Genomic DNA, 111,326 nt, shown 5'->3' with positions numbered 1-111,326 from the left:
TGGCACGAAACCCACAGCGCCGACCAGGGTCGGCATCTACCAGCAACGGTTGCCGGCCAGCGGCCGGCACTACCCCTGCAGCAATCGCCGCTGCAATCGCTCCACCGCGCGCTGCAGCAACACCCGGTTGCGGGCCAGCTTCATCCACTGCGGCAGGCGCGAGAACATGGATCGGTGATGGCCGCGGCTTTCGCGCAATGTCGCGCTCGCGTACTCGTGCAATGCGTGCAGATGTTCAGCGTTATAGGCCCAGAGCAGGCCTGCGCGGGTCTGTTCGACCAGGCACAGCGGCAATCCGAAGTGCGGATCGGTAGGCTCGGCATCACGCAATGGACGCACCGAGACCGAAACATCGGTACTGCGATCACATTGCGCACATCGAGCAGCGAAGGACGCCGGTGCAGGAACGCCAGCGGGAACCCGACGACGCACGTGCAGCCACTGATGCCCACAGAATCCACAAGGTTGGCGGCCCAGCATGTAGACCGCACCGACCCAGTCACCACTGTCCAGTGCAGAACTGCAGCCGGTGCAGCGGAATCGCGCGGTCCACCGGTAAGGTTCCCAGCTGGCGACCACCCAGCCGGGGGTGTCGCAGCGATGGCAACGCACCGCGACACGGTCCGCGAAGGCCTGCAGGCTGCGCCCGTCATCGAAGTGCCGGCCAGGCACGGGCGAAGAACGCCCATGCCGGCCAGGCCAACGCCGCACCGCCATCAGACGTAGATCCGCGTCGGCGCCTCGTCAACGATCGCATGCGGCACGAAGCGCGCACTGTCACGGGTGATCGCGCTGTCGTCTTCGCGGATGCCGATGCCGCAGGCGTGGTCACCCACCACCCAGCTGCCGATCAGCGGATAGCCGCCTTCGAAGCGGGTGAGCGGATGGGCGCGCTGGATGATCGCCGGGCCATCGTAGGGACCGTCGCTGCGCTGGGTGCTGCCATCGGCCAGATGCATCTCGATGTTCGCGCCTTCGCGCGAGAACAGCGGCTTGCGCACCCAGCCCGACGCCAGCGTGCTGCCGTCATCGAAATGCGCTTCCAGCAGGTTCGGATGGCCCACGTTGCGCTGCCACAGCAGCGGCAGGATGCCCTTGTTGCTCAACACCGCCTTCCACGCCGGCTCCAGCAGCTGAACGCCCGAGCCGGGCAGCGCGCGGCCGAATTCCTCGGCCATCAGGTCTTCCAGCGGATACAGCTTGAACAGCGTGCCGATCACCGAATCGTCCAGCGCGGTGAAGCGGCCGTCCTCGGACAGGCCAATGTCCTCGATGGCGATGGCCTGGCCATGCAGGCCGGCCTGCGATGCACAGTCGCGCAGATAGTCGACGGTGCCGCGGTCTTCTTCGGAGCTGCCCACGGCACTGAAGTACAGCGGCGGCGGCAGCTGCGTGGCCAGTTCGCCGAAACGCTCGACCAGCGCTTCGTGAATCGCGTTGAACTGGTCGGCGTGCTGCGGCAGGCGACCGGCGTTGCGCTGGTCTTCCAGCCACTGCCATTGGAAGAAGCTGGCCTCGAACAGCGAGGTCGGCGTGTCGTAGTTCAGTTCGTACAGCTTGGCCGGGCCAGTACCGTCGTAGGCCAGGTCCAGGCGACCGTACAGATGCGGCTGGCGCTGGCGCCAGCTGTCGGCGATCCAGTCGCGGTAATGCGACGGAATCGCCAGCTGGTCCATCAAGCGTTCGCTGGCGATGACATCGCCGACCAGGTCCAGCGCCATCTGGTGCAGCTCGGCGCTGGGGTCTTCGATGTCCTGCTCGATCTGGCGCAGGGTGAACGCGTAGTACGCGCTTTCGTCCCAGTACGGCTGGCCGTCGATGGTGTGGAAGCGGAAACCTGCCTCTTCCGCGCGCGCCCGCCATTGGGCACGCTCGGCAATCCGGATGCGCTGCATGGGTCGATCAGCCGCCGTAGCTGCCGCTGCTGCTGCGACGCGCGCTGGTGTTGCCGAAGCCACCACGGCTGGCAGTGACCGCACGGTTCGGTTCGCTGGTGACCGGGGCCAGGCCGGCCTTGCCCGCGCCGATGCCGCTGGCGGTGTTCAGGCCACCAGTGCCACCCGGTGCCGGGCGCGCCCAACCCGCATTCTTGTCCTGGTAGGCCGGCGCCGATGCCGGTGCCTGCGGTGCCAGGCCTCCGCGGTTGCTCAGCATCTGCGACATGAAGAAGCCCATCATCATCGGGCCGATGAACGAGGTACCGGCCGAGGTGTGCTGCTGCACGCACTGCTCCGGCTTGTAATCCTTCTCGCAGGCTTCCCTGCTGGCGTACTTCGGCGCCGCATCGGCGGCCTGCTTCTGCGCTTCGGCGAAGGCATTGCGGCACGACGACGGATCGCCGGTGGCCTCGGTGCAGGCCTCGACCGACGTGTACAGGCCTTCCTGCACCTTCACCTCCGGCTCCTTCTGGCAGGCGGTGAACAGCAGCGGCGCGGCGCTCATCAGCAGCAGCGCGGTGGTGCGGGAACGTTTCATGGCCTCATGCCCTGTCGACGGATCAATGCCCCAATGATGCCAAATCCGGACCAGCAACCGGAATCGGCAAAGTCCGAAAGATGAACGGACTTTCATTTTCGTCGCTCCAATCAGGAATCGGGGGTCAGAGCCCGTCGCGCAGCAACGGGATCCGACCCCGTCAGATCGCAGGAAACTGTCGAAGGCGGGGTGGGTCCGGTTGCGGGGGCGTGAGCGCCATGGATGGCGCGACCGAGGCTACATGGACGTACTTGCGCCGTCCCCCGCAGCCGGACCCACCCCGCCATCCCACGGATAGCCCAGCTGTTGCTGTTGAGGTTGCCGGCCAGCGGCCGGCACTACCCCGGGTGCAGGGCGCAGCCCTGCCGCTCTCTCCCCGGTGGTTGCAGCAGCAACCGAAAAAATTGGCCATGATCGGCTGACCCCCACGTCGTACGGCCCGCCCGTTCCGCCAGCCATGCCCGAATACCGTTCCCGCACCTCCACCGCCGGCCGCAACATGGCCGGCGCCCGCGCCCTGTGGCGTGCCACCGGCATGAAGGATGGCGACTTCCACAAGCCGATCATCGCCATCGCCAACTCCTTCACCCAGTTCGTGCCCGGCCACGTGCACCTGAAGGACCTCGGCCAGCTGGTCGCGCGCGAGATCGAGCAGGTCGGCGGCGTCGCCAAGGAATTCAACACCATCGCCGTGGACGACGGCATCGCGATGGGCCACGACGGCATGCTGTATTCGCTGCCCAGCCGCGAGATCATCGCCGACGCCGTGGAGTACATGATCAACGCGCACTGCGCCGACGCGCTGGTGTGCATCAGCAACTGCGACAAGATCACCCCCGGCATGCTGATGGCAGCGCTGCGCCTCAACATCCCGGTGGTGTTCGTTTCCGGCGGACCGATGGAAGCGGGCAAGACCAAGCTGTCCGAGCACAAGCTGGACCTGGTCGATGCGATGGTGGTGGCTGCCGATGACAGCGCTTCCGACGAGAAGGTGGCAGCGTTCGAACGCAGTGCCTGCCCCACCTGCGGCTCCTGCTCGGGCATGTTCACCGCCAACTCGATGAACTGCCTGACCGAAGCGCTGGGCCTGTCACTGCCCGGCAACGGCACCACGCTGGCCACCCACGCCGACCGTGAGGCGCTGTTCCGCCGTGCCGGCCGCCTGATCGTCGAACTCTGCCATCGCTGGTATGGCGGCGAAGACCCGAGCGCGCTGCCGCGCGGCATCGCCACCCAGGCGGCATTTGCCAATGCGATGACCCTCGACATCGCCATGGGCGGCTCCACCAACACCATCCTGCACCTGCTGGCCGCCGCGCAGGAAGCGGAGGTCGACTTCGACCTGACCCACATCGACGCGCTGTCGCGTCGCGTGCCGCAGCTGTGCAAGGTGGCGCCGAACACGCCGAAGTACCACATCGAAGACGTGCACCGCGCCGGCGGCGTGTTCGGCATCCTGGGTGAACTGGACCGCGCCGGCCTGCTCGATACCACGGTGCCGACCGTGCACAGCGCCAGCCTGGCCGAGGCGCTGGAACGTTGGGACGTGGTGCGCAGTGACAACGACACCCTGCATACCTTCTTCAAGGCCGGTCCAGCCGGCATTCCCACCCAGGAGGCCTTCAGCCAGGCCACGCGCTGGCCGACGCTGGACGTGGACCGCGCCGAAGGCTGCATCCGCTCGCTGCAGCATGCGTATTCGCTGGAAGGCGGCCTCGCCGTGCTGCGCGGCAACCTGGCCGTGGATGGCTGCGTGGTGAAGACCGCCGGCGTGGACGAGTCGATCCACGTGTTCGAAGGCTCCGCGCGCGTCTACGAAAGCCAGGACGCCGCCGTCGCCGGCATCCTCGCCGACGAAGTGCAACCCGGCGAGGTGGTGGTGATCCGCTACGAAGGCCCGAAGGGCGGCCCCGGCATGCAGGAGATGCTGTACCCGACCAGCTACCTGAAATCGAAGGGGCTGGGCAAACAGTGCGCACTGCTCACCGATGGCCGCTTCTCCGGCGGCACCTCCGGCCTGTCGATCGGCCATGTCTCGCCGGAAGCCGCCAGCGGCGGTGTCATCGGCCTGGTGGAAGATGGCGACCGCATCCGCATCGACATTCCGGCCCGCCGCATCGACCTGCTGCTGGACGAGGCCGTGCTGGCCCAGCGCCGCAGCGACGCCGATGCGCGTGGTTGGAAGCCGCGCGCACCGCGCCCACGCAAGGTCACCAGCGCGCTGAAGGCCTACGCCCTGCTGGCCACCAGCGCCGACAAGGGTGCCGTACGCAACACCGCGCTTCTGGGCGATTGACCGCCATACGGTAATGCCGGCCGCTGGCCGGCATCTGGGAAAAGGGGACGGAGGGAATTAAGTCGTTTGTGCCTAAAACGACTTAATTCCCTCCGTCCCCTTTTTGCCGGCCAGCGGCCGGCACTACCGGTCAGCCGATCACACGCTTGAACGGCGGCAGCGCGTCGATGATGCGCTTGCCGTAGCGGCGGGTCAGCAGCCGCGAATCGAGGATGATCACGCGGCCGGTGTCGGTGGAAGTGCGGATCAGGCGGCCTGCGAACTGGGTCAGCGTGCGCAACGCATGCGGAATGGCGATCAGATTGAAGGCATTCAGCCCACGCCCCTCGAACCATTCGCTGAGGGTGGCGGTCTGCGGATCGGTCGGAACCGCGAATGGCACCTGGGTGATCACCACCGTGGTGCAGGCTTCACCGGGCAGGTCGAGGCCTTCGCCGAACGAGTTCAGTCCGAACAGCACCGAACCCTCGCCTGCGGCCACGCGGCGCAGGTGCTCGTCGATCAGCCGGGTCTTGGACATCTCGCCCTGCACCAGCACCTGCTTGCGGCGCGCGGCCGACATCAGCCCAGCCACCTTCTCCATCTTCCAGCGCGAGGTGAACAGCACCATCGAGCCTTTGGCCCAGTCCAGTTCGGTATCCAGGTAGCGCGCTACTTCGCGCGGGTGGCCTTCGCGGTCGTCCGGGGTGACCGGGAACTTCGGCACGATCAGCTCGGCCTGGTTGGGCAGGTCGAACGGCGAGGACAGCGAGACCATCTCGGCCTCTTCCGGAATGCCGTTGTCGATCGCCAGCGACTGGAAGTCGCCACCGCCGGTCAGCGTCGCCGAGGTCATCACCACCGAGTCCACTTCATCCCACAGCAGCTTGCGCAGCACGTGCGCGGCCGAAACCGGCGAGCCGTGCAGCACCAGGTCGCCGTCGCGGGTGGCGGTGACCCAGCGCGCCATCGGCGGCGCACCGTCCTTGTCTTCGCGACGCCAGGCCTGCCACAGGTTGTACTGCTGCTCGATCATTTCCAGCGCCATGCCCAGGTTGCGCTGCAGGCGCTCGCGCGCGGCATCGTCCGGCTTGCCCTTGGCCACCTGCGCGGTGGCGGCGTGCGCCCAGTTGTAGAGGCTGCGGGTATCGTCAGCCAACGCCTCGATCGGCTCGCGCCAGGCCTCGGGCAGTCGCCCATTGGCCGCGCGCCACATCGGCTCTTCGTCCGCCGGCGCCGGCATCCACACGCGCTCGATATGATCGCGGAACGCGCGCAGCTGCTTGGCCACGTTGCTGGCCACCTCGATCGCTTCGTTCGGCAGCAGGTTGCCAAGGCGATCCTTGTCCACCGCGCGGTAGGCGCCAGCGATCAGGATCTGCAGGCGGCCGGTACGCTTGGCCATCTCGTCCAGCGCCAGGCTGGCCGCGCCCTGGTCGATCGCCACGTTGCCGATGTGATGGCCTTCGTCCAGCACCAGCAGCATGTCCGAGGGCGGCGCGATCAACGGCTGGCCGTTGTCGCTGTCGCCGATCGACAGCGCCGACAGCAGCAGCGCGTGATTGGTGACCACGATCTGCGCGTCACGCACGGTGTTGCGCGAACGCAGCACCGCGCACTGTGCCGAGTACGCACAACGGCGCCCGGCGCAACCCGAAGCCGGCGTGGTGATGCGGCTGCGCAGGCCGGGGCTGATGGTCTCCGGTGCGTTGTCGATATCGCCATCCCAGCTGCCGCTGGTGAAGGCGTCGGTCAGGCGCTTGGCGATGTCCATTTCGATCGGCGCCAGCGGCCGGTCGAACAGCGGCGCGTCATCCTCGAACATGCCGCCCTGCGAGCCCTCGCCCTGCGCCTCGGCGGCATTGCGCGTGCACAGGTAGCGGGTACGGCCCTTGGCCAGCGCCACGGTCGCCTCCAGGCCGGTGGCTTTCAGGAAATTCGGGATATCGCGCTCGACCAGCTGCGACTGCAGCGCCACGGTGCCGGTGCTGATCACCAGCTTCTTCTTGCTGGCCAATGCGATCGGCACGCCTGCGGTGAGGTAGCCCAGGCTCTTGCCGACGCCGGTGGGCGCCTCGACCACGCCGACGCCACCGCTTTTCGACAGCGCACGCGACACCACGCCGATCATCTGGCTCTGCGAGCGACGGGTGGAAAAGCCGGGGGTATTGGCCTGCAGCGTCGTGTACGCCTTGCGGATCGCGTCCTTCAAGGTGTCATCGAGGGTGCGCGGAGCGGCGACGGTTTCGGTCACGCCGGGAATTACCGTAGCTGGATCAGGCCGGGCATTGTCGCATGGCCGGCCGCATTCACCGCCGCTGGGACCCTGAACGGGCCAGCGACGACGCCCGCTGGCGGTCCCGGTCCAATGACCGGACCATCCCAGGGGCAGATACGCCGGGCATGGCCCGGCGCGACCGGTCAGGCGGCCGGGAGCGTACGGGTACGCAGCAGGCGCACCAGCGCCCACACCACCAGCACCACACCGATGGCCTCGACCATCGCCAGCGCGAAATGCAGCACGCCGAGGATGGCACTCAAGCTCGACACGGCACTGAAATCACCGCTGCGGACCATCCACATCGGCAGGATGCCCGCCGCCATGCCGCCGAGGCTGGCCAGCAGCAACAGCAGCAGGCCGACCAGGGCACCGGTGCGGGTGGCATCGCGCGGTGCGCCGACCACCCAGACCAGGCCCACGCACAGCGCGATCAGCACCGGCAGGCGCACGCCCACCATGCTCAGCACCGTCACCAGCAGGGTTGTGCCGTCCATCGATCAGTCCTCGCCGGCCAACACCGCCGAGCCCTGTCGCAGCGACTGGTAGACTTCGTCGGTCTGCGGGCGCACACCGTGCCACTGCAGGAAGCTCTCGGCGGCTTGCTCGACCAGCATGCCCAGGCCATCCACGGTGTTGCGGCAGTTCGCCGCGCGTGCCCAGGCCAGGAAGGCAATCGCCGCCTCGCCGTAGTTCAGGTCGACGGCGGTGGTCATCGAGTTGACCAGCGACAGCGGCAGCTTGAACTCGACGTCACGGTCGCGGCCGGCCGAGGTGGCGTTGACGATCAGTTCGAAGTCACCCAGATCACGCAGGTCTTCCCAGTAGCGGCTGATCGCGCGACCCGGCTCACCCATCGCATCGATCAGTTCATCGGCGCGTTCCGGCGTGCGGTTGACCACCACCAGCTCGGTGATGCCGGCATCAAGCAGCGCCGGGGCGACGCTTCGCGCGGAGCCACCGGCACCGATCAGCAACATGCGGCGGCCACGCAGGTCCAGGCCATGGCGGTCGGTCAGGTCACGCACCAGGCCGATGCCGTCGGTGGTGTCGCCATGCCAGCGGTCGCCCTTGCGCAGCAGCGTGTTGACCGAACCGGCGCGGCGCGCGCGTGCGGTCAGGGTGGTGCACACCGAGAACGCGGCCTCCTTGTGCGGCGAGGTGACGTTGGCGCCGACACCGCCGTCGGCGGCGAAGGCCTCCAGGCCGGCCAGGAACGCCTCCGGGGCCAGGTCGATCGCGCGGTAATCCACCGCGATGCCTTCCTGGCGACCGAACGTCGCGTGGATCTGCGGCGACTTCGAGTGGGCAACGGGGTGTCCGAAGACGGCGTAACGGTCGGTCATGGAATCCTCAAGCTGGCTAGACTGATGCTCTTTCGTGCACGGACCCGGATGATGCGCATCACCCCGCCCCTGCTGGTGCTTGCCGCCAGTCTACTCTCTGCCCCCGTGGCGATGGCGTTGAACGAGTACGGCATCGAAGGCATGGGCGTGGTCTCGACCCGCGCCGACGAGGGCCGCGCCACGATCAGTGCCGATGGCCGGCGCATCGTCTTCGCCCGCCGCGGCGAAGCCGGCTGGGGCCTGTGGGAGGCGCGCGTGGTCGATGGCCGCTGGCAGCAGGCGCAGGCCCTGCCGGTAGGCGTGGCCGGCGAGGCCCGCGATCCGTACTTCAGCCGCGACGGCCGCTGGCTGTTGTTCGCCGCCGGCCGCGAAGGCGCGCTGGCGCTGTACCGGGCTGCGGTGGAAGCCGATGGCCGGCTGGGCAAGGCGCACCCCATGGCCGGCGACGGTGGACGCCACGAAGAGCGCGGGCCGGCCCTGAGCGCGGACGGCACGCGGCTGCTGTTTGCCCGCCAACAGGGCCGTGGCGCCGGCTGGAACCTGTTCGTGGCGACGCTGGATGTGCAGGGCATGCGCGGCCCGGCCACCGCATTGACAGCGTTGAACAGCGCCGATGACGAGACCGACGGCGACTGGCTGCGCAACGATGGCGCAGTGGTGTTCAGCCGCGGCAACGGCACGACCGCACAGGTGTGGAGCAGCGGCTGCGCGTGGAGTGGCGCGGCCCTGCAACCGTTGGGACTGTCGTTCAACCAGACCGGCGGCTGGACCGGCGCGCCGGTGATCGACAACGCCAAGCCAGGCGAAATGATGGTGGCCAGCAGCGCGGCCAGGGCACCGCGTGCCGGTGGCGTGGACGTGTACCGGTTGGCGGTGCCGAAGGTGGCGGCGGTGGCCGGGTGCGTGCGGTAGATCCACGCCGCGCGTGGATGGCGCCCGCGCAGGGGTCAGAGCCCTTTCCTGCGGAAAGGGATCCGACCCCGGGCATTGCCCGTCAGCGCGACAACACCTTGGCGCGCAACTGCTCGTACTCCATCTCGCTCAGCTGGCCATTGTCCTTGCGCTGGTTCAGCGCGGCCAGCTCGGCCTGCACGCTGTCCGGCAGGGCCTGCTCACGGGCCACGTGGCGGGCGGCGGAGAGCTGCTCCGGTGGACGCTTGCCCGCGCGCCAGGCGGCGATGAAGACACCGACGATGATGGTGCCGAACACCAGCGTGCCGGTGCCCCAGATCAGCCATTGCATCCATCCCAGTTCGGGTCCCATCGCGCAGTCCTCCGTCTATCGTGGCGCTATTGTCAGCGCTCGCGCAGCCATCGCGCCACCTGCGGCGCGAAATAGGTCAGCACGCCATCGGCACCGGCCCGCTTGAAGCCCAGCAGCGACTCCAGCACGCAGGCGCGCTCGTCCAGCCAGCCGTTGGCGAAGGCGGCCTTCATCATCGCGTACTCGCCACTCACCTGATAGGCGAAGGTCGGCACACCGAATTTCTCCTTCACCCGGCGCACCAGGTCCAGGTACGGCATGCCCGGCTTGACCATCACCATGTCGGCGCCTTCTTCCAGGTCCAACGCGATCTCGCGCAGGGCCTCGTCGCCGTTGGCCGGGTCCATCTGGTAGGTCTTCTTGTCGGCCTTGCCGAGGCTGGCCGCGCTGCCCACCGCATCACGGAACGGACCGTAGAACGCCGAGGCGTACTTGGCCGAGTAAGCCATGATGCGCACGTTGACGTGGTTGTCGGCATCCAGCGCACGGCGGATCGCGCCGATGCGGCCATCCATCATGTCCGACGGCGAAACGATGTCGACGCCGGCTTCGGCATGCGACACCGACTGCTTGACCAGCGCTTCGACAGTGATGTCGTTCAGTACATAGCCCTTGTCGTCGATGATGCCGTCCTGGCCGTGGGTGGTGTACGGGTCCAGCGCCACATCGGTCATCACCCCCAGTTCCGGGAAGCGCGACTTCAGCGCGCGGATCGCGCGTTGCGCCAGGCCGTCCTCGGCCCACGCCGCCGATGCATCCAGCGATTTCAGCGACGGGTCGATCACCGGGAACAGGTCGATCACCGGAATGCCCAGCTCCAGCGCCTCTTCGGCCACCTTCAGCAGTTCTTCGATCGACAACCGCTCCACGCCCGGCATCGACGGCACTGCGGTGCGGCCGGCCAGTTCGTGCACGAACACCGGGTAGATCAGGTCGTCGGTGGTCAGCGTGTTCTCGCGCATCAGGCGGCGCGAGAACTCGTCGTGGCGCATGCGGCGCGGGCGGTACAGCGGGTGGGACATGGCAGGCTCCGAGGAGTGGCTATTGCAACAGGTAGCCCTGCGGCAGCAGGGGTTCGGGCAACGGGCGTTCGCCGAGCGCATCGAGCTGGTCGATCTCGATCGTGCGCACCAGCGCGTCCAGCGGCAGATCGTTCGGCTCAAGGCCGAACGGGTCTTCCATTTCTTCGCCCAGCTGGTCCAGGCCGAAGAAGGCATAGGCCAGCACCGCCGACAGCACCGGCGTGCCCCAGCCCAGCGAACTGGCCAGGCCGAACGGCAGCAGCACGCAGAACATCCACGCGCAGCGGTGCAGCAGCAGGGTGTAGGCGAACGGCAGCGGCGTGGTGAGGATGCGCTCGCAGCCGGCCTGGATCGACGACATCGCGTGCAGGCGCTCTTCCAGCTGGGTGTAGAGGATGGGCTCGAGCTGGCCGGCGCGCAGCGCATGCGCCAGTTCGGCCGCGATCATCGCCAGCAGTGCATCGGGCACGTTCTCGCGCTGGCCCAGCTGTTCGCGCTGGCGCTTGTCCAGCCACGGCAGTGCTGCCAGGGCGACGATGCGACCACGCAGTCGCGCCGCCAGCGCATGGGCGAACGCGGTGGTGAGGTAGGCGACGCGACGACGACGGCCCGCGTCGTCGGCCAGCAGCAGGTTTACCTGGCGCGCCAGCGAACGCGATTCGTAGACCAGCTGGCCCCACAGCTTGCGTCCTTCCCACCAGCGGTCGTAGCAGGCGCTGTTGCGGAAGCTGAGGAAGATCGACAGCACCAGGCCAAGCAGGGTGAACGGGGTCACCGACACGCGTTCGATGCCGGTGGGGGGCGCCAGTTCGACCACCGCAGCCACGGCGATGGACAGGATCAGGATGGCCAGCACCTTCGGCGCGATCGCTTTGACGATCGAACCGCGCAGGATGTACAGAAGTTGCCAGCCGTGGGGACGGGGTCGGATGATCATGGGGCAGCCGCGCGGGGCGCGGATTCACAGGCACGCGGGGGGCTCGCGCAGCCATTCATTGTACGCCCCCGCCCGGCCATCGGCCGTGTGCCTGCGACGCCCTGTCGCACCCGGGACCGGGCTCAGACCACGCCGCCGCCCAGGCCAAGACGCAGGATGCCGACCACCACCACGATACCGTTCAGGACCAATCCGGCCCACGCCCGACCACGCTTGCTCGGGTGGGTGAACAGGATGCCCAGCGCGGCGATCACCGCACCGACCGCGGCGAACGGGATCAGGAACCAGTTGCCCCAGCCCAGCAGCGGAATCAACGCCAGGATCATCCACAACAGCGCCAATACGCCCCACAACAGACTGATCACACCCATGCCGCTCTCCCGCAGTTGGTTCCTGGCCCCACCATAATCGTTCCCGTTGCCGCCGCCTACTGCCATTGGCGGGGCTGTCACCCGGCCCGTGCTAGCGTGCTGTCGTGCGTGCCCCGGCCCGGGTGTTGGCGCCGATTCAGAGTGGCCCGCCGATCATCGCAACCAGTCCTGCAGGGGAAGTGCCATGAACATCCGTTGGGCCGCGTTGGCGGCCACGCTGCTGGTCGCCGCCGGCTGTGCCAGCACCTCCAAGGTGATGCTGGGCCGCGCGCGCGCACCGATCGATCCGGCGCTGGTGCAGATCTATTCGACGCCACCGGCCGGCTCCCAGGAAATCGCCCAGCTGGAATCGTCTTCCGCCGTCGGCTTCGGCACCCAGGGCCAGACCGACGCCGCCGTGGCCCGCCTGAAGCGTGAAGCCGCAGCGCTGGGCGCCAACGGCGTGGTGCTGATGGGCGTGGGCAGCAGCGGTTCGCCGGTAGGCATGTCGGTGGGCGCGGGCACGTTCGGCTCGCACGTCGGTGGTGGCGTCGGCATCGGGATTCCGACCACGCAGAAGCGCGCCGCGGGCGTCGCGATCTGGGTGCCGAATCCGGCACCGCCGGCGCGGTTGCCGACACAGGTGATTACCCCGCAGCGGTGACGCAGCAGCGTCACCGCAGGTAGTGCCGGCCGCTGGCCGGCACATCCCTGCAACAGCCAACACATCGCTCTGGTGGGTGCCAACCTTGGTTGGCACGAACCCACAGCGCCGACCAAGGTCGGCATCTACCAACACCGGTTGCCGGCCAGCGGCCGGCACTACCGGAGGGTGTTCAGCGCTTGTACTTCGGCACGAATACCTTGTTCACCGCGTCGGCCAGCTGGTCCGGCGGCAGCAGGCCCTGGTCGAGCAGGAAGTTGTTGAACGCCAGGCGGTCGAACTTCGCACCCAGCGCCAGTTCCGTCTGCATGCGCAGTTCCAGGATGCGGGTGTAGCCGTAGAAGTAGCTACCGGCCTGGCCCGGCATCCGCACCATGTAGCGGTCCAGTTCCTGGGTGGCCATCGCCTTGGACAGGCCGACCTGCTCCATCAGCACGCGCTCGCCGTTGGCACGGTCGGTCAGGCCGAGGTTGAGCATCGGGTCGAGCATCGCGCGCGCGGCGCGCAGCAGGCGGAACTGCAGGGCGATCATCTGCCCGTCCAACGGCTCGTACGGCACCATCTCGGCTTCGGCGTACAGCGCCCAGCCTTCCACGTTCACCGAATTGAACGCGAACATGGTGCGTGCCAGCGACACACCACGCTCGACCATCGCGGTGAACTGCAGCTCGTGGCCGGGGCGGCCTTCATGCGCGCTCAGCGTCCATGCTGCCGCACCGAAGTTGAAGTCGTCGTACTGCGCGCCCGGGCCCGCTGCCGGGTTGCCCAGCGGCAGCACGAAGGTGCCCTGCTGCCCGGTGTTGTTGACCAGCGGGGCCGGCAGGAAGTGCGGAGCCGGGCTGGCCGCACTCTCGGCGGCCGAGCCCAGGCGCATCTGCATGGCGCGCTTGGGCACGTCGACGATGGCGTGCTCGCGGATCAGCGGATCGATCGCATCGATCACCTTGCGATAGTGACCTTCCAGATGGTCGTCGGCGATCTTGTCGGCCTTCAGCGCGCGGATCACCGCCACCGGATCGCTCGGGTCGGCCACCTTCAGCCCCTTGTCCTTCACCACCAGCGGTGCCAGCTGCTGCATCGCCGAGCGGGTTTCCATGAACTCCAGCTGCGCGCGCTGCATCAGCAGCTTCGGGTCGATGTCGATGCCGACCTGCTTGAGCTGGTAGGCGTACAACGGCGCCGGCAGGCGTGCGTCGGCACGTGCCTTCGGCAGTACCTCCTTGCGGGTCCAGGCGGCGTAGTCCTTCATCTGCCCGGCCAGCGCCTTCATTGCTTCATCGGCGCCGGCAATCTGGTACTTCTTCAGCAGCGACTCGATACCGGTGATGTAGGTCTCGACGTTGTCCAGCGACTGCTGCACTTCAATCTTCGTCGGCTGCAACAGGCTGCTGTCCTCCAGCCGTTCCTCGTAGCGCTGGCGCGCCAGCGTGGTGAAGGCGGTGCCGCCCGGCTGCAGGCCGGCATAGGCCTTGAGGCGGTCGACCGCCTTGGCCCGGCGCTCGACCGGCACCTGGTCGGACAGCAGCAGGTTGAGGCCGCTGAACACGGTCTGCGGCGCATCGCTCCACGGCAGCAGGTACTTCTCGTTGAGCTCGCTGCCTTCGATGTTCTGGCTGGCGGCGTGGATCATGATTTCCAAGTCCTGGCGGACATTGGGATCCTTCTCGACGGCCAGCTTTGCCTTCAGTTCGTCACGTGCCTTGGCCATGGCAGCGCGGTAGCGCTTGCCGTTGTCCGGGCCGAGATCGGCCACCTTGTCGTCGTAGCCGGGCACGCCGAAGAAGCCGGTTTCCTCCGGCTGGAACGGGCCCTGGGCGTCCAGCAGAATCTGCGCCAGCGCATTGCTGCGGGCGACCCAGGCCGGGCTGGCCGGGGTGGTGGCCTTGGCGGAGGGTGCCGCCAGCGCCGGTGGTGCGGACAGCAGCGGTGCGGCAGTCAGGGCCAGGGCAACGGCGAGCGCAATCGGCTTCATGGGACACTCCAGCAAAGGGTTGCCCGCACCCTACGCGCTCACGGCGATGGCGACAATCGGCGGGAAGTCATGGCGGGCTGGTTGTGCAGCCGGGCTCCGCGGAAACCTGGCGGGGGTAGAGTCGACTGTCAGTCGACTATCGCGCGCAGCGCGGGGTTTTTCGCTGTCTGATCGAAGAGCAGTCGACTGACAGTCGACTCTACCCAGTCGACGTCCCGCAGTCGCTTGCCCCCGGAGATCACAGCGCGGCGGTCAGCGGGCATTCGCCGCGATCACGGCAGGCCTTCAGCTCGCACTCCTGCGCGGCCTCGTCGTCATCCAGCGCCGTCAGGTCGAAGGTCTGCTTGTCCTCGCCCAACACGTACATCACCGGGTAGTCCCACACGTCATCGCGACGGGTACCCTGCACGAACAACCGTCCGTGCGCATGCGGTCCTTCCAGGGCTACGGTCAGGCCGACATCACGCTGGCCGTTGATCGCAGTCTGCATGCTGCCCAGCGGCATCGACTCGATGTTCAACGGCTCACCGAACGCTTCCACCAGTTCAATACTGCAGCCCGCGCGCCGCAGCGCCTCGCGCATCGGCGGGCTCTCGCGTGCCGCCTCGCTCCAGCGCAGCACGCTCCAGGTCACCACACCCCCTGCACCACCCAGCACCAGCACCACCATCAACGGCATCGCCCAGCGCCAGTGGCGGCACCACCAACCGGCGGATGCCGGGTCATGGGCGGGAATCGGCGGTGGCAGGGTCATCGGCGGGCTCCTTCCCGTTGCTGGATCAGGGCTTGAGGCAACGTCCCAGGAAGGCTTCGGCCACGCGGTAGCGATGCAGGGCATCGGCGCCGGACAGGCCATGCTTGGCACCCGGGTAGGTCATCAGCTCGAACGGCTGTGCACGCTTCTGCAACGCGCTCATCAGGCTGGTCGAATTGGTGAACAGCACGTTGTCGTCGGCCATGCCGTGGATCAGCAGCAGCGGCGAGCGCAGGCCATCGATATGGGTCAGCACGCGCGCTTCGCGGTAACCCGCTTCATTGCGCGCCGGCAGGTCCATGTAGCGTTCGGTGTAATGGCTGTCGTACAGGCCCCAGTCGGTCACCGGCGCACCGGCCACGCCACAGGCGTACTGGTTCGAAGCCTTGGCCAGCAGCATCAGGGTCATGTAGCCGCCGTTGGACCAGCCCTGCACGCCGATGCGCGCCGGGTCCACCCATGGCTGCTGCTTCAGCCAGGCCACGCCGCGCAGCTGGTCGCTCACTTCCACCGTGCCCTGCTTGCCATACAGCGCACCACCGAAGTCGCGGCCACGGCGCGGGGTGCCACGGTTGTCCAGCGAGAACACCACGTAGCCCTGCTGGGCCAGGTACTGGTTGAACAGGTGGTCGCCACGGCCGGGCCAGCTGTCGGTGACGGTCTGGCTGGCCGGGCCACCATAGACGTACACGGCCACCGGGTAGCGCTTGGACGGATCGAAGCCGGCCGGCTTGATCAGGCTGTAGTTCAGCGGGGTCTTGCCGTCGGCAGCCATCAACGTGCCGAACTCCACCGGGCGCTGCGCATCGCGGTAGCGCGCATACGGATGCTTGGGATCGGCCAGGTCGTTCTCGAGCAGGGTGGCGATCTTCTCGCCATTGGCGCGGAACAGTTCGATCTGCGGCGGCGTGGTGCTGTTGGACCAGCTGTCCACGTAGACGCTGGCGTTGCGGGCGAAGCTGGCGCTGTGCATGCCCGGCGCCTTCGACAGGCGCTGCGGCTCACCGCCCTGCAGCGACACCGCGTAGATCTGGCTTTCGCGCGAGGTCTCGATGCCGGCGCGGAAGTAGGCCTTGCCAGCCTTTTCATCGACCGCCAGCAGCTCGTCCACTGGCCAGTTGCCGTGGGTCAGCGCGGTGGCCTTGCCCTTGCTGTCGATGCGGTACAGGTGCTGGAAGCCGGTGCGTTCGGACGACCACAGCACGCTGCCATCGTCGAGGAAACGCAGGCTGTTGTGCAGCGGCACCCAGGTCGGGCTGGTTTCGTGGGCGAGCACGCGCTGGCGGTTGGAGTCGAGTGCCACTTCCACCAGGTCCAGCTGCTTCTGGTCACGCGACTGGCGCTGGAAGCTCAAGTGCTGCGCATCGCGCCAGTCCACGCGGGCCAGGTAGATGTCCTGTTCCTTGCCGAGGTCGACCCAGCGCGGCTGCGCATCGGCGGCCGGTGCGATCACGCCCAGCTGCACGCGCACGTTGGCATCGCCGGCGGCGGGATAACGCTGCTCGATCACGTCGGTGCGGTCGGCATAGACCTCGTAGCGCTTCTGCACCGGTACCGGGGATTCGTCGATGCGGGCAAAGGCAATCGCCGAATCGTCCGGCGCCCACCAGTAACCGGTGTGGCGATCCATTTCCTCGTCGGCGACGAACTCGGCAACGCCGTTGCCGATGGTGGTGCTGCCGTCGCGGGTCAGCTGCAGCTGCCTGCCGCTGGCCAGGTCGATCACCCACAGGTTGCGGCCGCGGATGAAGCTGACGAAGCCGCCCTTGGGCGACAGCTTGGCGTCGGTGGCGAAGCCTTCACCATGGGTCAGCTGGCGCACCGCCGCCTGGCCCTGCTGCTTGAGGTCGTACAGGTACAGCTCGCCGCCCAGCGGGAACAGCAGGCGCTGCGCGTCCGGCGACCACTGGTAATCGACGATGCCGGTCATCGCGGCGATGCGCTGGCGCTCGCGGCGGGCCTTCTCCTCGTCGCTGAGGGTCTCGGTGCCGGGCAGCACCACCTTGGAATCAACCAGCAACCGGGTCTGGCCACTGTCGATGTCGTAGGTCCACAGGTCCAGCTGGTTGCGGTCGCTGTCCTTGCCGCGCAGGAAGCTGACCTGCGAACCGTCGGGCGCCACCTTCGGCTTCATCAGGGTTGGGCCGGACAACGGCAACGGGCCGGTGATGGCTTCCAGGGTCAGCTTTTCAGCGTGGGCGGCGGTACTGGTGGCGAGCATGAGGGCGAGCGAAGCGAACAGGTGGCGCATGGAGGATCCCGGCAAACGGCAGGTCCGCCCCCGCGATGGACGCGGAGCGGTCGTCCCCCATCCTAACCAAGCCTGTGCGGGAAGGCAGCATGACCTTCTGCCCATGGCCTGGTGCTGGGGTCAGAGCCCTTTGCGCTGCAAAGGGATCCGACCCCGAGGCGGTCAGCGCTGGCCGAACAGGTGCTTGCGCTCCTCGTCGCTGAGCGGCTTGCCGGCGTTGGGGTTCTCCTGCTGGCGCAGGGCATAGGCCCGCTGGGTGGCCGGGCGTGCGGCAATGGCTTCATGCCAGCGCTTGAGGTTCGGGAACGCGGTGAAATCCACCGGCAGCTTGTCGTAGGCGCCGATCCACGGGTAGCTGGCCATGTCGGCGATGGTGTACTCGTCGCCGGCCAGGAAGGCGTGCTGGGCCAGGCGCTTGTCCATCACCCCGTGCAGGCGGCGCACTTCGTTGTCGTAGCGCTCGATGGCATACGGGATCTTTTCAGGCGCGTATACGTTGAAGTGGCCCATCTGGCCGCTCATCGGGCCCAGGCCGGCCATCTGCCAGAACAGCCACTCCAGGGTGGTGACGCGGCCGCGGGGGTCGCTGGGCAGGAAGCGGCCGGTCTTCTCGGCCAGGTACAGCAGGATCGCGCCGGACTCGAACACGCTCTGGGGAGCACCGCCATCGGCCGGGGCCTGGTCGACGATGGCCGGCATCTTGTTGTTCGGCGAGATCGCCAGGAATTCCGGCTGGAACTGGTCGCCCGAGCCGATGTTGACCGGGTGGATGCGGTATTCCAGGCCGGTTTCTTCCAGCAGCAGGGTCACTTTGTGGCCGTTCGGGGTGGGCCAGTAATACAGGTCGATCATGGCGGCGGCTCGGGGTGCAGAAAGGAACCTGAAGTCTAGTGCGTGAGTTGGGTTGGCACCGTCATGGCGGGCCGGTAACCTCGCCTCTCCCCCGCAACGCAGCATCCCTCGCATGAGTGCAAACCGCCCGCCGCTCTCCCCCTTGTCCACGCTGATCTTCGCCTCACGCTGGCTGCAGCTGCCGCTGTACCTGGGCCTGATCGTGGCGCAGTGCGTCTACGTGTTCCTGTTCGGCAAGGAACTGTGGCACCTGATCTCGCACTCGGTGTCGATGGGCGAGCAGCAGATCATGCTGATCGTGCTGGGCCTGATCGACGTGGTGATGATCTCCAACCTGCTGGTGATGGTGATCGTCGGCGGCTACGAGACCTTCGTCTCGCGCCTGCGCCTGGAAGGCCACCCGGACCAGCCGGAATGGCTGAGCCACGTCAATGCCAGCGTGCTGAAGGTGAAGCTGGCGATGGCGATCATCGGCATCTCCTCGATCCACCTGCTGAAGACCTTCATCGCCAGCGGTGCGCTGGGCGGCATCCCGCTGTGCACGCCGGAGCAGATGAGCGTGGCCGCTGCCAACATCGGTGTCGCCCGCTGCTCGATGCTGACCCAGGATGGCGTGCTGTGGCAGACCATCATCCACTGCGTGTTCATCCTGTCGGCGATCGGCATCGCCTGGACCGACAAGCTGATGTCCAACAGCCACAGCAGGTCGCACGACAAGGCACACGACCACTGAGGTCGCCGCCGCCAGCGGCTTGACCGCCGCTGCCCCATTCCGGCCACCGTCCCTTGTGCGCGGCGGTGGCCGGGATGCTAGATTGCACCCTCGCCGTTGCCGGCGGTGGCGTCGGGAAACGTCACCCTGCTGCGCCCGGACCGCAGGTCCCGGCCATGCGTATCAATGATTTACGTCACGTCGTCTTCTAGAGGGGAGCAGGATGTCGCACGTCTCAACGATCACCGCCGCGCGCCGGTGGCTGCCGGTTGCCCTGGCACTGGCACTGGCCGCCTGCTCGGGCAAGGAAGAATCCGCAGCGCCTGCTGCCGCCACGGCGCCTGCCGCTGCCGCACCCGCCGCACCGGCGGTTGCTGCCAAGGTGCAGTCCATGGGCACCGAGCAGCTGCGCGAGTCGGCCAGCCAGGCGCTGCGCGAGAACCGCATGTATGCACCGGCCGGCGACAACGCCATCGAGTACTACCTCGCCCTGCGTGACAAGACGCCGGACGACGCCTCGGTGAAGAGCGCACTGACCGACCTGCTGCCGTACACCCTGATCGCCGCCGAGCAACACCTGGGCCGCGAGGACTACACCGAAGCGCAGCGCCTGGTGGCACTGATCGAGAAGGTGGATGCATCCGCGCCGGCCCTGCCGCGCCTGAAGGACGGCCTGGCCAAGGGCGTGCAGAACGCAGCCAAGCGCACCGAAGCGGAAGCCGAGAAGGCCAAGAAGGACGCCGAGGACCGCAGCAAGCAGCAGACCGAGCAGCAGCGCCTGAGCGAGCAGCGCGCCAAGGAAGCCGACGCCGCCAAGCAGATTGCCGCGCAGCAGGATGCCGCGCGCCGCGACAACGAGCGCCAGGAAGCCGAGCGCCAGGCCGCCGCCCGCCGCGAGGCCGAGCAGAAGCAGCAGCAGGCTGCCGCCCAGCAGGCCAGCGCCGCACGCCAGGCCGCCGCACCGGCAGCGCCCACCCTGCGCCCGGTCAGCACACCGGCGCCGCGCTATCCGGGCGAAGCGCTGCGTTCGGGAACCTCCGGCGAAGTGCTGGTGGAGATCACCGTCGGCACTGACGGCTCGGTGGTGAACGCTCGCGTGCTGCGTGCGACGCCGGGACGCGTGTTCGACCGTGAAGCCCTGAACGCGGTCAAGCGTTGGCGCTTCGAGCCGGTCAGCGCGCCGGTGACCACCCGCCGTACGCTGGTGTTCGCGCCGGGCAACAACTGAACGAAAAAGGGGACGGAGGGGATTAAGTCGTTTCTGCCCCTGCAATGACGCCAAGGCCCGGCATGTCCGGGCCTTGTCCGTTTCAGGCCGCTCCATCGATCAGGTGTTGCAGTGCCGGATCGCGCGCCGTCAGCACCTGGAACAGGCCCAACGCGTGCAGGCCCGGCAGCAGCGCACGCAGGTCGGCTTCGGCAGTGGAACGGGTGGCAACATCGCTGGCGGGATCCTGCCAGTCACGGACGCTGGCCAGGAAGGCGCCGACACTGCCCTTGCGCACGGTGAGGCCGTTCACCTGCACGTCGTTCTGATGGTCGGGGAGGATGTCGTGTGGCTGCATGGGGAAGCGCTCCGTTGAAGTGGGCCCCAGTGTCGGGGCCCGGAGGCGACGTTTCTGCCGTATAACTGCCAATCGATATGGCAGATCAGACAACCGCCGCATTGCTCGACCCCGCGCTGGCCGATGCCACCGATGGACCGGTGGTGCTGGCGGCCCGGCTGCACCAGCTCGGCAAGCGTCGCACGGCCCGCCACCGGCATGCGCGTGGGCAGCTGCTGGGTGCGCACCAGGGGCTGCTGCGGATCGCCGCCGACGACCTGCACTGGCTGCTGCCCGCAGGTCACGTCGCCTGGATACCGCCGTTGCTGCCCCACGCGCTGCTGGGCGCAGACGGGTTCAATGGCTGGAGCCTGTACTTCAACGCGGAGGCCTGCCTGGGTCTGCCCGCCACACCACGCATCTTCCAGCCCAATGCGCTGCTGCAGGCGGCGACAGCACGTGCGCTGCAATGGCCCCATGCGCCACTGGATGCTGCGCAGGCACGCCTGGCCGGCGTGATCGCCGATGAGATTGCCGCCAGCACGCCGCTGCCGCTGGCCCTGCCACAACCGCGTGACCGGCGCCTGGGCCGGATCGCCGCCGCGCTGGCTCGCGCGCCGCACGACAACCGCACCGTCGAGGACTGGGCCGTCAGCAGTGGCCTGTCCGGCCGCAGCCTGGCCCGCCACTGGCTGGCCGAGACCGGCATGACGCTGAGCCAGTGGCGGCAACGCCTGCGGGTGCTGCTGGCGCTGCCACGCCTGCTGTCCGGCGAGCCGGTGATCAGCGTCGCGCTGTCGATGGGGTACGACACGCCCAGCGCCTTCATCGCCGTGTTCAAGCGCGAGATGGGGGTGACGCCTGCGCGGTATGGAAAGGACTGACGCATTCGGCACTACCGCCGCCTTTCCGCACCTCCTAAGCTCGCTGTCGATCTCAAGGGAAGAACAGATGAAGTACGACGACGCCAGCTGGCATTCCGGCGGTGATTTCCCCACGGATCTTCCTGCAGAGGCTGGGGCTACTCACATTGGCATGTACCTGGCGTGGCTGCTGCTACAGGGAATGGCAAGCGCGGAACTCGCGGAAGACGCAGAAGAAGACCTGCAAGCGCTGCTGGAACGCAGAACGACGCCAGGCCTGTTCCTGCTGGAGTGCAGCGACGGCAAATTCGTCGACGATCTGATCAGTGATGAAGCCAACACGTTCACCGCTGCGTACTACGACCTCGAGAATGGCCAGTACCTGGACGACTATGAGGAACAGCTGGGCGCCAATGTCCCGGATCTGTACCACGTCGCCGATACCTGGGAGAACTTCGACCGCCTGGCGCCGGTGATTGCCCAGCGCTTCGCCACTTGGCAGGCAACCCAATCCTGAAAACAACGAGGCCCGGCATGACCGGGCCTCGTTTCATATCCGCCGGGCACAGCCCAGCGCTATCTCTGCGGTCAGCCGGAGATGGCCAGGCGCTCGTTGTGATAACGGCGCACGGCGGCGAACCACAGCACGGCGGCCAGGCCGAGGCTGGCGCCGAGGTAGATGGCCCAGACCGCGGGTGTGATGGTCTCGTGGCGGATCACCTTCAGCAGCATCTGGTTCTGCGACAGGAACGGCACGGCGTACTGCCACAGCTGGCTCTTCACCGGGTAGGCAATCAGCGCATAGCCCGGCAGCATCGGCAGAAGCATCAGCCAGGTCATGTGGCTCTGCGCTTCCTTCATGCTCTTGGCCGCTGCGGCCAGGAAGGTCAGCAGCGAGGTGCCGATCAGCAGCATCGGCAGCATCACCAGCAGCATCTGCACCATCGCCATGATGTTCATGTTGAGCTGGCGGCCGATGTTGCCGGGGGCGATCTGCGCGCTCACCTTGAACGCGGCCAGGGTCAACAGCAGCGAGGCAAAGCCGACCATGCAGGCGGCGGCGATCTTGCCGCTGACAATGGCACTGCGCGACCCCGGCGTGGCCAGCAGCGGCTCCAGCGACTGCCGCTCACGCTCGCCGGCGGTGGTGTCCATCACCAGGTAGGCACCACCGAGGAACGAGGTGAGAGTCAGCAGGATCGGCAACAACGCCGACAGCATCAGGCCACGCTTGGCTTCGGCACTGGCCATGTCCTGGCTGGCCACGTCCAGCGGCCGTGCGACCTGGGCGTCGATGCCCCGCGCCATCAGCCGCAGCGCCCCTACCTGGCCGTTGTACGTGGCCAACGCCGCCTGCAGGCGCGCAGTGGGCACCTCGGCGGCACGTCGTGTGCTGTCACTGATCACCTCCACCAGCGCCGGCTTGCCATCGGCCCAGTCCCTGCCGAAGTCCGGGCTGATGCGCAGCGCCACGTCGATGTCCTGCGAACGGATGGCCTCGGCCAGGTCCTTCGGCGCAGCAGCGGTATTCAGGCCCTGGGCAGCCAGGAAGCGCACCAGGTTCGGCGCATGTTCGGCGCCGATGGTGGGAATCTGCAGCGGCTGCTCGATCTGCGTGCGCACGCGGCTTTCGGACAGCTTGCCCATACCCAGGATCAGCAGCGGGTACAGCAGCGGCCCGAACAGCAGGGTCAGCGCCAGCGTACGCCGGTCGCGCGACAGGTCACGCAGCTCCTTGCGCATCACCGTCATCAGGGTCGACATCATGCTCATGCGTGCAGGCCCTCTTCGCTGCCGATCAGTTTCACGAACGCATCCTCCAGGTTGGATTCGCCGGACTGCCCGCGCAGTTCATCGGCGCTGCCGGCGGCCATCACCGTGCCCTTGGCGATGATCACGATGTGATCGCACAGCGCGGCCACCTCCTGCATGATGTGGCTGGACAGGATCACGCAGCGGCCTTCTTCGCGCAGGCCCAGCAGGAAGCGGCGCAGTGCGCGGGTGGTCATCACGTCCAGGCCGTTGGTCGGTTCATCGAGAATGACGTTGCGCGGGTCGTGCACCAGTGCGCGGGCGATCGCGGTCTTGGTGCGCTGGCCCTGCGAGAAGCCATCGGTCTGGCGGTCGAGGATGTCCCCCATGTCCAGCGCGTGCGACAGCACCTCGATGCGCTCGCGGATGCGCTCGGCCGACAGGCCATGCAGTTCGCCGAAGTAGGCGATGTTCTCACGCGCGGTCAGGCGCTTGTAGACGCCACGCGCGTCGGGCAGCACGCCGAGATGGCGACGCACTTCCACCGGATTGCGCGCAGCATCGACACCATCGACGCTGATGCTGCCCTGGTCGGGGGTCATCAGCGTGTACAGCATGCGCATGGTGGTGGTCTTGCCCGCACCATTGGGCCCCAGCAGGCCGGTGATGCGGCCATCCTCGGCGCGGAAGCCGACGTTGGACACTGCCTGGATACGGCCGGTGCGGGTGTCGAAGGCCTTGTGCAGGTTGTCGGCGACGATCATGGTTCCCATCCGTTGAACGAGGTGAACGCCGGCACGTAGCTCAGCGTGTCCAGGCAGCCGGCATCCAGCGCCTTGGCATCGGTCGTGTCGATGAACTGGCCGAGCAGGCGCGGCATGCAGCCGGCAGTCAGCGTGCCGTGGCCCTGGCCACGGGCGACCAGCGCGCGTCCATTGGGCAGGCCCTTGAGGACCTGCTCGGCATAGCGCGGCGGGGTCACCGGGTCCAGTTCACCAGACAACAGCAGCGCCGGTACGTCACTGCGCAGCGGCACGGCATTGGCTGCCGGTGCCGGCCGGTGCGGCCATGCCGGGCAGGCGGCAAAGAAGGAACTTGCCACGTCGTTGCCGAACAGGCGCCCGGGATCCTCGGCCGGCGCCTGGTAGCGCGGCGCGTCTTCGCTGCAGATCACCGACCAGTGCATGCCACGGTTGATCTGGAAATCCATGCTGCGGTTCGCACCGCGCGCCAGCGAGGCGAGCGGTGCGTAGCGGCCGTGCGCGGCTTCATCAAGAACCAGCGGCAGCAATGAGGCGTACTGGGGTACGTAGGAAAACGCAAAAGCCAGGCCCACCACGCTGTCCGGTGTCAGCACATCCTTGCGGGTGTCGTAGGTGCCAGGATCGCGATACTCGACCGGAACCGGTGCACGGCGCAGGGTCTCGACCACGCTGCGCAGCTGCGCACGGGTATCGGTCGGGAAGCGCCTGCTGCAGGCAGCGTCCTTGCGGCACTGCGCCGACTGCAGGGCGATCGCGTCTTCGAACGTCCTGGCGAAATCGCCGCCCACCACCAGCTCATTCGGCACCACGCCATCGATGACGATGCTGCGGGTGTGCTGTGGATAGGTACCCGCATAGCGCTGGGCCACGCGGGTGCCGTAGGACGCACCGATCAGATTGACCCGGTCCACGCCCAAGGCCTGGCGGACCGCGTCCAGGTCGGCAATGGCTTCGGTGGTGGTGTAGAAACGTGCGTCCGCACGTCCCTGCAGGGAAGCCGCGCATCGCTGGGCATAGTCGCGCAGCAAGGCCTCGGAGGGCGCCGCGTCCTCGTCCATCGGCAGTTCCTTTCCGTCCGCGCCGAGGCAGCTGAGCGGGTTGGAGCCGCCGGTGCCGCGCTGGTCGACCAGGAAGATGTCCCGCTGCTTGCGCACCTGGCGCAGCGCGGTATCGACGATGACGGCCACTTCGCTGGCGGCCTGGCCGGGGCCACCGGCCAGGAAGAACACCGGGTCGGGCTGGCTGGAGCCGCTGCTGCCCGATTCCAGCCAGGCGATGCGCAGGCCGATGCCCCGGCCAGCGGGCTGGGCCCGGTCCTCCGGCACCTGCAGGGTGGCGCACTGCGCTTCCACGTTGGCACTGGCACCTACCGTGGACAGCGTGCAGGGCTGGAAGTCGATCGTGCCGAAACGGCGGCTGGGTGCATCGCTGGCGCCTTCGGCGGCGGGTGACGGTGACTGGCTGCAACCGGCAAGCATCAGGCTGGCCAACACTGCGGCCAACGCGAGGTGGTGTCTTTGCATCGTGCTCGTTTCCCCTGGAGGACGTTCCTGGCAACCACGACGGGCTGCCGCGGAAGATGTGACTCAACTTACACGGGCACGGCGTCGTCGGCGATGGGCAGACGCGAAATCTCCGCCGGCGTGGCGCAGGCCAGGCGATCGCGGCCGGCGGCCTTGGCCCGGTACAGCGCCGCGTCTGCCGCTGCCAGCAGCGTGGACAGCTCGCCCTGGCCGTCGTCCATCGCCAGGCCGATGCTGGCAGTGAACGTCACCGGCCCGGTGGCCAGCCGCGCCGGCTTCTGCTGCAGAGCGGTACGGATCGCCGCAGCCCGCGCCATCGCTTCCGCCTGCGTGCTGCCGGCCAGCACCAGCACGAACTCCTCGCCACCGTAGCCGCCCAGCAGCGTGTGATGGCCCTGCAAACCGTGCTGCATCAACGCAGCGAAGTGGCGCAGTACCTCGTCTCCGGCCAGATGGCCCCAGCGATGCAGAGCAGGAAGCCAAGCACGGTGAGGGTGGGGAAATCCACGGACATGCGGCGCTCATCGGCCGGGGCGGCGCGCGCATCTTGGCGCCTTGTGCTGCGTTCCCCGTGGCGCTGCCTGGCCCGATGGAGATGCGGGGTCTGAAAACGGCGAGCACGGCGGCCGGTGCCTGCGCAGAATCCGTGGGAAACCAAGGAGACGCCCATGCATGCGTGGTACCTCGGTGGCATCGACCACCGCCCGTTCCTGCACCTGTTCGAAAAGAGCGACACCGCGCTGGCTGCGCTGGGCATCCGGCGTCGCTGGGCCGGCGAATCAGGAGGACACCCCTGCCGGATCAGCCTGAGCGATCCGCCCGGTGGCAGCGAGCTGCTGCTGTTGTCCCACGTGCACCTGCCCCTGCACTCGCCCTATCACGCCTCGGGCCCGATCTTCGTACAGCGTGGCGTGACCCGTTGCGTGCTGCCGCCAGGCGAGGTGCCCCCGTATGTGCAGCGCCGGATGATCTCGTTGCGCGCCTATGACCAGGCTGCATTGATGCTGGCCGCCGAGATCAGCGCAGGCACGGATGTCGGCGCTCGGCTGGACGCGCTGTTTGCCGACCCTGCCGTGGCCTTCGTGCAGCTGCACAACGCGGCCCACGGCTGCTTCTCGTGCCAGGCGGATCGCGTCGGCACGACGTCGACATGGCCGGATCTCCACGACGTGATCGTTGCCACGCCGAACACGTGATCGCCAGCGCATCCGTTCAGGCCCACGTGAAGCCCGCGGGAAGGGCTTCACACCCACAGTCACGGATCAGCATTTCCATGGTTCCGCACCCGGCACCGCAACTCGATACTCGCCATGGTGCCGCCGAAAGTCCGCCGCGCAGCGCAACTCTGCGGTCACCGCTCTCTTTCGACGACCACAAGGAAGCGCCATGTCATTCCAATCCACACCGCTGCTGCTGGCTACTTCATTGGCCGCCGCTGGCCTGTTGCTGGCCGGCGATGCTTTTGCCCACGGCACCATGACCACGCCGGTCAGCCGCGTCTATGCCTGTTTCCAGGGCAATCCGGAGAACCCGACCAACCCGGCCTGCGCCGCCGCGAAAGCGGTGGGCGGATCGCAGGCGTTCTACGACTGGAACGGCATCAACCAGGCCAACGCCAACGGCAACCATCAGGCGGTGGTGCCCGACGGCAAGCTGTGCAGCGGCAACAATGCCACCTTCCGCGGCCTGGACGTGAACCGCAGTGACTGGCAGACCACGCCGATCCACGCCGATGCCAATGGCAAGTTCACCTTCGTGTTCAAGGCGACGGCGCCGCACGCCACGCGCGACTGGCGCTTCTTCGTCACCCGCGACGGCTGGCAACCGGGCAGCCCGTTGCGTTGGGCCGACCTGCAGGAGTTCTGCACGCTGGGCAATACACCGCTCTCTGCCGATGGCACCTACAAGCTGCAGTGCACGCTGCCGCAGCGCACCGGCCAGCATGTGATCTACAACACGTGGCAGCGCTCGGATTCGACCGAAGCGTTCTACACCTGCATGGACGTACGCTTTGAAGGCGGCAGCGGTGGTACGACGCCGGCACCGCAATGGCAGGATGCCGGCCCGGTCACCGCCCGCGGTGAATTGCCGGTCGGTACGACGCTGGCACTGCGCGTGTTCAATGCCAGCGGCAACGATGTCGAACGTGTGGAAGCGACGCTGACCAGCGGCCAGACCTCGGCCGCGCAATGGCCCTTGGCGCTGGCCCGCAAGGTCAATGCCAGTGCCCGGCATGCGCGCGTGGGCGTGCTTGCCAATGGCGTGATCACGCCGTCGGCGTCGGCGTCGGCCACCGACAATCGCGTGTACCTGAAGGACGGCAACCGCTTCCAGCTCGATACCCAGGTGCCGGACCCGGGTACGCCATCGCCAGGTGGTGATTTCGACCACGTGTACCCGGCGGGCATCGGCAGCTACGTGCCGGGCCAGACCGTGGTGAAGAGCAGCGACGGCAAGCTGTATGCCTGCCGCCCGTTCCCGGAGGGTGCATGGTGCAACGTCAATGCCGAGGCCTACCGGCCGGGCGTGGGCGCGGCCTGGCGCGATGCGTGGATCGCGTACTGACGCAGTGATGTGGGAGGCGGTGCACATCACACCGCCTCCTGGCTCCCCTGTCGCGCAGTGGGGCGCGCGTTGCAGAAACAGAGGAACCCAGCAGCCTTTCAAACTTGTCTGATGGGCATATGGCGGCTACATGGGAAGACTCCGCGAGGTTTCCAACACTTCGCAAAGGAGTTCCTGCATGCACCTGTCCCATCGGGCCGTCCTCGCACTGTCCGCCGTTGTCGGCCTGGCACTGTCCGGCAACGCCTTCGCCCACGGCACCCTGTCCAAGCCGCTCAGCCGCGTGAAGCAGTGCCACGAGGGCAATCCGGAGAATCCGACCAACCCGGCCTGCGCCGCCGCCAAGGCCATCGGCGGCGCCCAGCCGTTCTACGACTGGGCCGGTGTCAACCAGGCCAACGCCAATGGCAACCATCAAGCGGTGGTTCCAGATGGCGAGTTGTGCAGCGGCGGCAACAGCAAGTACCGCGGCCTCGATCTGAACCGCAGTGACTGGCCGACCTCGCCGATCCGCGCCGATTCGCGCGGGCGCTACACTTTCGAGTTCAAGGCACCGGCCCCGCATGCTACCCGCGAGTGGAAGTTCTACGTCACCCGCGACGGCTGGCAGCCGGGCAGCCCGCTGCGCTGGGCCGACCTGCAGGAATTCTGCACGCTGGGCAACGTGCCGGTCTCCGGCGACGTCTACAAGCTGGATTGCCCGCTGCCCAAGCGCAGCGGCCAGCACATCATCTACAACACCTGGCAGCGCTCGGATTCCGGTGAAGCGTTCTATACCTGCGCGGACGTGCGCTTCGAAGGCGGTGGTGGCGTTGAACCGCCGCCGCAGTGGCAGGACGCCGGCCCGGTCACCGCCCGCGGTGCGTTGGAAGAAGGCACCACCCTGACGCTGCGCGTGTTCAACGCCCAGGGCAATGATCTGGAGCGTCCGGAGATCACCCTGGCCGCAGGTCAGACCGCTGCGAACCAGTGGCCGCTGGCGCTGGCCCGCAAGGTCAACGCCAGTGCACAGCAGGCGCGTGTGGGCGTGATGAGGAACGGCGTGATCACGCCGGTCGCCTCGGCCACCGAGAACCGCGTCTACCTGAAGCCGGGCAACCTGTTCCAGATCGATACCCGCCTGCCGGGCCCGGTCGATCCGGTCGATCCGCCGCCGGGTGACGACTACGACTTCGTGTATCCGGCCGGTATCGGCAGCTACACGCCGGGCGAAACCGTGGTCAAGGGCACCGACGGCAAGCTCTACGCCTGCCGGCCGTTCCCGGAGGGTGCGTGGTGCAACATCAACGCCGATGCCTATCGCCCGGGCACCGGTTTCGCCTGGCGCGATGCCTGGGTCGCGTACTGAGGCAGGCGACCGGGGGCGGCGTGGCGCCGCCTCCGGTTCTTGGAGTTGCCGGCCAGCGGCCGGCACTACCAGGGTTCGTGGGGCTGCCCGGCCAGCGACCGGCACTACCAGGGTTCGTGGGGCTGCCGGCCAGCGGCCGGCACTACCCTGACTTACTTGCTGCTGACGTACTTCTCGCGGCGGATCTGCGGGTTGCCCAGGCCGGCGGCCTTCAGCAGCTCGGCACAGGCATCGACCATGTCCGGGTTGCCGCACAGGTAGGCGATGTCGGTGGCCGGGTCCGGCGTTAAGCCGGCCAGCGCCTGCTGCACGTAGCCGTGCTGTACGTCCGGGTGCGGATCAGCCGGGAGTTCACGCGACAGGCACGGAACATAACGGAAGTTCGGGTGCTTTTCGGCGAAGCTGTAAAAATCTTCGCTGTACAGCAGCTCGCCCGGGCTGCGCGCGCCCTGCAACAGCACGATCTGCACACCGCGTTCGGCCATGGCCTTTTCCAGCAGCGGCAGCATCGAGCGGTACGGGGTAACGCCGGTACCGGTGGCGATCAGCAGGTAACGGGCGTTGTGGTCACCGGGATTCAGGCAGAACCGGCCATAGGGGCCGGACGCACTGATCTGGCCGCCCTGCTCCAGTGCCTCGAACAGGGCCGTGGCGGCGCCACCGGGCACGAAACTGACGGCGATATCCACCGCCTCGCCTGGGCCCAGCGCGTGGTCGTGGATGGTCGCCAGCGAGTAGCTGCGCTTGGTTTCGGTGCCGTCGGCGTAGCTGAAATGGACCTGGATGAACTGGCCGGGCTGGAAATCCAGCGGCTGCCCATCGTCACGCACGAACTGGTAGTGGCCGACGGTCGGGGCCAGCATGCGGCAGCCGACCAGCTTGAGGGGGAATTGAACAGGCACGACTTTTCGGGACAGTGTGTAGCCGGGGCAAGCCCTCGGGGTCTTCTATAATAGCCCCTCCCCGCCCCTCTCCAGCGCCAGCCCATGGGCGCGAAGGCTTCGAGCTTGGCATCCCAGAACGATACGGCGCCCGCCCTGCGCGTGCGCGACCTGCGCAAGACCTACGACAACGGCACCCAGGCCCTGAAGGGGGTTTCCCTGGAAGTGGCCCCGGGCGACTTCTTCGCCCTGCTCGGCCCCAATGGCGCCGGCAAGTCGACCCTGATCGGCATCATCAGCTCCCTGGTCAACCTCAGCGAGGGCCAGGTGGAAGTGTTCGGCAGCGACCTGGTGCGCAACCGCAGCGCCACCATGCGCCTGATCGGGCTGGTGCCTCAGGAAATCAACTTCAACCTGTTCGAGAAGCCCTTCGACATCCTGGTGAACTACGCCGGCTTCTATGGCGTACCGCGCGAGGAAGCCGAGCAGCGCGCCGAAGAGGAACTGAAGCGCGCGCACCTGTGGGAAAAGGCACAGGTGATGAGCCGCACGCTGTCCGGCGGCATGAAGCGCCGGCTGATGATCGCCCGCGCGATGATGACCCGCCCGCGCCTGCTGATCCTGGACGAGCCGACCGCCGGCGTGGACATCGAGATCCGCCGCGACATGTGGCGCGTGCTGAAGGAGATCAATGCCGCAGGCACCACGATCATCCTTACCACGCACTACCTGGAAGAAGCCGAGTACCTGTGCCGCCACCTGGCGATCATCAACCATGGCCAGATCGTCGAGCAGGGGCCGATGCGCACCCTGCTGGCCAAGCTGGACGTGGAGGGCTTCCTGCTGGACATCGACGGTGACCTGCCGGCACAGCTGCCGGTGATCGAAGGTGCGACGCTGACCGCGCCGGACCCGCACACGCTGGACATCGACATGCCGCGCGCAATGGACCTCAACCGCGTGTTCGCCACGCTCAACGAGGCCGGTATCCGCGTGCGTTCGATGCGTACCAAGAGCAACCGCCTGGAGGAGCTGTTCGTGCGCCTCACCGGCAATCTGGAGAAGCCTGCATGAGCACCACCGAGCTGACCGACGGCCAGCGCAACCGCATCGCGCTGATGACCATCGTGCGCCGCGAAGTCGCCCGCATCATGCGCATCTGGGGCCAGACCCTGGTGCCGCCGGCGATCACCATGACCCTGTACTTCCTGATCTTCGGCAACCTGATCGGATCGCGCGTGGGTGACATGGGGGGCTACACCTACATGCAGTTCATCGTGCCGGGCCTGGTGATGATGAGCGTGATCCAGAACAGCTACGGCAACATCAGTTCCTCGTTCTTTGGCGCCAAGTTCGGCCGTCACGTGGAAGAACTGCTGGTCAGCCCGATGCCGAACTGGGTGATCCTGTGGGGCTACGTGGCCGGCGCCGTGCTGCGCGGCCTGATGGTGGGCGTGATCGTGCTGATCATCGCGATGTTCTTCACCCCGGTGCGCATCCCGCACCCGCTGGTGATGCTGACCACGGTGATCCTGGGCGCGACGATCTTCTCGCTGGCCGGCTTCATCAACGCGGTGTATGCGAAGAAGTTCGATGACGTGGCGATCGTGCCGACCTTCATCCTGACCCCGCTGACCTACCTGGGTGGCGTGTTCTATTCGGTGAAGCTGCTGCCGGGCTGGGCCGAAGCGGCCACGCACGCCAACCCGATCTTCTACATGGTCAACGCGTTCCGCTATGGTCTGCTGGGCAGCAGCGATGTACCGCTGCCGGTGGCCTACGGCCTGATGATCGGTTTCGTGGTGGTGCTGACGGCGTTGGCGCTGTGGCTGCTGCGTCGCGGCGTGGGCATGCGCAGCTGAGTTTTGCCTGCAGGGCCTGCGGCCCTGCACCCGCTGAATCAACGTCAACGTCAACTTCAACGGCAAAAGCTGACTAGCCGGGGATGGCGGGGTGGGTCCGGTTGCGGGGGACGCCGTGAATCCGTCCATGGAGGCTTGGCCGCGGCATCCATGCCGCAGACACCCCCGCAACCGGACCCACCCCGCCTTCGACAGATTGCCGCTGCTGTTGGTGGGTGTCGACCTTGGTCGACACGATGGATCCACGCCATGCGTGGATGGAGCGTTCACGGTAAGGCCGACGCCCGGATCTTTTCGTTCGGAATTGCGGCTAGGCTGTGGCGATGAAGATCACTTCCATTCCATTGGACAAGGCCGTTGTGGACGGCCCCATCGATGCCTTCAGCCATGCGTTGCTGGGCGATTCACCCACGCTGGATGAGGTGCTGGAATACCTGGCCTCGCGGCACGCGGCTGATCCCCGGTATCGCTACCTGTGCACGCTCGATGATGTCGGCCAATGCCGCTACACCAGCATGCATGCGTCCGACGACGCGCGCATCGCGCTGTACGAGGACGAAGATCCGGAAACCCCCGAAGATGCATTGGCGGCACGCGAGCGGTTGCTGGCGCATGTGGTCGCGCAGCTCGAGCATTCCTCTCATCGGCTGGAATGGAGCGCGCTGGCGGGCACGCTGATGTGCAGCGACGAGGACATCGAGGCGCTGGTCGCTGCCAATGCAACGCCGGACCTCATCGTCGACGAGGTGGTCTGCTTACAGCAGGTGCCGGTGGACCGCGATGACCTGCTGATTGCCGCCCTGCCCAACGGTTACTTCAGCGCGGACTGGGACATCTTCCAGAATCACGCCCTGATCCGGCACCTGCAGGAGCACCATGGCTACCGCTTGTTCGGACTCGGCGCATCGTGGCTCGGCTTCCAGCGCGACAGCGCGCCGTCGCCTGCACAGGCAAATGCGTTGGTCGCGGACCTGCAGCGCGTCTACGCGGCCGGAACGCATGACACGTGGTCAAAACTGGCTGCAACCCTGGCCACCCGCACCACACTGCTGTTGGGCTACACCGAAGACTTCAGCGAACAACTGCCCTGAGCACCGCTCTACACGAGCGAGCGCAGCGAGCGACCCGCCTCCGCTCCTGATCTGTTTTCCGTGGTGGCCGCACCCGGAAACTGTCAGGGGTCGTGTGCGATGGGCTCGCGGGGGTATCCGCGCCTTGGATGGCGCGGCTAAGCCCCCAGGGGTGAGGGCGCTTTGCTTGCGAAGCATTGCTTCGCAAGCGCCCGAACGCACAGCCGCCAGCGGCTGGGCCGGACCGCGGAGCGGGGTTCACGGCGTCCCCCGCGAACCCATCGCACACGACCCAGCTCATGAAACCAACTGCGCGAACCACCACGAGGGGCTCCGCCGTTGGCCGCAATCTCCGGCACAATCGCAGATCTGATTCCCCAGAAAGCGGTGAACGTGCAATGCGCATCCTGATCCTCGGCGCCGGCGGTACCGGCGGTTACTTCGGTGGTCGTCTGGCCCAGGCCGGCGTGGACGTGACCTTCCTCGTGCGCCCCGCGCGCGCCGCCCAGCTGGATCGCGACGGCCTGGTCATCCGCAGCCCGCTCGGCGATGCCAGCTTCCCCGTGCAGCATGTCACCGCTGATGCACTGCCCGCATTGGCCGCGCAGAAGCCGTTCGACCTGGTCATCCTCAGCTGCAAGGCCTACGACCTCGACAGCTCGATCGACGCCATTGCTCCAGCCGTGGGCGCGAACACCACCGTGCTGCCGATCCTCAACGGCCTGCACCACTACAACGCGCTGGACCTGCGCTTCGGCCGCGACGCGGTGCTCGGCGGCCTGTGCTTCATCAGCGCCACCAAGGCACCCGATGGCGCCGTGCTGCATCTGGGCAAGCCGGCCAAGCTCACCTTCGGCGAGCGCGATGGCGGCGCGGCGTCCGCACGTGTACGTGCCTTCGCCGCCGCCTGCGCGCAGGCCAATCTTGATCACCTGGCGAGCGAACACATCGGCCAGGAACAGTGGATCAAGTACACCTTCCTGACCGCGCTGGCCGCCGCGACCTGCCTGCTGCGTGCGGATATCGGCACCATCGTCGCCACCGATGATGGCGAGGCGATCGTGCGCGGCCTGTACGACGAATGCCTGGCCGTGGCCGAAGCTGCCGGTGAGCCGATTCCCGATGCCGCGCAGGACACCGCACGCGGCACCCTCACCCAGGCGGGCTCTGCGTTGAAGGCATCGATGCTGCGAGACCTGGAAGCCGGCCAGCAGGTGGAAGCCGAGCAGATCGTCGGCGACATGCTGGCGCGTGCACGCAAGGCCGATCAGGAAGCCCTGCTGCTGCAGGTCGCCTACAGCAGCCTGCAGGCCTACCAGGCACTGCGCGGCGCGTGAGCCTCCCGTTGCAGGCCAGCGCGCTGCCTACGCGGGTGCTGATCCTCGGTATGGGCTGGAGCGGATGCGTGCTGGCCACGCATCTGCAGGCACGGGGCGTGCACGTCGTCGGCACGGTGCGTGACCCCTCGTCGGCGCCGGACGATGGCCTGCTGCGGCATCAGCTGCGCGCCGACGTGCCACCGTCATCAGCCCTGCTCGATGAGATCGCGCAGGCGGAGGCCGTGCTGTGCAGCGTGCCGCCAGATGCCGAGGGCGACCCGGCACTGCGTCTGCTGCTGCCGGCACTGCAGAACAGCCCGGCACTGCGCTGGGTGGGCTATCTGTCGTCCACGTCGGTGTATGCCGACCGGGCCGGCGGCTGGGTTGACGAGCACAGCGCAGCCGATGCCACTGAAGCAGCCGGCGTGCAGCGCCGGCGTGCCGAAGCGCAATGGCGTGCGCTTGCAGAGGAACGTGGCATCGCTTCGGCGGTGTTCCGCCTGCCCGGCCTGTACGGCCCGGGGCGCAATGCGTTGCTGCAGCTGTCACAGGGCCGTGCCCGCCATGTGATTCGGCCGGGCCTGGCGTTCAACCGCCTGCACGTAGAGGATCTTGCGGCAGTGATCGTCGCGGCGATGCAGCGACCGGTTGCGCAGGGGATATACCTGCCCAGCGATGACGAGCCGGCCCCACCGCAGGATGTGCTGGCCTTCGCCGCGAAGCTGGGCGGGTTTGCGATGCCACCTGCCGTGGCATGGGACGACCCTGCACTCAGCCCGGCGCTACGGCGCTTCTACGAGAGCAACAAGCGCATCGACAGCCGTGGCACGCGTGAAGCGCTGGCGTGGCAGCCGCGCTTCCCCAGCTACCGTGAGGGCCTGCGCGACCTGCTCCGGTAGTGCCGGCCAGCGGCCGGCACTACCGTCAACCCGCGTCGGGCAGGCGGAAGAACGCACGCGTCGCCGCAGTCGCATTGGCCGCCGTCACTGCAACGTCCTCGCCACGGTCACGCGCCAGTTCTTCCACGATGTGCGAGAGGAACATCGGTTCGTTGCGGCGGTCCTTCGGCATCGGCTTCAGCGTGCGTGGCAGCAGGTAGGGCGCATCGGTCTCGATCATCAGGCGGTTGGCCGGGATGTTCTTCACCAGTTCGCACAGGTGCGCGCCACGGCGCTCGTCGCACAGCCAGCCGGTGATGCCGATGTACCAGTCCTGGTCCAGGTAGTCGAACAGCTCGTCGCGTTCGCCGGTGAAGCAATGCACCACCGCCGGGCCTATGCGACCTTCGAAGTTCTTCATCTGTGCCATGAAATCGGCATGCGCGTCGCGCTGGTGCAGGAACAGCGGCTTGCCATTGTCCGCGGCCAGCTGCAACTGGCGCTCGAAGGCACGGTGCTGCGCCGGGCGCGGCGAGAAGTCACGGAAGTAGTCCAGCCCGCACTCGCCCACCGCCACCACTTCCGGGTGGTCATGCAGCGCGCGCATCTCGGCATCACATTCCTCGGTGTACTCCACCGCATGATGCGGGTGCACGCCGGCGGTGGCATACAGAAAGCCCGGGTGCTGCTGCGCCAGCTGCAGGGCCAGCGGCGAGTGCTCGCGGCTGGCGCCGGTGATGACCATCTGCACCACGCCGGCCTGGCGCGCGCGGTCCAGCACGGCGTCGCGGTCGCGGTCGAAGGAGTCGTGGGTCAGGTTGGCGCCGATATCGATCAGGTGCATGGTCATCGCGGGGGAAAAGTGCCCGCGCATTGTACCTGCGGCCGCCATGGCCCCTTATCCTTTGCCCATGAATGCCCCGCTCTTCCCGATTTCCCCGCTGCTGCCGCAGATCCAGCAGCACCTGGCCGTGCAGCCACGGCTGGTGCTGGAAGCCCCGCCCGGCGCCGGCAAGACCACGCAGGTACCATTGGCCCTGCTCGAAGCACCATGGCTGCAAGGCCGGAAAATCATCCTGCTGGAGCCGCGCCGGGTCGCCGCACGCAGCGCCGCGCTGTTCATGGCACGGCAGCTGGGCGAAGAGGTCGGCGGCACGGTCGGCTACCGCATCCGCTTCGAGAACAAGGTCTCGGCACGCACCCGCATTGAAGTCGTCACCGAAGGCATCCTGACCCGCATGCTGCAGGACGACCCGATGCTGGAAGAGGTCGGTGCGATCCTGTTCGACGAATTCCACGAGCGCCATCTCAGCGGTGACCTCGGCCTGGCGCTGGCGCTGGACGTGCAGGCGCAGCTGCGCGATGACCTGCGACTGGTAGTGATGTCGGCCACGCTGGACGGCGAGCGCCTGGCACGCTTCCTCGATGCGCCGCGGCTGAGCAGCGAGGGCCGCAGCTACCCGGTGACGGTCAGCCATTTCCCGGCGCGCCGCGATGAGACGCTGGAACTGCAGGTGCGCCGCGCGGTGCAGCAGGCTCTGGCCGATCACCCCGGTGACCTGCTGGTGTTCCTGCCCGGCCAGCGCGAGATCGCGCGGGTGCAGGCTGGCCTGCAGGAATCGCTGGATGCCGGCGTCGAAGTACTGGCCCTGCATGGTGAGCTGCCGGTGGAACAGCAGGCGCGCGTGCTGCAGGCCGCCAGCGATGGCCGCCGCCGCGTGGTGCTGGCCACCAACGTGGCGGAGTCGTCGGTGACCCTGCCCGGCGTGCGCGTGGTGATCGACAGCGGCCAGGCACGCGAACCGCGCTACGACCCCAACAGCGGCTTCACCCGGCTGGACGTGGTGTCCATCGCCCAGGCGGCGGCCGACCAGCGCGCCGGTCGCGCCGGTCGCGTGGCCGAAGGCGTGGCCTGGCGGCTGTGGCCGCAGTCGCAGCGATTGGAGCCGCAGCGCCGCGCCGAGATCGACCAGGTGGAACTGGCCGGACTGGCACTGGAACTGGCCGCCTGGGGCAGCAGCGACCTGCGCTTCCTCGATCCGCCACCTGCCGGCCCGATGGGCGCCGCCCGCGAACTGCTGCAGCGGTTGGGCGCATTGTCCAGCAGTGGTGCGATCACCGCACTCGGCCGCCGCGTACTGGCGCTGGGTACGCACCCACGGATGGCGGCGATGCTGCTGGCCGCGCCCGATACACGTTCGCAGGCGCTGGCGGCCGATCTGGCCGCGCTGCTGGAAGCTCGCGATCCGCTGCGCCAGGGCGGTGACGCGCTGGCGAGCCGCTGGCGCGCACTGGCCGCGTTCCGCAATGGCCGCACACCGGGCGATGCCAACCGCAGCGGGCTGGCCGCCATCGATGCCGCCGCCAAGCAGTGGCGTCGCCGCCTGCGCTGCGAAGCCACGCCGCCGGCCAGCATCGAGGCCCATGAGCTGGGCGACCTGCTCGCTCACGCCTTCCCTGATCGGATCGGCTTCCAGCATCCCAGCGATCCACTGCGTTACCTGCTGGCCAATGGGCGCAGCGCGCGCCTGCACGAGCTGAGCGACCTGCGTGGCGAACCGTGGCTGGTGGCCAGCGAGCTTCGCTTTGAGGCACGCGATGCGCTGCTGCTGCGTGCCGCACCGGTGGACGAAGGCCAGCTGCGCAGGGCGTGGCCGGAGCGCTTCGTCACCGAAGACGTGGTGCGCTGGGACAGCGAGCGCCGCGCCCTGGTGGCCCTGCGCGAGACCCGTTTCGACCGGATCGTGTTGGACAGCCGCTCGGCCGGCCGGGTCGATCCGCAGCACGCCGCGCAGGCGCTGACCGATGCGGTGGCCGAGCTCGGCCTGCAGGCGCTGCCGTGGACCGAAGGCCTGCGCCAGTGGCAGGCACGGGTGGAATCGCTGCGCCGCTGGATGCCCGAGCTTGGCCTGCCCGACTGCAGCGACGACGCCCTGCTGGCCAACCGTGCGCAGTGGCTGCAGCCCGCGTTCGCCGGCAAGACGCGACTGGATGCGCTGGACGAATCCAGCTTCGGCGAAGCGCTGAAATCGCCACTGGAGTGGTCACAACGGCAGCTGGTCGAACGCCACGCACCGACCCGCATCACCGTGCCGTCCGGACTGGAGCGGCCGATCACCTATGCGCTGGACAGCGAGAGCGGCGATCCGCTGCCGCCGGTGCTGGCGGTGAAGCTGCAGGAACTGTTCGGCCTGGCCGACACGCCGCGCATCGCCGATGGCCGCGTGCCGCTGACCCTGCACCTGCTCTCCCCCGGTGGCCGCCCGCTGCAGGTCACCCAGGACCTGCGCAACTTCTGGGAAAGCACCTACGCCGAAGTGAAAAAGGAGATGAAGGGCCGTTACCCGCGCCACCCATGGCCGGATGATCCGTGGACGGCGACGGCCACGCACCGGGCCAAGCCGCGCGGAACCTGACGGGCGGGGTCGGATCCCATTGCATCGCGATGGGCTCTGACCCCAGGCGTGGCGCTGGGGTCAGAGCCGTTTCCCAACGGAAAGGGATCCGACCCACCCTGCCTGATCCTGAATGGCTACGCTAAAGTCACACCGCCTGCGTCCCCGACTGACATACCGTTTACGGGCAACACGCGACACTGGACTTAGACCCGAGGCAAAGGACCCCCGCATGAGCAAGCTGACCGTAATCACCGACCGCGCTCTGGAGCGCGCCCTGGAGCTGGCCCACACCGCCGGCGATGGCCTGAAGAGCGCCGGTGGCAGCCTGCGCAACGCGGACTGGATCAAGACCGGCGCCGCCCTCGGCGCAGTGAAGACCGGCGGCAAGGTCGCCACCAAGTTCGCCCGCCGCAACCCGGCCGTGACCATTGCCGCGGCTGCCGTCGGCGTCGGCCTGCTCGGCTATGCGCTGTACCGCAAGCAGCAGAAGAAGAAGGCTGCCAATGGCCACGTGGTGAATGGGCAGGCGCAGCGCATCAACGCACGCGACCGCCGCAACGACACCGTGGTGGACGAGCACAGCGATATCGGGAGCGACGCCTGAGTGTGACCGACCGGGTCAGAGCCCTTCCTGCGGAAGGGATCTGACCCCGAGCCAGGGCCGGATGCCGCGAGGTATCCGGCCTTTCTGTTTCAACCGATCTGCCGCCACTGCCCCGGCTGCAGGTCGTCCAGCCGGTAGGGCCCCATCGCCACCCGCACCAGCCGCAGCGTTGGCAGGTTCACTGCCGCGGTCATGCGCCGCACCTGGCGGTTGCGGCCCTCGCGGATCGTGATCGCCAGCCAGGCATCGGGCACGGTCTTGCGGAAGCGCACCGGCGGATCGCGTGTCCACAGCGACGGCGCCGGATCGAGGCGCTCGATCTTCGCCGGCAGGGTCGGCCCGTCGTTGAGCACCACGCCGTCGCGCAGCTGTTGCAGCTGCTCTTCGCTGGGCGTGCCTTCCACCTGCACCCAGTAGGTCTTGTCGGCCTTGTGCCTGGGGTCGGTGAGCTTGTGCGCCAGCGTACCGTTATCCGTCAGCAGCAGCAGGCCTTCGCTGTCATGGTCCAGGCGACCGGCGGCATACACGCGCGGCGGCAGGCCGAACCCGGCCAGGGTCGGCCGCGGCGGTACGCTGCGGTCGGTGAACTGGCAGAGCACGTTGAAGGGCTTGTTGAAGGCGATCAGCATTGCGGGCACGGCAGTCGGCGGGTGGGGCATTGTCCCATTCCCGCATCGCCGCCGCGATCACCACTCAGCCGAAGACCTTCCTTTCCATCAACAGCGCAACGAGCACCACCACGGCGCCGCACGTTGCGGCAGCGTTGGCGCGATACCGTAGCCGCGCTACCGGTGGGCAGGCCCTGCGCGCACGTTCGTCCCACAGGCAGCCCACGAGCAGCACCGCAAAACCTGCCGCCGCCACGAGATCATGCACGTGACCCGCATGGAACACGAAGTCATACAACCGCGGCAGCGCCATCAATGCGAAGGCGAAGTACAGCACTTTCTTCAACAGCACACTCCATTGGTGGCAGCGCCGGGCATTGCCCGGCCGCTACCCATTCCGCCCGACACCGCGCTGCGCGCTCACCAGGCGCAGCCCGGCGCCCCCTTTACGGCTTGATGAAGCGCAGGGTCATGCGGTCGCTTTCGCCGATCGCCTGGTACTTCGCATCATCGGCCTTGTCGTGCTGGTTGGTCGGCGGCAGCGTCCACACGCCGTTCGGGTGGTCCTTGGTGTCGCGCGGGTTGGCGTTGACCTCGCTGCGCGCGTCCAACCTGAAGCCGGCGGCCTCGGCCATCGCGATCACCTGCTGCTGGCCGACATAGCCGGTGTCATCGTCGTCGGCCACGTCGGCCTTGGCGCGGTGCTCGACCACGCCCAGCACGCCGCCCGGCTTGAGCACGTTGAAGAAGCCCTGGAACATGCCCTGCGCCTGGCCGGCCTTGCGCCAGTTGTGCACGTTGCGGAAGGTCAGCACCACATCGGCTGAACCGGCCGGGCCGAACACCGGCTTGGCCGGATCGTAGGCCACCACGGCAGTCTTGCCGAACTGTGCCGGTGCAGCGGCGTACTTCTTTTCCAGACTGTCGCGGCTGCGCTGCTGGTAGTCGCGTCCACGGCCTTCGGGCACCGCCATCGGATCGACCACCGCAGCAACGTAGTGGCCCTTGTCGTGCAGCAGGGGCGCCAGGATCTCCGAGTACCAGCCGTTGCCGGGGGTGATCTCGATGACGGTCTTTTCCGGCGTCACCTTGAAGAACGACAGCGTCTGCGCCGGGTGGCGGAAGCCGTCGCGCTTGACGTTGTTGGCATCACGGGTGGGTGCCTTCACCGCCGCGTCGATGGCCGGCGACACCTGGATCTTCGCCGGCGCCACCGTGGCCGGTGCGGCGAACGCGGGAACAGCGGCAAACAGGGCCGAAGCAAGCAGCAGGCGGCAACCACGCAGGGACGAAGCAGGCATCATCGGAGCGACTCCAGCGGAAGATGCGGCGAGACTAGCAGCCGCGGCGTCCCAGGTGTTCACAAAACGTTAGCTGCGTGCCTATCGCGGAACACTGTTTTGTGGTCGCCGCCGCAGCACGGTCACACTACGCGTTTTATTCTGGAGCACTTCCCCCAAGGAGTCCGTGCCCATGACGGCAACCCGCGAACTGGGCCGTTCCGGCCTGCATGTACGTCCGCTCGCCTTCGGTGGCAATGTGTTCGGCTGGAGCGCCGATGAGAAGGCCAGCTTCGCCCTGCTCGATGCCTTCGTCGACGCCGGCTTCAACCTGGTCGACACCGCCGATGTGTATTCGGCCTGGGTGCCGGGCAATGCCGGCGGCGAATCGGAAACGCTGATCGGCAAGTGGTTTGCCCGCAGCGGCAAGCGCGACAAGGTGGTGCTGGCGACCAAGGTGGCCAAGTGGGCCGAACGCCCCGGCCTGACCCCGGACAACATCAATGCGGCGGTCGAGGATTCGCTGCGCCGCCTGCAGACCGACGTGATCGATCTGTACCAGGCCCACGAGGATGACGAGTCGACGCCGCTGGAAGCGACCCTGGCTGCATTCGGCCGGTTGATCGAAGCTGGCAAGGTGCGTGCGATCGGTGCTTCCAACTACAGCGCCACGCGCCTGGCCGATGCGCTGAAGGTGTCCACCGACTACAAGCTGCCGCGTTACGAAACCCTGCAGCCGGAGTACAACCTGTATGACCGCGCCGGCTACGAAAAGGAACTGGAACCGCTGGTGCAGCGCGAACAGATCGGCGTGATCGGCTACTACGCGCTGGCCAGTGGCTTCCTCAGCGGCAAGTACCGCACGCCGGCCGATGCGGCCAAGAGCCCGGCGCGTGGCGAGAACGTGGTGAAGCGCTATCTGAATCCGCGTGGCCTGCGCATCCTGCAGGCACTGGATGACGTGGCCAGCAAGCACAACGCCAGTGCCGCGCAGATCGCACTGGCATGGCAGATCGCACGGCCGTCGATCACCGCGCCGATCGTCAGCGCCACCAGCGTCGAGCAGCTGCACGATCTGCTGGCGGCGGCCAACGTGTCGCTGAGCGTGCACGATGTCGCGCAGCTGGATGCCGCCAGCGCGGAAGCGTGAGGGCCGGTAGTGCCGGCCGCTGGCCGGCATTGCACACATACCGAAGAAAATAATTGAACAAAATGGTTGCGCACGACTAAATCGTGGTTTATCGTGCGCACCTCGTTTCAACAACCACTGGAAACTTCCCTTGAACGCGCATTCCGTCGCCATCGCCAAACTGCTGCCATGCCTGCGCATGGACGGGCCGGCGCGCGCGTTCGGCAAGGAAGACCAGCTGACAACGGCCTGATACCCGCCCTGCGGAGATCGGCCACCCCGATCTCCGAGGCCTGACGACGCCCTCGGAACGCAAGTCCCGGGGGCGTTTTCGTTTGCGTCGACACAAGGACCCGCGATGCCAGAACTGCACCCCGCGCGGCGACCCGCCGCTCACTGACCCAGGCTTTTCCCGCCCCGCCGAAGGATTTACTTCGCGCGACTGGCAGCGCCTGGACATTATCTGCATCGCATCAGAACATTATCGCTCGCCGATAATGTCGGTGGCCTGCACCCTCGATTATCCAACGGTCCCGTTTCAACCACGGGCTGGTGCGCGCGGCGTTGCCGTGGCGTATGCCGGAGGTCGCGGACATGCCATCGCCTGGATCGCCTGCTGGAGGCAGGCACCGGTTCGCCGGTACTCGGTTCGATTCCGCGCGGTCCCCAACTGGATAGCTCAGCTTGGTCAGAGCAACGGATCCGTAATCCGTCTGTCGTGGGTTCGATTCCCACTCCAAACCACATGACCTGTCACGTCATGACTTGAAGCAACACCCGGGGGCGCAAGCCCCAGCGGCCATCGTCGCCGTCCACCGACATCGCCTTCGGGCAGGAACGTGGAAGGCAACGGACCTCACGCCGGGCCCCGGCCCGCCGCCACTGCCAGCCACGTTCCGCACCGGTGCTGCCTGCCGGGAACGACGATGGCAGCACTGCCGGCGCATCGAAGGCTCCGCGCGCGGACCGTCCGCCGATGGCCGCCCTCTTCCGCTGCCTGCACGTGATGTGCAGGCAGCCTCGCCACGACCGGATCGACCCGGGTCATGGCGATTCATCCGCAACGGGTCGAACCACCAGAGCCATACAAGGAGAGACTCCCATGTTCTGGACCATCAAGGTCGTGATCGGCGACGGCGAGCGCGGCCTGGTGTATCGCAACCGTCGTTTCCAGCAGATCCTGCTGCCGGGCGTGCACCGCCTGTCGCCGTTCGGCGGCCGGCCGCACGTGGACATCCACACTGCATCGAAGGGCGCGGCCTACACTGGCAGCGACCAGGACAGCCTGATCGAAGCGCTGGGCGCACAGCTGGACACGCACTTCGTGCTGGCCAACGTCGGCGCCAGCGAGGTCGGCCTGTTGCTGCGCAACGGCCGCATCGATGAAGTGCTGCCGCCGGGCAGCCGCCGTCTGTACTGGCGCGGTTCGGTCGATACCCAGGTGCAGGTAATGGCGTTGGGTGACGAGCCGCGCATTCCGGCCGACGTGCAGCAGCGGCTGGGCCAGCTGGGCGTGCTGCCGCGTGTGGCGGTGATCAGCACGGTGCCGAGCGAGTCGGTCGGCCTGCTGTTCATCGATGGCACGCTGCGGCAGACGCTGGACGCCGGCCTGCACGCGTTCTGGAACTTCAACGGCAACGTGTCGGTGGAGCGTGTGGAACTGCGTGCACGTTCACTGGACGTGTCCGGCCAGGAACTGCTCAGCCGCGACAAGGTGACCCTGCGGGTGAACCTGGCCGCGACCGTGCAGGTGGTCGACCCGGTGCGTGCGCACCGCACGCTCAGCAATGCCGATGAGTTCGTCTACCGGCAGCTGCAGTTCGGCCTGCGCCAGGCAATTGCCGCGCGCAGCCTGGACGAGCTGCTGGGTGACAAGGCGGCACTGGACGGCGAGATCGCTGCGCATGTGCAGGCGGCGATCGAAGGCCACGGCGTGCGCTTGCTCGGCGTCGGCATCAAGGACGTGATCCTGCCGGGCGAGATGAAGGAGATCCTCAACGGCGTGGTGCTGGCCGAAAAGCAGGCCCAGGCCAGCGTGATCCGTCGCCGCGAGGAGGCCAACGCCACGCGTTCGCAGCTCAACACCGCAAAGCTGATCGAGGACAACCCGGTGCTGATGCGCTTGAAGGAGCTGGAGGCACTGGAGAAGGTCACCGAGAAGATCGACACGCTCACCGTGTTCGGCGGCCTGGATGGCGTGCTGAAGCAGCTGGTGACGATCAGGTAGGGGGTAGCGGTGGCGCAGGGACGCGCCGCCGGCCCATCAAGGACATTAAAGAAGACATGGACACTCAACAGAACTATCAATGGCTGCATGCCGAGGGCACCACGCCGATCAAGGGCTGGGTCAACGGTGTGCCGCTGGAAGCGCAGGCACATGAGCAGCTGCGCAACATCGCCGCGATCCCGTTCGTCGGGCCGTGGGTGGCCGTGATGCCGGACGTGCACCTGGGCAAGGGCGCGACCGTCGGCTCGGTGATCCCGACCCGGGGGGCGATCATCCCGGCCGCGGTCGGCGTCGACATCGGCTGCGGCATGGCGGCGGTGCGTACCACGCTGCGCGCCGATGACCTGCCCGATGACCTGCGGCAGCTGCGCAACAGCATCGAGCGCAGCATTCCGGTGGGCAACGGGCGCGGCGGCGAGCATCACCGCATGCCCGACAGCATCCACACCCGGCTGGTGCAGTCCGGGCTGGCCGCCGGCCTGGAGAAGATCAAGGACAAGCACCGCCGCATCCGCACCGACAAGCTGGACCGCCAGCTGGGTACGCTGGGCGGCGGCAATCACTTCATCGAACTGTGCCTGGACGAGACGGACATGGTGTGGGTGATGCTGCACAGCGGCTCACGCGGTACCGGCAACCTGATCGGCACCTACTTCATCGAGAAGGCGCGCGAGGAACTGGCCCGGCGCGTGCTGGGCTTCCACCTGCCGGACAAGGACCTGGCGTTCTTCATGGAAGGCGAGCCGCTGTTCGATGACTACGTCGAAGCGGTGTCGTGGGCGCAGGACTACGCCCGGCAAAACCGCGAGGCGATGATGTCGCGCGTGCTGGCCGAGATGCGCCACCGGCTGCCGAAGTTCCAGCTGGCGGCGATGGCGGTGAGCTGCCACCACAACTACGTGCAGAAGGAGACGCACCACGGGCAGGAACTGCTGGTGACGCGCAAGGGCGCGGTCAGCGCGCGTCAGGGCGAGCTGGGCATCATTCCCGGCAGCATGGGCACGCGCAGCTACATCGTGCGCGGCAAGGGCAACGAGGACAGCTTCCACAGCTGCAGCCACGGCGCCGGCCGGGTGATGAGCCGTGGCACGGCGCGCCAGCAGATCACGCTGGCCCAGCACCGCGAAGCCACCGCGCATGTGGAATGCCGCAAGGACAGTGGCGTGCTGGACGAGTCACCGGCCGCGTACAAGTCGATCGACGATGTGATGGCCGCGCAGCTCGACCTGGTCGAGGTGGTGCACACGCTGCGGCAGGTGCTGTGCGTGAAGGGGTAATGGAGCGGTGCCGACCAAGGCCGGCCTCTACCAGAGCAACACGTCGCGTCGGGGGTCAGATCCCTTTCTGCGAAAGGGATCTGACCCCGGCACATTCAGCGCGGCACGCTGTCTTCGGCCACCAGCGCATGGTGCACGCCGATGCCCGCGCGCACGCCTTCGGCCATGGCCAGGGTGATGTTGCCCACCGTGGTCGCATCGCCTGCGGCATACACGTTCGGCACCGAGGTCTGCTTCATCGCATCGACCTCGATCAGCACGCCCAGCGGGCTCTCGACCAATGTGCAGCCCAGCTGCTGCACCAATGGCGTGGCCATCGCCTGGGTGGCCGGCACGAACAACGCACGCTGGGCGATTCGGCGGCCGTCGGCCAGCTCCACTTCCAGCCAGGTCGGCTGGTCGCCCTGCACGCCCAGCACGGGTGACGCCTCGATCTGCACGCCGCGCTGCTGCATGGCGGCGCGTTCCTCATCCGTGATGTCCAGTCCCATGCTGAAGAACGTGACATTGCCCCAGTCCGCGAACAGCGGCGCCTTGCTGGCGGACATCGGATGACCGCCAAGCAGGCCAATGGCACCACCACCCACTTCATAGCCATGACAGTACGGGCAGTGCAGCACGGTGCTGCCCCAGCGCTCGGCGAGGCCCGGCAACGCCGGCAACTGGTCGGCAATACCGCTGGCGAGCAGCAGCTTGCGCGCGGCCAGCACCTGGCCATCGGCGGTACGCACTTCCACGCCTTCGGCGCTGGCGGTGGCCTGCACGGCTTCGGCATGCACCCAACGCACCGTGGGGTAGTCCAGCAGCTGCTGGCGCGCGGTCTTCAGCAGCTCGGCGCCACTGATGCCATCCAGCCCGAGCACCCCGTGCGAATGACTGGCGAAACGGTTGCGCGGCGAACCGGCGTCGATGACGGTGACCGGGCGACGGGCACGGGCGAGGATCAGGCCGGCGGCAATGCCGGCATAGCTGCCGCCGACGATGAGCACGTCAGGATTCATGGTGACCTTCCAGGGAACGGTGATGGGCGAGATGGCGGGCGAAGTCGGCGCCGAGCTGGTCCAGCGTGGTCGCCTGCAGCCGCGCTTCGAGCAGGCGCTGCGCTTCGCGCGCCCCTTCGAGCAGGGCGCTGTTCACCAGCTGCTGGATCGGGCAGCCACCGCCGGAGTCGCGGGCGCCGACCTGCACCAGCGGTGGTGCGCCCACCGCCAGGTAGATGTCATGCAGGGTGATCGCCGCGGCATCGCGTGCCAGCAGGCTGCCGCCGCCGTGGCCGCGGGTGCTGCGCACCAGGCCGGCCTTATGCAGCTGTGCCAGCAGGCGACGGATCACCACCGGATGCGTCGGCAGGCAGGACGCCAGCTGCTCGGACGTGCGCGGGGCGGCATGGCCGACCAGGTGCGCCATCACATGCAGGGCGTCGGACAGTGGATTTGCGGATTTCATGTAACAACGATAGTTACATTTAAATTCTCTGTCGAGGGTCTTCTTTCGTTCCATATGGACACATTTGTCCTATGAAACATCTCCTTCACATCACTAAACGAAACGGTAATGTGATGAGTGTCGCACTTCAGACGCTTGGGGACAGGTCGATACCGCATTGCCCCTTCCCGAGAGTCCCTTCCATGAAAGCGTCTGTCCGTGCTCCGCGCCTGCAGTCCAAGCTGCTCGGCGCGGTTTCCGTTGGTCTGGCCGTGGTCCTGCTGTGCGCATTGGCGGGCCTGGCCTCCGCCTGGTTGAAGCTGTCCACCGAGGTTCCACCCGAAGTCGCGCACAGCCGCGACGCCGAACGCCTGCAGCGCGAGTTCCGCGGCCAGGTGCAGGAATGGAAGAACGTGCTGCTGCGCGGCCACGACGACGCGCTGCGCCAGCGCCATCTGGACGCCTTTGACAGCGAGGGCCGCCTGGTCGAGCAGCTGGCCAGGGGCCTCGTAGCCAGCCCGGACATACGCACGCGCGAACTGGCGCAGTCCTTCATCGGCCTGCACACGCAGCTGCAGAAGGACTACCACGCCGCCCTGCAGGCGTTTGCGGAAGCCGGCTACGATCCCGCCGCCGGCGACAATCTGGTGCGTGGCAAGGACCGCCCGGTGGCGACCGCACTGGATGCGCTGAGCACGCATGCCACGCAGGTGGCCGAAGCAACCGTAGCGGCGCGGTCGCAGCAGGCGCGGCAGACCCTGCTGCTGTGCGCGGCGCTGACCGTGCTGGCCGCCGTGTTGCTGCTGATGGGCCTGGCCTGGTGGCTGCGGCGCGCGGTGGTGCAGCCGGTGCTGGCGGTGGAAGCCGCTGCGCGTGCCGTGGCCGCCGGTGATCTGCAGCACGTGGTGCAGGTGCGCAGCCGCGACGAGATCGGTCGCCTCGCGCAGGCGATGCAGGCGGTGCAGTCCACGCTGCGCGGCGTACTGGACGCACAGGCGACGATGGCGCAGGCGCATGACGCCGGCACCATCAGCCATCGCATGGATGCCAGTGCGTTCCCGGGCGCGTTCGGCACCATGGTGGCCGACTGCAACACGCTGGTTGACGCGCACATCCAGGTGAAGATGCGCGCGATCTCGATCATGGGCCGCTATGCCGTCGGTGACCTCAGCCAGGACATGGAACGCCTGCCCGGCGAAAAGGCCGTGATCACCAACGCGTTGGATACGGCCAAGGCCAATCTCGGCATGATCAACGGCGAGATCCGCCGCCTGGCCGAAGCCGCCGCCGCCGGTGACTTCAGCCAGCGCGGCGACAGCGCACGCTTCGAGCATGATTTCCGCGCAATGGTCGACGGCTTGAACCGATTGATGCAGACCACCGAACTGAACCTCGGCGAGGTCTCCAGCATGCTGCGCGCGATTGCCGATGGCCGCCTCGGCGCGCGCATGCACGGTGATTTCCAGGGCGTGTTCGCGCGTATCGCCGGCGACGCGAACACCACCGCTACGCAGCTGGCAACCATCGTCACCGACATCAAGCACGCCTCCGGCAACATCCACACGGCGGCGGCGGAGATCGCCGCCGGCAACAACGATCTGTCGCGCCGTACCGAACAACAGGCCGCCAACCTGGAAGAGACGGCGGCATCGATGGAGGAACTGACCTCCACCGTGCGCCAGAACGCCGAGCATGCGCGCCAGGCCAACCAGCTGGCGATCGGCGCGCACACCGTTGCCTCTCACGGCGGCAGCGTGGTCGGCCAGGTGGTGACGACGATGGGCGCGATCGAAACCTCGTCGCGGCAGATCGCCGAGATCATCAGCGTGATCGACGGCATCGCCTTCCAGACCAACATCCTGGCGCTGAACGCCGCGGTGGAAGCGGCACGCGCCGGCGAGCAGGGCCGCGGCTTCGCGGTGGTTGCCAGCGAAGTGCGCACCCTGGCACAGCGTTCGGCGGCAGCCGCGAAGGAGATCAAGGCGTTGATCGAAGCGTCGGTGGAACAGGTCGGCCACGGTGCACGGCGCGTGCGCGAGGCCGGTGACACCATGGCCGAGATCGTGGCGTCGGTGCAGCGCGTCACCGACATCATGGCCGAGATCTCCGCCGCCTCGCAGGAGCAGAGCGCGGGCATCGAACAGGTCAGCCAGACGGTGATCCAGATGGACGGCACCACCCAGCAGAATGCCGCGCTGGTGGAGGAAGCCAGCGCCGCCGCGCGCAGCCTGGAGCAGCAGGCGAACCGGTTGATCGACGCGGTGGATGTGTTCGATCTGTCGACCACCGCCGCAGCGAAGGACGCGCTGGCGCGCGCCGCCTGATTGATCCGGTTGCCGGCCAGCGGCTGGCAACCCCGCCACCACATGGGTAGCGCCCGACCGTTGGTCGGGCGATGGCAGGGGCAGTGCGGACCAACGGTCCGCACCCACCGTAACCTGCGGTAGTGCCGGCCGCTGGCCGGCAACCCCATCACCACATGGGTAGCGCCCGACCGTTGGTCGGGCGATGGCAGGAGCCGTGCGGACCAACGGTCCGCACCCGCCGTAACCTGCGGTAGTGCCGGCCGCTGGCCGGCCACCCCACCACCACATGGGAAGCGCCCGACCGTTGGTCGGGCGATGGCAAGGGCCGTGCGGACCAACGGTCCGCACCACCGTAACCTGCGGTAGTGCCGGCCGCTGGCCGGCAACCCCATCACCACATGGGTAGCGCCCGACCGTTGGTCGGGCCATGGCAGGGGCCGTGCGGACCAACGGTCCGCACCACCGTAACCTGCGGTAGTGCCGGCCGCTGACCGGCAACCCCATCACCACATGGGTAGCGCCCGACCGTTGGTCGGGCGATGGCAGGGGCCGTGCGGACCAACGGTCCGCACCCGCCGTAACCTGCGGTAGTGCCGGCCGCTGGCCGGCAACCCCACCACGACCTCAGCGCAGGTAATCGCTCCGCGCCATCGCTTCACCCAGGTAATCCAGGAACGAGCTGATCCGCGCCGACACCGCCGTGTTGCGGTAATACACCGCGTGGATCGGCTGGTACACATCCAGCGTCTGCGTCGCCAGCACCGGCACCAACGTGCCGGCGGCGCGGTCGCGGTCGGTCACGAAGTCGGACAGGCAGGTGATGCCCACGCCTTCCACCGCCAGTCGGCGTAGTGTTTCGCCGCTGGACACCGCGATATCCGGTCGCACCCGCAGCAGGCCATCGGCATCGCCCGGCAGCGGCCAGTGATTCAACGATTCCGGTTCGTTGAAGCTGAGCAGGGTGTGCTGGCCCAGCGCGGCGACGCTGGCCGGTTCGCCGTGTGCCGCCAGGTAGGCCGGACTGGCCACCAGCCGCAGCTGGCAGCGACCCAACGGCCGCGCATGCAGGGTGGAGTCGGCCAGCAGCCCGATCCGGATCGCCAGGTCGGTGCGCCGTTCCAGCAGGTCGATGTAGCGCTCGGAGCTGTTCAACTCCAGCTGCACCTCCGGGTAGCGCGCGCGGTACCCGGCCACCAGCGGCGCGATCACGTGCAGCACGAACGGCATCGCCGCATCCACGCGCAGGCGTCCGGCCGGGCGCTCGCGGCGGGCGGCCATCTGTTCCTCGGCGGACTCCACCGCATCGATGATCGCCCGTGCATGGCGCAGGTAGGCCTCGCCCTCTGCGGTCAGGTGCAGGCGGCGGGTGGTACGGGTCAACAGGGTGGTGCCGAGCTTGTCTTCCAGCCGCCCCAGCGCCCGGCTCACGCCCGACGGCGTCTGCCCCAGCTGTTCGGCGGCAGCACTGATCGACCCGCTGTCGATCACCGCGAGGAAGGCCTGCATTTCATCGAGAGTGGTCTTCATGCCTCCATTATTGACTGGGCGGCAATAGTGATTGGCGTGAAGGCCGGTTTTTTCCGCAAAGGTGCGCCGCGCACACTGCGCGCCTTCCTTCCCTCCGGAGCCGGCCATGATCCGTGGCATTCCCCTCGCCCTGCTGGCGCTGACCCTCGGTGCCTTCGCCATCGGCACCACCGAGTTCGTCATCGTCGGCCTGATTCCCACCATTGCCGCCGACCTTCAGGTCAGCCTGCCCTCGGCCGGCCTGCTGGTCTCGCTGTATGCCCCCGGCGTGGCCATCGGTGCGCCGTTGCTGACCGCGCTCACCGGCCGCGTGCCGCGCAAGTCGCTGCTGGTGGCGCTGATGGTGCTGTTCACCCTCGGCAACGTCATCGCCTTCCTGGCGCCGGGCTACACCTCGCTGATCGTCGCCCGCATCCTCACCGGCCTCGCCCACGGTGTGTTCTTCTCGATCGGTTCGATCATCGCCACCGCGGTGGTGCCGAAGGAGAAGGCCGCCAGCGCGATCGCCATCATGTTCACCGGCCTCACCGTGGCGCTGGTGACCGGTGTGCCGCTGGGCACCTTCATCGGCCAGCACCTGGGCTGGCGCGCCACCTTCCTGGCGGTGGCCGCGCTGGGCCTGGTCGCCCTGCTCGGCGCGCTGCTGTTCGTGCCGCGCAGCGTGCCGCAGAGTGCGCCGGCCAGCTTCCGCCAGCAGCTGGCCGTACTCGCCCAACCCCGCCTGCTGCTGGTCTATGCGATGACCGCGCTGGGCTACGGCGGCACCTTCCTGGCCTTCACCTATCTGGCGCCGATCCTGCAGGACGTCACTGGTTTCTCGGCAAACGCAGTCAGCCTGGTGCTGCTGGTGTACGGCGTATCGGTGGCGATCGGCAACCTGTGGGGCGGGCGCATGGCCGACCGCATGGGCCCGGTGCCCGCACTGAAGCGCATCTTCGCCCTGTTGGCCGTCGTGCTGTTCGTGCTCACCTTCACCGCCTACAACACCTGGCTGATGCTGCTGACGGTACTGGCACTGGGTGCGGTGGCGTTCGGCAACGTGCCCGGCCTGCAGGTGTATGTGGTCAAGCAGGCTCAGCGCTATGCGCCGCAGGCCACCGACGTCGCATCGGGGCTGAACATCGCCGCCTTCAACATCGGCATCGCGCTGGGCGCCTCGCTCGGCGGCCTGGTGGTGGAGAACATCGGCCTGATGCACACGCCGTGGCTGGGCGCGCTGGTGGTGGTGGGTGCGTATGCATTGACCGTGCTCAGCGGCCGCCTGGACCGCCGCGACGGCATCGATGACCGCGCCGATGGCATCGCCGTGGCCACGCATTGAGATAGGTCATGCCCTGCCGGTACGGTGGTGCAATGCACCGTTGCCGGCACGCATGCGGCCACTGGCCTACCCTTTGCTGGATATTCGCATCCCTCCCCTCTGCTGGAGCTCCCCATGACTGTCCCCGCCTTCGGTCTCGGCACCTTCCGCCTGAAAGACCAGACCGTGATCGACTCGGTGCGCAACGCGCTGGATGTCGGCTACCGCGCCATCGATACCGCGCAGATCTACGGCAATGAAGCCGAGGTCGGCCAGGCCATCGCCGATTCCGGCGTGCCGCGCGAAGAGATCTACCTGACTACCAAGGTCTGGATCACCGCGTTCAAGCGCGAAGCGCTGCTGGCCAGCCTGCATACCAGTCTGGAAAAGCTGCGTACCGATCATGTGGACCTGACGCTGATCCACTGGCCGTCGCCGAACGACAAGGTCGACGTGCCGATGGAGGAGTACCTGCCGGCGCTGGCCGAGGCCAAGGCACAGGGCCTGACGAAGGCGATCGGCATCTCCAACTTCACCATCGCCCAGACCCGCAAGGCCATCGAGATCCTTGGCGCCGATGCCATCGCCACCAACCAGATCGAGATCCATCCCTACCTGCAGAACCGCCTGCTGGTGAAGTTCCTGCAGGACAACGGCATCCACATCACCGCCTACATGAGCCTGGCCTATGGCGAGGTGATCAAGGACCCGGTGATCCAGGCCATTGCTGGCCGCCACCAGGCCACTCCGGCGCAGATCGCGCTGGCCTGGGCGCTGCAGCAGGGCTTCTCGGTGATCCCGTCGTCGACCAGGCGCGAGAACCTGTCGAGCAACCTGGAAGCGGCAGCGATCCGCCTGACCGACGAAGACATGGCGCAGATCGCCAAGCTGGATCGTGGCTATCGCCTGGCGAATCCGGAAGGGATTGCACCCGCCTGGGATTGATCCCGACCGCGGTTGCGGATCGGAATCGGTAGGTGCCGCCGTTGGTCGGCACTGACCTCTGATGGATCATTAAACACCGTGCGGACCAAGGTCCGCACCCACCGAAAGCGGATTTGGCCTACTCCTGCAGCAACCACCCGCGCATTGCCGCACTGACCTCATCCGGCTTTTCCATCGGTGCCAGGTGCCCGCAGTCCGGCACCACCACCAGCTGCGAGTGCGGCACCAGGGCGTGCATTTCCTCGCTGACCGCAAGTGGCGTAATGCGGTCGTTGGCGCCACATACGATCAGCAGCGGATCGCGGTAGCCAGCCAGCACGTCATGGCCGTCACGGCGTTCCAGCGCACTCTGGCGCAGGAACACGTCCGCGCCCAGGCGGGCGGTCATGTCACGCACACGTTGCACCAGCACGTAATCATCCAGCCGCGAGGCATCGATGTAGCTGCGCATCAGCACATCGCCGAAGCCATGGAACTTGCCGGGCAGGCGCACGCTGGCGCGCTGGCTGCGGCGCTGTTCGGCACGTTCCGGTGAATCGGCGTGGATCGAGGTATCGACCAGCGCCAGCTGCAGCACGCGTTCCGGCGCGATGCGCAGGATCTGCTGGGCGACGAAGCCACCCAGCGAGAAACCGGCGAGGGCGAAGCGTTCCGGCGCCTGCGCCAGCACGTCCTCGGCCACCGCCTGCAGGGTCTCGCTGCGAGTCTGGTCGCCCACCGTGCAATCGGCAATGTCGGCCAGGTCAGCCAACTGCGCGCGCCACAGCTCGGCGTCGTTGAGCAGGCCGGGCAGCAGCAACAGGGGGATACGGTCGGTCATGGGGGTATTGTCGCGCCGGTGCGGTGACAAGGACATGCCGTGGCTGGCCCTGTGCGTTGCAGAACCGGCCCAGCAGCACGACGACACGCTAGGATGCAGCCCTCGACCCTACCCGTTCCAAGGATGCGGCCATGGCAGACCCCTACAACAGCGGCAACCCGACGACCTCGCTGGCACGTTTCGACGATGCGCTGGTCACCACCGCCTTCGAGCTGCCCGGCCATCGCGTGGTTCGCAACCTGGGCGTTGTGCGCGGCATCACCGTGCGCTCGCGCTCGATCGTCGGCAACTTCCTCGGCGGCATCCAGACGATCTTCGGCGGCAACATCACCATCTATACCGAGCTCTGCGAACAGGCCCGCGAGGAAACCTACCGCGACATGGTCAAGCACGCGCGGCAGCTGGGCGCCAACGCGATCATCGGCATGCGCTACGACGCCACCGATGTGATGACCGGGCTGACCGAAGTGCTGTGCTACGGCACGGCAGTGGTGGTGGAACCGATGCGGTAGCCTGGTCGTAGAGTCGAGCTTGCTCGACTGCTTTCGATGGCAACAGTCGAGCGAGCTCGACTCTACAGCGGTGCCGCCGGCACCTCGACCTGCTGCACCGGCAGGGTCACCATCATCACCGTCGGGTCATCCGGGTCCAGCTTCGTCTTGAAGCCCAGGCTCTGGCACATCGCCAGCATGGTGCTGTTCTCGCGCAGCACCTGGCCTTCGACCACGTCCAGGCCCAGCCACTTGGCGTACTCGATCATGATTGCCATCAGCCGCCAGCCGATGCCGTGTCCCTTCAGGTCCGAGCGGATCAGGATGCCGTACTCGCCGCGGTGGTAATCGGCATCGGCATGCAGGCGCACCGCGCCGAGCATTTCGCCACTGCGCGGTTCGATCGCCACCAGTGCGATCGAGCGTGCGTAATCGAGCTGGGTCAGGCGCGCGATGAACTCGTGGCTGAAGTGCTTCACCGACTGGAAGAAGCGCAGGCGCAGATCCTCGTCGCTGACGCGGGCGAAGAACGCACGGAACAACGCGTCATCCTCCGGCCGCACCGGACGCACGAAGGCGCGGCCGCCATCGGACAGTTCGATGGTGCGCTCCCACTCCTTCGGGTACGGGAACACCGAAAAACGCGGATGGCCACGGCCCTTGTGCAGGATGCGCGACGGCGCCACCGCCACGCGTGCGTCGAGGGCGAGGATGCCCTTGCCGTCGACCAGCAACGGATTGATGTCCAGCGTACGCACTTCGGGAATGTCGGCGGCCAGCTGCGCCAGCTTGACCAGCGCCAAGGCCAGTGCGCGCTCGTCGGCGGCAGGCACATCGCCATAGGCCTTGAGGATGCGCGAGGCGCGGGTCTGGCCGATCAGCTCGTGGGCCAGGCGCAGGTCCAGCGGCGGCAGCGCCAACGCCTTGTCATTGATCACTTCAACCGCGGTACCGCCACGGCCGACCACGATCACCGGGCCGAACGTCGCGTCATCGGCAATGCCGACGATCAACTCGCGCGCCTTCGGGCGAACGATGGTCGGCTGCACCAGCAGGCCATCGATGCGCGCATCCGGCCGCAGCTGGCGTGCGCGCGACAGGATCGCGTTGGCCGCGCTCTGCACCGCCGGCAGCGTGGACAGGTTCAGGCGCACGCCGTCCACTTCCGACTTGTGCGGAATGTCCGGCGACAGGATCTTCAGCGCCACGCTGGCGCCACGCTCCAGCAACGGCTGCGCCAGGTCCATTGCCTCGTGCGCATCGCGCGCGTGCATCACCGGCGCGGAGGGAATGCCGTAGGCCTTGAGCAGTTCGTGGGTGGCCAACGGGTCCAGCCATTGCTGGCCGTTGGCCAATGCCGCATCGACCAGCGCGCGTGCGGCCGCCGCGTCGACACTGAAGTCCTGCGGCAGGCTGGGTGGCGTTTCCATCAGCGCGTTCTGCGCTTCGCGGTAACGCACCAGATGCTGGAAGCCGCGCACCGCTTCGGCCTCGGTCGGATAGGTCGGCACCCGTGCCGCGTTGAGCGTGGCGGTGGCCTGGTCGTCGTTGCCCAGCCACACCGCGAATACCGGTTTGTCGCGGTGATGGCGCGGGCGCAGTCCGAGCGTGCGGGTAAGCGCCTGTGCGGCGTCTGCGGATGAAGTGAATGCGGTCGGCACGTTGACCACCATCACCGCATCATTCTCGTTGTCAGCCAGCAGCGCCTCGATGGCGGCGGCATAGCGGTCACCATCGGCGTCGACCACGATGTCGACCGGGTTGCTGCGCGACCAGCCCTGCGGCAGCACGGCGTCGAGTTTCTCGACCGTGCTGTCGGACAGGTTGGCCAGCGTGCCACGCAGTGCAATGAGCTGGTCCACGGCCAGGCGGCCGACACCGCCACCATTGCTGAGAATGGCCAGGCGACGACCGGGGAAGGTCCCCAACCGGCCCAGCGATTCGGCGGCCGTGAACAGTTCGTCCAGCGCGCCCACGCGCAGCAGGCCGGCGCGGTTGAAGGCTGCACCGTACACATCGTCGGCGCGGGCCAGGGCCTGCACATGGGTATCGCGGCTGCCCGGCTGCACGCGCTCGGCGCGGCCGGACTTCACCACCACTACCGGCTTGGCGCGGGCGGCGGCACGTGCGGCCGACATGAACTTGCGCGCATCCTTGATCTGCTCGACATAAAGCAGGATGGCGCGGGTGCGGTAGTCGGTGGCGAAGTAGTCGAGCAGGTCACCGAAGTCGACGTCCATCGTATCGCCCAGCGAGACCACCGCGGAAAACCCGACCGAGCGGGCCACGCCCCACTCCACCAGCGCGGCGGCAATGGCCGAGGATTCGGAGATCAATGCAAGATCACCGGCCTGCGGGAAGTGCGCGGCGATGCTGGCATTGAGCCGTGCGTGCGGTGCAATCACACCCAGGCAGTGTGGGCCGAGGATGCGCAGGCCATGCTTGCGCGCCACCGCCTCCACCTGCGCCGACAGCGAGCCCGGGCCTTCACCCAGGTGGGCGGTGAGGATGATTGCGGCCTGCACGCCGCGTTCGGCAGCGGTGCGCACCACCTGCGGCACGATCGACGCCGGCGCGGTGATCACCACCAGATCCGGCACCCAGTCCAAGTCCTTCAGCCGCTTCACGGTGCGGATGCCATCGATTTCGGCATGCCGCGGGTTGATCCACGCCACCTTGCCGGGGAAGCCGGTGCCGCGCAGGTTGCGCATCACCGCACGTCCGGCCGAGCGCTGACGCGGGCTGCCGCCGATCACCGCGACCGATTGCGGACGGAACACGGACTGCAGGTGGTAGGTACTCATGCGCCTACGGTAACCAAAAAAGGGGACGGAGGGGATTAAGTCGTTTGTGCCACAAACGACTTAATCCCCTCCGTCCCCTTTTCTGTTACAGCAGCGTGCCGTGCAGGATCATCGCGGCGATGCTGAAATAGATCACCAGCCCGGTCACGTCCACCAGGGTGGCCACGAACGGGGCCGAGGCACTGGCCGGGTCGAAGCCGAGCCGCTTCAGGATGAACGGCAGCATCGATCCGGACAGCGAGCCGAACGTGACGATGCCGACCAGCGCCGCACCGATGGTGATCGCCAGCAGGATCCAGTGCTCGCCGTAGTCATGCAGGCCACCCAGCTGCCAGATCACGATGCGCACGATGGCCAGGCAGCCGAGGATCGCGCCCAGCACCATGCCGGTGGGCACTTCGCGCAGGGCCACCTTCCACCAGTCGCGCAGGCGCAGTTCGCGCAGCGCCAGGCTGCGGATCAGCAGCGAGGTGGCCTGCGAACCGGAGTTGCCGCCCGAACTCATGATCAGTGGGATGAACAGGGTCAGCACCACCGCACGCGCCAGTTCGTCCTCATAGTGCTGCATCGCGCTGGCGGTCAGCATCTCGCCCAGGAACAGCACGCTCAGCCAGCCGGCGCGCTTGCGCAGCATCTCGAAGAAGCCGATCTGCATGTACGGCTTGTCCAGTGCTTCCATGCCGCCGAACTTGTGCGCGTCCTCGGTGGATTCCTCGATCAGCGCATCGAGCACGTCATCGACGGTGACGATGCCGAGCATCTGCTGCTGCGCATCGACCACCGGGATCGCCAGCAGGTCGTGGCGACGGATCAGCCGTGCCACTTCTTCCTGGTCCATCAGTGCGTCCACCGTCACCGGTGGATTGACCTGGGCCACGTCCAGGATCGCCTCCTCCGGCAGGCCGGTGATCAGCCGGCGCATGGTCACCACCTGCTGCAGCTGCTGGCTGTCCGGGTCCAGCACGTAGATCGCGTACACCGTTTCACGGGTGCGCTCGACCTGGCGGATGTGCTGCAGGGTCTGCGCCACGGTCCAGCTGGCGGGTACCGCCACGTACTCGGTGGTCATCAGCGCGCCGGCGGTGTTCGGCGGGTAGCTGAGCAGCTTCTGGATGGCCTGGCGGGCGTCGGTGCCCAGCAGCGGGATCAACCGCGCGCGTTCTTCCTCATCCAGCTCATGGACGATGTCGGTGGCGCGGTCGTCGGCCATCAAGCCGAGCAGGGCGGCCGCGCGCGCCGGCGGCAGCGCAGCCACCAGTTCGCCGCTGCGGTGCAGTTCCGGCGCTTCCAGCATTTTCACTGCACGCGGCAACGGCAGCGCAGCCAGCGTTTCCGCGGCGCGGGTCAGTTCCAGCGTGTTGAGGAATTCCACCGCATCGGCGGTGTTGAAGTTCGCCAGCGGCGCGGCCAGTGCGGCGGCATCGGCCACCGGGCGCAGCAATTGCTTCTGGTTCATCGGGTTTGCCTTGTGGGGGTGCGACCTCGCGCAACGCCAACGCAGGCAAACCGTCCCGATGTCAGGCGGTGGCCATCGCTGGCGTCGAACGAGGTCGACTTCTACTGTCGCTGGACATGGGTTGGGGACTCCGGGATGCGTGTGCCGACGGACGCGCCGCCAGCGGCGGGCAGTCTGGACCCGTGGACCATGCAGGTCAACCCGGTCCCGCCGCGGCAGCACCCTGCCCGCAGGTTGTTCTCGTGCGTACACAGGCCGGCGCGCATAATGGCGCGGTGGTGTTCGCCACGCTTTTCCCAACCCGAACGGACGCACAGCGGCTCCCCCGATGACCAGGTATTCCCATGCATAGCGGTGGTCTGGAACTGGCGCTGGTGCTGCTGCTGGCAGCGGTCATCGCCGTGCCGGTGTTCAAGAAGTTCGGCTTCGGCGCGGTGCTGGGCTACCTGGCGGCCGGCGTGGTGCTGGGCCCGGACGGTCTGGGCTTCGTGCAGGACGCCGACCGCATCCTCGGCGCCGCCGAGATCGGCGTGGTGATGCTGCTGTTCGTGATCGGCCTGGAACTGTCGCCGGCACGCCTGAAGGTGATGCGGCGCTCGGTGTTCGGTGCCGGTGCGGCGCAGGTGGCGCTGTCCGGGCTGGTGCTGGGCGGCCTGCTGCTGCTCGACCACTTCCAGTGGAAGAGCGCGCTGGTGGTAGGCGTGGCGCTGGCGCTGTCATCCACGGCGGTGGGCCTGCAGCTGCTGTCCGAGCACAAGGCGATCAACAGCGACCACGGCCGGTTGGGCTTTGCCATCCTGCTGTTCCAGGACCTGATCGCGATCCCGCTGCTGGCGGCCATCCCGCTGCTGGGCGGGGTCAAGAACGAGACCCTGCGCTGGGAAGATGCGGCCGTGGCGCTGGGTGCGCTGGCGGTGGTGATCCTGTGCGGACGACCGGTGCTGCGCAAGGTGTTCAGCATCATCGCGCGCACCCGCAGCCCGGAAGTATTCACTGCCACCGCCCTGCTGGTGGTGCTGGGCACCGCCTGGTTCATGCAGGAAGCCGGCCTCAGCCCCAGCCTCGGCGCGTTCCTGGCCGGCGTGCTGCTGTCCGATTCGGAGTTCCGGCATGAGCTGGAAGCGCAGATCGAGCCGTTCAAGGGGCTGCTGCTGGGCCTGTTCTTCATCGCGGTGGGCATGGGCATCGACCTGGACCGCATCGCCGCCGAGCCGTGGCTGATCGCCGCAGGTGTCGGCATCCTGCTGGTGGTCAAGTTCAGCCTGCTCTACGCGGTTGGACGTGTCGCCCGGCTCAGCTCGCGGCAATCGCTGCTGCTGGGCAGCGTGCTGTGGCTGGGCGGTGAGTTCGCCTTCGTGGTGTTCAACGAGGCACAGCGCGCGTACCTGCTGGGCAACGCCAACCACGACCGGCTGGTGGCGATCGTCGGCCTGTCGATGGCGATCACGCCGCTGTTGATGATCGCGCTGCTGAAACTGCTCGGCCAGGAGAAAGCCACTCCGCGCGAGCCGGCCGAGGCCGACAAGGTGGCGCCGGACAACCGGCCCAAGGTGCTGATCGCTGGCATGGGCCGCTTCGGCCAGGTGATCGCGCGCCTGCTGACCGCGCAGAAGGTGCCGTTCGTGGCGCTGGAGGCGAACCCGGATACCGTGGCCGACCTGCGCCGATTCGGCAACCAGCTGTATTACGGCGACCCGACCCGGCCGGAGATGCTGCGCGCGGCCGGGGGCGAGCACATCGATGTGTTCGTGATCACCGTGGATGACCCGGAAACCAACCTGCGCGCGGTGCGCATGGTGCGCCGGCTGTACCCGGACGCGACGGTGCTGGCGCGTGCACGCAACCGCCAGCATGCGTGGCGGTTGATGGACATGTCGGCCGAGCCGTTCCGCGAAGTGTTCGGCACCAGCCTGGAGATGAGCGGCCGCGTGCTGACCGCGTTGGGCGTGGCACCGGACGTGGCCGAGCGCCACGTGCAGCGCTTCCGCGAGCACGATGAGCAGCTGCTGCGCGACCAGTACCTGGTGTACGACGACGAGGCAGCGGTGATCCAGACCTCGCGCGACGCACGCAACGACCTGATGCATCTGTTCGAGGCCGACGCGGAAAGCGACGGCAAGTAGGCGTGCCGACCAACGGTCGGCACCCACCCGATCAATGGCGGACCCGGTAGTGCCGGCCGCTGGCCGGCAATCCCGTCATCCCGGAGATGTCATGAGGTAGCCGGCCAGCGGCCGGCACTACCCTTTTCCAGCGATCAACCGTTGTCGCGCAGGAACCGCGCCATCGACGAGACACCCGGCACGCGCGGTTCGAACTCGCCGGCCACGTCGATGAAGCCACGCATCACCGCGATCTCGCGCGGGCTGCGGTTGAGGCTGTCGCGCGCCTCCGGATCGGCACCAGCGCGCAGCAGGCGCTGCACCAGCAGCGGCAGGCCGTGCAGGGCCGCGAGGTGCAGCGGTCCGAAGCCGCGCGGATCACGCACCTCAAGGCTCACGTCTTCGTCCAGCAGGCGTTCCACTGCGGCCATCACCACCTGTTCGTCGCAGGCGGTGCCGGGCTCGGCGCGTGCGCCCAGCAGCAGCAGCAGCGGCGTGACCGAACCAGCCGCGGCCTGGTCCGGTTCGGCACCGGCCAGCAGCAGGGTGTCGAGCAGGGCGAGCAGGCGCGAGCGGTCGCGGGCACTGAAGCCATACAGCGCGGCACAGTGCAGTGGGCCCAGCTGCTGGGCATCACCGGCGTGCACGTCGGCACCGGCGGTGAGCAGGCGCGCAACGATGTCCGGCAGGCCCAGCGCGGACGCCAGCATCAGCACGGTCACGCCGCCCGGCAGGCGGTGTTCCAGCTTGGCGCCAGCGTCGAGCAGGGCCGAGACGATGTCCACCTGGCGCATGCTGACCGCCGCCGACAGCGGCGTGGCACCACTGGCCGCTGCGTGCTGCGGATCAGCGCCACGCGCCAGCAACAGGTCGGTCACCGCCAGATGGCCACCGCCGGCGGCGCGCAGCAGCGCGGTGCAGCCCTGCGCATCAACCGCATCGACGGCGAAGCCCAGATCGATCAGGCGGCGTACCGCATCCACGTCACCGGCCATTGCGGCGGCCGGCAGATCGGACTCGCGCAGGGTGCGGCGCGGCAACGGCCACACCCGCCAGTCCAGCCAGTCGGCCAGATCGCGGCGACCAATCGACAGCGCCACGCCCAGCGGCGTCTGGCCATCGGCGGCGCGTGCTTCCGGCGAGGCACCGTGCTGCACCAGCAGCTTCAGCGCGCCTTCGCGGGCCAATGCGGTGGCCAGATGCAATGCGGTCATGCCATGGCTGTCGCGCGCTTCACGATCGACGCCCGCCTTCAGCAGCGCCTGCTGCAGGCGCAGCCAGCCCAGGCGCACCGCCAGTGACAACGGCGGATCACCGGCCGGCGAAGCCGCGAACGGATCGGCGCCACGCTCCAGCAATTCCAGCGCCAGCTGTTCCAGGCCACGGGCGGCCTGGTCGTGCTGCGCACAGGCCGCCAGGAAGCGCGCCAGGCCACCGCGTCCGGCCGGCGACAAGCCACGCTGCAACATCACCTGCAACGCCGGCACCGCATCAATGCCGCGCGACAGCAACGCGAACATCGGCGTATCGGAACAGGCGTCGCGCACGTAGGGATCGGCGCCGTGGCCCAGCAGCCAATCCACCGCGCGCGGCTCCAGCGCCAGCTCGGGGTCGAGCAGCAGGCCGCCCAGTTCTTCCGGCTGGCACAGCTTGGCCAGCGCGGCCATGCCTTCGGTGTTGCCGAAGCCCAGCGCCTCGCGCAGCAGGGTCAGCGGCGGGCGGTCCGGCAGCAGGCCGCTGGCACTGGCGGCTTCGCCACGCTCGGCCAGGCCGTCACTGACCGCGGCCGGCAACGGATAGGACGGATCCAGCAGGGCGACAATCGCCCAGCGCCCGGCTTCGGCAGCGTAGTCCACTGCACGGCGACCGACCGGATCGGTCGCGTCGGCGGCGATGCCCAACTCCACCAGGCGCTTGACCAGCAACGGCGAGACATCCTCTGCCATCACGGCCAGCTGCACTGCGTTGCGCCCTTCGCCGTCGACGGCAACCAGATCCGGCTTGTGCGGCAGCAAGTGTTCGACCACCGCGGCGCGCCCGGCACGGGCGGCTTCCAGCCAGGGCGTACGTCCCAGTGCATCGCGTGCTTCCAGGTTGGCACCGGCGGCCAGCAGCACGCCGATGATTTCAACGTGGCCGGCCAGCGCCGCCTCGTGCAGCGCGCTGCGGCGCTGGCGATCACGCGCGTCGGCACGTGCCTTGTGCTTGAGCAGCAGCTGCACGCCAGCCGGATCGTCGTCTTCGGTGGCGGCGGCGGCCAGCAGCACCGGGGTGCCCTCTGCCGGTTCGCTGCGCGCACCGCGTTCGAGCAGGAAGCGGGCCAGGCGCCAGTTGCCGACCTGGCAGGCCACGGCCAGCGGCGACCAGCCCTCGTTGTTCAGCGCATCGACTTCGGCGGCGGCATCGCGCAGCAGCGCGGCCACGCCTGGGTCGGAACTGCGCGCGGCATGGTGCAGCGGGGTGTTGCCATCGCTGTCGGTGGCACGCGAATCGGCACCGTTGGCGAGCAGGGTCATCACGGCTTCGGGGCGGCCATGCCAGCTGTCGCGGGTGGCGGCCAGCAGCGGGGTCATGCCCCGGTGCGGCGCGTTCACGTCAACGCCGCGGGCAATCAGTTCGCGCAGCAGGCGCAGGTCCGGCAGCACCGCCGCCAGCACCGCCAGGCTGCGCTGGTCGCGCCAGTTCGGGTCGGGCAGCGCATACGGATCGGCGCCGGCCTGCAGCAGCTGCAGGCCGCGGTCGATGCGGCCGTGGCGGGCGGCTTCATACAGGGCCGGGGTCAGCTCCTGCGGTGCCATCGCCTCCAGCGGCGCGGTCTCGGCCGCGGCAGCGAACATCGGTTCGTGTTCTGCGCTGGACGTCGCCATCGGGCTGGGTCGCAACGACACCAGCGGCGCCGGCGCGACCCGCTGCAGCAGCAGGTGCAGCACGGGAGACACCACCACCACCGCCAGCGCAGCGGGCCAGCGCGCGCTCTCCGGCAGCAGTCCCGGCCAGGCCGGCAGCACCACCAGCGCGGCCAGCGCGATCACCAGCGCCGCCACGCCGAGACCGCGCCAGGCGGTCAGGTCGCGACCGGCCAGCGCCTGCCAATGATGGGCCAGGCGGCCATCAAGCCGTTCGACATCGTTCCACAACGGCCAGGTGCGCCAGGCAGCGAGCAGGCCGGCACTGACCAGCACGCTCAGGCCCAGCACCGCCGCAAGGCTGCCGCTGTCACGCAGCGCCGCCAGCGGCCAGGCCAGCAGCAGCGCCAGCAGCAGCGGTGCGGCCGCCCACAGTGCCAGCAGCGCCGGCAGGTCCTGGCGTGCAACCACCTTCAGCGGCAGCAGCGCACGGCTGCGCCGCCACCACGATACGCCCAGCGCGAACGCCGGTTGCGCCAGGGCGGCGAGGACGGCACCGGCAACGCCGCCCACGGCAGCACCCAGTGCCAGCACCGTGCCCACGGCGAAGGCGATCGACAGGGCGCGCGGACGGGAGACGTCAGTCATAGTGGCGCGGCATCAGGCTGGCCACCGACGGCGGCACCTGCAGGTAGAACCCGCGCTCGCTCATGTCACTGCGAACCTTGTCCGGGTCGGCCTGGGCCAGGCGACGCTGGGCATCCAGGGCCACGTCCAGGACGAAGGTGAGCGCACCCAGCGAGGTGAGCAGCGGCGCAGGCAGCGCGCTGAAATCATCGCGTCGGGGAACGTAGACGTAGGTGTCAGGCTTGAGTTGGCTTTTATAGACGTAGGCGTGCATGTCCGCGGGACGATAACCCGGGAAGAGCCATGATTGTGTCGGAAAGCCGACACCGGGGAAAGCCGTCGGCCGACGATGGCGGCGTGATCGACGGCGTTTCCCCGACGGGGTTCAGCAATGTGGCGGCGGCGTTCAGGCAACGCCGCTGCCCTGCGGTCGCTTACTTGACCTTGGCGTAGGTGCCCTTCAGCGCCACGCCAGCGAGGATCGTACCGGCATAGCATTCGTAGTTGGTGCTGCTCTTGAACTCGTTCTTCTTGTAGTAGCTGACGATGTCGACCACCGCGTTGGCACCGCGCGACTTGGCGCCGTCCTGCAGTGCGCGCAGCGCCGACAGCGCGACCCAGCGGCAGGCCTCGGCATCGCTCTTGTTGGCGGCGTTGGTCTTCTTGTTGGTCACGTCCTCGCCCAGGCGCTGCTGCACGCTGACCGGCTGGCCGGCCAGGTAGAAGCGCACGCTGCCGTCGATGCCGGCGTCCCGGGCGGCCTGCGAGGTGACCAGCTCCTGCAGGGACTGCTCAACGCGGGTGTCGCGGGCGGAGGCGGTGGAGGTCAGGGCCAGCAGTGCAGTGGCCGTGGCGATCATCAGGGTGCGGCGCATCGGAACATCTCCTTGTCGGGGGTGCGGGTGGTTTGAGGAAAAAGGCGGGATGGGACGGTGGATCATTCGCTCCAGCGGCGGAACACCAGCGAGGTGTTGATGCCGCCGAAGGCGAAGTTGTTGCTCATCACGTACTCGGCCTGCAATTCGCGGCCCTGCCCGGTGATGAAGTCGAGCTGGCCGCAGCGCGGGTCAACCTCGGCCAGGTTCAGCGTGGGGGCGAACCAGCCGGCACGCATCATCTCGATGCTCAGCCAGGCCTCGAACGCACCACAGGCACCGAGCATGTGGCCGACGTAGCTCTTCAGCGAGCTGATCGGTACGCGGCTGCCGAACACCTGCGCGGTGGCCTGGGTCTCGGCGATGTCGCCGTGATCGGTGGCGGTGCCGTGGGCGTTGACGTAGTCGATCTGCGCCGCCTCCAGGCCCGCATCCTCCAGCGCCAGGCGCATGGCCTGGGCCATGGTGTCGGCGCTGGGCTGGGTGACGTGCTGGCCGTCGCTGTTGGTGCCGTAGCCGACCACCTCGGCAAGGATGGTGGCACCGCGCGCCTGCGCGTGCTCCAGGTCTTCCAGGATCAGCGTGCAGGCACCCTCGCCCAGCACCAGGCCATCGCGGCCGGCATCGAACGGGCGCGGCGTGGTCTGCGGCGCGTCGTTGCGCACGCTGGTGGCGAACAGGGTGTCGAACACCGCCGCAGCGGTAGCGTCGAGCTGCTCGGCACCACCGGCGACCATCACCGTCTGCTTGCCGCTGCGGATCGCTTCATAGGCCGCGCCCACGCCCTGGCTGCCCGAGGTGCAGGCGCTGGAGGTGGTATAGACACGCCCGGACAGGCCGAAGAACACGCCGATGTTGACCGGCGCGGTGTGGCTCATCATCTTCAGGTAGGTGGTGGCGCTGATGCCTTCGGTGGTGAACTCGTTGAGCATGCGCCCGAACTCGCCGGTGGCTTCGTGGCTGCCCGACGAGGAACCATAGGCCACGCCGGTGCGACCGCTGCGCAGCACCGGGTGCTCGTGCAGGCCAGCTTCGCGCAGCGCCACTTCGGTGGCACGCACCGACATGATCGCGACCTTGCCCATGGAGCGGGTGGTCTTGCGGTTGTAGTTCGGCGGCAGCGCGAAGTCCTGCGCCGGCGCAGCCAGCTTGGTGTTCAGCCCGGCATAGACATCCCACTCGGGCATCGCGCGCACCGCGTTGCGGCAGCTGCGCAGGTGCGCCTCGATGGTCGGCCAGTCATGGCCGAGCGGACTGATCGCGGACGCACCGGTCACCACGACGCGACGATCGGTGGCCATCAGAGCATGCCCCCGTTCACCGAGATCACCTGGCGGGTGATGTAGCCGGCCGATTCGGACAGCACGAACGCCACCGTGGCCGCCACTTCGTCGGGACGGCCGACGCGGCCGGCGGGAATCAGCTTGAGCGCGTGTTCGATCACTTCATCGTTGAGCATTTCGGTCTCGATCAGGCCCGGGGCCACGCAGTTGACGGTGATCTGGCGGCTGGCCAGTTCCAGCGCCAGGGCCTTGGTGGCACCGATGATGCCGGCCTTGGCGGCACTGTAATTGACCTGCCCGCGGTTGCCGGCCAGTCCGGACACCGACGACAGGGTGACGATGCGGCCCGGCTTGCGCCGCCGCACCATCGGCATGATCAGCGGATGCAGCACGTTGTAGAAGCCATCCAGGTTGGTGTGGATGACCTGGTCCCAGTCTTCCGAAGAGAGCGCCGGGAAGGCGCCGTCGCGGGCGATGCCGGCATTGCAGACCACGCCGTAGTACGCGCCGTGCGCTTCGACATCGGCCTCCAGCGCGGCGCGTGCGGCCTCGCGGTCGGCCACGTCGAACATCAGTACGCGGGCCTGCTGGCCCAACGCGTGGATCTCGGCCACCACGGCCTGTGCCTCATCCAGGCGGCTGCGGCAATGCACCACCACGTCGAAGCCATCGCGCGCGATGCGCAGCGCGATGGCCCGGCCGATGCCCCGGCTGGCGCCGGTCACCAGCACGCTTCGATTCCCTGTCATGCCTGTCCACTCTCCAGATAGGCCATCGCATCGGCCGGTTCGAACACCGACACGTTGGCTGTCGCCCATTCGTCCTCGCCCGCCAGGATGCGGCAGGCGAACATCCCCAATCCATTGTCACCCAACAGCTCGCAGCGCGCCTGTACGCGCAGCCGCGAGCCGCTGGGGAAGCTGCAGCGCGCGCTGTTGTAGCGGCGGCTGCCGAGCAGGAAACCCAGCTGCGGTGGCTTGCCCGCTGCACGCGCACGGCAGCCGGCCCAGGCCGCGATGGCCTGTGCCATGTATTCGATACCCACCCAGGCCGGCACTTCGTGGTTTTCCACGAACAGGCCGGCCTCGGGCACCACCAGTTCCGCCTCGATGGTGTCCTGGTCCCAGTGCGTGATGCGCTCCAGCAGGCACATGTCCTGGCGGTGCGGTACCACCTCTTCAATTGCATACAGCATGTTCATCGACGCTCCAGCGCCAGCACGGCATTGCTGCCGCCGAAGGCGAACGAATTGCTCAGCACCCGCCGCGGTGCCTGCGCCAGGCGGGTGGCCGGTGCGACCAGCGGCAGCGCCGGCAGCGCGGGGTCTGCCACGCCGTCCCACCAGTGCGGTGGCAGCTGCTGCTGCGGGTTCTCGGCCAGCACGATCCAGCACAGTGCAGCTTCGATCGCGCCTGACGCACCCAGCGTATGGCCGGTCAGGGGCTTGGTCGAACTGGCCCGAATGCCGTTGCCCAGCACCTGCGAAACCGCCAGGCTTTCCATCGCATCGTTGTGCCCGGTGGCGGTGCCATGCAGGTTCATGTAGTCCACTTCATCGGCCGCCCAGCCGGCGCGCTGCAGCGCCTGCTGCAGGGCATCGATGGCACCCAGGCCCTGCGGATCGGGGGCGGACATATGGTGAGCGTCGGCCGACTCGCCCCACCCGGCCAGGCACACCGGACCCGGCTCGCGGGTGAGCAGGAACAGCGCGGCGCCCTCGCCGATGTTGATACCGGAGCGGTGCTGCGAGAACGGATTGCAGCGCAGGGCCGACACCGATTCCAGCGCGCTGAAGCCGGCCACGGTGAAGCGGCACAGCGAGTCCGCGCCGCCTGCGATCACGGCGTCGACGATACCGGCTCGCAGCATGCGTGCAGCCGACATCAGCGCCTTGGCACTGGACGAACAGGCGGTGGACAGGGTCCACGCGGGCCCCTGAGCGCCGCTGCGCTGGCGCACGAACTGCGCGGCAGTACCCATTTCCTGCTGGGCGTAATCGAAGCCCTGCGGCCACTGGCCCTGTTCGGCGTGGGTGCGCAGGGCCTGCTCGGATTCACCGATGCCCGAGGTGCTGGTGCCCAGCACCACCGCCACGCGCTCGGCGCCATGGCGGGTGATCGCGGCGGCCACCGCCGGAGCGATCTGCGCCAGTGCCACGTCCAGCAGGGCGTTGTTGCGGCCGCGCAGGGCCACCGGCAGTTCCTCCAGCGCCGGCAGTGGCGTGCGTACTTCTCCCAGCGCCAGGGTGCGTCCCGGCAACAGGCTGTCGTTGTCACTTAGCCCGCCCGGCACGTCGGCGAACATCGCCGACGCGACAGCGGCGCGGCCATCGCCGAGCGCGCAGACCACGCCCAGGTCGTTCAGGTAGATCGGTGCACTCATCGGTCCTGTCCGGCCATGTCGATCGATTCGATGCGCAGCGCATAGCCTTCGGCACGGTTGTCCAGCTGCACGCTGCCATCGTCCAGGCGCTGCAGTTGCAGCCACACCGTGCCATCGCGCGACAGGCTGCGCTGCTGGCCGTCGTCGCTGACCTGCCAGTTGGACGGCAGCGCGGCGGCGATGGCCGCGGTCGGCCAGAGCGCGAACTGCAGGTCATCCAGCACACGCTCGGCACGTACCTGCGGCGGCAGCCACGGCGCGCGCTGCTGGGTCAGCTGCTGGCCGTCCCACTGCAGGCGCACGCCGGTCTGGCCCATCGCCTGCACCGCCAGCTGCACCTGCTGCGCGTCGGCCTCCAGCAGCGCGTCGAGGTCGCGCTCATGGCTGCCGAAGCGGAAATGCAGCTGCTGCTGCAGGGCCAGCGGCGCCGGCAGGCTGGCCGGCGACAGCCGCAGCGGCGGCAGCTCCACCTGGGGCTTGGGCATGCGCCCGGCACAGGCGGCCAGCAGCAGGCACAGCAGCAGGGCCGCAGTACGGAAGATCAGGCGCTGCACAATTCCTCCAGCACGCGCATGCGGCGACCACTTTCATCGGCCACATACGGATTCTTGGTGTCCCAGGCATAACCGGCCAGGATGGAGCTGATCATGTCGCGCACTTCGGGCTGCTGCTGCGGGTGGTAGATGATCTTCTGGAAGCCGCCCTGGTACCAGCTTTCCACGAAGCGGCGGAAGGTCTTCACGCCGGCGCGCAGCGGGATCGAGAATTCAGCTTCCCAGTCGACGGTTTGGCCGGCATAACGGCGCTTGAGGCACTCGCTGGCCAGCTGCGCGGACTTGAAGGCAATGGTCACACCGGACGAGAACACCGGGTCGAGGAACTCGCCGGCGTTGCCCAGCAACGCGTAGCCGGGGCCCCACAGCGAGCTGACATTGGCCGAGTAACCCGTGATGCGGCGCACCGGCAGCACCGCCCATTCGGCATTGGCCAGCAGGCGGGTCAGGTTGGGGTCCTCGCCGACGATGGCCTGCAGCTTCTGCAGGTCGTCGCCTTCGTAGCGCTCGAAGAACGACGGCTCGGCGACCACGCCCAGCGAGCAGCAGCCGTTGGAGAATGGAATCGTCCAGTACCAGACGTCGATGTGTTCGGGATGGGTGGTGATCAGGATCTTGTTGCGGTCGAAGTCGGCTTCGGCCGGAATGTTGTCGCGCACGTGGCAAAAGATCGCGCCGCGCACCGGGAAATTGGATGGCGACTCCAGCTGCAGCAGGCGCGGCAGCAGGCGCGCGAAGCCCGATGCGTCGAGGATGAAATCGGCCTCGATGCGGTATTCGCTGCCATCCGGGCGGCGCACGCTCACCGCAGGCTGTTCACCGGGTTCGACCGACAGCACTTCATCACCGAAACGCAGCGTGGTTCCCATGCGCTCGGCGCCGCGTGCCAACACGTTGTCGAAGTCGGCGCGCTGCACCTGGTAGGTGGTACCCCAGCCCGGCGAGAACTTCTTCCGGAAGTCGAAGGCAGTACGCGCTTCACCGTGCACGAAAGCCGCGCCGTTCTTGTACTGGAAGCCGGCCTCGACCACATCCTGCAGCAGCCCGGCTGCTTCGATGTACTCCATGCTCTGTGGCAGCAGGCTTTCGCCGATGGAGAAGCGCGGGAACTGCTGGCGCTCCAGCATCAGCACCTGTCGGCCCTGCTGGCGCAGCATCGCCGCGGCCACGGAGCCGGCCGGGCCTGCGCCGATGATCAGGATTTCAGTGCGTTCGACAGCATCCACAGCAGTACTCATCGGGGCGTCCTTGTTGCTCGATCAGGGGAAAGAAGAAAAGCGGAAGGCGGACTCAGGCCGGCGGCAGGTCATGCGGTGGCGGCCGGAACAGTGGCGAGATCAGCCAGACCAGGCCGATGCCGAACAGCAGGGTCAGGCCGAACGCGCGCAGCGCCGGGGTCTGCGACAGGCCCAGCAGGCCGAACGACAGCCAGGTGCTGGCCGCACCCACGCAGACCGCCAGCCATGCGCTGGCATCGCCACGGTGTTCGATCAGGAAGATGCCGTAGTCGATGCCCATGCCCAGCAGCAGCATCAACGCCAGCACGTTGAACAGCTGCAGCGGCTGGCCGAACAGGCCCAGCAGGCCCAGGGTCAGTGCGCCGGCAATCAGGGTGGGGGCAAATACTCGCCAGGCCTGGCGGCGGTAGCGCAGCCACAGCGCACCGAACACCAGTGCGATGCCGACCAGCAGCAGCCCGCCCATCAGCTTGCGGTAGTGGCCCAGCAGCTTGGAGAAATCGGAGGTGCGGTCTACCCAGCGCACGCCGGGCAGGCCTTCGGCGGCACCCTCCAGCGTGGCCAGGGCATCGGCGCGCGACAGGTCATCGACCATCACCACGCTGATCATCTGCCCACCGACTTCACCCACCCACAGGTGGCGGAACGGCTGCGAGGCCGGCGAGGCCAGGAAGGCTTCGGCGGTGAGCGGCGCGGCGGCGAACTGCGGTCGCTGCAGCGGCTCGCCCACCGCCTCGGACACGGCCGACAGCACGCCGGGTTCCACCTTCGCGGTCAGCGCAGCATCGGCCTGCTGGCGTGCCGGTGATGGCAGCCAATCGCTGATCGCGCGATAGCCACCAATGCGCTTGTCGGTGGCCAATACACGCAGGCGCTCGGTCAGTGCTTCCTCGCGCTGCAGCAGCTGCGCGGCATCGACACCCTGCACCAGGTAGAACTGCGCCGGACTGGGCATGCCCAGCAACTGGCTCAGGCGGATCTGCTGCGCCATCAATGCCGGCGGCGAGGACTGCAGGCTGCGCAGGTCGTCGTTGCTCTGCAGGCGCACGATGCCGATGGCGGACAGTGCCAGCGCGACCACCACGAAGACCGTCACCGCGCGGCGGCCATGCAGCCGCGGGAAACGCTCCAGCGTATTGCCCAGCCACTGCGAGAAGCGGGTCTGGCGGATCTCGCCACCGTCGAGCCACGGGAACCAGAAGATCACCGTGAGGAAAGCTGCGGCCAGGCCCACCACCGAGAACAGCGCCATCTGGCGCAGGCCGGGGAACGGGGCCAGGCCCAATGCCAGGTAGGCCAGCGCACTGGTCAGCAGGGCCAGCCACAGGCCGGGCAGCAGATGCCGCAGCAGTTTCCAGCGACGATCGGCCGGTTCGGCCTGGCGCGAGGCGAACCAGTGAATGCCGTAATCCTCGGCCACACCCACCAGCGACGCACCAAACACCAGGGTCAGCACATGCACCTTGCCGAACACCAGCACGGTCACCGCCAGCGCCACGCCACAGCCGATCAGCAGCGAGGCGGCCACCAGCAGGATCGGGCGCAGCGAGCGGAATGCCAGCCACACCAGCAGCAGCACCGCCGCCAGCGACCCCCAACCGATGGTGTTGATCTCCTGGTTGGCCTGCACCGCGGCGGCCTCGGCATGCAGCGGCACGCCGGCATGCAGGATTTCAAGCTCAGGCGCCGCCGCCGTGGCGGCCTGCCCGGCACGTTCCAGCAGGCCATCGAGGTGGCGCTCGCCATCCAGCTGGAACGCCGAGCCGGGCGTATCGAACTGCAGCACGGCCCAATGCCTGCCCTCGGCTTCAAGCAGGCCGTCATCGCCCAACCGCAGGCCCGAACCCTGCGCCTGCTGCTGCCACCACTGCGGCCACAGCGACAACGGATCCTGGCGCCATTCAGTCAATCGCGGCGCACCCATCGGGCCATACAGCGCAGCCAGCGCCTGCTCGGCCAACACGCCCGGTTCGCTGCCCAGCAACTGCTCGCGCTGGGCCGGTGTCAGCAGGCGGTCGCGGTACGGCGCGTAGAACGCGCGCGCCTCGTCAAACCAGCCTTCGATCGAACCGCTGGGTACCAGCAAGGCATGGTCGGCATCCTTGGCCATGGCCGCCGCAAAGGCCGCCTGCGCGCGCTTGGCAGCCGCGCTGTCCTTGCTGCCGAGCAGCACCACGACCTGCCGCGAACTGCCATCGGCAATGCGCCGGGTGACGTCGCTCAACAGGCGGTCGTGCGCATCCTGCGGCAGCAGGGCGAGGATGTCGGTGTCGATCCGCGATTGCTGGCTCCACAGCTGCCACTGCTGTGCGCCCAGCGCCAGCAGCACCAGCAGCCAGGCAATGCCCAGCCAGTGCCACCAGCGCCGCAACCGGTCCGGTACGTTCGATGCCACGGCCTCACTCAAAGCGGCGGGCCTCGTCGGCATTGAGCGTGGCCGGCGCCTCGCTCAACGCGCTGAACTGGATCTGCGTGCGGTCCTTGTTGGCCTCGACGATCTCGACCTGGCGCACGTAGTGGTCGCCCTGCAGGGTCAGCGATTCGAAGGCCTTGGCCAGCATCGCCGACTTCGGCGTCAGGCGCAGCCGCCAGCCCTGCCCTTCACGGCTGGCCGCCACGTTGAACTGGCTGGACAGTGCCTGCACGTCGCCACTCATCAACGCGAACATGATCGCGTTCACTGAACGCATCGCCGGCTGCTGCCGCGCGTCCAGTTCGACGCGGGTGCTGCCATCACGCTGCCGGCTGAGGATGCGATCGGCGGTGACCACTACTTCCGAGGGGAACGGCTTGAGCGTGCTCCAGATCACGCCGTGCTGGCGCGCGACCACGAACCGGCCCTGCGAGCGCAGCGGGTTCTTGAAGCCACTCACCTGCTTTTCCTGGCTGAACTGGCCACGCAGCACATCCGGCCGCGCCACCGCCTGGGTAATCGCATCGATGGCGGGGTCGTCCGCCTGCACGCGCGGCGCGGCAACGAGCATCAGCGCGCACAGCAGCACGCTCGGAAGACGGGCAAGCATAGTCACGGCGCAGGCACTCCCAGGCGTTCCCACAGTACCGGCGGGCACTGGTACAGCATTTCCTTGCTGGCCGCGTCCACCGCGACCTGGATGGTCATCGCCCGGGTCAGCACCTGGCCGCTTTCCGCATCGAGGATTTCGTACTCGATCTTCAGCCGGTTCTCCCATTCCACGATGCGCGCGACCACGCGCAGCGCCTGGTTGAACAGCAGCGGGCGCACGTACTTCACCCGCGCATCGACCACCGGCCACAGGTAGCCCGATTCGAGCATCTGCGGGTAGTCGTAGTCGTAGCGACCGAGCAGCGCGCAGCGCGCGATCTCGAAGTACTTGAAGTAGTTGCCATGCCAGACCACGTTCATCGGATCGCAGTCATGGAAGGCGGGGGTCAACGCAATCTCGCCAACCCGTTCAATGGCCTCATTCACCGGCATACAGCTCCCAACGTTGCGCGCGGATCTCCACCAGCAGTTCCCGCAGTTCGCGATCCAGCGCGCGGTCTTCCTCGACCAGGGCGATGCGTTGCCCCAGGTCGGCGTACATGTCGGCCAGACTGCCATGCAGCTGCGCATTCAGGCCAACCCGTTCACGCAGGGCCAAGCCCTGGCGCGCGGCGATCAGCATTGCCGCCACCACCTGTTCGGTCAGCTCGATCACCCGCAGGCAGTCGCGCGCGGCGATGGTGCCCATGCTGACCTTGTCCTGGTTGTGGCACTCGGTGGAACGCGAGAACACGCTGGCCGGCATGGTCTGCTTCAGCGCTTCGGCAGTCCAGGCCGACACGCTGATCTGCAGTGCCTTCAGGCCATGGTTGATGGCCGCGCGCGGACCGGTGGCCGCCGACAGGTTGGCCGGCAGGCCATGGTTGTAACGGGCGTCCACCACCAGCGCCAGCTGTCGGTCGAGCAGATCGGCAACGTTGGCCACGGTGTTCTTCAGGGTGTCCATCGCCAGCGCGATGTGGCCCCCGTAGAAGTGGCCGCCATGCAGGATGCGCTCGCCGTCGGCGTCGATCAGCGGGTTGTCGTTGGCGCTGTTCAGTTCGGTCTCGATCAGCTGGCGCAGGAACGGCAGGCTGTCCTCCAGCACGCCGATCACATGCGGTGCGCAGCGCAGCGAGTAGCGATCCTGCAGGCGCTGTTCATTGCGCGGCGGGCGCTCGCTGTGCAGGTCGCTGCGCAGGCGCGCGGCGATGCGGCCCTGGCCCGGGTGCGGCTTGGCGGCGAACAGGGTTTCGTCGAAGTGGTGCGCGTTGCCGTCGCTGGCCAGCACGTTGAACGCGGTCAGGCGCGTAGCCATGCGTGCCAGGTAGTCGGCGCGCTGCCAGGCCAGGCAGGCCAGGCCGGTCATCACCGCGGTGCCGTTCATGATCGCCAGGCCTTCCTTCGGCCGCAGCTTCAGCGGGGTCATGCCGATCTTCGCCAGCACGTCCGCCGCCGGCTGCACGCGGCCGTCGTGCAGTACCTCGCGCTCGCCGCACAGCACCGCCGCCACGTAGGACAGCGGCGTCAGGTCGCCACTGGCACCGACCGAGCCTTCGGCCGGAATCATCGGCAGCACGTCGTGCTGCAGCAGCGTGGCCAGGCCTTCCAGCAGCGGCAGGCTTACACCGGACATGCCGCGCACCAGAGAGGCCAGGCGCGCCGCCAGCACCGCACGGGTCTCGACCGGGTCCAGGTAACGGCCCAGGCCGCAGCCATGGTAGGTGTACAGGTGGTGCGGCAGTTCAGCCACCAGTGCCGGTGGGATGTTCACCGTGCACGAATCGCCATAGCCGGTGGTCACACCGTAGATCACGCCATCCTCGCGCAGCAGGCGGTCGAGGAAGTCGGCACCACGCTGGATGTGGGCGCGGAACGCCGGCGCGTCGCTCAGTGCGGCCTCGCACTGGCGCTGGGCCAGGGCAACCACGTCTTCGATGGTCAACGGTGCATCGCCAAAGCGGCACGCGGGTACGGCGTCAGTCGTCATGCGGAGCCTGATCCCAGAAGGGGAAGAAATTGAACCAGTCCAATGGGGACTGGATGACCTGGAGTTCCAGCCAGCGCGCGAAGCGCTGTGCCTGTTCGGCCAGTGCCGCATCGCGTGAGCCGCGCGGCAGCACGATGCGTTCGGCGAACTGTTCGAATGCCACGCGGTAGCCTTCGCCCTGGTGCAGGCAGGCCATGGTGTAGACCGGGCAGCCCAGTGCGGCGGCGAGCACATAGGCGCCGATCGGGAACGGGGCGCGGTGGCCAAGGAAATCGGCGGTGACGCTGCGTCCGCCCTGCACCGGCGTGCGGTCGCCGACGATGGCGACGAAGCCCCCCGCCGCGACGCGCTCGGCCAGCATCACTGCCGTGGCCGGGCCCATTTCGGTTACCTGCACCAGTTCCACCGCCGCCAGCGGGTCCAGCCGTTGCAGCAGGCGGTTGAAGCGCTGCGCATGCGCGGTGTGCACCAGCACGGTGATGCGGAACCCCGGCACCTGTTCGGCCAGCACCTGGCACAGTTCCAGGCAGCCGATGTGCGCGGTCAGGATCAGCCCGCCTTCGCGGCGCGCGATCTTGTCCAGCACCAGGTCGCGATGCAGGTGGATGCGTTCGGCCGGATAGCGCCCGCCCAGGCCGAGGATCTTGTCCAGCATCGTGTCGGCGAAGGCGAAGAAGTGGCGCAGGCTGTCGCGCCGGGTCGGCGCACGGCCCAGCACACCGCTGTGTGCCTGCAGGCGCTGGAGGTACTGCATGGAGGCCTGGCGGCCGACGCGGTTGCCCAGCCAGTGGCAGGCCACCACCGGCCACACGCACAGACGGAACGGCCAGCGCCCGAACCAGCGGTGCACCCAGCACAGGAACAACACGCCGGCCACCGACGTCGATTCGCCGATGTCGGCCCAGTGCGGAGCGCCCTGCGCGGCCGCCATCTCAGCGCTGCCCCCGCAGGCGGCGCCACAGCAGGCGCGGTGCGCGCCAGAGCATGCCGAAGAACAGGCGGGTATGCATGCGGCTGATGCGCACGTTGTCACGCCACACATCGAAGTGCGACACGCCATCGGCGGGATAGGTCACGCGCGTGGCCAGGTGCTCGACCGGCAGCTGTCGCCAGTACAGGCGCACCATCACCTCGGTATCGAAATCCATGCGGCGGCCGATGGTCTCTTCACCGATCAGGCGCAGCACCGGCGGCAGCGGATACACGCGGAAGCCGCACATGGTGTCGCGCAGGTGCAGCGACAGCGTGTTGATCCAGACCCAGATATGGGTCGCGTAGCGTCCGTACAGGCGCGCCTTGGGAACACTGGCGTCGTAGGCCGGGATGCCGCAGATCACCGCACCCGGGTGCGTACGCGCCGCCTCGACGAAACGCGGCAGGTCGGCGGTATCGTGCTGGCCGTCGGCATCGATCTGCAGCACGTGGCTGTAGCCACGCGCAGCGGCCTCGGCAAAGCCGGCCAGCATCGCCCCACCCTTGCCCTGGTTGATGTCCAGGCGCAGCAGGTCGACGCCCTGGCGCTGTGCCAGCGAACGCAGCACCGTCGCGCACGCCTCATGCGAGCCATCGTCGACCAGCAGGCACGGCAGCCCGGCGGCCTGCACGCCGTCGACCACCGCCGCGATGGCGTGCTCGTGGTCATAGACGGGAATCACCACCAGTGGCGCGAACGCGGCACCGGCAACGGCCGGGTCAGTCCGCATCGGCGAAAACCACCTTGCCGCTGGCATGCACACCGTGGCTGGAGGTGTAGCGGAAGGCCAGCACATTGCGCGTGGCATCCCAGTCCAGCTGCAGGGTCAGCTCATCGCCCGGGCGGGCCACGTGCTGGAACTTCACCGCATCCATGCGCAGGAATCCGGCCGGCATGCTGAACGCCTGGCGGCCAAAACGCACGGCCCAGTCCAGCTGCGCCACGCCGGGCAGGATCGCCGCCTGCGGGAAGTGGCCCTGGAACGGCCGCAGCGCCGGGTCGAGGGTCATGCGCAACGTAGCGTTGGCAGCATCGCGGTGATCCCAGACCGGCACCGGCATGAGCGGCTGGAACAGCGCCGCCAGTGCCGCCTGGGTGACCTTGCCCTGTGCATTGATCGGCAGCGCCTTCACCAGGCGCCAGCGGCGCGGCCGGGTGACCGCGTCATGCGCCTGTGCCAGGCGCGCGCCAAGGCGCTGGCCCAGCGCGCGGCGCGCGGCGTCACCGCCCTCCAGCAGCGCCAGGCTGGCCGGTACCACCACCGCTGCCAGCTGCTCACGCTGTCCTGGCAGGACCAGTACTCTCACATCGTCCACTTCGGTGTCTTCGCGCAGCGCGCGTTCCAGCGCATCCAGCGAAACGCGGCGCTCCTCGATCTTGACGATGCGGTCGGCACGGCCCAGCAGGCGGAAGCGGCCATCGGCCAACGCTTCCACGCGGTCCTGGGTGCGCCACCAGTCGAGGGTTTCCAGATGCGCCGAGGCGACGGCCAGGCAGCCATCCTCGATGCGCCACTGCACGCCCGGCAACGGCTGCCACGGTGGCAGGTCGGTATCCCAGCGGCGCCAAGCGATACCCCCGGTTTCGCTGCTGCCGTAAACCTCGGTCGGTGCCACGCCCAGCCATTGCCGCACCTGGCGTGCGGCTTCTTCGGGCAGTGGGCCACCGGAGGAGAACACCGCGCGCAGGCGGCCGTGCAGGCTGGCCCAGTCGAGCTGCTCGGGCAGGCGCTTGAGGTGGGCTGGCGTCGCCACCAGCACCGTGTCGGTGCCGGCCAGCGCGCCCACCAGGTCTTCGTGGAAGAACCGGCGCGGATGGATCAGGCGGCCGGCGGCCAGCGGCCACAGCACCCGGAACAGCAGGCCGTAGATGTGCTGGTGGGACACCGTGCCATGCACCTGCACGCCTTCCAGCTGCGCGCCGAACGCAGCCTGCAGCGCGTCCACCTCGCGCGCCAGCTGGTCCATGCGCTTGTTGATCGCACTGGGCTGGCCCGTGCTGCCGGAGGTGAACACGCACAGCTCGCAGGCACGCTCGTCCAGCACCTGCAGTTCGCCGTCCACGCCAACGGTGGGGGCAACCAGCGCTCGGTAGTCGGTGGAAACATCGCCGGCGAAACCGCTCACCTGTGGCCGCAACGCCTGCAGCGTGGCCGGCAGGTTGTCGGCAGCCAGGAACACCCGCTTGCCGGCATGCCAGGCGCCGAACAGCGCAGCAGCGAAGGCCACCGCATCATCGAAGTACAGGGCCCAGTCACGGCCATCGGCAGCAGCAAAGGCCGCACGCCAGGCCAGCACCCGCTGGCGGAAGCGGGCATGGTCGATCACCTCGCCATCGCACACGCCGATGCTGCGCTGCGGCTGCGGGTCCACCAGCAGCCGGTCCAGGGCAATCCACTCAGCCATGCGCGTGCGCTGCCTTGACCCGACGCCGCACCAGCCACTCACCTGCAAACAACACGCCCATCATCACGTACGCCAACAATCCGTTGTAGAGCATCCAGACCCGGTCCGACGCGTAAAGCGCGGTCAGCAGGGCCAGGCTGCCGTTGAGAACGAAGAAGCCACACCACACCTGGGTGACGCGGCGGGTATAGGCCACCGCGAACGCCGGCAGGTCCGGCTCCTGCAACCGCGCCAGGCGTTCCACCAGCGGCGGGCCGAAGCGCAGGCTGGTTCCGAACACCGCCAGCATCACCATGTTGACCAGCGCCGGATACAGCTTCAGCGGCAGGGCCTGGTTCAGCACGGTGGCCAACACGGCCAGCAGGCCGGTTCCCGCGGCGGCGGCCCACCACAGCGGCTGGCGCGTACTCAGCGCACGCAGCAGGGCCAGGGTGAACAGCAGCAGCGACAGCCAGCGTGGCTCGAAACGGCCCATCGCCAGGTACACCAGCACCGGGTAGGCCAGCGAGATCGCAGCCACCACGACCGTGCGTGCGCGTGCCATGGCGGAGCCGCCGGCGCTGCGGTCAGGCGGCTGCCTGGTCCGGCAGCAACCCATGCACGACATCGACGATGTCCTGCACGGTGCGCACGGCCTTGAACGCTTCCGGCTGCAGGTTGCGGCCCAGCAGCGGCTTGAGCTGCACGATCAGGTCGACCGCATCGATGCTGTCGATATCCAGGTCGTCGTACAGGCGTGCCTCGGGGGTGATCCGGGCGGTTTCGATCTCGAAGCTGTCGGTCAGGATGCTGACGATGCGTTCGAACAGTTCATTCTTGGTCATGGCAATTCCTGGCGCCGTTACGACTGGCGGGCGGCGACGAACTCGCCGAGCGCGCGCACGCTGGAGAAATGGCGACGGGTTTCTTCCGAATCGGCCGAGAGGCTGACACCGTACTTCTTCTGCAGCGCCAGGCCCAACTCCAGCGCGTCGATCGAATCCAGGCCGAGGCCCTCGACGAACAGCGGCGCGGTCGGATCGATGTCCTCCGGCGTGATGTCCTCCAGCGAAAGGGAGGAAATGATCAATTCCTTGATCTCGTGCTCAAGTGCTTGCACGGGGCGGCTCTCCAGACAGGTCGAAATAACGAGAAAGGTGCTCGGTAACGCGGCGTGCCGCCAAGGCATCCCCCCTTGGCGAGTCGTCTTCGGCCAAGAAAGGCGCGATCGGGATATCTTCGCCGATCTGCAGCCGAACGTGAAAGCGACGTGAGGGGACACGATACCACTTCTGTCCCTTGGTCAGGGTTGGCGGGCTGCAGGTGATCCGCACCGGGGTGACGTCGATGCGGCCCCGTACGGCGATGTTGGCGGCCCCGCGCTGCAGGCGCGGCGGCTGCCCGGGCACGCTGCGGGTGCCCTCCGGGAAGATGACCAGGGTGCCGCCGGCATGCACCGCGGCCACGCAGTCATCGACCAGGCCGGCGCCATCGTCATTGGAAATGTAGCCGGCGGCCCGTACCGGACCGCGCATGAACGGGTTGCAGGCCACGGCCCGCTTGACCACGCAGTCGGCGTTGGGAAGCAGCGAGATCAGGCAGACCACGTCGATCAGGGTCGGGTGGTTGGCCAGCACCAGCAGGCCGTCACGCTGCAGGCGTTCACCGCCCTCGATCTCGTAGGTCATCACCCCAAGCCCGCGCATCAGCCGCAGATGGCTGGCGAACGCGACCTGGACCACGCGCCGGGCGCGCCGGCGACGGGCCACCGGGTCCCGCATCAGCAGCAGTACCGGCATCACCAGGACGCCGAGCAGCAGCCCGCCCAGGCCAAACGCAACAAAGCTCAGGCCGGTGCCAAACACCCGCCAGGCGTGGTCGAGGCGGCGCGGCAGCTCACTCACGGCGGCCCCAGCGCCAGCGCTGGCCATGGGCCACGTGCTCCAGCGCTGGCGCGCCGGACAACAGGAAGCGATGCAGGTCCAGCGCGTGCGGCAGCAGGCCAGGCACAGTGCTGGCCTGGCCGTCGGCCGGCTGCCACTGCAGCGCCAGCGTCGGCCGGCCCTCTGCTGGCGCGGTCAAACGCCAGCACCAGGCGAAGAACGGGTCGGGTTCGTCGGCGAACGTCGCGTAAACCTCCGGTAGCGGCGACTCGTAGACCACCACCCGTACCTCGCGGGCGCCATCGGCAAGCAGGGCGACGGCCTCCAGGCACGCGGCTTCGACCGTTGCCTGGCCAGCAGCCAATGCCAGGTAGTTGCCGCGATGGCCGCGGGCGATTGAATACAGCGCGGCGATCGCGTTGTGCACCGACAGGCCAAATCCGGTGGGCGACAACGGCTGGTCGCCGACCAGCGCCCCCAGCAGGTCCATCGAACGTGCGACGTCGCCATGGCGGCTGGCGAACACCAGCGGCACGTCGCTGTCGGCCCCCTGCCCGTCCTCGCACCAGCACGCGGTCTGGATCGCCATGCGGCCCAACCGCTCGATGCGACGGCGTTGCATTGCCGGAACCTCTGCCAGTGCCGGCGTATCCCCGCCGTGCGGCAGGTACGGCGCTTCGGCCCAGCCCAGCCACTGGCTACGCTCGCTCAGGCCGGGCGCCCACGCGGCCCAGTCGACAATGGAGAATTCAATCATTTAGCGTTGGTGCTTCAACGGGAGAACGATAGGCACGAGCCATTACGGCGACGCGCGGCGGCCCCCCATTCCTGCAGCCGTGCGTCCGTCCAGGACGTCGCCGGCTGCCCCCCTGGCTGCCGGAAAGGAGCGCACGCTAGCACGTCCCGCCCGGGGTGTGCAGGTTTCACATTCCCCAACACGGGGCCCGGCACCGGCGGGCCCCGCCTTCAACCCATCAGTGGTAACCGGTGTCGGCGTGCACCTTGCCGCGGAACACCCGGTACGACCACGCCGTATAGCCGAGGATGACCGGCAGCAGAATGACCAGCCCGACCAGGGTGAAGCCCAGCGAGGAGGCCGGCGCGGCGGCCTGCCACAGGGTCATCGACGGCGGCAGCAGGTACGGCCACATGCCCAGCACCAGGCCAAGGAAACCAAGCACGAACAGCGCCAGGCTGAGCAGGAACGGCGGCAGGTCGCGGCGCGGATGGGTCGCACTGCGCCACAGCGCTGCGGCCACCGCCAGGGTCAACAGCGGCACCGGCGACAGCCACCAGAAGTTGCCGTCGCTGAACCAGCGCGCCATCAGCCGCGAATCGAGGAACGGCAGCCAGCTGCTGACCAGGCCCATCGCTGCGATCACCGCCACCACCAGCGGCCGGGTCATCTGCCGTGCCAGCGCCTGCACGCGGCCTTCGGTCTTCAGGATCAGCCAGGTGCTGCCCAGCAGTGCATAGCCGGCCACCAGCGCAGCACCGGTCAGCATCGCGAACGGGCTGAACCAGGCGAACGGCCCGCCCTGATAGACACCGTCCACCAGCGGGATGCCCTGCACCAGGGTGCCGAGTATCACGCCCTGGGCAAACGTGGCCAGCAGCGAACCGAGGCCGAACGCCACGCTCCACAGCCGGCGCGATCGATGCGCCTTGAAGCGGAACTCGAACGCCACGCCGCGGAACACCAGCGCCACCACCAGCAGCAGCACCGGCAGGTACAGCGCCGACAGCAGCACCGCATAGGCCTTCGGGAACGCCGCCAGAAGGCCGGCGCCACCCAGCACCAGCCAGGTCTCGTTGCCGTCCCAGATCGGCGCGGCGGTGTTCATCATCAGGTCCAGCTGTTCCTCGTCCTCGGCGAACGGGGCCAGGATGCCGATACCGAGCACGAAACCGTCCAGCACCACATACATCAGCACGCCGAAGCCGATCACCGCGAACCACGCCACCGGCAGCCAGGTCATCAGGTCCATGTCAGCGCTCCTCCAGCGGTTCGTCGGCCGCCGACAGCGGGCGTGCCGGGGTGTGGCTGCCGTGGTCCAGCGACGGCCCATCATCGTGCGGACGCGGTCCGTGGCGCAGGATCTTCACCAGGTACCAGATGCCCCAGCCGAACACGAAGGCGTAGCCAACGACGTAGACCGCCAGCGACAGCGCGGTCATCCACGCGCTCTGCGGGCCGACCGCATAAGCGGTGCGCAGCACGCCATACACCACCCACGGCTGTCGGCCCATCTCGGTGACGAACCACCCGGACAGCAGCGCGATGAAGCCGCCGGGCAGCATCCAGTTCCAGCCGCGCAGCAGCCACGGCGAATCCAGCAGCTTCCTGCGCCACAACTGGAACGCCGACACCCAGGCCAGCAGCAGCATCAGCGTGCCCAGCCCGACCATGATCCGGAAGGCGAAGAACACCGGCGTCACCGGCGGCCGCTCGCTGGACGGTACCGAGGTGAGCGGGTCGAAGGTACCGTCCAGGCTGTGGGTGAGGATCACGCTGCCCAGCTTCGGAATGGCAACTTCGAAATCATTGCGCTCTTCCTTCTCGTTCGGCAGCGCGAACACCACCAGCGGTACGCCCTCGCCCTCCTTGGTTTCATGCCAGTGCGCTTCCATCGCCGCGATCTTCATCGGCTGGTGCTTGAGCGTGTTCAGGCCATGCATGTCGCCGACGAAAATCTGCACCGGCACGGTCAGTGCCGCGAACGCCACCGCTGCCACCAGCATGCGCCGGCCCGCTTCCACGTGCGTGCCCTTGCGCAGGTACCACGCGCCGACGCCACCGATCACGAAACAGGTGGTGATGAACGAACCCAGCGCCATGTGCGCCAGCCGGTACGGGAACGAAGGATTGAACACCACCTGCCACCAGTCCACCGGATGCACCACGCCGTTGACCATCTCGTAGCCGGCCGGCGTATGCAGCCAGCTGTTGGACGACAGGATCCAGAACGTGGAGAACAGCGTGCCCAGCGCCACCATGCAGGTGGACAGGAAATGCAGGCGCGGCGAGACGCGGCCCCAGCCGAACATCATCACGCCGAGGAAGCTGGCTTCCAGGAAGAACGCGGTCAGCACTTCGTAGGTCAGCAGCGGGCCGATGACCGTGCCGGCCACCTCGCTCAGCCGTGGCCAGTTGGTTCCGAACTGGAAGGCCATGACGATGCCGCTGACCACGCCCATGCCGAACGACACCGCGAAGATCTTCTGCCAGAAGAAATACAGCTCGCGCCACACGGGCAGCTTGGTGCGCAGCCAGCGCCATTCGATGAAGGCCAGCCAGCTGGCCGTGCCAATGGTGAAGGCGGGGAACAGCACATGGAAACTGATGACGAATCCGAACTGGATCCGGGACAACAACAACGCGTCCAAGGGACGCCTCCTGCCTGTGACCGGTGGGATACCGGACCACTTTAGGAGGATTTCGTTAAGACGGGATGCGACCGGGTGACGCGCTGCTTCACTTTGTCGCAGGTGAAGCTGGGTGACAGGATGAATGGGCTACAGGGGCTTCAGCAGGGTCAAGGGCGGCTCCTTGGTGATTCGCAGGGCCCGGGGTACCAGTGCAGTCAAGCAGGCCCCCATCACCAGCACGACAGCGCTCGATATCGAGAACCACGGTGAACCTGTGCTGCCGTCCTGCGGCGACCCTACCCACTGCAACGACAACGCGCCGAGCAGGGTGCCCAGCGTGGTGAACAGTGAAACCTCGAACATGATTTCGGCAAAGATCACGGATCCGCGAGCACCCAATGTCCGTCGAACCCCAATGGAGTGCCGGCGCCGATCAAGCCACGCGCCCACAACTCCGGAAACGCCGGCCATCAGCACACCGAGAACAACGGCGGTCATGACCGCGAGCACGGTCGTAGCGAAGCGATCAGCTTTGACGTAGGCGTCGCGATAACCCGCCAGCGTCTCGACACCGGCTGGATGCATGATCCGATAAGGCCGCTGCAGCGCATCGGCGGTGCGATCAAGCGATGAACGATCAACCTCCGACTTCCACTTCGCCAGATAATAGCGACTGGCGCCCATGGGAAGGCCCGGGAGCAGCACCCACTGCGAGTCCCGCTCATTGCCGCCTGGCGCCGGTCCAGCAACAGACGCAAATACGCCCACGATGACCCGGCTGCTGCCGGGGCCGAAATACAGGTGGCGGCCAACAGCATTCCCCGTTCCGAACAGATGGGCAGCCAGCGATTCACTGATCAGCACCACCGGAGCGCCTTCAATCGTGTCGTCCTCCGTGGCATCGCGCCCCAGGACGATTCCCGCGCCCAGCATCGCCAGCAAGCCAGAGCTTGCAGTTACAACGGGAACGCGATCACATCCAGCAACGTCTGCCGTGCCCGCGTTCATCGAATGCACCATGGCCGACTCACTGGTGCATACGCCGTATCGATGGGCTCTTCCCCCGAACGGAACAGCGTCGCTCACAACCGTGTCCTGAACACCGGACAGCAGTGCTGCAGACAGGTCTGCCCGCAGCACTGCTTCATCCGCGCCTTCTTCGACATCAGAGACTCTGACCACACCAATCGATGCTGCCTCCCGGATGCTCCCGGCGTTCAATCTGGCGAAGCTGTCCAGCGCAGATTGCAGTGCGAACGCACATGCCAGGCTTGCAAGCGCTGCCTGCACTGCAAGCAGTGCGGCGCTTCCCAAATGTCGTCGGGTCTCCCTCATCGATTCGAACATTTCAGGCAGCCCCCTTCGCGAAGGCACTCGACAGGGAGCTGACCCTGCAGATTTCAAACGACGGGACCAATGAACAGAGCAACGTCGTGACGACTCCCAGGCCAGCGGCCATCAGCATTGCCCCAGCATGCATCGCCGTTATCGCGCTGGGCAGAACGTCTCCCGCAGCAACCACCCGGATTCCCAGCGTGTAGGTGACGACAGCGAGCACACTGCTTGCGGCTCCCGCCGCGATGGATTCCCACATGAGCTGGATGAACACGTCCCGACGTCGCGCTCCCAGTGCACGTCGTATCGCGAGCTCCCGCCGACGGCGCCCCAGACTGAAGCTCAGCAGCGCCGCCGCGTTGACGATGCACACACCGAGAAGGATCAGTGACAGCCGAAGCTGCATCCTGGCCCGCTCCGGAACCAATCCCAGCCTGTCCAGCCACTCCATCAACGGCCAAAGTGCCACCTGCTGGGTGCCTGGTTCGATCCGAAGGCCCTTTGCCTGTGCATAGGCATCCAGATTCGCCCGGTAGGCGGCGACATCGTCCGCGGTGGGCAGCCACGCCCACAATTGGAGCCATGACACGTTGGCTCCTGCAGGGTCCGTGTCCTGGTCACCCCCCCAGATCGCCGTCCCATCCACAACAGTCAGCCTGTCCGCGATTGCGGTCTCAACCGGCAGGTAGATCTCGTCAGGTTCCACAAACGGCCGGCGTGTGAGATCTCCCTGAAACATCGGCACCGGATGCCAATCCTCCGCGACACCCACAACAGTGTAGGTGCGCCTGCCCAGTTCCAACCGATGACCAACACAGTCCTGCGCACACTCGCGCTCAGCAAGCGCACGCGACAGTACCACTATACGACTCGCAGCATGCCCCTCCTCGGCGGTCCATGCGCGCCCTTGAACAACAGCAATGCCAAGAACACTGAACACTTCGGGCGTTGCGAATCTCGCACGCAGCCTTGCGCTGGAGGCTCCCGGCCGGGAGAGCGTCACCGCCCCGCCCGCCATGGCGGCCTGCTTCCACGACCTCCCCTGGCCCAGAAGCGCCTTCGCATCCGGCCAGGTCAGTGCCTGTCCCGGATCCGGGGAACCACTGCGCAGGGCATCTGGACGCGCGTCAAGGTACGGGCGGAACAATGCGGAGCTCCGGCCTGGCGCGGGATCCGACGATGCCTGGAGAACAATGGAGAGCATCACGATCGTGATCCCCACCCCCGCACCCAGCATGAGAGCGATTGCCAGATGAGTGCCGATTCGTTGCTTGAATCGGGCAAGCGAAAGCTGGATGTAGTAGAGCATCATCCAATTGCATCCGGCGTTGGATTACTGGCGCACCTGTCCATGTGATTCTCACTCCATACCCGTGGAAGCTGATGGTTGAGAGTCTCTGATTGTGAAACTCCGACTCAAGCGGAGGCATGGAGTCTGCAACTTTCCTCAGGAAACACACGTAGCTCGCGGACCCTGAATAGAGCGACTGCCACTGATGACGAGGCCGACGTGACGGAGTCTGACGGGAAAGGCCAACTGCCGACGTGGAGACAACGCCCGACGCTTGGATATCTGATCGGAAGTTGGAGGAAGAAGCGTCCCAAAGCAGTTGCGGGCGTCAATGTTCTTCTAGACCCAGAAGTACCAGGCCGCTGCAGCCAGCAGCGCGCCAAACAACAGCACCTGAACCACCACATAGCCCACGCCACTGTCGCGTGACTCAGCGGCAATGCGCTTCTGCAGCGCCTCACTCACATCCGGCGTTTCTTCCCGCTGCACCTGCTCACGCAACGCCTGCGCCAGCGCGCGCTCTTCCGCATCACGAGGGTCGGTCGATGGGTTCACAGCAGTTCTCCGGCGGCAGCACGCCGCGTCAGTTCCTGCTTCAGGACGTGGCGCGCGCGATACAGGTGGCTCTTGATGGTACCGCGGGCCAGCCCGGTCACCTGTTCGATCTCGGCCAGATCGAAATCCTCCAGGTAGTGCAGGCCGACGATCAGGCGCTGCGGTGCACTCAGCCGTTCCAGCGCCGCGCCGAGCTGGCGCCCTGCCTGCAGCGCCTCGCTCAACTCAACCGGGCCCGGGCCTTCATCGCCGACACCCAGTTCCTCCGGCACCTCCACGGCCACCATCCATTGCGCCTCCAGCCGCCGCCGGCGCAGGTGCTGCAGCGCCGTGGTGTAAGCGACCCGGGATACCCAGGTGCGCAGCGAGCATTCAAAACGAAACCGGTGCAGCTGGCGGAACACCGCAAGGAAAGTTTCCTGCAGCAGGTCGGCCACCTGATCACGATCGCCCACCATGCGCCCGATCACATGCGCGCAGGTCCGTTGATGGGTCTCGACCAGCTGCGAAAACGCCACCTGCGAGCCATCGATGATGGCCCGCACCAGGGCTTGGTCCGCGTCCAGCGGTGCGGCGGGTGCCGCCGTCGCCGCTGCATCGTGACGGCGACGGCCCCGCAGTGCCGACAATGCTTCGCCGAACAGGCTCATCTACGGGGCGCCCCCTGTGCCCGTGGCATGTTCCGGCTCAGCCCTTGCGGACGGCGGGACGGGTGAAGTGCCAGGCCAGCAGCTGGCCGAGGCCGGCGCTGCCGACCAGTGCGGCGGCGGCGCCGAAGGTCAGGTCACGGGCACCCATCGCTTCCAGCAGGGCCATGGCCAGCGCCAGGCAGACCAGGCTGATGCCCCAGCGCAGCGCGCCCTGGCGGCGGCGCTCTTCTTCCAGCACGGCCAGCGAGCGGATCACTTCCTCGGGCACGTGCGGGGCCACCAGCTTGCTACGCGCGCGGGCATCGGCAATGGCGTGGATCGCGTAGGCGATGCAGATGAAGAGGGTGATCGGGATCAGTTCCTGCATGGTCGGGCTCCTGTTCGGTGGATGATGCGGGTTCAGGAGAATGGATGCGCGAGGCCGGCCAGCGGTTGCACTACTTTGCCGATTCCGCTGCCATGACCTGTGGCCCCTGCCTCTGGCCCTTGCGGCTGCTACGCTTGGCCGGTTTTCCTCTACTGGTGCCGTCCGCCCATGTCCCGAGTGCTGCCCCTGTCCCTCCTGCTGTCGGCCGTGCTGGCCGCACCGGCCGCGCATGCCGCGCCGACGCCGATCACCATCGAACAGGCCATGGCCGACCCGGACTGGATCGGCCCGCCAGTCGAGAAGGCTTGGTGGTCGTGGAACAGCCAGCAGGTGGAGTACCAGCTCAAGCGCAACGGCAGCCCGGTGCGCGATACCTTCCGCCAGCCGGTGGCCGGTGGCGTGGCCGCGCAGGTGGCCGATGACCAGCGCGGCACCCTGGACGTGGCCGAGCCGGTCTACGACCGCAGCCGCAGCCGCAGCGCCTTCGTGCGCAATGGCGACGTGTTCGTGCGCGACCTGCGCAGCGGCGCGCTGACGCAGCTGACCCGCAGCAACGAGCGCGCGGGCAACGTGAACTTTGCCGCCGACAATGGCGTGATCTGGCGCGTCGGCCAGAACTGGTTCCACTGGGCCGCCGCCAGCGGCGTGCAGCAGGTGGCCAGCCTGAAGGCCGAAAAGGATCCGCGTACACCGCCGAAGGCCGACGTGCTGCGCGACCAGCAGCTGCGCACGCTGGAAACCCTTCGCCGCGACCGTGACCAGCGCGAAGCACTGAAGGACCAGGACCAGCGCTGGCGCCAGGCTGACCCGACCCGCGCGCCGGGCCCGGTGTACCTGGGCGCCGACGTGGAGATCGCCGACAGCGTGCTGTCGCCTGACCTGACCCACCTGGTCGTGGTGACCAAGCCGAAGGACTTCGATGACGGCCGTGGCGGCAAGATGCCGCTGTACGTGACCGAGTCGGGCTACGAGGAAACCGAGGACACCCGCACCCGCGTCGGCCGTAACGGCTTCGAGCCGCACACGCTGTGGTACGTGGACGTGCGCACCGGCAAGGCCGAGAAGGTTTCGCTGGCCGGCCTGCCGGGCATCAGCACCGATCCGCTGGCCGAGCTGCGCCGCAAGGCCGGCAAGGACGCGCTGAAGGGCGAGCGCAGCCTGCAGGTGATGAGCGACTTCATGGGCGGTGGCATCCGCTGGAGCCCCGATGGCCAGCAGGCCGCGGTGATGCTGCGTGCCAACGACAACAAGGACCGCTGGATCGTCAGCATCAACGCCGCCGACGGCCGCGTGCAGAACCGCCATCGCCTGACCGACAACGCCTGGATCAACTGGGGCTTCAATGATTTCGGCTGGATGGCCGATGGCCGCACGCTGTGGCTGCTGTCGGAGGAATCAGGCTTCTCGCACCTGTATACCCAGTCCGGTACGGCCAAGCCGCAGGCGCTGACCAGCGGCAAGTGGGAAACCTCGGCGCCGGTGCTGTCGGCCGACGGCAAGGGTTTCTACTTCCTGTGCAACCAGCAGGCGCCGCATGACTACGAAGTCTGCGCGGTCGACACCGGCAGCCGCCAAGTGCGCGAGCTGACCAGCCTCAACGGCGTGGAAGACTTCTCGCTGTCGCCGGACGGCCAGCAGCTGCTGGTGCGCTACTCCGGCGCCTACCTGCCGGCGCAGCTGGCCGTGGTACCGAGCACCGGCGCAGGCCAGGCCCGCGTGCTGACCGACACCCGCACTGCCGAGTTCAAGGCGCGCCAGTGGATCCAGCCGAAGCTGGTGGCGGTGCCGTCCAAGCATGGCGCCGGCGTGGTCTGGGCCAAGTACTACGAGCCCGAAAACAAGGAACCGGGGAAGAAGTACCCGATCGTGATGTTCGTGCACGGCGCCGGCTACCTGCAGAACGTGCACCAGCGCTACCCGGCCTACTTCCGCGAGCAGATGTTCCACAACCTGCTGGTGCAGAAGGGCTACATCGTGCTGGACATGGATTACCGCGGCAGCGAGGGCTACGGCCGCGACTGGCGTACGGCGATCTACCGCAACATGGGCCACCCGGAACTGGAAGACTACAAGGACGGCCTGGACTGGCTGGTCGACACCCAGCAGGGTGACCGCGACCATGCCGGCATCTACGGTGGTTCCTACGGCGGCTTCATGACCTTCATGGCCCTGTTCCGCTCGCCGGGCACGTTCAAGGCCGGCGCCGCGCTGCGCCCGGTGGTGGACTGGCACCAGTACAACCACGGCTATACCAGCAACATCCTCAATACCCCGGACATCGATCCGGAGGCGTACCGCGTGTCCTCGCCGATCGAATACGCGCAGAACCTGCAGGACAACCTGCTGATCGCCCACGGCATGATGGATGACAACGTGTTCTTCCAGGACTCGGTGAACCTGACCCAGCGCCTGATCGAACTGCACAAGGACAACTGGTCGATCGCACCGTACCCGCTGGAGCGCCACGGCTATGTGCGCGCCGATTCCTGGCTGGACCAGTACAAGCGCATCCTCAAGCTGTTCGAGCAGAACCTGAAGTGAGCAACGCCGCGGCCACGATCCACATCGTGGCCGCGGTCATCCTGGATGACCGCGGCCGGGCGCTGGTAGTACGCAAGCACGGCGCCAGCCGCTTCATCCAACCGGGCGGCAAGCCCGAACCCGGCGAAGCGCCGCTGCAGGCGCTGGGCCGCGAACTGGACGAAGAACTCGGTGTGCAGCTGTGCGCCGAAACCGCCATCGCGCTGGGCACCTTTGAGGATTGGGCGGTGAACGAACCCGGCCATCGCGTGCAGGCAAAGGCCTGGTGGGTGCGGGTGGACGGCACGCCACAGGCATGTGCCGAGATCGCCGAACTGGCCTGGGTGCCACTGCAGCCGCCGCATGGCCAGCCCTTGGCACCGTTGAGCGAACACCATATCCTGCCGGCCGTCGCCACCCGGGTGACGGCCCGCTGATCGCGCGGGCACCGATTGCAAGGACACCGGATGTCAATGTCGATCCCGCCGATTCCCTCGCTGGTCCAGCCGACCTATCACGCCTGGGTGCGCCCGATCGCACACGCTTCGTTCTGGCTGTCGCTGCTGCTCACGGTGTACTTCGTGATGCAGGGGCTGCTGCTGTGGCCGCTGCACAACCTTCCGATCTGGCATCTGGTTGAGAGGGAAGTACAAGACCAGCACCTGCACAGCCTGATCTGGCTTTTGGCGCATCCGGTGGCCGCGTCGATGATTGCCGCGCTGCTGTGCCTGGCCTCGACGCTGGCCAGCTGGGGCCTGCTGCGCGAGCGCAGCTGGGGCCTGTGGAGCTTTGTGGTGATCTTGCTGCTGAGCGCATTGGCCAACTTTGCGATCGCCGGCTGGTTGGACCTGTTCATGCGTGACGTCATCCCGTTTCTCTCCGACGACGCCGTCCTGCAGCAGGAACTCCATCTGAAACGCTGGTTGATCACGCTGACCGTGGTGGCCATGTCATTGGTGCTCCTCGGCCTGCAGGGCTGGCTGGCCTGGCGCCTGTTGCGGCCGGACCTCCGCTCGCGCTTCCACTGAGCCACACCCTTCCCGCACGACAAGGACCGTCGCTTGCGCTTGCCGACCCTTCTCCCCGCATTGCTGCTGTTGACTGCGCTGCCTGCCGGCGCCGATGCGCTGCAATGTGGCGAGTACCGCAGCGCCGATGGCGGCATGACGCTGGTGTTCACCACTCCCGGCAGCGGCTACCACCACGATGATGGCAGCGAGCCGCAGCCGCTGTGGGTTGATCGCGGTGCGGCACAGACGCGGTTGGTCATGCTCGACGATGGCGTGGCGCAGCCGATCCGGATCAGCGCCGATGGGCAGCGCATCGAGCACGACGGGGTGGTGCTCTACACCCTGCGCCAGCCCCGCGCCTGCGCCAGCGAGCCCAGCGCGATGGATGGCAGCTGCCGCGCCGCTGGCAGCCACTGCGTTGCACGGCTGCCCACGGCCTCACCCGGCCAGGCCCAGCGTGCGTGCAGCGAAGGCGTTGGCGCGGGCTGCTCGACGCTGCTGCGCCAGCTTCGCGATGGAACAACCGTAGCCGGCAGCGATGACACCAGCCCCGCGCGCTTCGAACGCCCCCCCATCTGCCGCGAACACACGCCCGGCCATGACCCGCAGGCCTGCGAGACGCTGACCGGCGATGCGCTGGCCGCCGCCATGCAGAAGGTCGGTGAACGCCTGCAACAGGAAGACGAAAACATGCCGGATTCACCGCTTCCGGCCGCTGCACGCGATCGCCTGCAGCAGTTGTGCCTGCAGCACCGCAGTGGCCGCTTCTGCGTGGAAGTAGCCGCACAGCAACTGATCGCGCTGGAGCCCGCATTGGCGGTGCAGGCGCTGCAGGTAGTCTGCGATGCCGGCCGCACCAGCGCCTGCGAACGCATTGCACCGCTGCGCGGTCCCGGCGCCGACCTGCGCCTCGTCCCGGCCCAGCAGGTGCCCTGCGGCCGCTACCAGGCCGATGGAGGCGTGATCGACAGGCTCGACTTCGGCGATGGCACCCGGGCCCACCTGCAGAACGGCGCCATCCACCTGCAGCAGAACGGCGAAACCGTTGTGCTGCGCCAGTTCGGCAACGGCGATCTGCTCGGCATGGATGCGCAGACCGCCTACCAGCGTTACCAGCCCGTGCCCGGCACGGCACAATGCACGCCCCCGCGCGAGGGCCGTGGTTCGCCGTAGCGCCTGGAGTTTCCCGTTCGATCGTCAAGGAGACGACATGCATTCACCCGCACCGCGCCGCCGGTGGCTGGCCTGGGCGCTGCTGCTGGCCGCACCGACGGCCGCCGCACAGTCACCGCAATGCGGCCTGTTCAAGGCTGACGAAGGCAGCAGCACGCTGCGCATCAGCTCACCCAACCGTGGCGAACAGAAGCACTTCGGCAGTGCGCCGTCTCCGGTCGCGTTCCAGCAGATCGACGGAAAGCTGCAACTGGTGAACCTGGAACATGGCCTGCCCAGCGCGCTGCAGGTGCGCGACCGTGGCCGCACGGTCGAGGTGGATGGCACGACCTACATCCTGCTGGCCCCCGAACAGTGCGCCGCCGCAGCCACACCGGCTGAAGGCAGCTGCCTGGCCAATGCCGTGGCCTGCCTGGACAACCGTCACGAAGCCACTCCGGCCGCGCTGGAAGCAGGGTGCCGGGAAGGCGTGCCCGGCATGTGCCTGCAACTGGCTGATCGTTGGCATGAGGAGGCTAAACCTGTCGTCGAAGCCGATCCTGTCCAGCAGAAGGCGGCCCTCGACGCCGCCCTGTCCGGTATCAAGCTCCCCGCTGCCTGTGACAACGGTGGCTTCGAACAGGAAACCCCGGCATGTGCCGCCGCGCTCGAGGCCGACCCCGCAGTGCAGGCGCAGCTGGTCAAGGCCGCGATGACGGCAGCCATGACCGAAGCCATGGTGACGATGACGGCGCCGACCGTGCCGGTGATCATTCCGGCTGAGCGGCGGCAACAGTTGTTGCGGCTGTGCCGCGAGGTAGCGCATGGCGGCTTCTGCGAGCGGGTGGCCGAACTGTCCTGGGACGCGGGAGATCCCCTGCTGGCGGTGCAGGCGCTGGCTGCGGCCTGTACACCGGGCAACGACACCGCCACCTGCGAGCGTCTGCCGGCGTTGCAGGCGCTGGGCGCATCATTGCAACCGCAACCGGCAACGGCCCTGCCCTGCGGCAACTACCGGGCCGATGGCGGTCTGATGGACACGCTGGACTTCGGTGACAACGGCCTGGTCGGCGTTGGCTGGAACAGTCATCTCCGCGCCCGCGTCGAAGAGGGCGACATCCGCATCCGCCACGACAGGGGCGGCGACTTCGTGCTGCGTCCGCTGCCTGGCGGCCAACTGCTGGGCCTGGATACCTGGACCCGCTTCCAGGTGTTCACCCCCACTGGCGATGGCCCGGGCCGCTGCAGTGCACCGAAGCAGTACACCGTGCTGCCGCTACCCCAGGATTGCCCGCAGGCGCTCGCTGCCGGCGGGGCGGAAGCCTGCTGCGCGCAGGGCAAGCTGCAGGGCTGCAACGTACTCGGCAACCGCCTTGCGCTGTCCGGGCACTGGCTGCAGGCCGCCGAGCACTACACCACGGTCTGCCGCGCCGGCGTCCGCGAGGGCTGCGAGAACCTGGTCACGGCCCAGGGCAACGATGCCGAGGTGGATGCACATGCACTGCTGGACCGGCTGTGCAAGGCCGACCGCAGTGGCCTGCACGTGGCCTGCGACGTGCTCGGCACCCAGAACTGGGAACTGATCGATCTGGGCCGCGCGCTGCAGAAGGCGGCCGATGACGCGGCATCAGACGACACCCCGCCGCCACGCCATTCCAACCGCAAGCGCTGAGCCGGCCAGGGCCTGTCCGCAGCTTCGGGCGGGCCCTGCGGTAAAGTACGCGCCATGAACGAATTCGAGCGCGTGCGCGCCTACCTCACCGACCTGCAGGACCGCATCTGTGCGGCGATCGAGGCCGTCGATGGCCGGGCCCGCTTCCAGGAAGACCTGTGGCAGCGTGCCGAGGGCGGCGGTGGGCGCACCCGCGTGCTGCGCGACGGCGCGGTGTTCGAGCAGGCCGGTATCGGCTTTTCCGATGTGTCCGGCAGCCGCCTGCCGCCGTCGGCCTCGGCCAACCGCCCGGAACTGGCCGGCGCCTCCTGGCGCGCCACCGGCGTGTCGCTGGTGTTCCACCCGCTCAACCCCTACGTGCCGACCACCCATGCCAACGTGCGCTTCTTCCAGGCACAGCGCGACGGTGAAGTGGTGGCCAGCTGGTTCGGCGGCGGCTTCGACCTGACCCCGTTCTATCCGTTCGACGAGGACGTGCAGCACTGGCACAAGGTGGCACGCGATCTGTGTGCTCCGTTCGGCGACGAACGCTATGCCGCGCACAAGCGCTGGTGTGATGAGTACTTCTTCCTGCGCCACCGCAATGAAACGCGCGGCGTCGGCGGGCTGTTCTTCGACGACCTGCACGGCGACTTCGAGCGCGATTTCGCTTATCTGCGTGCGGTCGGCGATGGTTTCCTCGACGCCTACCTGCCGATCGTGCAGCAGCGCAAGGACACCGCGCATGGCGAGCGCGAGCGCGAGTTCCAGCTGTACCGCCGCGGCCGCTACGTGGAGTTCAACCTGGTCTACGACCGCGGCACGCTGTTCGGCCTGCAGAGCGGCGGCCGCAGCGAGAGCATCCTGATGAGCCTGCCGCCGCGGGTGCGCTGGGAGTACGGCTTCGTCCCGGAAGCGGGCAGCGCCGAGGCGCGCCTGGCCGACTATCTGGTGCCGCGCGACTGGCTCTGATCTTCCGGCGCCACGCCTGACCCGTGGCGCCCTCTCCTGCCTGTGGTGCGCCCTGCACCGGACAGTCCCTGCTCACTTCCTTCAAGGATGACCCCATGCCCGCCGCTGTTTCCCCCCGCCCCCGCGCTGCGGGCTGGCGCTCCCTGCTGTTGCTTGCATTGGCCTCGGCCAGCCTGCCGGCCGCCGCGCAGTCGATGGCCTGCGGCACCTACAAGGACAGCAGCGGCAACACCACGCTGACCCTGGAGAGCGAAGGCCACGGCTTCCTGTCCGGCCCCTACCAGGCCACCGAGGAGCTGCGCATCGCCCGCCAGGAAGACGTGCTCGGTACCGGCAACCTGTCCACGGGCCAGCTGGAAAACTGGTACTTCTCGGACAACGACCGCACGATCAGCACGCCCTATCGCGAGTTCACCCGTGAGCACGCCGCCGCCTGCAAGACGATGCCGCAGCCCGTCGAGGACGGTTGCGTGATGAACACCTCCGAGTGCCTGGAGGCGCTGCCAGAGGCCGCACCCGTGAAACTGCACGCCTGGTGCGCCGAGGGCGTGGGCGCAGCCTGCATGCGCCTGCTGGAGACCTACCAGCAGCAGGCCAGGGACGCAGCGCCCAGAGAGGAAGAACCGCCGATTCCCGAGATCTGCAGGGAGGAGCTGCCCTCGTTCGACGCCGAGGGTTGCATGACGGCAGCCAAGGAGATTGCCTCGGAAATGATGGGCAAGGCCCTGCTCGGCCTGCAGCATTCCGTGGATGCGCCTCTGCCACCTGCACAGCTTGATGAACTGATCGACCTTTGCCGCGTGCAACAGGGCGAAACGTTCTGCGCCGACACCGCCGAAACCTTGTGGAGCAGTGGCCGCCTGCAGCAGGCCCGCGATGCGCTGCAGCGATCCTGTGCACAGCGCGCGGATGCCCCGGCCTGCGGTCCGGCCAAGGACCTTGCCGTTCTCGCCACCGCCCCCGCGGCAGCGCTCACGCCGGTGCCGGCTGCCGCACTGCCCTGTGGCAGCTTTGAAGCCGAGCGCAGCGTGCTGTCGCAGCTGCGTTTCCTCGAGGGTGGTGTGGTTGAGGCCGGTGGCCGCGAACAGCCACTGCGGGCAAGCCTGCGCGATGGCCGCATCCTCATCCACCGCGATATCGGCAGCGACTTCGTGCTGCAGCTGCTGCAGAACGGCAACCTGGTCGGTATCGACAGCGGCAATCGATTCGCCTATTACGAGCGCAAACCGGCAGCCGGCACTACCCGCTGCACACCGTGAATGATGCCCTGTAGCGCCGAGCCCATGCTCGGTGCTGCACGATCAGGTGCCCTTTCGCGGAAGGATGGTGATGTGCCCGGTCGTCTCCAGCAGGGCGATCTGCACATCCTCGATCCGCAGGCCACCCTGCTGGCGCAACGCAGCATCGAAATCGGCCCGGCTGATCAGTTCGCGGCGGAGAACACCCTCCAAAAGCCGGCCATCGCGCGCGATTACGGTAGGTTCTCCTTCGATCATCCGCTCCATGCGTCGATTCCGGATGGTCAGCCAGCCCACCCCATAGTTGAGCAGGATGAGGGTCGCGGCCAGCAGCAGGCCGCCGCCCAGCGAGGTATCGGTGCCCAGCAGCGCGTTCTGCACCGCATTGCCCAGCAGCACGATCAACAGCACGTCGAAGGGCGTGATCTGCCCTAGAGCCCGCTTGCCGCCAAGCCGGACCATGCCCAGCACCACGACATAGACCACCACCGCGCGCAGGATGAACTCCCACCACGGCATTGCCAGTGCGAACAGGTCGGGCATGGTCTTCCCCTGTGGAACGGTAGCCCAGCCTAGCACCAAGGATCTGACCCCATCTCTGGTGCTGCGGCGGCACAAATAAAAAGCCCCGCTGACCAGGGGGAGGTCAACGGGGCCGGGGAACGGGCACTTGGGGAGGAGTCCCCGTTCCGAGATCTGCTCCAGGGGATGGGAGAGATCCACAACAGGCGTTGCGCCTGTCGAGAGTTATAGAAGCACTCCGAACACTAACGGTTCGTGAAGGGGCCCAATTTAATGAACCTCGATCAGGACAACATTCATGATCGAGTCAGAAACCTCTGACGAATGAACGAATTCACGTCGTTTTCGGCCTGAAATGCCCTCAGTGCGCTTCGTCCCAGTTGTTGCCGACGCCGGTATCGACCACCAGCGGCACCCGCAGTTTGGCCGCTTGCGACATGCGCTCGACCACCTGCAAACGCAAGTCTTCAACGAAACTGCTTTCGGTTTCGAACACCAGTTCATCGTGCACCTGCAGGATCATCCGTGCCGGTGCGCCGCTGTCACGCAGCCACTGGTCCACGTCCACCATCGCGCGTTTGATGATGTCGGCGGCGGTGCCCTGCATCGGCGCGTTGATCGCCGCGCGTTCGGCACCGGCGCGCAGGCCCTGGTTACGTGCATGAATGTCGTTCAGGTACAGGCGACGACCAAACAGGGTTTCCACATAGCCCTGGTCGCGGGCCTGCTGGCGCATCCGCTCCATGAAATCGCGCACGCCCGGGTAGCGGCTGAAGTACAGCGCCACGTAGTCCTGCGCCTGGCCACGGTCGATGCCCAGGTTGCGGGCCAGGCCGAAGGCGCTCATGCCGTACATCAGCCCGAAGTTGATCGCCTTGGCGGCGCGGCGCTCGTTCGGGGTCACTTCCTCCAGCGTGCGCCCGAACACCTCGGCGGCGGTGGCACGGTGCACGTCGGCGCCCTGCTCGAAGGCACGCACCAGGCCCGGGTCCTCGGACAGGTGGGCCATGATCCGCAGTTCGATCTGCGAATAGTCGGCCGCCAGCAGCTGGAAGCCCTCCGGCGCCACGAACGCACGGCGGATGCGACGGCCGTCCTCGGTGCGGATCGGGATGTTCTGCAGGTTCGGGTCCGACGAGGACAGGCGGCCGGTGGCGGCTCCGGACTGGTGGTAGCTGGTATGCACGCGGCCGGTATCCGGGTTGACCATCTCCGGCAGCTTGTCGGTGTAGGTGCTGCGCAGCTTGGCCAGCCCGCGGTACTCCAGGATCACGCGCGGCAGCTCGTGCTGGTCGGCAATCGCCTCCAGCGCCTCTTCATTGGTGCTGGGCTGGCCCTTGGGGGTCTTCACCACCGCCGGCAGCTTCAACTCGTCGAACAGCACCGCCTGCAGCTGCTTGGGCGAATCCAGGTTGAAGCTGCGCCCGGCCAGCTCGGTGGCTTTCTGCTGCGCGGCCAGCATGCGCGAAGACAGGTCCTGGCTCTGCCGGCGCAGTTCGTCGGTGTCGACCCGCACGCCGTTGGCTTCGATGCTGGCCAGCACCGGCACCAGCGGCATCTCGATGCCGCGGTAAACGCTGTCCAGCGCCGGCTCGGCCAGCAGCTGCGGCTGCAGCGCGTGGTGCAGGCGCAGGGTGATGTCGGCGTCCTCGGCGGCGTAGCGGCTGGCCTCGTCGATGCCCACCTGCGAGAACGGAATCTGCTTGGCGCCCTTGCCGGCCACGTCCTCGAACTTGATGGTGCTGTAGCCCAGGTAGCGCAGCGCCAGCGAATCCATGTCGTGGCGGGTGGCGGTGGAATTGAGCACGAAGCTCTCGAGCATGGTGTCGTCGTGGTAGCCCTGCACCTGCACGCCGTGGCGGCGCAGCACGTGCAGGTCGTACTTGCCGTGCTGGCCCAGCTTCTTCTTCGCCGGGTCCTGCAGCACCGGGCGCAGTGCGTCCAGCACCTGCTGCATCGACAGCTGGGCCGGCGCACCCGGGTAATCGTGGCCGACCGGAATGTACGCCGCCCTGCCCGGCTCGACCGCCAGGCTGATGCCCACCAGCCGCGCACGCATCGCGTCCAGCGCATCGGTTTCGGTATCGAAGCTGATCAGGTCGGCCTGCTGCAGGCGTTCGACCCAGGCCTGCAGCTGCTCGGCGCTCAGCACGGTCTCGTATTCACCCGGCGCGGACAGTGCCGGATCCAGCGTGCCGGCGGCGGGCGCCTCGACGCTGCCACGCGCGAAGCCGGCCGCAGTGCCGCGCAGGCTCGGGGTCGCCTCGCTGGCGGCCACCGGTGCCGGCACCGGCGCACCCAGCTCCTTCAGCGCCTGGGTGAAGCCGTAGCGCGCATACAGCTCGGTCAGCTCCGGCACGTCCTGCTCGCGCAGGGCCAACGTGGTCGGGCTGGCGTCCAGCGCCAGGTCGGTGCGGATGGTCACCAGCTCGCGGTTCAGCGGCAGGCGCTCCAGCGCCGCGCGCAGGTTTTCGCCGATCTTGCCCTTCATGGTGGGCGCGGCCGCCATCACCCCATCCAGGTGCTGGTACTCGGCCAGCCACTTGGCAGCGGTCTTCGGCCCGCACTTCTCGACGCCCGGCACGTTGTCGACCGCGTCGCCCATCAGCGCCAGCAGGTCGATGATCTGGTCGGCGCGCACGCCGAATTTCTCCATCACCGCCGCGTCCGAATCCATGCGGCTGCCGGTCATGGTGTTGACCAGCTCGATGCCCGGGCGCACCAGCTGGGCGAAGTCCTTGTCGCCGGTGGAAATGGTCACCTTCAGGTCCTGCGCCAGGCCCTGGAGGGCCAGCGTGCCGATCACATCGTCGGCTTCCACGCCGGGGACGCGCAGGATGCTGATGCCCAGCGCCTCGACGATGCGGCACATCGGCTCGACCTGGCTGCGCAGCTCATCGGGCATCGGCGGGCGGTTGGCCTTGTACTGGTCGTACAGGTCGTCACGGAAGGTCTTGCCGGGCGCATCGACCACGAACGCGACGTAGGCCGGGCGCTCCTTCAGCGTCGAACGCAGCATGTTGACCACGCCGAACAGTGCGCCAGTGGGTTCACCCTGTGCATTGGACAGGGGCGGCAGCGCGTGGAACGCGCGGTACAGGTAACTGGACCCGTCGATCAGGACTAATCTGCTCATGGGCCGATTCTACGCGCCCGTGCCTGCACCGCGACGACACGGCACGCACCTGGCGATGGGGCATAATCAGGGCTCTCTCCAGGCAAAGGCCCCCGCCGATGAAGACCCTGATGCTGGCTTCCCTGCTCCTGCTCGCTGGCTGCGCCAGCATGGGTGGCGCAGGTGCTCCCCCGGTGGACGTCAAGGGCGCCGATGTCTCCAAGCGCACCATGGACAACGGCGATGTCATCGAGGAATACCGTGTGTCCGGCCAGCTGCGCATGGTCAAGGTGACGCCATCGCGCGGTGCTCCGTTCTACATGTACGACAAGAACGGCGATGGCCGTTTCGACAACGACAAGGACGGTGTGTCGCCGGTGTACTGGAAGCTGTACAGCTGGTGATGTGACCGGGGTCGGATCCCTCTCCACAGGAAAGGGCTCTGACCCCTCAAGGCCATCGGCACGGCCCATCCACGCATGGCGTGGATCTACCGGGACAACGAACGTGGATCCACGCCATGCGTGGGTGACCGCCTATCAGTAGATCCACGCCATGCGTGGATCCGCCCCCCGATCCCCGACAAAAAACAACGCCGGCGCGCATCCTGCGGCCGGCGTCGGGTCCCCTCCCCGGGAACGCTTGAATCAGTGGTGTGGATCAGCGGATGACCAGCACCGGCAGCGTGCTGCGTGCCAGCACTTCGGCGGTCTGGCTGCCCAGCAGCACGCGGGTCACGCCACGGCGGCCGTGCGAGGTCATCACGATCAGATCGCTGTTGCGCTCGCCGGCGGTCTCGATGATGCCGTCAGCCGCGTAGCGGTCCAGCACGTGCACCGGATTGGCGGTGATGCCCTGCTCGGCCGCCTTGGCCAGCGCCGGCTGCAGCACCTTCTGCGCACCTTCCTCGCGGTCGGCCTTGTACTCCGGGCTGTTCATGTAGCCCACGCTCCAGCCCATGGCATCGTACATGCCGACGGCCCATGGCTCGGAAACAGTCACGATATCGACCTCGGCATTGAGGTCCTTGGCCAGCTCCAGGCCCTTGGCCAGGCCCTTGTCGGCCAGCTCGGATCCGTCGGTGGCAATCAGGATGCGCTTGTACATGGTGGGGCTCCGTAGCGATCTGCCAGATGGGAACGACACCATTGCACACCGGATGTGCAGGCCGTGCCTTGAGCAGAATCAATCCGGCGCCGTGCAGGGGCGTGCGCACCGCCCGCTTGCACGCACCGGTCGGGCGGCGCATGCTCGGCGGGCGGCGCACTGCCGCGCTCAAGGATGACCGACATGCAGGACAACAAGCCGCCCGTTTGGAGTTCCCAGAAGTCCATCATGGTCGCCGCGATCATCGCCTTGGCGGTGCTGTTCGGCGGCTACCAGATCGGCAAGGACATGGCGCTGCGCGACAACGCCCGGCAGTCAGCCGGCCGATAACCTGCTGCCGTAGAGTCGAGCTTGCTCGACTCTACAGCGCCCCTACCTTCAGGCGATCTGCACCACGCGTGCGTTCTGGCACAGCGGATAGCTGCCCACGAATCCGGCAATCGCATCACGCATCGCTTCGAACGATTCGCCGTACATGTACAGCGCGGTTTCGGTCGGGCCCTGCCACCAGCTGCAGATCTCGCCCAGGCCGTCGATGTTCTCCGACAGCTGTTCGAACACATGGTTGGAATCGCACTGCTCGTAGACTTCGTCCGGCAGGTTCAGGCCATCCAGGTAGATGCCCAGGCCTTCGGTCACGCCGAAGCTGCGGTCGGCTTCACCCGCGCCCTGCAGCTGCGAACCCTTCGGTGCACCCAGCTGTTCCAGCAGATCGATCAGCTTCGGCACGCCGGCCGCATCGACCAGGGCAACTTCGATATCACCGTATTCGACCTCGCCGAGATCGGACATCGCGGTGCCGCCGCCAGTCAGCTCGCCCACCTGGGCCGCCTGCAGCAGCGCATCGAGCGGATCTTCGAACAGTTCGTGGCGATGCTCCGGCTGCAGCCGGGCGTTCAACTTCACGGTGACGTGCAGCGTGGGTTCGGTCATGGAGGCGTTCCTGGAAGATGTCGCCGCCTATTGTAGGACCGAGCCGTGCCCGGCTGCGTCTCCCTGACCAAAGCCACTCCCCCTGTCTGTCAGCCGAGCTGATAATGCGCGGCGCAAGGACACCATTCCAACAGGGGGAATACATGAAGTCGATCATTGCACCGGCACTGCTGTTGTTGCTCACCGGCTGCGGCATCCGCACCGAAGTGGTGCGCGTGAACGTGCCCGACATCCGGGTGAACCCGGAACAGGGTCCGGTGGTAGTGGTTGCGTCGGTGCGCGACAACCGCCCCCAGTACTTCCCGCAGGTGCAATCGGCAGCGCGCGCAAAGAACATCGGCGGTGTCATCCGTGCCGGCAATGGTGTGCTGGTGGAACTGGAGACGTCCACGGCCTCGGACAAGGCCCGCGAGATCATGATCCAGGCCCTGCGCAACATGGGTTACCGGACTGCAGACAACTGCGAAGCGTCGTGCACGCGCCTGGAGGCTACGCTGACCGATCTTTCGGTAAGTTCTCCGGTGAATGTTTGGCGCGCAGCGACGTACACCCAGCAGATGCTTGCAGACATCGCGGTGCAGGTGACGGCGCGCAAGGACGGGCAGACGCGCACCTTCACGGCTTCCGGCCACGGAGCAAACATCTTCCAGGTGGCCTCGCGGGAGAACTGGGAGATCGCACTGGAGCGCGCGGTAAAGAGTTTCACCAGCAGCCTGCAGCAGTCGATGTCCGAACAGGATGCGGCGGCCGGTTCAAAGGCGCAGGACTGACGCTCGGCTCTTCAGAGCTGGCGGTCAGCGCAGGAACGGGGTCACCTTGCGCTTGAGCAGCTCCACCAGCACCGGGTCCATGTACTCGTAGTCGTCCGGAATATCCAGGCAGATCACCCGCTTGCCGTTCATCCATGTCTTGTAGCGGCTGGACAGGCGGTTGCGGTGCGCCTTCTCCATCACGAACACCAGGTCCGCCCACTGCAGCAGCTCCGGGCTGAGCACTTCATCCGCGTCGGCCAGCAACCCGGCCGATGCGGTTTCGATGCCCGGCCACTCGGCGAACACCTGCTCGGCCGTCGGGCTGCGCAGGCGGTTCTGGCTACAGAGGAAGAGCACGTTGCGGGTCATGGGCTCGGCTCTACAGGTGTTCCAGCCACTCCTCGACGGCGATCAGATCACCGTCAGGTTGGCATACGCCATCACCAGCCACTTGCTGCCGGCGTCGGCAAACTCGACCTGCACGCGGGCGTGGGCGCCGCTGCCTTCGTAGTCGGTCACCATGCCTTCGCCGAACTTGGGATGGGTGACCAGCGCGCCGAGCTTGACTGGCGGCGCCTCGATCGAGGCATGGCCCATCACCCGGCTGGCGCCCATCGAGGCCGGCCGCGAGACCTGCACCTTCGGGCGCACTTCGTGCAGCAGTTCGCGCGGGATCTCGCGCAGGAAGCGCGACGGCAGGCTGTAGTTGTCCTGGCCGTGGATGCGGCGCGACTCGGCATAGCTCAGCACCAGCTTCTGGCGCGCGCGGGTGATGCCGACGTAGGCCAGGCGGCGCTCTTCCTCCAGCCGCCCGCTTTCCTCCAGCGAACGTGCGCTGGGGAACAGGCCGTCTTCCATGCCCGCCAGGAACACCAGCGGGAATTCCAGGCCCTTGGCCGAATGCAGGGTCATCAGCTGCACGCCGTCCTCGCCGGCCTGCGCCTGGCCTTCACCGGCCTCCAGCGCGGCGTAGGCCAGGAACGCGACCAGCTCGTCCATGTCCTCGCCCACTTCCTCGATGTCGTCGGCGCGGCGCACGAAGCGCGAAGCGACCGAGACCAGTTCGTCGAGGTTGTCGGTGCGCGATTCCGAATCCAGCGAATTGCGGCTTTCCTTGCTCCAGTGCTCGCGCAGCTGCGAGCGGGCCAGCACGTGGTCCACGCGCTCGGCCAGGGTCATGTGCACGGTCTGCGCCTGCAGCTCGTTGACCAGCCCCAGGAAGCCGGCCAGTGCATTGCGCGCGCGTGCGGCCAGCGCGTTGCCCTGGGTGACCAGCATCGTTGCTTCCCACAGCGAGATGCCCTGCGCGCGCGCCTCGCGGCGCACTTCGTCCAGCGTGCGGTCGCCGATGCCCCGGGTAGGCGTGTTGACCGCGCGCTCGAAGGCGGCGTCATCGTTGCGGTTGGACAGCAGGCGCAGGTAAGCCAGCGCGTCCTTGATTTCGGCACGTTCGAAGAAGCGCATGCCGCCGTACACGCGATAGGGCACCTGTTCGCTCAGCAGCGCCTCTTCCAGCGCGCGCGACTGCGCGTTGCTGCGGTAGAGCACGGCCACTTCGGTGTAGCTGCCACCGTCGCGCACCCACTGGCGGGCACGCTCGACGATGTAGCGCGCCTCGTCCATCTCGTTGTACGCCGCGTACAGGTCAATCGGTTCTCCGTCGCCACTGTCGGTCCACAGCTGCTTGCCGATGCGATCCGGGTTGTGCGCGATCACCGCATTGGCAGCGCCGAGGATGTTGGCAGTGGAGCGATAGTTCTGTTCCAGGCGGATGGTCTGCGCACCTGGGAAATCACGCAGGAAGCCCTGCACGTTCTCGACCTTGGCACCGCGCCAGCCGTAGATGGCCTGATCATCGTCGCCGACCACGAACACGTGGCCGGAATCGCCGGCCAGCACGCGCACGAAGGCGTACTGGATGGCATTGGTGTCCTGGAACTCGTCCACCAGGATCTCGCGGAAGCGGGCGCGGTAGTGCGCCAGCAGCGCCGGGTTGTCGCGCAGCAGTTCGTGCGCGCGCAGCAGCAGCTCGGCAAAGTCGACCAGGCCGGCGCGGTCGCAGCGCGCCTGGTACTCGATGTAGGCCTGGCGCATGGTTTCCAGCCACGCATCATGCGGCTCGGGCTGGATGTGCTGCGGGCGGCGACCCTCATCCTTCTGTTCGTTGATCCACCAGGCGATCTGCTTGGCCGGGTACTTGCCGTCGTCCAGTTCCAGCGCCTGCACCACGCGCTTGACCAGCCGCAGCTGATCATCTGAATCCATCACCTGGAAGCCTTCGGGCAGCTTGGCGTCCTGCCAATGCAGGCGCAGCAGGCGGTTGGCCAGGCCGTGGAAGGTGCCGATCCACATGCCGCGGCTGCCATTGGGCAGCTGCGCGTCGATGCGGTGGCGCATTTCACCGGCCGCCTTGTTGGTGAAGGTCACCGCGAAAATGCCGTGGGTCGGCACGCCTTCGACTTCATGCAGCCAGGCGATGCGGTGGGTGAGTACGCGGGTCTTGCCGGAACCGGCACCGGCCAGCACCAGGTGGTGGCCGGGGGGAGCGGAGACGGCTTCGCGCTGGGCCGGGTTCAGGCCATCAAGCAGGTGGGAGACATCCATGCCCCCATTTTACGGCATCGCCGTCGCGGCTCCTGCGACCACCTGGGTGGCCAGTGCCTGCGCCTGCTGACGCAGTTCAGGCACCGCCAGACTTTCCCACAGGCTGCCGATGCGCAGGCTGCCGAGCACGCCCAGCCGCGCCTGCGGCTGGCCACCGGCGGCACACAGGCGATCGCCCGGCACCGTGCTGTCCAGGCCCAGCCCATGCGGGCCGGGGCGGGCCAGGCCATCGGCCTGCAGCTGCTGCAGCAACGGATTGCGCAGCGCACTGGCGCGGGTTTCGACGCCGGTGGCGTTGATCACGCCGCCAATCGTCCACTGCTGTTCATTGCCCGAGGCATCGCGGCCGCACAGCTGCACGGCATCGCCATCACGCCAGACGCGTTGCAGGCGGGCACGGTGGACGCGCAGCTGGCCGCTGTCGATCAGCGCCTGCAGCTGAACATCCACCTCTTCGGCGATGCGGTGGCGATGCACATCCCAGTAGCGCACCACGTGGCGCAGGAAGCGGCGCTGGTCGGCCGCATCGAGGCTGCACCACAGCGCCTGCCCGTGCGGGCGGATACGGTCCATCACGCCTTGCCACGGCAGATCATCGGCCCGCGCCTGGCGGGCGAAGCCACGCAGCGCGTGCAGGCGCTGGCGCAGGTTCATCGGCAGCAGCACCGCCGGATCGAAGCTGGGCAGGCCACCATGCGCATGCGGCAACGGCAGCAGGCCGTGGCGCGAGATCACATGCAGCGGGCCGGTGTGGCCGGCAGCGACCAATGCCAGCACGGTGTCGGCCATGCTCAGGCCGGAGCCGACGATGGCCACGGCCTGCTCGCCGGCCAGGGTGCGCACGCCGTCGTAGTCCCAGGCCTCGATCACGTCATCGGCGGGCAGTGCCTCGGCACCGGCCACCGGCAGCGGCCGCATGCTGTTGCCGGTGGCCAGCACCGCCTGCGCGGCGTGCAGCGTGCTGCCATCGCCGAGTGTCAGCTGGTAGCCATGGTCATCCGGCTGCAGGCCCAGCACCGGCTGCGCGATCACCTGCAGCTGTGCCGGGCTGGTCGCAGCGGCCTCCTGCAGGCGCTGCTGCAGGTAGGCAGCAAAGTAGTGGCGGCACACGTAGCGCTCGCCCAGCGCCTCGCGCGCCTCGCCCGGGTAGGCATTGGCGGCCATCAGGTAGTCGAGGAAATCGCCGGGCTGGTCGGCAAACGCACTCATCTTCGCCGCCGGCACGTTCAGCAGGTGCTCCGGCCACGGCGTGGCGTAGGCGATGCCCTGCGCCAGCTGCGAGGCGGGTTCGAAGATGGCCAGCGCCAGCGGCGCCTTGGCCTGGCGCAACACCTGGATCGCCACCAGCACCCCGGCCGCACCACCACCGATGATTGCCAGGTCCAGTTCGCCATTACGCGGTGAATCAGTCATGTGCCAATTGTAGGCCATCGGCGATGACGGGCCGGATTGCCGGAATGGGCGGCCGGCATTGCTTCACATCAACGCATCGGCCAGCCGTGCAATACCTTCGCGGCTGCGCCGCCACGCAGGGCGGCTGCGCCACTGCTGCAGGTCCAGCTGCCGCGACTCGCGCAGATAGCCATCCTCGATCGCGCACAGCTGCTGCACCAGCGCGCGGTCGTAGCAGATCAGGCCGATCTCGGCATTCAGCGCGAACGAGCGGATATCCATGTTGATCGAGCCGAGCACGGCGATGTCCTCATCCACGCTCATGTGCTTGGCGTGCAGGAACTGCGGCTCGTACAGCGCGATGCGCACGCCACAGCGCAGCAGTTCATCGTAGTAGGCCTCCTGCGCCCACGACGTCAGCCGCTGGTTGTTGCTGGCAGACAGGATCAGCTGCACCTGCACGCCGGACAACGCCGCAATGCGCAAGGCGCTGAGCGTGGCTTCGTCCGGCACGAAGTACGGGGTGACCATCACCAGCCGTCGTCGCGCCAGGTGGATCAGCGCGGCTACCGCGTCGCGCGCGTTGCTGTACGGGTAGGCCGGGCCGCTGGGCAGCAGCTGGGTGGCGATGTCGTCGCCGCATTCGGGCACATCGGTGATCACATCCAGGCGCTGGCCGGTCTCCATGTACCAGTCGCTGGCGAATACGGCTTCCAGGTGCGCCACCGCCGGGCCGCGGACGCGCGCCACCAGTTCGCGGTTCGGGTGGCCCGGCACGAACTGCGGGCCCGCCAGGTTCTGCGAACCGACATAGGCCACTTCGTTGTCGATCACCGCGATCTTGCGGTGGTTGCGCAGGTCCATGCGTCCGCTGCGACGCCAGCGCAGGCCACCGGGCAGCATCGCGCGCACTTCGATGTCGCGCGCCTGCAGGCGCTTGCGATAGGCGCGCAGGCCACGCTTGGCGCCCACCGCATCGAGCAGCACGCGGCACTGCACGCCACGCGCGGCGGCACGCTGCAAGGCCTCGACAATGGCCTCGCCGACCGCGTCGTCGAACATCAGGTAGTACAGCAGGTGCACGCGGTCTTCGGCCTGGTCGATGTCGGCGATCAGCGTGTGCAGCGACTCGTCGTAGTCGGTCAGCAGATCGACGGCGTTGCCGTGTACCGGCATGAAATCGCCTTGGCGCTGCACCAACGGCACGATCTCGGCGCTGGCGGTGTCGGGCTGTGGGGTCCAGCGCAGGCGATGCTGCAGCGCCTGCTCCTCACGGATCACCTGCGAGGCCTCGGCCTGGCGGCGGATGCGCTCGCGCGACAGCCACGGATGGCCGAACAGCAGGTACAGCGGCAGGCCCAGCAGCGGTACGAAGCCGACCAGCAACAGCCAGCTGCGCGCCGCGCCGGGCGTGGTGCGGGTGGGAATCCAGCACAGCGCGACCAGCCGGATCAGCCAGTCGATCAGCAGCAGGTAGGAACCCAGCAACCACTCGAACAGCATCGTGTCGCCCGTCGGGAGGTGATGAGCCATTCTGCCCACCGGCCCTTGTAGAGTCGAGCCGCGCTCGACTGCGTTGAAGCAGCGTGCCAACCAAGGTTGGCACCTACCGGGGGTGGGGACCGCGTGTCGACCAAGGTCGACACCTACCGAGCACGGGGACAGCGTGTCGACCAAGGTTTGGCACCTACCGAGCACGGGGACAGCGTGTCGGCCAAGGTTGGCAGCCACCGGGTGTGGGAACAGCGTGCCGACCAACGGTCGGCACCCGCCACCTGGATGCCAGACATGAAAAAACCCGCCACAAGGGCGGGTTTCTTCGCGGGGACCAGCAATCCTTGCGGATTACTTGATCTTGCCTTCCTTGTACAGGACGTGCTTGCGCACGACCGGATCGTACTTCAGGAATTCCATCTTCCCCGGGGTGTTCTTCTTGTTCTTGTCGGTCGTGTAGAAGTGGCCGGTACCGGCCGAGGAAATCATACGGACCTTATCGCGCTTGCCTGCCATGATGCTTTACTCCTCAGACCTTTTCGCCGCGCGCACGCAGCTCAGCCAGAACGGAATCAATGCCGTTCTTGTCGATGGTGCGCAGTGCATGCGCGGAAACACGAAGCTTGACCCAGCGGTTCTCGCTGGCCACCCAGAAACGGCGCTCGTGCAGATTCGGCAGGAAACGACGACGGGTCTTGTTGTTGGCGTGCGAGACGTTGTTACCCGTCTGCACTCGCTTGCCGGAAACCTGGCATACGCGGGACATTGCGCACCTCGATAGTAGTAGTTGTCAGCCCGTAGCCCGGGAGACGGCGGCCTCGATGGTTGCCCACCACACGTCAAGAGAATCAAAGGGTTACGCTGGCGTTGGGCGGCCGGGGACGTGCTCCCGGGGGCGCCGCCCGGTAGAAAACCGGACACAGCGAGCCGCGCATTATGCACGGGTTCAAGCACTTGCGCAAGTTACCCACAGGCTGCGGCTGAACCGGCAGGGCCGGGAGCCCGCCAACCAGCATACTGCTCCGGTTCACTGCGGAGCTTTCCATGCGGCTGCTGGCCCTGACCTACGGAACCGAAGGCGATACGCGTCCCCTGGCCATGCTCTGCCATGGGCTGATCGGCGCAGGCCACGAGGTGACACTGCTTGCCGATGGCGGCACCCTGGGCAGCGCGCAGGCACTGGATGTGCCCCATGCAGCTCTTGAAGGTGACATCCATGACGAAGTGGTCGCGCTGGTCTCGCGTGGCAACGGTGTTGCCGCCGCCAGTAGCGGGCTGGCACGGATGGCGCTGCAGCATGTCAGCGGCTGGATGCGCCAGGCCGATGCCGCTGCCGAAGGCTGCGATGCGATTCTGACCGGTGGCCTGGCGGCCTTTGTCGGCATGAGCGTGGGCGAACGCCGCGGACTGCCGGTCATCGGCACCGGCATGATCCCGCTGACCCCGACGCGGGCCTTCCGCTCTCCGTTCCTGCCACCGGGACGCTCGCCGGGCTGGTTGAACCGCGCCAGCTATGGGCTGGTCAACGGCCTGATCTGGCGCCAGTTCCGTCGGCCGATCAACGCAGCCCGCAAGCAGCTGGGGCAATCGCCGCGCCGCTCGCTGTGGCCCGGCCTGCCGATGCTCTATGGCATCTCGCCGCAGCTGCTGCCGCCACCGGCGGATTGGCCGGCCGACCACATCGTCTGTGGCCAATGGCGCCTTCCTGATGCGCCCTGGATACCCCCGGCCGATCTGCAGGCCTTCCTCGATGCCGGCCCGGCGCCGGTGTATCTGGGCTTCGGCAGCATGACCGGCTTTGATCGCGAGCGCGTGTTGCCGGCCCTGCTGCAGGCGCTGGCGCCACGCCGGGTGCTGCTGTTTCCTGGCTGGGTGGGACTGCCTGCGATGCGCTTGCCCGATTCGGTCTTCGTACTGGGGCCGACTCCACACGAAGCGCTGTTCCCGCGTTGCGCATTCGCCATCCATCACGGTGGCAGTGGCACCACGCATTCGGCCTGCCGCGCCGGTGTTCCTTCGCTGGTGATGCCGTTCGCCG

The 111,326-nt window shown here is 67.6% G+C and carries 104 protein-coding genes and 1 tRNA gene (1 of these 105 only partly in view); 37 read left to right on the top strand and 68 right to left on the bottom strand.

Annotation, left to right across the window (positions count from 1 at the left end; genetic code table 11):
- Positions 1-69: 69 nt before the first annotated feature.
- The 3 genes from AC5P5S_RS12540 to AC5P5S_RS12530 are packed head-to-tail and all read right to left on the bottom strand — an operon-like array spanning position 70 to position 2,475.
- Positions 70-717, bottom strand: a complete 648-nt coding sequence (locus tag AC5P5S_RS12540) for a hypothetical protein (protein WP_049397687.1) — start codon at positions 715-717, stop codon at positions 70-72.
- Entirely contained in the window at positions 717-1,895 is a 1,179-nt protein-coding gene (locus tag AC5P5S_RS12535; protein WP_049397686.1) for a glutathionylspermidine synthase family protein, read from the bottom strand. The genes AC5P5S_RS12540 and AC5P5S_RS12535 overlap by 1 nt, the downstream gene beginning before the upstream one ends.
- Before the next feature lie 7 nt (positions 1,896-1,902).
- Positions 1,903-2,475: a DUF1190 domain-containing protein gene (locus AC5P5S_RS12530; RefSeq protein ID WP_005411539.1), complete on the bottom strand. Its 573-nt coding sequence runs from the start codon at positions 2,473-2,475 to the stop codon at positions 1,903-1,905.
- Between the two features lie 457 nt (positions 2,476-2,932).
- Between AC5P5S_RS12530 and ilvD the strand changes: the two genes are divergently transcribed.
- Positions 2,933-4,771, top strand: a complete 1,839-nt coding sequence (gene ilvD, locus AC5P5S_RS12525) for a dihydroxy-acid dehydratase (protein ID WP_231336651.1) — start codon at positions 2,933-2,935, stop codon at positions 4,769-4,771.
- Between the two features lie 130 nt (positions 4,772-4,901).
- Here ilvD and dinG read toward each other — a convergent pair whose 3' ends face one another.
- The 3 genes from dinG to aroE all read right to left on the bottom strand — a co-directional run bounded on the left by dinG (position 4,902) and on the right by aroE (position 8,374).
- Positions 4,902-7,004, bottom strand: a complete 2,103-nt coding sequence (gene dinG / locus AC5P5S_RS12520; RefSeq protein WP_005411541.1) for an ATP-dependent DNA helicase DinG — start codon at positions 7,002-7,004, stop codon at positions 4,902-4,904.
- Between the two features lie 167 nt (positions 7,005-7,171).
- Positions 7,172-7,525, bottom strand: coding sequence for a hypothetical protein (locus AC5P5S_RS12515; RefSeq protein WP_005411542.1), 354 nt, complete (start codon positions 7,523-7,525; stop codon positions 7,172-7,174).
- A 3-nt stretch (positions 7,526-7,528) separates the two neighbouring features.
- Positions 7,529-8,374: a shikimate dehydrogenase gene (gene aroE / locus AC5P5S_RS12510; RefSeq protein WP_062605408.1), complete on the bottom strand. Its 846-nt coding sequence runs from the start codon at positions 8,372-8,374 to the stop codon at positions 7,529-7,531.
- Between the two features lie 48 nt (positions 8,375-8,422).
- On the opposite strand from aroE, the gene AC5P5S_RS12505 reads away from it, so the two are divergent.
- Positions 8,423-9,286 carry a TolB-like translocation protein gene (locus AC5P5S_RS12505; RefSeq protein WP_062605407.1) on the top strand — a complete coding sequence of 288 codons (864 nt, stop codon included), beginning with the start codon at positions 8,423-8,425 and terminating at the stop codon, positions 9,284-9,286.
- 82 nt (positions 9,287-9,368) lie between these two features.
- Here the strand turns inward: AC5P5S_RS12505 and AC5P5S_RS12500 are convergent, their stop codons facing one another.
- The 4 genes from AC5P5S_RS12500 to AC5P5S_RS12485 form a co-directional block, all read right to left on the bottom strand.
- Entirely contained in the window at positions 9,369-9,638 is a 270-nt protein-coding gene (locus AC5P5S_RS12500) for a hypothetical protein (RefSeq protein ID WP_049397683.1), read from the bottom strand.
- A 32-nt stretch (positions 9,639-9,670) separates the two neighbouring features.
- A complete protein-coding gene (gene hemB, locus AC5P5S_RS12495; RefSeq protein WP_005414824.1) occupies positions 9,671-10,660 on the bottom strand; it encodes a porphobilinogen synthase in 990 nt (329 codons plus the stop codon).
- A 19-nt stretch (positions 10,661-10,679) separates the two neighbouring features.
- Positions 10,680-11,597 carry a bestrophin family protein gene (locus AC5P5S_RS12490; RefSeq protein ID WP_005411547.1) on the bottom strand — a complete coding sequence of 306 codons (918 nt, stop codon included), beginning with the start codon at positions 11,595-11,597 and terminating at the stop codon, positions 10,680-10,682.
- Between the two features lie 122 nt (positions 11,598-11,719).
- Positions 11,720-11,968: a hypothetical protein gene (locus AC5P5S_RS12485; RefSeq protein WP_005411548.1), complete on the bottom strand. Its 249-nt coding sequence runs from the start codon at positions 11,966-11,968 to the stop codon at positions 11,720-11,722.
- 184 nt (positions 11,969-12,152) lie between these two features.
- Here AC5P5S_RS12485 and AC5P5S_RS12480 point away from each other — a divergent pair, with 184 nt between their 5' ends.
- Positions 12,153-12,611 carry a hypothetical protein gene (locus AC5P5S_RS12480; RefSeq protein WP_005411549.1) on the top strand — a complete coding sequence of 153 codons (459 nt, stop codon included), beginning with the start codon at positions 12,153-12,155 and terminating at the stop codon, positions 12,609-12,611.
- Between the two features lie 172 nt (positions 12,612-12,783).
- Here the strand turns inward: AC5P5S_RS12480 and AC5P5S_RS12475 are convergent, their stop codons facing one another.
- The 4 genes from AC5P5S_RS12475 to AC5P5S_RS12460 all read right to left on the bottom strand — a co-directional run bounded on the left by AC5P5S_RS12475 (position 12,784) and on the right by AC5P5S_RS12460 (position 18,440).
- Positions 12,784-14,583: a DUF885 domain-containing protein gene (locus AC5P5S_RS12475; protein WP_231336652.1), complete on the bottom strand. Its 1,800-nt coding sequence runs from the start codon at positions 14,581-14,583 to the stop codon at positions 12,784-12,786.
- A 238-nt stretch (positions 14,584-14,821) separates the two neighbouring features.
- Positions 14,822-15,337: a cytochrome c oxidase assembly factor Coa1 family protein gene (locus tag AC5P5S_RS12470; protein WP_049403671.1), complete on the bottom strand. Its 516-nt coding sequence runs from the start codon at positions 15,335-15,337 to the stop codon at positions 14,822-14,824.
- A 25-nt stretch (positions 15,338-15,362) separates the two neighbouring features.
- Positions 15,363-17,588 carry a S9 family peptidase gene (locus AC5P5S_RS12465; protein ID WP_062605405.1) on the bottom strand — a complete coding sequence of 742 codons (2,226 nt, stop codon included), beginning with the start codon at positions 17,586-17,588 and terminating at the stop codon, positions 15,363-15,365.
- A gap of 162 nt (positions 17,589-17,750) precedes the next feature.
- Positions 17,751-18,440, bottom strand: coding sequence for a glutathione binding-like protein (locus AC5P5S_RS12460; protein WP_062605404.1), 690 nt, complete (start codon positions 18,438-18,440; stop codon positions 17,751-17,753).
- 112 nt (positions 18,441-18,552) lie between these two features.
- Here AC5P5S_RS12460 and AC5P5S_RS12455 point away from each other — a divergent pair, with 112 nt between their 5' ends.
- Positions 18,553-19,173 carry a TIGR00645 family protein gene (locus AC5P5S_RS12455; protein ID WP_012481561.1) on the top strand — a complete coding sequence of 207 codons (621 nt, stop codon included), beginning with the start codon at positions 18,553-18,555 and terminating at the stop codon, positions 19,171-19,173.
- A 202-nt stretch (positions 19,174-19,375) separates the two neighbouring features.
- A complete protein-coding gene (locus tag AC5P5S_RS12450) occupies positions 19,376-20,380 on the top strand; it encodes an energy transducer TonB (RefSeq protein WP_005414830.1) in 1,005 nt (334 codons plus the stop codon).
- 82 nt (positions 20,381-20,462) lie between these two features.
- Here AC5P5S_RS12450 and AC5P5S_RS12445 read toward each other — a convergent pair whose 3' ends face one another.
- Positions 20,463-20,717 (bottom strand): hypothetical protein, encoded by a 255-nt coding sequence (locus AC5P5S_RS12445; RefSeq protein WP_005414831.1) that lies wholly within the window; start codon positions 20,715-20,717, stop codon positions 20,463-20,465.
- A 77-nt stretch (positions 20,718-20,794) separates the two neighbouring features.
- Here AC5P5S_RS12445 and AC5P5S_RS12440 point away from each other — a divergent pair, with 77 nt between their 5' ends.
- Both AC5P5S_RS12440 and AC5P5S_RS12435 read left to right on the top strand, forming a co-directional pair.
- Positions 20,795-21,580 carry a helix-turn-helix domain-containing protein gene (locus tag AC5P5S_RS12440; RefSeq protein ID WP_062605401.1) on the top strand — a complete coding sequence of 262 codons (786 nt, stop codon included), beginning with the start codon at positions 20,795-20,797 and terminating at the stop codon, positions 21,578-21,580.
- A 67-nt stretch (positions 21,581-21,647) separates the two neighbouring features.
- Positions 21,648-22,076 (top strand): DUF7832 domain-containing protein, encoded by a 429-nt coding sequence (locus AC5P5S_RS12435; protein WP_062605400.1) that lies wholly within the window; start codon positions 21,648-21,650, stop codon positions 22,074-22,076.
- A 71-nt stretch (positions 22,077-22,147) separates the two neighbouring features.
- Here the strand turns inward: AC5P5S_RS12435 and AC5P5S_RS12430 are convergent, their stop codons facing one another.
- From AC5P5S_RS12430 to AC5P5S_RS12415, 4 genes are all read right to left on the bottom strand, one after another.
- Positions 22,148-23,332 carry an ABC transporter permease gene (locus tag AC5P5S_RS12430; RefSeq protein WP_012481564.1) on the bottom strand — a complete coding sequence of 395 codons (1,185 nt, stop codon included), beginning with the start codon at positions 23,330-23,332 and terminating at the stop codon, positions 22,148-22,150.
- Positions 23,329-24,075, bottom strand: a complete 747-nt coding sequence (locus tag AC5P5S_RS12425; RefSeq protein WP_049417898.1) for an ABC transporter ATP-binding protein — start codon at positions 24,073-24,075, stop codon at positions 23,329-23,331. The genes AC5P5S_RS12430 and AC5P5S_RS12425 overlap by 4 nt, the downstream gene beginning before the upstream one ends.
- Entirely contained in the window at positions 24,072-25,598 is a 1,527-nt protein-coding gene (locus AC5P5S_RS12420) for an alpha/beta hydrolase (RefSeq protein WP_062605398.1), read from the bottom strand. Before AC5P5S_RS12420 ends, AC5P5S_RS12425 begins: the two co-directional genes overlap by 4 nt.
- A 68-nt stretch (positions 25,599-25,666) precedes the next feature.
- The gene (locus AC5P5S_RS12415; protein WP_081113725.1) at positions 25,667-26,050 is read right to left on the bottom strand and encodes a diguanylate cyclase; all 384 of its coding nucleotides are present in this window, start codon (positions 26,048-26,050) and stop codon (positions 25,667-25,669) included.
- A gap of 216 nt (positions 26,051-26,266) precedes the next feature.
- On the opposite strand from AC5P5S_RS12415, the gene AC5P5S_RS12410 reads away from it, so the two are divergent.
- From AC5P5S_RS12410 to AC5P5S_RS12400, 3 genes are all read left to right on the top strand, one after another.
- Positions 26,267-26,794 carry a DUF1203 domain-containing protein gene (locus tag AC5P5S_RS12410; protein WP_062605394.1) on the top strand — a complete coding sequence of 176 codons (528 nt, stop codon included), beginning with the start codon at positions 26,267-26,269 and terminating at the stop codon, positions 26,792-26,794.
- Positions 26,795-26,984: 190 nt separating this feature from the next.
- Positions 26,985-28,163: a lytic polysaccharide monooxygenase gene (locus tag AC5P5S_RS12405; RefSeq protein WP_062605393.1), complete on the top strand. Its 1,179-nt coding sequence runs from the start codon at positions 26,985-26,987 to the stop codon at positions 28,161-28,163.
- Positions 28,164-28,341: 178 nt separating this feature from the next.
- The gene (locus AC5P5S_RS12400; protein ID WP_005411565.1) at positions 28,342-29,511 is read left to right on the top strand and encodes a lytic polysaccharide monooxygenase; all 1,170 of its coding nucleotides are present in this window, start codon (positions 28,342-28,344) and stop codon (positions 29,509-29,511) included.
- Positions 29,512-29,663: 152 nt separating this feature from the next.
- Here AC5P5S_RS12400 and AC5P5S_RS12395 read toward each other — a convergent pair whose 3' ends face one another.
- Positions 29,664-30,413: a ferredoxin--NADP reductase gene (locus AC5P5S_RS12395; protein WP_081113724.1), complete on the bottom strand. Its 750-nt coding sequence runs from the start codon at positions 30,411-30,413 to the stop codon at positions 29,664-29,666.
- A gap of 84 nt (positions 30,414-30,497) precedes the next feature.
- Here AC5P5S_RS12395 and AC5P5S_RS12390 point away from each other — a divergent pair, with 84 nt between their 5' ends.
- The 5 genes from AC5P5S_RS12390 to AC5P5S_RS12370 all read left to right on the top strand — a co-directional run bounded on the left by AC5P5S_RS12390 (position 30,498) and on the right by AC5P5S_RS12370 (position 35,542).
- Positions 30,498-31,466: an ABC transporter ATP-binding protein gene (locus AC5P5S_RS12390; protein WP_005411567.1), complete on the top strand. Its 969-nt coding sequence runs from the start codon at positions 30,498-30,500 to the stop codon at positions 31,464-31,466.
- The gene (locus AC5P5S_RS12385) at positions 31,463-32,254 is read left to right on the top strand and encodes an ABC transporter permease (protein ID WP_005411568.1); all 792 of its coding nucleotides are present in this window, start codon (positions 31,463-31,465) and stop codon (positions 32,252-32,254) included. Before AC5P5S_RS12390 ends, AC5P5S_RS12385 begins: the two co-directional genes overlap by 4 nt.
- 323 nt (positions 32,255-32,577) lie before the next feature.
- Positions 32,578-33,345, top strand: coding sequence for a hypothetical protein (locus AC5P5S_RS12380; protein ID WP_062605388.1), 768 nt, complete (start codon positions 32,578-32,580; stop codon positions 33,343-33,345).
- A 377-nt stretch (positions 33,346-33,722) separates the two neighbouring features.
- Positions 33,723-34,661: a 2-dehydropantoate 2-reductase gene (gene panE / locus AC5P5S_RS12375; RefSeq protein ID WP_150359352.1), complete on the top strand. Its 939-nt coding sequence runs from the start codon at positions 33,723-33,725 to the stop codon at positions 34,659-34,661.
- A 50-nt stretch (positions 34,662-34,711) separates the two neighbouring features.
- The gene (locus AC5P5S_RS12370) at positions 34,712-35,542 is read left to right on the top strand and encodes a Rossmann-fold NAD(P)-binding domain-containing protein (RefSeq protein WP_231336844.1); all 831 of its coding nucleotides are present in this window, start codon (positions 34,712-34,714) and stop codon (positions 35,540-35,542) included.
- Positions 35,543-35,567: 25 nt separating this feature from the next.
- Here AC5P5S_RS12370 and AC5P5S_RS12365 read toward each other — a convergent pair whose 3' ends face one another.
- Entirely contained in the window at positions 35,568-36,365 is a 798-nt protein-coding gene (locus tag AC5P5S_RS12365) for a TatD family hydrolase (protein WP_231336653.1), read from the bottom strand.
- Between the two features lie 67 nt (positions 36,366-36,432).
- Here AC5P5S_RS12365 and hrpB point away from each other — a divergent pair, with 67 nt between their 5' ends.
- Together hrpB and AC5P5S_RS12355 are read left to right on the top strand one after the other, a co-directional pair.
- On the top strand, positions 36,433-38,937 hold the full coding sequence (gene hrpB, locus AC5P5S_RS12360; RefSeq protein ID WP_231336654.1) for an ATP-dependent helicase HrpB: 2,505 nt from the start codon (positions 36,433-36,435) through the stop codon (positions 38,935-38,937).
- A 211-nt stretch (positions 38,938-39,148) separates the two neighbouring features.
- The gene (locus tag AC5P5S_RS12355; RefSeq protein ID WP_005411574.1) at positions 39,149-39,523 is read left to right on the top strand and encodes a hypothetical protein; all 375 of its coding nucleotides are present in this window, start codon (positions 39,149-39,151) and stop codon (positions 39,521-39,523) included.
- 89 nt (positions 39,524-39,612) lie between these two features.
- On the opposite strand, the gene AC5P5S_RS12350 is transcribed toward AC5P5S_RS12355, so the two are convergent.
- The 3 genes from AC5P5S_RS12350 to AC5P5S_RS12340 all read right to left on the bottom strand — a co-directional run bounded on the left by AC5P5S_RS12350 (position 39,613) and on the right by AC5P5S_RS12340 (position 41,435).
- Positions 39,613-40,152, bottom strand: coding sequence for a pseudouridine synthase (locus AC5P5S_RS12350; protein WP_088611055.1), 540 nt, complete (start codon positions 40,150-40,152; stop codon positions 39,613-39,615).
- Between the two features lie 64 nt (positions 40,153-40,216).
- On the bottom strand, positions 40,217-40,483 hold the full coding sequence (locus AC5P5S_RS12345; protein ID WP_012481577.1) for a hypothetical protein: 267 nt from the start codon (positions 40,481-40,483) through the stop codon (positions 40,217-40,219).
- A 94-nt stretch (positions 40,484-40,577) separates the two neighbouring features.
- Positions 40,578-41,435, bottom strand: a complete 858-nt coding sequence (locus tag AC5P5S_RS12340; RefSeq protein WP_012481578.1) for a class I SAM-dependent methyltransferase — start codon at positions 41,433-41,435, stop codon at positions 40,578-40,580.
- A gap of 169 nt (positions 41,436-41,604) precedes the next feature.
- On the opposite strand from AC5P5S_RS12340, the gene AC5P5S_RS12335 reads away from it, so the two are divergent.
- The 4 genes from AC5P5S_RS12335 (at position 41,605) to AC5P5S_RS12320 (ending at position 46,044) form a co-directional block, all read left to right on the top strand.
- Complete coding sequence (locus tag AC5P5S_RS12335) at positions 41,605-42,561, top strand: aldo/keto reductase (protein WP_049397671.1); 957 nt, start codon at positions 41,605-41,607, stop codon at positions 42,559-42,561.
- 649 nt (positions 42,562-43,210) lie between these two features.
- A tRNA-Thr gene (locus AC5P5S_RS12330) sits at positions 43,211-43,284 on the top strand.
- Between the two features lie 358 nt (positions 43,285-43,642).
- The gene (locus AC5P5S_RS12325) at positions 43,643-44,767 is read left to right on the top strand and encodes a slipin family protein (protein ID WP_005411579.1); all 1,125 of its coding nucleotides are present in this window, start codon (positions 43,643-43,645) and stop codon (positions 44,765-44,767) included.
- A 56-nt stretch (positions 44,768-44,823) separates the two neighbouring features.
- A complete protein-coding gene (locus tag AC5P5S_RS12320; protein WP_231336655.1) occupies positions 44,824-46,044 on the top strand; it encodes an RtcB family protein in 1,221 nt (406 codons plus the stop codon).
- A 95-nt stretch (positions 46,045-46,139) separates the two neighbouring features.
- On the opposite strand, the gene AC5P5S_RS12315 is transcribed toward AC5P5S_RS12320, so the two are convergent.
- Entirely contained in the window at positions 46,140-47,045 is a 906-nt protein-coding gene (locus AC5P5S_RS12315; protein ID WP_099490665.1) for an NAD(P)/FAD-dependent oxidoreductase, read from the bottom strand.
- Positions 47,035-47,490: an Rrf2 family transcriptional regulator gene (locus AC5P5S_RS12310; protein ID WP_044571046.1), complete on the bottom strand. Its 456-nt coding sequence runs from the start codon at positions 47,488-47,490 to the stop codon at positions 47,035-47,037. The genes AC5P5S_RS12315 and AC5P5S_RS12310 overlap by 11 nt, the downstream gene beginning before the upstream one ends.
- A 182-nt stretch (positions 47,491-47,672) precedes the next feature.
- On the opposite strand from AC5P5S_RS12310, the gene AC5P5S_RS12305 reads away from it, so the two are divergent.
- Positions 47,673-49,793, top strand: coding sequence for a methyl-accepting chemotaxis protein (locus AC5P5S_RS12305; RefSeq protein ID WP_024958519.1), 2,121 nt, complete (start codon positions 47,673-47,675; stop codon positions 49,791-49,793).
- Between the two features lie 606 nt (positions 49,794-50,399).
- Here the strand turns inward: AC5P5S_RS12305 and AC5P5S_RS12300 are convergent.
- Complete coding sequence (locus AC5P5S_RS12300) at positions 50,400-51,302, bottom strand: LysR family transcriptional regulator (protein WP_062605378.1); 903 nt, start codon at positions 51,300-51,302, stop codon at positions 50,400-50,402.
- A 106-nt stretch (positions 51,303-51,408) separates the two neighbouring features.
- On the opposite strand from AC5P5S_RS12300, the gene AC5P5S_RS12295 reads away from it, so the two are divergent.
- The gene (locus AC5P5S_RS12295) at positions 51,409-52,623 is read left to right on the top strand and encodes an MFS transporter (protein ID WP_231336656.1); all 1,215 of its coding nucleotides are present in this window, start codon (positions 51,409-51,411) and stop codon (positions 52,621-52,623) included.
- Positions 52,624-52,737: 114 nt separating this feature from the next.
- Entirely contained in the window at positions 52,738-53,547 is an 810-nt protein-coding gene (dkgB, locus tag AC5P5S_RS12290; RefSeq protein WP_154329656.1) for a 2,5-didehydrogluconate reductase DkgB, read from the top strand.
- 118 nt (positions 53,548-53,665) lie between these two features.
- On the opposite strand, the gene AC5P5S_RS12285 is transcribed toward dkgB, so the two are convergent.
- Positions 53,666-54,367, bottom strand: coding sequence for an alpha/beta fold hydrolase (locus tag AC5P5S_RS12285; RefSeq protein WP_154329657.1), 702 nt, complete (start codon positions 54,365-54,367; stop codon positions 53,666-53,668).
- A 131-nt stretch (positions 54,368-54,498) separates the two neighbouring features.
- On the opposite strand from AC5P5S_RS12285, the gene AC5P5S_RS12280 reads away from it, so the two are divergent.
- Positions 54,499-54,879 carry a YbjQ family protein gene (locus tag AC5P5S_RS12280; RefSeq protein ID WP_005411588.1) on the top strand — a complete coding sequence of 127 codons (381 nt, stop codon included), beginning with the start codon at positions 54,499-54,501 and terminating at the stop codon, positions 54,877-54,879.
- Between the two features lie 62 nt (positions 54,880-54,941).
- Here the strand turns inward: AC5P5S_RS12280 and AC5P5S_RS12275 are convergent, their stop codons facing one another.
- Positions 54,942-57,662, bottom strand: a complete 2,721-nt coding sequence (locus AC5P5S_RS12275) for a bifunctional acetate--CoA ligase family protein/GNAT family N-acetyltransferase (protein ID WP_033833808.1) — start codon at positions 57,660-57,662, stop codon at positions 54,942-54,944.
- 85 nt (positions 57,663-57,747) lie between these two features.
- A complete protein-coding gene (gene mgtE, locus AC5P5S_RS12270) occupies positions 57,748-59,118 on the bottom strand; it encodes a magnesium transporter (protein ID WP_231336657.1) in 1,371 nt (456 codons plus the stop codon).
- A 344-nt stretch (positions 59,119-59,462) separates the two neighbouring features.
- On the opposite strand from mgtE, the gene AC5P5S_RS12265 reads away from it, so the two are divergent.
- Complete coding sequence (locus AC5P5S_RS12265) at positions 59,463-61,241, top strand: monovalent cation:proton antiporter-2 (CPA2) family protein (protein ID WP_062605371.1); 1,779 nt, start codon at positions 59,463-59,465, stop codon at positions 61,239-61,241.
- A gap of 134 nt (positions 61,242-61,375) precedes the next feature.
- Here the strand turns inward: AC5P5S_RS12265 and AC5P5S_RS12260 are convergent, their stop codons facing one another.
- From AC5P5S_RS12260 to AC5P5S_RS12125, 28 genes are all read right to left on the bottom strand, one after another.
- Positions 61,376-64,714, bottom strand: a complete 3,339-nt coding sequence (locus AC5P5S_RS12260) for an ankyrin repeat domain-containing protein (protein WP_062605369.1) — start codon at positions 64,712-64,714, stop codon at positions 61,376-61,378.
- Positions 64,707-64,967 carry a YcgL domain-containing protein gene (locus AC5P5S_RS12255; RefSeq protein WP_005411593.1) on the bottom strand — a complete coding sequence of 87 codons (261 nt, stop codon included), beginning with the start codon at positions 64,965-64,967 and terminating at the stop codon, positions 64,707-64,709. Before AC5P5S_RS12255 ends, AC5P5S_RS12260 begins: the two co-directional genes overlap by 8 nt.
- A 160-nt stretch (positions 64,968-65,127) precedes the next feature.
- A complete protein-coding gene (locus tag AC5P5S_RS12250) occupies positions 65,128-65,568 on the bottom strand; it encodes a hypothetical protein (RefSeq protein ID WP_005411594.1) in 441 nt (146 codons plus the stop codon).
- Between the two features lie 62 nt (positions 65,569-65,630).
- Positions 65,631-66,869, bottom strand: coding sequence for a beta-ketoacyl-ACP synthase (locus AC5P5S_RS12245; protein WP_005411595.1), 1,239 nt, complete (start codon positions 66,867-66,869; stop codon positions 65,631-65,633).
- Positions 66,869-67,600, bottom strand: a complete 732-nt coding sequence (locus AC5P5S_RS12240) for a 3-ketoacyl-ACP reductase FabG2 (protein ID WP_062605367.1) — start codon at positions 67,598-67,600, stop codon at positions 66,869-66,871. The genes AC5P5S_RS12245 and AC5P5S_RS12240 overlap by 1 nt, the downstream gene beginning before the upstream one ends.
- Complete coding sequence (locus AC5P5S_RS12235; protein WP_005411597.1) at positions 67,597-68,052, bottom strand: hotdog family protein; 456 nt, start codon at positions 68,050-68,052, stop codon at positions 67,597-67,599. Before AC5P5S_RS12235 ends, AC5P5S_RS12240 begins: the two co-directional genes overlap by 4 nt.
- A complete protein-coding gene (locus AC5P5S_RS12230; RefSeq protein WP_062605365.1) occupies positions 68,049-69,233 on the bottom strand; it encodes a beta-ketoacyl-ACP synthase in 1,185 nt (394 codons plus the stop codon). The genes AC5P5S_RS12235 and AC5P5S_RS12230 overlap by 4 nt, the downstream gene beginning before the upstream one ends.
- A complete protein-coding gene (locus tag AC5P5S_RS12225) occupies positions 69,230-69,787 on the bottom strand; it encodes a DUF3261 domain-containing protein (RefSeq protein WP_062605363.1) in 558 nt (185 codons plus the stop codon). Before AC5P5S_RS12225 ends, AC5P5S_RS12230 begins: the two co-directional genes overlap by 4 nt.
- Positions 69,775-71,025, bottom strand: a complete 1,251-nt coding sequence (locus AC5P5S_RS12220; protein WP_032967071.1) for an NAD(P)/FAD-dependent oxidoreductase — start codon at positions 71,023-71,025, stop codon at positions 69,775-69,777. Before AC5P5S_RS12220 ends, AC5P5S_RS12225 begins: the two co-directional genes overlap by 13 nt.
- A 52-nt stretch (positions 71,026-71,077) precedes the next feature.
- Entirely contained in the window at positions 71,078-73,453 is a 2,376-nt protein-coding gene (locus AC5P5S_RS12215) for an MMPL family transporter (RefSeq protein WP_062605362.1), read from the bottom strand.
- Positions 73,425-74,048, bottom strand: coding sequence for a LolA family protein (locus tag AC5P5S_RS12210; RefSeq protein WP_181900778.1), 624 nt, complete (start codon positions 74,046-74,048; stop codon positions 73,425-73,427). Before AC5P5S_RS12210 ends, AC5P5S_RS12215 begins: the two co-directional genes overlap by 29 nt.
- Positions 74,049-74,050: 2 nt before the next feature.
- Positions 74,051-74,482 carry an acyl-CoA thioesterase gene (locus tag AC5P5S_RS12205; protein WP_005411603.1) on the bottom strand — a complete coding sequence of 144 codons (432 nt, stop codon included), beginning with the start codon at positions 74,480-74,482 and terminating at the stop codon, positions 74,051-74,053.
- Positions 74,469-76,019 (bottom strand): HAL/PAL/TAL family ammonia-lyase, encoded by a 1,551-nt coding sequence (locus AC5P5S_RS12200; RefSeq protein WP_005411604.1) that lies wholly within the window; start codon positions 76,017-76,019, stop codon positions 74,469-74,471. The genes AC5P5S_RS12205 and AC5P5S_RS12200 overlap by 14 nt, the downstream gene beginning before the upstream one ends.
- Complete coding sequence (locus AC5P5S_RS12195; protein ID WP_024957723.1) at positions 76,009-76,950, bottom strand: lysophospholipid acyltransferase family protein; 942 nt, start codon at positions 76,948-76,950, stop codon at positions 76,009-76,011. The genes AC5P5S_RS12200 and AC5P5S_RS12195 overlap by 11 nt, the downstream gene beginning before the upstream one ends.
- Before the next feature lies 1 nt (position 76,951).
- Positions 76,952-77,722 carry a glycosyltransferase family 2 protein gene (locus tag AC5P5S_RS12190; RefSeq protein ID WP_012481600.1) on the bottom strand — a complete coding sequence of 257 codons (771 nt, stop codon included), beginning with the start codon at positions 77,720-77,722 and terminating at the stop codon, positions 76,952-76,954.
- Entirely contained in the window at positions 77,712-79,397 is a 1,686-nt protein-coding gene (locus AC5P5S_RS12185; protein WP_062605358.1) for an ApeI family dehydratase, read from the bottom strand. The genes AC5P5S_RS12190 and AC5P5S_RS12185 overlap by 11 nt, the downstream gene beginning before the upstream one ends.
- Positions 79,390-79,941: a COG4648 family protein gene (locus AC5P5S_RS12180; protein ID WP_005414874.1), complete on the bottom strand. Its 552-nt coding sequence runs from the start codon at positions 79,939-79,941 to the stop codon at positions 79,390-79,392. Before AC5P5S_RS12180 ends, AC5P5S_RS12185 begins: the two co-directional genes overlap by 8 nt.
- A gap of 22 nt (positions 79,942-79,963) precedes the next feature.
- Complete coding sequence (locus tag AC5P5S_RS12175; RefSeq protein WP_005411609.1) at positions 79,964-80,221, bottom strand: acyl carrier protein; 258 nt, start codon at positions 80,219-80,221, stop codon at positions 79,964-79,966.
- A 17-nt stretch (positions 80,222-80,238) separates the two neighbouring features.
- Entirely contained in the window at positions 80,239-80,496 is a 258-nt protein-coding gene (locus tag AC5P5S_RS12170; RefSeq protein ID WP_005411610.1) for a phosphopantetheine-binding protein, read from the bottom strand.
- Positions 80,483-81,280 carry a lysophospholipid acyltransferase family protein gene (locus AC5P5S_RS12165; RefSeq protein ID WP_005414875.1) on the bottom strand — a complete coding sequence of 266 codons (798 nt, stop codon included), beginning with the start codon at positions 81,278-81,280 and terminating at the stop codon, positions 80,483-80,485. The genes AC5P5S_RS12170 and AC5P5S_RS12165 overlap by 14 nt, the downstream gene beginning before the upstream one ends.
- Positions 81,273-82,016 (bottom strand): beta-ketoacyl synthase chain length factor, encoded by a 744-nt coding sequence (locus AC5P5S_RS12160; RefSeq protein WP_005411612.1) that lies wholly within the window; start codon positions 82,014-82,016, stop codon positions 81,273-81,275. Before AC5P5S_RS12160 ends, AC5P5S_RS12165 begins: the two co-directional genes overlap by 8 nt.
- A gap of 217 nt (positions 82,017-82,233) precedes the next feature.
- A complete protein-coding gene (gene cydB / locus AC5P5S_RS12155; RefSeq protein WP_005414876.1) occupies positions 82,234-83,247 on the bottom strand; it encodes a cytochrome d ubiquinol oxidase subunit II in 1,014 nt (337 codons plus the stop codon).
- 1 nt (position 83,248) lies between these two features.
- Complete coding sequence (locus AC5P5S_RS12150) at positions 83,249-84,646, bottom strand: cytochrome ubiquinol oxidase subunit I (RefSeq protein WP_495276320.1); 1,398 nt, start codon at positions 84,644-84,646, stop codon at positions 83,249-83,251.
- A gap of 129 nt (positions 84,647-84,775) precedes the next feature.
- Positions 84,776-85,975: an ABC transporter permease gene (locus tag AC5P5S_RS12145; protein WP_062605354.1), complete on the bottom strand. Its 1,200-nt coding sequence runs from the start codon at positions 85,973-85,975 to the stop codon at positions 84,776-84,778.
- Between the two features lies 1 nt (position 85,976).
- Positions 85,977-87,272, bottom strand: coding sequence for an ABC transporter permease (locus AC5P5S_RS12140; RefSeq protein WP_231098186.1), 1,296 nt, complete (start codon positions 87,270-87,272; stop codon positions 85,977-85,979).
- Positions 87,273-87,593: 321 nt separating this feature from the next.
- Positions 87,594-87,809 (bottom strand): hypothetical protein, encoded by a 216-nt coding sequence (locus AC5P5S_RS12135; protein WP_099497356.1) that lies wholly within the window; start codon positions 87,807-87,809, stop codon positions 87,594-87,596.
- Positions 87,806-88,459 (bottom strand): RNA polymerase sigma factor, encoded by a 654-nt coding sequence (locus tag AC5P5S_RS12130; RefSeq protein WP_062605348.1) that lies wholly within the window; start codon positions 88,457-88,459, stop codon positions 87,806-87,808. Before AC5P5S_RS12130 ends, AC5P5S_RS12135 begins: the two co-directional genes overlap by 4 nt.
- 37 nt (positions 88,460-88,496) lie before the next feature.
- Complete coding sequence (locus AC5P5S_RS12125; protein ID WP_043034435.1) at positions 88,497-88,826, bottom strand: hypothetical protein; 330 nt, start codon at positions 88,824-88,826, stop codon at positions 88,497-88,499.
- Between the two features lie 168 nt (positions 88,827-88,994).
- Here AC5P5S_RS12125 and AC5P5S_RS12120 point away from each other — a divergent pair, with 168 nt between their 5' ends.
- The 7 genes from AC5P5S_RS12120 (at position 88,995) to AC5P5S_RS12090 (ending at position 97,390) form a co-directional block, all read left to right on the top strand.
- Positions 88,995-91,367: a S9 family peptidase gene (locus tag AC5P5S_RS12120; protein WP_062605346.1), complete on the top strand. Its 2,373-nt coding sequence runs from the start codon at positions 88,995-88,997 to the stop codon at positions 91,365-91,367.
- Entirely contained in the window at positions 91,364-91,783 is a 420-nt protein-coding gene (locus AC5P5S_RS12115; protein WP_062605344.1) for an NUDIX hydrolase, read from the top strand. Before AC5P5S_RS12120 ends, AC5P5S_RS12115 begins: the two co-directional genes overlap by 4 nt.
- 30 nt (positions 91,784-91,813) lie before the next feature.
- Positions 91,814-92,374 (top strand): hypothetical protein, encoded by a 561-nt coding sequence (locus tag AC5P5S_RS12110; RefSeq protein ID WP_062605342.1) that lies wholly within the window; start codon positions 91,814-91,816, stop codon positions 92,372-92,374.
- Between the two features lie 33 nt (positions 92,375-92,407).
- Complete coding sequence (locus AC5P5S_RS12105) at positions 92,408-93,529, top strand: hypothetical protein (RefSeq protein WP_062605340.1); 1,122 nt, start codon at positions 92,408-92,410, stop codon at positions 93,527-93,529.
- A 37-nt stretch (positions 93,530-93,566) separates the two neighbouring features.
- The gene (locus AC5P5S_RS12100; protein ID WP_087803149.1) at positions 93,567-95,180 is read left to right on the top strand and encodes a hypothetical protein; all 1,614 of its coding nucleotides are present in this window, start codon (positions 93,567-93,569) and stop codon (positions 95,178-95,180) included.
- 54 nt (positions 95,181-95,234) lie between these two features.
- Positions 95,235-96,131, top strand: coding sequence for an oxygen-dependent coproporphyrinogen oxidase (gene hemF, locus AC5P5S_RS12095; protein WP_005411624.1), 897 nt, complete (start codon positions 95,235-95,237; stop codon positions 96,129-96,131).
- 95 nt (positions 96,132-96,226) lie between these two features.
- On the top strand, positions 96,227-97,390 hold the full coding sequence (locus AC5P5S_RS12090; protein WP_062605336.1) for a hypothetical protein: 1,164 nt from the start codon (positions 96,227-96,229) through the stop codon (positions 97,388-97,390).
- A 42-nt stretch (positions 97,391-97,432) separates the two neighbouring features.
- On the opposite strand, the gene AC5P5S_RS12085 is transcribed toward AC5P5S_RS12090, so the two are convergent.
- Both AC5P5S_RS12085 and polA read right to left on the bottom strand, forming a co-directional pair.
- Complete coding sequence (locus AC5P5S_RS12085; RefSeq protein ID WP_062605334.1) at positions 97,433-97,912, bottom strand: DUF421 domain-containing protein; 480 nt, start codon at positions 97,910-97,912, stop codon at positions 97,433-97,435.
- A gap of 340 nt (positions 97,913-98,252) precedes the next feature.
- The gene (gene polA / locus AC5P5S_RS12080; protein ID WP_062605332.1) at positions 98,253-101,027 is read right to left on the bottom strand and encodes a DNA polymerase I; all 2,775 of its coding nucleotides are present in this window, start codon (positions 101,025-101,027) and stop codon (positions 98,253-98,255) included.
- A 98-nt stretch (positions 101,028-101,125) separates the two neighbouring features.
- Here polA and AC5P5S_RS12075 point away from each other — a divergent pair, with 98 nt between their 5' ends.
- On the top strand, positions 101,126-101,410 hold the full coding sequence (locus AC5P5S_RS12075; RefSeq protein ID WP_005411628.1) for a DUF2782 domain-containing protein: 285 nt from the start codon (positions 101,126-101,128) through the stop codon (positions 101,408-101,410).
- A gap of 256 nt (positions 101,411-101,666) precedes the next feature.
- Here AC5P5S_RS12075 and AC5P5S_RS12070 read toward each other — a convergent pair whose 3' ends face one another.
- Positions 101,667-102,113: a universal stress protein gene (locus AC5P5S_RS12070; protein WP_005411629.1), complete on the bottom strand. Its 447-nt coding sequence runs from the start codon at positions 102,111-102,113 to the stop codon at positions 101,667-101,669.
- Positions 102,114-102,296: 183 nt separating this feature from the next.
- Between AC5P5S_RS12070 and AC5P5S_RS12065 the strand changes: the two genes are divergently transcribed.
- Positions 102,297-102,443, top strand: coding sequence for a hypothetical protein (locus AC5P5S_RS12065; protein WP_005411630.1), 147 nt, complete (start codon positions 102,297-102,299; stop codon positions 102,441-102,443).
- Positions 102,444-102,491: 48 nt separating this feature from the next.
- Here the strand turns inward: AC5P5S_RS12065 and AC5P5S_RS12060 are convergent, their stop codons facing one another.
- A complete protein-coding gene (locus tag AC5P5S_RS12060) occupies positions 102,492-103,046 on the bottom strand; it encodes a hypothetical protein (protein ID WP_049417909.1) in 555 nt (184 codons plus the stop codon).
- A gap of 143 nt (positions 103,047-103,189) precedes the next feature.
- Between AC5P5S_RS12060 and AC5P5S_RS12055 the strand changes: the two genes are divergently transcribed.
- Positions 103,190-103,816, top strand: coding sequence for a YajG family lipoprotein (locus tag AC5P5S_RS12055; protein ID WP_060380864.1), 627 nt, complete (start codon positions 103,190-103,192; stop codon positions 103,814-103,816).
- Positions 103,817-103,840: 24 nt separating this feature from the next.
- On the opposite strand, the gene AC5P5S_RS12050 is transcribed toward AC5P5S_RS12055, so the two are convergent.
- From AC5P5S_RS12050 to rpmB, 6 genes are all read right to left on the bottom strand, one after another.
- Positions 103,841-104,167 (bottom strand): low molecular weight protein tyrosine phosphatase family protein, encoded by a 327-nt coding sequence (locus AC5P5S_RS12050; RefSeq protein WP_062605330.1) that lies wholly within the window; start codon positions 104,165-104,167, stop codon positions 103,841-103,843.
- A gap of 42 nt (positions 104,168-104,209) precedes the next feature.
- Entirely contained in the window at positions 104,210-106,402 is a 2,193-nt protein-coding gene (gene uvrD, locus AC5P5S_RS12045) for a DNA helicase II (RefSeq protein WP_062605328.1), read from the bottom strand.
- Between the two features lie 9 nt (positions 106,403-106,411).
- Positions 106,412-107,833 (bottom strand): FAD/NAD(P)-binding protein, encoded by a 1,422-nt coding sequence (locus tag AC5P5S_RS12040; protein ID WP_062605326.1) that lies wholly within the window; start codon positions 107,831-107,833, stop codon positions 106,412-106,414.
- 45 nt (positions 107,834-107,878) lie between these two features.
- Positions 107,879-109,297, bottom strand: coding sequence for a cardiolipin synthase (gene cls / locus AC5P5S_RS12035; protein ID WP_049403632.1), 1,419 nt, complete (start codon positions 109,295-109,297; stop codon positions 107,879-107,881).
- Positions 109,298-109,639: 342 nt separating this feature from the next.
- Positions 109,640-109,807 (bottom strand): 50S ribosomal protein L33, encoded by a 168-nt coding sequence (rpmG, locus tag AC5P5S_RS12030; RefSeq protein WP_169411268.1) that lies wholly within the window; start codon positions 109,805-109,807, stop codon positions 109,640-109,642.
- Between the two features lie 10 nt (positions 109,808-109,817).
- Positions 109,818-110,054: a 50S ribosomal protein L28 gene (gene rpmB, locus AC5P5S_RS12025; RefSeq protein WP_005411638.1), complete on the bottom strand. Its 237-nt coding sequence runs from the start codon at positions 110,052-110,054 to the stop codon at positions 109,818-109,820.
- 278 nt (positions 110,055-110,332) lie between these two features.
- Here rpmB and AC5P5S_RS12020 point away from each other — a divergent pair, with 278 nt between their 5' ends.
- On the top strand, positions 110,333-111,326 hold the 5' portion of the coding sequence (locus tag AC5P5S_RS12020; protein WP_062605324.1) for a glycosyltransferase. 221 nt of this gene lie beyond the right edge of the window; only the first 994 of its 1,215 coding nucleotides appear in the window; its start codon is at positions 110,333-110,335; the stop codon falls past the right edge of the window.

This window comes from Stenotrophomonas sp. YJH_SMC_54, from assembly GCF_059368435.1.
Note: the sequence above shows the minus strand (reverse complement) of the source record. Positions and strands in the feature narration are given on the sequence as shown.

What these genes read in the sequence shown, in the direction of transcription:
- AC5P5S_RS12535 (WP_049397686.1), bottom strand. Translation starts at nt 1,895, where the DNA reads ATGCAGCGCATCCGGATTGCCGAGCGTGCCCAATGGCGGGCGCGCGCG.
- AC5P5S_RS12120 (WP_062605346.1), top strand. Translation starts at nt 88,995, where the DNA reads ATGTCCCGAGTGCTGCCCCTGTCCCTCCTGCTGTCGGCCGTGCTGGCC.
- AC5P5S_RS12275 (WP_033833808.1), bottom strand. Translation starts at nt 57,662, where the DNA reads ATGAGTACCTACCACCTGCAGTCCGTGTTCCGTCCGCAATCGGTCGCG.
- AC5P5S_RS12125 (WP_043034435.1), bottom strand. Translation starts at nt 88,826, where the DNA reads ATGCAGGAACTGATCCCGATCACCCTCTTCATCTGCATCGCCTACGCG.
- AC5P5S_RS12530 (WP_005411539.1), bottom strand. Translation starts at nt 2,475, where the DNA reads ATGAAACGTTCCCGCACCACCGCGCTGCTGCTGATGAGCGCCGCGCCG.
- AC5P5S_RS12280 (WP_005411588.1), top strand. Translation starts at nt 54,499, where the DNA reads ATGGCAGACCCCTACAACAGCGGCAACCCGACGACCTCGCTGGCACGT.
- AC5P5S_RS12515 (WP_005411542.1), bottom strand. Translation starts at nt 7,525, where the DNA reads ATGGACGGCACAACCCTGCTGGTGACGGTGCTGAGCATGGTGGGCGTG.
- AC5P5S_RS12485 (WP_005411548.1), bottom strand. Translation starts at nt 11,968, where the DNA reads ATGGGTGTGATCAGTCTGTTGTGGGGCGTATTGGCGCTGTTGTGGATG.
- AC5P5S_RS12260 (WP_062605369.1), bottom strand. Translation starts at nt 64,714, where the DNA reads ATGACTGACGTCTCCCGTCCGCGCGCCCTGTCGATCGCCTTCGCCGTG.
- AC5P5S_RS12265 (WP_062605371.1), top strand. Translation starts at nt 59,463, where the DNA reads ATGCATAGCGGTGGTCTGGAACTGGCGCTGGTGCTGCTGCTGGCAGCG.
- aroE (WP_062605408.1), bottom strand. Translation starts at nt 8,374, where the DNA reads ATGACCGACCGTTACGCCGTCTTCGGACACCCCGTTGCCCACTCGAAG.
- AC5P5S_RS12340 (WP_012481578.1), bottom strand. Translation starts at nt 41,435, where the DNA reads ATGATGCCTGCTTCGTCCCTGCGTGGTTGCCGCCTGCTGCTTGCTTCG.
- AC5P5S_RS12085 (WP_062605334.1), bottom strand. Translation starts at nt 97,912, where the DNA reads ATGCCCGACCTGTTCGCACTGGCAATGCCGTGGTGGGAGTTCATCCTG.
- AC5P5S_RS12250 (WP_005411594.1), bottom strand. Translation starts at nt 65,568, where the DNA reads ATGCGCCGCACCCTGATGATCGCCACGGCCACTGCACTGCTGGCCCTG.
- AC5P5S_RS12320 (WP_231336655.1), top strand. Translation starts at nt 44,824, where the DNA reads ATGGACACTCAACAGAACTATCAATGGCTGCATGCCGAGGGCACCACG.
- AC5P5S_RS12210 (WP_181900778.1), bottom strand. Translation starts at nt 74,048, where the DNA reads ATGCTTGCCCGTCTTCCGAGCGTGCTGCTGTGCGCGCTGATGCTCGTT.
- AC5P5S_RS12335 (WP_049397671.1), top strand. Translation starts at nt 41,605, where the DNA reads ATGACGGCAACCCGCGAACTGGGCCGTTCCGGCCTGCATGTACGTCCG.
- AC5P5S_RS12205 (WP_005411603.1), bottom strand. Translation starts at nt 74,482, where the DNA reads ATGCCGGTGAATGAGGCCATTGAACGGGTTGGCGAGATTGCGTTGACC.
- AC5P5S_RS12190 (WP_012481600.1), bottom strand. Translation starts at nt 77,722, where the DNA reads ATGCGGACTGACCCGGCCGTTGCCGGTGCCGCGTTCGCGCCACTGGTG.
- rpmB (WP_005411638.1), bottom strand. Translation starts at nt 110,054, where the DNA reads ATGTCCCGCGTATGCCAGGTTTCCGGCAAGCGAGTGCAGACGGGTAAC.
- AC5P5S_RS12070 (WP_005411629.1), bottom strand. Translation starts at nt 102,113, where the DNA reads ATGTACAAGCGCATCCTGATTGCCACCGACGGATCCGAGCTGGCCGAC.
- AC5P5S_RS12295 (WP_231336656.1), top strand. Translation starts at nt 51,409, where the DNA reads ATGATCCGTGGCATTCCCCTCGCCCTGCTGGCGCTGACCCTCGGTGCC.
- AC5P5S_RS12180 (WP_005414874.1), bottom strand. Translation starts at nt 79,941, where the DNA reads ATGGCACGCGCACGCACGGTCGTGGTGGCTGCGATCTCGCTGGCCTAC.
- AC5P5S_RS12435 (WP_062605400.1), top strand. Translation starts at nt 21,648, where the DNA reads ATGAAGTACGACGACGCCAGCTGGCATTCCGGCGGTGATTTCCCCACG.
- AC5P5S_RS12195 (WP_024957723.1), bottom strand. Translation starts at nt 76,950, where the DNA reads ATGGCGGCCGCGCAGGGCGCTCCGCACTGGGCCGACATCGGCGAATCG.
- AC5P5S_RS12110 (WP_062605342.1), top strand. Translation starts at nt 91,814, where the DNA reads ATGTCAATGTCGATCCCGCCGATTCCCTCGCTGGTCCAGCCGACCTAT.
- AC5P5S_RS12175 (WP_005411609.1), bottom strand. Translation starts at nt 80,221, where the DNA reads ATGACCAAGAATGAACTGTTCGAACGCATCGTCAGCATCCTGACCGAC.
- AC5P5S_RS12240 (WP_062605367.1), bottom strand. Translation starts at nt 67,600, where the DNA reads ATGACAGGGAATCGAAGCGTGCTGGTGACCGGCGCCAGCCGGGGCATC.
- AC5P5S_RS12380 (WP_062605388.1), top strand. Translation starts at nt 32,578, where the DNA reads ATGAAGATCACTTCCATTCCATTGGACAAGGCCGTTGTGGACGGCCCC.
- AC5P5S_RS12410 (WP_062605394.1), top strand. Translation starts at nt 26,267, where the DNA reads ATGCATGCGTGGTACCTCGGTGGCATCGACCACCGCCCGTTCCTGCAC.
- AC5P5S_RS12315 (WP_099490665.1), bottom strand. Translation starts at nt 47,045, where the DNA reads ATGAATCCTGACGTGCTCATCGTCGGCGGCAGCTATGCCGGCATTGCC.
- AC5P5S_RS12490 (WP_005411547.1), bottom strand. Translation starts at nt 11,597, where the DNA reads ATGATCATCCGACCCCGTCCCCACGGCTGGCAACTTCTGTACATCCTG.
- ilvD (WP_231336651.1), top strand. Translation starts at nt 2,933, where the DNA reads ATGCCCGAATACCGTTCCCGCACCTCCACCGCCGGCCGCAACATGGCC.
- AC5P5S_RS12350 (WP_088611055.1), bottom strand. Translation starts at nt 40,152, where the DNA reads ATGCTGATCGCCTTCAACAAGCCCTTCAACGTGCTCTGCCAGTTCACC.
- AC5P5S_RS12245 (WP_005411595.1), bottom strand. Translation starts at nt 66,869, where the DNA reads ATGGCCACCGATCGTCGCGTCGTGGTGACCGGTGCGTCCGCGATCAGT.
- AC5P5S_RS12130 (WP_062605348.1), bottom strand. Translation starts at nt 88,459, where the DNA reads ATGAGCCTGTTCGGCGAAGCATTGTCGGCACTGCGGGGCCGTCGCCGT.
- AC5P5S_RS12255 (WP_005411593.1), bottom strand. Translation starts at nt 64,967, where the DNA reads ATGCACGCCTACGTCTATAAAAGCCAACTCAAGCCTGACACCTACGTC.
- dkgB (WP_154329656.1), top strand. Translation starts at nt 52,738, where the DNA reads ATGACTGTCCCCGCCTTCGGTCTCGGCACCTTCCGCCTGAAAGACCAG.
- AC5P5S_RS12460 (WP_062605404.1), bottom strand. Translation starts at nt 18,440, where the DNA reads ATGATCGACCTGTATTACTGGCCCACCCCGAACGGCCACAAAGTGACC.
- AC5P5S_RS12480 (WP_005411549.1), top strand. Translation starts at nt 12,153, where the DNA reads ATGAACATCCGTTGGGCCGCGTTGGCGGCCACGCTGCTGGTCGCCGCC.
- AC5P5S_RS12145 (WP_062605354.1), bottom strand. Translation starts at nt 85,975, where the DNA reads ATGTTCGAATCGATGAGGGAGACCCGACGACATTTGGGAAGCGCCGCA.
- AC5P5S_RS12310 (WP_044571046.1), bottom strand. Translation starts at nt 47,490, where the DNA reads ATGAAATCCGCAAATCCACTGTCCGACGCCCTGCATGTGATGGCGCAC.
- uvrD (WP_062605328.1), bottom strand. Translation starts at nt 106,402, where the DNA reads ATGGATGTCTCCCACCTGCTTGATGGCCTGAACCCGGCCCAGCGCGAA.
- AC5P5S_RS12055 (WP_060380864.1), top strand. Translation starts at nt 103,190, where the DNA reads ATGAAGTCGATCATTGCACCGGCACTGCTGTTGTTGCTCACCGGCTGC.
- AC5P5S_RS12285 (WP_154329657.1), bottom strand. Translation starts at nt 54,367, where the DNA reads ATGACCGACCGTATCCCCCTGTTGCTGCTGCCCGGCCTGCTCAACGAC.
- AC5P5S_RS12465 (WP_062605405.1), bottom strand. Translation starts at nt 17,588, where the DNA reads ATGCGCCACCTGTTCGCTTCGCTCGCCCTCATGCTCGCCACCAGTACC.
- AC5P5S_RS12445 (WP_005414831.1), bottom strand. Translation starts at nt 20,717, where the DNA reads ATGCAGCCACACGACATCCTCCCCGACCATCAGAACGACGTGCAGGTG.
- AC5P5S_RS12475 (WP_231336652.1), bottom strand. Translation starts at nt 14,583, where the DNA reads ATGAAGCCGATTGCGCTCGCCGTTGCCCTGGCCCTGACTGCCGCACCG.
- AC5P5S_RS12400 (WP_005411565.1), top strand. Translation starts at nt 28,342, where the DNA reads ATGCACCTGTCCCATCGGGCCGTCCTCGCACTGTCCGCCGTTGTCGGC.
- AC5P5S_RS12540 (WP_049397687.1), bottom strand. Translation starts at nt 717, where the DNA reads ATGGCGGTGCGGCGTTGGCCTGGCCGGCATGGGCGTTCTTCGCCCGTG.
- cls (WP_049403632.1), bottom strand. Translation starts at nt 109,297, where the DNA reads ATGCTGTTCGAGTGGTTGCTGGGTTCCTACCTGCTGCTGATCGACTGG.
- AC5P5S_RS12355 (WP_005411574.1), top strand. Translation starts at nt 39,149, where the DNA reads ATGAGCAAGCTGACCGTAATCACCGACCGCGCTCTGGAGCGCGCCCTG.
- AC5P5S_RS12100 (WP_087803149.1), top strand. Translation starts at nt 93,567, where the DNA reads ATGCATTCACCCGCACCGCGCCGCCGGTGGCTGGCCTGGGCGCTGCTG.
- AC5P5S_RS12500 (WP_049397683.1), bottom strand. Translation starts at nt 9,638, where the DNA reads ATGGGACCCGAACTGGGATGGATGCAATGGCTGATCTGGGGCACCGGC.
- hemB (WP_005414824.1), bottom strand. Translation starts at nt 10,660, where the DNA reads ATGTCCCACCCGCTGTACCGCCCGCGCCGCATGCGCCACGACGAGTTC.
- cydB (WP_005414876.1), bottom strand. Translation starts at nt 83,247, where the DNA reads ATGGACCTGATGACCTGGCTGCCGGTGGCGTGGTTCGCGGTGATCGGC.
- AC5P5S_RS12385 (WP_005411568.1), top strand. Translation starts at nt 31,463, where the DNA reads ATGAGCACCACCGAGCTGACCGACGGCCAGCGCAACCGCATCGCGCTG.
- AC5P5S_RS12040 (WP_062605326.1), bottom strand. Translation starts at nt 107,833, where the DNA reads ATGGCCTACAATTGGCACATGACTGATTCACCGCGTAATGGCGAACTG.
- AC5P5S_RS12090 (WP_062605336.1), top strand. Translation starts at nt 96,227, where the DNA reads ATGCCCGCCGCTGTTTCCCCCCGCCCCCGCGCTGCGGGCTGGCGCTCC.
- AC5P5S_RS12430 (WP_012481564.1), bottom strand. Translation starts at nt 23,332, where the DNA reads ATGAGCATGATGTCGACCCTGATGACGGTGATGCGCAAGGAGCTGCGT.
- AC5P5S_RS12305 (WP_024958519.1), top strand. Translation starts at nt 47,673, where the DNA reads ATGAAAGCGTCTGTCCGTGCTCCGCGCCTGCAGTCCAAGCTGCTCGGC.
- AC5P5S_RS12185 (WP_062605358.1), bottom strand. Translation starts at nt 79,397, where the DNA reads ATGGCTGAGTGGATTGCCCTGGACCGGCTGCTGGTGGACCCGCAGCCG.
- AC5P5S_RS12235 (WP_005411597.1), bottom strand. Translation starts at nt 68,052, where the DNA reads ATGAACATGCTGTATGCAATTGAAGAGGTGGTACCGCACCGCCAGGAC.
- AC5P5S_RS12050 (WP_062605330.1), bottom strand. Translation starts at nt 104,167, where the DNA reads ATGACCCGCAACGTGCTCTTCCTCTGTAGCCAGAACCGCCTGCGCAGC.
- hrpB (WP_231336654.1), top strand. Translation starts at nt 36,433, where the DNA reads ATGAATGCCCCGCTCTTCCCGATTTCCCCGCTGCTGCCGCAGATCCAG.
- AC5P5S_RS12450 (WP_005414830.1), top strand. Translation starts at nt 19,376, where the DNA reads ATGTCGCACGTCTCAACGATCACCGCCGCGCGCCGGTGGCTGCCGGTT.
- AC5P5S_RS12365 (WP_231336653.1), bottom strand. Translation starts at nt 36,365, where the DNA reads ATGCACCTGATCGATATCGGCGCCAACCTGACCCACGACTCCTTCGAC.
- AC5P5S_RS12505 (WP_062605407.1), top strand. Translation starts at nt 8,423, where the DNA reads ATGATGCGCATCACCCCGCCCCTGCTGGTGCTTGCCGCCAGTCTACTC.
- panE (WP_150359352.1), top strand. Translation starts at nt 33,723, where the DNA reads ATGCGCATCCTGATCCTCGGCGCCGGCGGTACCGGCGGTTACTTCGGT.
- AC5P5S_RS12420 (WP_062605398.1), bottom strand. Translation starts at nt 25,598, where the DNA reads ATGCAAAGACACCACCTCGCGTTGGCCGCAGTGTTGGCCAGCCTGATG.
- polA (WP_062605332.1), bottom strand. Translation starts at nt 101,027, where the DNA reads ATGAGCAGATTAGTCCTGATCGACGGGTCCAGTTACCTGTACCGCGCG.
- AC5P5S_RS12370 (WP_231336844.1), top strand. Translation starts at nt 34,712, where the DNA reads ATGGGCTGGAGCGGATGCGTGCTGGCCACGCATCTGCAGGCACGGGGC.
- AC5P5S_RS12215 (WP_062605362.1), bottom strand. Translation starts at nt 73,453, where the DNA reads ATGCCGACGAGGCCCGCCGCTTTGAGTGAGGCCGTGGCATCGAACGTA.
- AC5P5S_RS12405 (WP_062605393.1), top strand. Translation starts at nt 26,985, where the DNA reads ATGTCATTCCAATCCACACCGCTGCTGCTGGCTACTTCATTGGCCGCC.
- AC5P5S_RS12300 (WP_062605378.1), bottom strand. Translation starts at nt 51,302, where the DNA reads ATGAAGACCACTCTCGATGAAATGCAGGCCTTCCTCGCGGTGATCGAC.
- AC5P5S_RS12230 (WP_062605365.1), bottom strand. Translation starts at nt 69,233, where the DNA reads ATGAGTGCACCGATCTACCTGAACGACCTGGGCGTGGTCTGCGCGCTC.
- AC5P5S_RS12440 (WP_062605401.1), top strand. Translation starts at nt 20,795, where the DNA reads ATGGCAGATCAGACAACCGCCGCATTGCTCGACCCCGCGCTGGCCGAT.
- mgtE (WP_231336657.1), bottom strand. Translation starts at nt 59,118, where the DNA reads ATGAACCAGAAGCAATTGCTGCGCCCGGTGGCCGATGCCGCCGCACTG.
- AC5P5S_RS12390 (WP_005411567.1), top strand. Translation starts at nt 30,498, where the DNA reads ATGGGCGCGAAGGCTTCGAGCTTGGCATCCCAGAACGATACGGCGCCC.
- AC5P5S_RS12060 (WP_049417909.1), bottom strand. Translation starts at nt 103,046, where the DNA reads ATGACCGAACCCACGCTGCACGTCACCGTGAAGTTGAACGCCCGGCTG.
- AC5P5S_RS12470 (WP_049403671.1), bottom strand. Translation starts at nt 15,337, where the DNA reads ATGACCCTGCCACCGCCGATTCCCGCCCATGACCCGGCATCCGCCGGT.
- AC5P5S_RS12140 (WP_231098186.1), bottom strand. Translation starts at nt 87,272, where the DNA reads ATGCTCTACTACATCCAGCTTTCGCTTGCCCGATTCAAGCAACGAATC.
- AC5P5S_RS12325 (WP_005411579.1), top strand. Translation starts at nt 43,643, where the DNA reads ATGTTCTGGACCATCAAGGTCGTGATCGGCGACGGCGAGCGCGGCCTG.
- AC5P5S_RS12220 (WP_032967071.1), bottom strand. Translation starts at nt 71,025, where the DNA reads ATGAGTACTGCTGTGGATGCTGTCGAACGCACTGAAATCCTGATCATC.
- AC5P5S_RS12160 (WP_005411612.1), bottom strand. Translation starts at nt 82,016, where the DNA reads ATGATTGAATTCTCCATTGTCGACTGGGCCGCGTGGGCGCCCGGCCTG.
- AC5P5S_RS12200 (WP_005411604.1), bottom strand. Translation starts at nt 76,019, where the DNA reads ATGACGACTGACGCCGTACCCGCGTGCCGCTTTGGCGATGCACCGTTG.
- AC5P5S_RS12455 (WP_012481561.1), top strand. Translation starts at nt 18,553, where the DNA reads ATGAGTGCAAACCGCCCGCCGCTCTCCCCCTTGTCCACGCTGATCTTC.
- AC5P5S_RS12065 (WP_005411630.1), top strand. Translation starts at nt 102,297, where the DNA reads ATGCAGGACAACAAGCCGCCCGTTTGGAGTTCCCAGAAGTCCATCATG.
- AC5P5S_RS12425 (WP_049417898.1), bottom strand. Translation starts at nt 24,075, where the DNA reads ATGATCGTCGCCGACAACCTGCACAAGGCCTTCGACACCCGCACCGGC.
- AC5P5S_RS12075 (WP_005411628.1), top strand. Translation starts at nt 101,126, where the DNA reads ATGAAGACCCTGATGCTGGCTTCCCTGCTCCTGCTCGCTGGCTGCGCC.
- hemF (WP_005411624.1), top strand. Translation starts at nt 95,235, where the DNA reads ATGAACGAATTCGAGCGCGTGCGCGCCTACCTCACCGACCTGCAGGAC.